A 112538-nucleotide genomic window follows, 5' to 3' on the forward strand; every position below is an offset into this window, starting at 1 on the left:
AGCAGGACTCAACGTCCAGGAACGATCAGTGCTCACCTGCCGGCCGGCTACCACCAGGAGTGTGCCGGATGACTCACTCCCAGAACTGATTAGGAGCGCGCGATGTCGGAAGGCATGTTCGAGTTCATGACCGACCAGCTCGAAGAGGAACGGCGAACTGAGGCCCCACCGCCTGCCGCTGCCCAGGAACCGAGCTCGGAACCGCAACCGACGGACGAGAGTCCGAAGGCGGAGAACGGGGAATCCGACCGGTCGCACTTGTGGGACCTGGGCAGCACCGACAGCTCGGACAGTTCTCGCGACGACTACTCGGTCTCGAGCAGTGATGACTCGAGCGGCGGCGGTTCGAGCCCGTTCAGTGCGATGGTCAGCGCCATCGCCGGCTGGTTCTCGGGCGCGGCTGCGGCGGCCGGCGACGACCTGGTCGAACCGAACCTCACGGACTTCTCGGACCCCGGCGTCCACGCGACCCCGCTGGGACGGGTGAAGGAGGCCGAACAGCGCGAGCAGCGCGACGCCGAGCTGCAGAAGATCGCCGCGTTCAACGAAGCCGAGAAGCGCAAGGACACCGAGTGGCGCAAGCAAGACGATCCGATCGAGGACAAGACGACCGCCCAGCCCATCGACGAGGCCGGGACCTCGCCGGGACAACCGGAGAATACCTGGGTCGAGGACGACCTGGTCGGCGGCGCGGCCTCACCCGCGGCGACGCCATCGGAGGAACCGGACAAGACCTGGGTCGAGGACGCACTGCAGATCGAAACCATCAGCAGGGCCAAGAACACCTACATGGACACCTTCCGGGAGGCGGTCACGGAAGTGGTCGCGTCGGCCAAGGAAGCGGTCCGGCAGGAGATCCAGGGCGTCCGGCAGACCGTCGAAGCCGCCAAGGACCAGTACACGAACCTGACGATGACGGTGCAAGAGGCCGAAGCGTTCCTGTCCGGCAAGGTCGAGGGGGTCGTCCAACAGCGGTTCGCGGCGCTCGACGACCCACACGTGCAGATAGACGACTTCATGCCGATCATGCTCAACATCAACAAGACCAGCGTGGCCCCCAAGGAAGCGGCCAAGACGGTCAAGGATGTGCTCTCCGGCGCGATCACGGCCAAGGACCTCGTGCTCGACCAGTTCAGCCCCTTCAAGTTCCTCGAGGACGTCACGAAGGACGAGGGCTGCACGGAGGCGCTCGTCGTGCTTTTCAGGAGCTACGACGAGAACAAGAGGGTCGAGACGATCGCCGATTTCGTCATCAACGCGCTGAAGGGCCTGGAGGACATGGTCGACATGCGCAGCCAGGTGGACTGATCGTTCTGCGTGCGGCTACAGGCCAGGCGGCACAATGGTGGGGTGACCGCCCCTTCGCTCGTCGAGCAGAGCGTGCTGCTGGAACCCGACGCCGTCCGCATCCTCGACCGCCGGGTCTTCCCGTTCCAGCGGACCTGGGTGACCTGCCGGACCTACGAGGAAGTCGCCGTGGCCATCGAGCAGATGGTCACCCAGAGCCTCGGGCCGTTGCACGCCGCGGCCGCGGCCATGGTGCTCGCCGCGCGGCAGTCCGCCCGCCCCGAGTTCCTGGCCGCCGCGGGTGCGCGGCTGATCGCGACGCGGCCCACCAACAACCACATCCGCGACGTGATCACCGAGTTGCTCGCCGGCCGGCACCCCGACGCCGCTTCGATGGAGCAGGCGGCGGCCGCGCTGATCGAGCGGCACCACGCGGGCTGGCGGCGGCTCGGCACGGCGGCCGCGGCCCTGCTGCACGACGGCGACACGATCCTCACCCACTGCTGGGCCGAGACCTACCTGACCGAGACCGTCGCGGCCGCGCAGCGGGACGGCAAGCGGATTCGCGCGCTGTGCACCGAGACCCGCCCGTACCTGCAGGGCGCGCGGTTGACCGCGGAGAGCCTCGCCGAGATGGGCGTGCCGACCGAGTTGATCACCGATGGCATGGCCGGGCACTTCCTGTCCGGTGGCGAGGTGTCGGCGTTCCTGTCCGGCGCGGACCGGGTGACCATGGACGGGCACGTGGTCAACAAGGTCGGCACCCTGCCGATCGCGGTGTGCGCGCACGCGTTCGGCGTGCCGTTCTACCCGCTGGTGTCCGGCCCGGACCCGCAGTCGCCGACCGCCGCGTCGGTGCCGATCGAGGAACGCGACGGGGACGAGGTCCTGCACTGCCTCGGCACCCGCACGGCGTCGACGCTGGTGACTGGGCGGTACCCGGCGTTCGACGTGACGCCGCCGCGGTTCGTCAGCGCGGTCGTGACCGATCGCGGTGTGTTCGCACCGTACGACCTCGCGTCCTATGTGGACAGCAGCGCGCGCAACGCGGACGCGGCGCGCCAGGCGTCCTCGAAGCTGACGTAGAGCGGCTGGAAACCGAACCGGGCGATGTCCGGGGTGCGGAAGTCACCCAGGATGTCCTGCTCCGCGAGCCTGGCGATCAGGTCCTTCGCGTCGGGGTGGCGCAGGGACACCTGGTTGCCGCGGGTGGCCGGATCCGGCGCGAGGACGGTGACCGGCAGGTCTTCGACGCAGTCCACGAAGAACTGGGTGAGCTGCTGGGCCTTGGCCCGAGCATCCACAATGGACGTCTGGTCCCAGATGTCGAGGGCCGCGTCCAGGGCGAGCATCGACAGCATGTCCGGGGTGCCGGCCCGCGCGCGGGCGACGCCTTCGGCGGCCTGGTAGTCCTCGGTCATCGCGAACGGGTCGGCGTGCCCGGTCCAGCCGGTCAGCGGCTGGTCGTAGTCGGCCTGCAACGCCGAGGCCACGTAGACGAAAGCGGGTGCGCCAGGTCCACCGCTGAGGAACTTGTAGGTGCAGCCGACGGCCAGGTCGACCGCGTGTGCGTCCAGCTCGACCGGCAGCGCGCCGACGCTGTGGCAGAGGTCCCAGAGGATCACCGCGCCCGCGTCGTGGGCCTGCTCGGTGATCGCGGCGAAGTCGGCTATGACCCCAGTGCGGTAGTCGACGTGCCCGGCGAGGACCAAGGCAGTGCGTTCGGTGATCTCCGTCGTGATCGGACTGTCCATCATGCGTGCGGCCGACACGGCGATGTAGCGGTCGGTCGGGAACGCGTCGCCGAGCACGGCCAGCTCGGATCGGCCCCGGCCGGCGCCGATCCGCAGCCCGGCGATGATCGACTTGAAGAGGTTCACCGTGGTCGAGTCCCCGACCACGACCTGGCCGGGCGCGGCGCCGACCAGCGGCGCGATCCGCTCACCGACGCGGACCGGCGCGTCCCACCAATGCTCCGGCCACGCCCGGATCAGCCGGCCCGCCCACTGCCCGGACACCACCTCGGCCAGCCGGCCGGGGATCGAGCGCAGCGGCGCGCCCAGGGAATTTCCGTCCAGGTAGACCGTCCCGGAAGGAATGTCGTACTGCCCGCGCAGTTCGCCGAGCGGGTCGGATCGGTCGAGGTCACGGGCACGCTGCAACGACATCACAACCGATCACGATAGGGCCTGACGGCACTGCCACCGCACCGGTGCGGCTGGCTAGCCTTTGCCAATTCCGCGGGAAGGGGACCCACGTGATGCCGGTCGATCGCGGTCGGGCCGCCCAGCGGCCGGCGCACGTCCGTCCGCAGATGCGGCCGGGACCCGCCGAGCCGGTGGCCGACGAGTGCACCCGAGCCCGCTTCGAACGCGTTCTGACCACGCTGTGCACCAACGCCCGGGGCGACGTCCACCTGGACCTGGCCGAGCTGACGTCCTTCGACGACACCGACCCGGTGGACACGGCCGCCGTGGCGGCGCTGGTCCGGGCGGCCGAGTTGCTGACCGCCCCGGCCCGGCTCGTGCTGCACAACCCGCCGGCCGCCGTGGTCCGGGTCCTCGAGCTGACGTGGCCCGACCACCAAGCCCGCGGCATCGTCTTCGACTGAGCTGACCGGGCCGACCGGGCTGACCGAGCCGACTGGGCCACCTGGACCGACCGAACTGGCCGAGCGGACCGGGCCGCGGGCGCCGTTCGGTCAGGCCGGTGCGGAGGCCATGTTCGGGCCGTGGCCCGGGGAGTACCAGCCCCACTGGGTTTCCTCGCCGCGGATGATCGTCGGGGCGACGCCGTCCACGTAGGGGTCCACCGCGAGCAACTGGCCCCACTTGCGGTCCGGTTGGCCCTGCAGGAACGTCGGGATCTCCGGCTCGTGGCCCAGTTCCTCCATGATGCCTGCCGGTCCACCGGCCCGCGCCGACGACCACTGGCCGCCCGGGAGGATCGGGTCGGAGGTGATCCGGTACTGCGGCACGTCGGTGATGCCGTCGTGGACCTTCACCGGGTTCAGGCACGGGAACACGAACGGGACCGGCCAGTCCATCAGCACCGGCGCGTCGCCGACCTGTTGGGTCAGGGTGGTCAGGACCGGCGACCGCGGCGCGGTGATCGCGATCCAGCCCTCGTCGTGCAGGTCGTAGTCGGAGACCACGATGCGCACGGAGTCGATCGCGTCGGGCAGCTGGCCCGCGAGGTCGATGCGGCTGTCGGACCACGGGTCGTCGCTGGTCGTCGGGTGCGGCAGCGGCATGGTCAGCGTCTTGGTGACCTTCATGCCCTTCGGCGTGTGCACGCCGAACTCCGCGGTGATGGTCACCGCGAGCGAGTCACCGAGCTTGGCGTCGCGAGCCGCGGCCACGACCAGCTGGCGGGTCTTGTCCGCGGCGGTCAGGTCGTACCAGGCGGTGCGCAGCTTGCCGGTCGGACCGGCAGGATCGTGGTAGCTGCTCCACATCGGCACCGCGCGCCGGGTGAACGCGTGCGGCGGCTCGTCGATGGCGTCGTCGTCGCTGACCGGCATGGTGTGGAAGCCGACCTGCACCTGGTCGTTGCCGTAGAGCTTGTCCGGCGGCAGACCGGGGCCGGGGCGCTGCGGCGGCAGCGGCACGGTGTGCTGCTGCGCCGAGGGCAGCGGGGTCAGGATGCTGTCCGCCGGTTCGCGCTCGACCATCACCGAGTCGGACAGGTTGCAGCCGCTGGCCACCACGCTCTTCGCGTTGGCGGCACCGAGGCTGTAGGAGTCGTTGTGCTTCTGCACCACGATGGCCGTGGCCATGCTGCTGAACTCGAACACGACCATCGCACCGCAGATCACCGTCAGCGGCGCGGCGGCCATCCGCAGGGCACGGCTGCGCCGTTCGACCCGGGGCGGTGGTGCACCCGGGCGCTCCGAGCGCACGTTCTCCACGATCGCGACCACCATCGCCACCAGGGCGCCCATCACCAGGAAGGAGCTCCACGGCAGCCCGGCGATCGACGGCGACCGGTCGTACCAGGGCACGCCGAACGACGAGACGTACCAGTAGGCGTTCGGTCCGGTGAACGCGATCGCGGCGACCACCAGCAACGCGGCCACGAACGCCGACCGGTTGCGCCGCGAGCGCAGCACGGTGCCACTGGTCGTCAACGCCGTCAGCGCCGCGAGCGCCGCACCCAGCGGTGCGTACGAGCCGAAGTGGTGGGTCCACTTCGTCGGTGTCAGGGCCATCAGCGGGAACGTCACCGCGACGGTCGCGATCAGCCTGCGGCTCGGCCCGAGCGCGGCGCCGGGAATCCGCCCGCGCCGCAACAGGAACACCATGCACGTGACCGTGCAGAGGATCAGCAGCAGCACCGGGAAGCGCCGGGCCACCGAGCCGTCGGGGGTGTTGGAGAAGAGCAGTTGGTACCGGGCCGGTTCGGCGAACCACGACAGGTTCGGGCCGACGGCCGAGCGCAGCCGCGTCGCCTCCTGCACGCCCGCCAGCGTCTGGTCGGCGAACACGATGACCAGCACGAAGAACCCGGCGCCCATCATCGGCCCGAGCACCCGCTGCCAGCCGTCGGCACGGGCGCGCTGGCGCACCAGCCGCCACAGCGGCCGCGCGGCCACGAGGAACGGTGCGATCGCGATCAACCCGGTCGGGGTCGCGGCGAGGGTGAGCGCGGCGGCCAGCAGGCCAAGGCAGAGCGGCAGCATCCGGCGGGTCACCAGGGCGCGCTCGACGGCGCACAGCGCGAGCAGCGAGCCGACCGCGGCGACCGGCTCCGGGCGCAGGCCATTGTTGTAGGGCAGCCACCACACGAGCAGCACGGCGGCGGCGGCCCAGCCGGCGGCCGTGCTGCGCCGGACCTGCGTACCCAGGCGCGGCATGACCTCGCGGCTGATCAACAGCCAGCTCACCACGCCGAGGAAGAACGCGGGCAGCCGCATCCACACCGGCGACGAGCTGACGTGCGTCATCGCCTGGAACAGGTGGTAGTACCAGCCGAAGGGCGCTTCGGCCACACCCAGCCACCGGTAGTAGTTGGTCAGGTAACCGGCCGTGTCCTCGACCCTGGCCATCGTGAAGATGTAGCCGTCGTCGGAGGTCACCGGACCCATCACGGTCCACGCGCCGAGCACCGCGACCACCGTCACGTCCCGCCAGGTTGGCCGCCACCAGCCGATCGGCGCCCAGCGCGGCGCCCGCCGCGCGTAGTTGGCGTCCATGCGGGACAACGCGAAGAGGCTGCCGATCAACGCCAGGACCGCGATGATGCTGACCCCGGTCTTGAGCAGCGTCGGGTACGACTCGTAGCGGGTGTCCGGCACGATCGACACCGAGAGCCCGTCGATCGGGTCACCGGGGGCGACCCCGGAGTAGATGCCGATGATCCGCGGCCGCACGTCGGCCTGCTTCTTCACCACCGCGGCGCCGCCGACCGTCACCACGGTGTGGTCGTAGGTCGACGAGACGTGGATGTCGCACCGGTTCGCGGGCAGCAGCAGGTCGGCGACCTGCTCGCCCCGGTTGACCACGCGCAGCCGGTTGTTCTCGACGTCGACCTGCATGCCCGCGCCGTACACGGTGCGCTCCGTCGGCACCGTCGCGAACAGCAGGGAGCGTTCGCCGCTGTGGGCGTCGATGGCGTGCACGGTGGCGCACGGCACCGTCACCTCGAGGTCCTGCGCCCAGTAGGCGGTCAGCGGTGCGTTGACCGGGCGCACGTCACCGGCGTTGGGCCAGACGATGCGGGAGGTCTGCTGCACCACGGGCAGCAGAGGCACGGCGATCGCGCAGATCGCCGACAACAGGCCGAGCAGGCCCGCGAGCATCGCGATGCGGGCCGTGCGCGGCGACCGGACCGACGGGCCGTCGAACTGGTCGCCGTGCCCAGTTTCAGCGTCGGTGACCGGATCAATTGGGCTGGTCGGAGCGGTCATCGGGCGTAACGCTACCGCCCGGCTCCGGGCCCGTTACCGAGGGTCGCCCTATTTACTCGAAGATCACAACCGAGCGCAGGACCTCGCCTTTGTGCATCTTCTCGAAGGCCGCTTCGACGTCGCCGACGCCGATCGTCTCGGAGACGAACGCGTCCAGGTCAAGGCGGCCTTGGCGGTACAAGTCGACCAGGTAGGGGAAGTCGCGCGAAGGCAGGCAGTCCCCGTACCACGACGACTTGAGGGCGCCGCCGCGCGAGAACAGGTCGATCATCGGCAGTTCGACGGTGAGTTCCGGGGTCGGGACGCCGACCAGTACGACGGTGCCCGCGAGGTCGCGTGCGTAGAACGCCTGCGTCCAGGTCTCCGGGCGGCCGACCGCCTCGATCACCACGTCGGCGCCGTTGCCGCCGGTGAGCTCACGGACCGCCTCGACGACGTCGACCTCGTTGGCGTTGACCGTGTGCGTGGCGCCGATTCCCTTGGCCAACTCCAGTTTCCGGTCCGCGACGTCGATCGCGATGATCGTGCTCGCGCCCGCGAGCTTGGCGCCCGCGATGGCCGCGTCGCCGACGCCGCCGCAGCCGATCACCGCGACGCTGTCGCCCCGGGTGACCCCGCCGGTGTTGATCGCCGCGCCGATGCCGGCCATCACGCCGCAGCCGAGCAGGCCGGCGGCCGCGGGCGAGGCCTCGGGGTCCACTTTGGTGCACTGGCCGGCGGCCACGAGGGTCTTCTCGGCGAACGCGCCGATGCCCAGCGCGGGCGAGAGCACGGTGCCGTCGGGCAGGGTCATCGGCTGGGTGGCGTTGTGCGTGTCGAAGCAGTACCAGGGCTTTCCCTTGGCGCAGGCGCGACACTTGCCGCAGACCGCGCGCCAGTTGAGGATCACGAAGTCCCCGGGCGCGACGTCGTCCACGCCCTCGCCAACCGACTCGACGATGCCCGCGGCCTCGTGGCCGAGCAGGTACGGGAAGTCGTCGCCGATCCCGCCGTCGCGGTAGTGCAGGTCGGTGTGGCAGACCCCGCAGGACTGGACGCGGACCAGCGCCTCGCCCGGGCCGGGATCGGGGACGAGGATCGTCGTCAACTCGACGGGCTCGCCCTTGGCGCGGGCGACGACTGCCTGGACTTCGTGGACCATGGCCATGATCGTGGCCGACGAGGCCCGCATGCGCCAGACTTCGGCCATGACAAACCACGAGCCGTCCCCGGACGACGTGGCCCACGGCGCCACGCCCGGCAACCTGCCCGAGCGCACGCTGGTCGCCGTCTTCGACTCCCCCGTCGCCGGGTTCCTCGTCCGTTATGCCGCCGACGCCCACTTCACGACCGTGGTGGTCGATCCGGCGCAGGGCAAGCCGATGCCGGCCGACCTCGACGACACCACCGACGTCGTCGTCACCGACCACCACCGCCCCGAACTCGGCGAGGTGCTGCGCGACGCGCTGGCCACCAAGGCGCGCTGGATCGGGGTGATGGGCAAGGCCTCGGTCGATTCGCCGCACGTGCCCGCGTTGCGTGCGCTCGGCGTGCCCGAGGACGAGATCGCCCGCGTGCACCGGCCGATCGGGCTCAACATCGGTTCGCGCCTGCCCGCGGAGATCGCCATCGCCACGCTCGCCGGACTGCTGGCCGACCGCAACGGCAAGCCGGGCGGGTTCGCGTTCTGATGCGTTCCGAACGGGAGGACCTGCTCGAATTCTCCGACTACGCCTGGAACCGGCTGCGTGAACGCGTCGACGGCATGACCGACGACGAGTACTTCTGGGAACCGGGCGTCACCACGATGGTCTGGCGGATCACGCACGTGCGAGACATGCTCGCCGAGGAACGCAACTTCACCTGGCTCGGCGTGCCAGTGCCGGCCGATCGGCCGACCGGCTCACCGACCTCGGCGGCCGACGCTCTGGCGGAACTGGCTGAGGCGTATGCGTTGTGGCGCAAGGCATTGGCCGACACCGGCGACTTGTCGGCGCCGATCGGCCGGATCGCCGGGCCGTTCGGAGATTCGACGCGGCGCGCCTTCGTGCACCACATTCTCGACGAACTCATCCACCACGGCGCGGAGATCGCCCTATTGCGCGACCTCTACGAGGCGGGCCAGTAAATCTTGGCCATCGGCTTCTCCGGCTGCTTCGGCTTCTCCGACTGGGCCGCTCGCGCCCGCCGGCGCGGACTGGCCACAAGCCGGCACAGCAGCCGATCGACGACCACCAAGCCGGCCAGCACCGCGGCCACCCCGAACGTGCCGAAGGCATGACGCAGTTCGTTGTTGTACAGGAGACTGTTGGCGAACGAGATCGTCCAGAGGTGCACCCGGTCCCGCGCTGTGCGCTTGGCGGAGCTGCCACGGATCAACCTGCGCATGGTCATGACCGGGATCGCGACGAAAGTCAGGCTGAGGCGTTGCAGCAGCAGCTGGTGCCAGGGTGCGCCTTGCTCGCGGAGGTCGGCCAGCCACGCGCGCCGCTCCTCCTGTTCTTCCTCCCTGGTCAGCCCGGGAGGTGTCGGCCGAACCATCTTCTCCGGCCAGAGAAGCGCGAGCACCAAGACCGGCGTACCCACGATCATCCAGAGGGCGCCCACGACCTCCCAGAAGTCGTGACCGACTCTGTTCCCGTTGACCAGGTCACTGATGGTCTCGACCACAATCGGGATGAAATGGACGACGGTCGTCAGCACGGCGGCGAGAACAATCGCCGCCGTCCAGAAGTGCCCGGCGGTGGTCCCGCGGACCGGTCGCTTCGGCATGTCAAGCCGCACCTTGCTGAGCCTTGCGCCGTTCACGGCGGCCGATGATCAAGCAGGCGACCAGGTCGACGAGCAGGACGGCGGCCAGAGTGCCCACTACCGACCACGGGTCGGGGAAGCCGTCCCGGATGGCGAACGTCACCATGACCGCGATCACGGTGATCGCGAAGGAGTGCACGCGCCGCCTTGGTGTCCAGGGGACCGTGTGGGATCGCAATCCCCTGCGCACAGCCATGACCGGAGCCGCGACGAAAGTCAGGCTGAGACGTTGCACCAAGCGCTGATGCCATGGTGCGCCCTGCTCGCGGAGGTCAGCCAGCCACGCGCGCCGCTCCTCCAGCTCGTCCTCCCGGGTCGGCGGTCGGGAGACCTTCGCTCTGCGGGAATCGAGGATCGCCACCACGGAGAGCAGCACCATGGCGAGCACTCCGACGACCGCCACCAGCGCGAGCACGACCTCGCCGACGCCATGGCCGGCGCCCAGGTCACCGACCGTGTCGATGACCTGCGACAACGAGTTGACGACCAACATGATGACGCACATCACCGCCGCGTCGAAGATGAGGTAGCCCCAGCCTGGGGTTTCACGTCTCTTCACGACTGTGCCGTCCTCGGGCGCAGGGCCGCGCGGGCGCCGGACGCGCTCGCGGCGGCGACGGCTCGGCGGGCGGCGAGTTCACCGTCCTTGGTCAGGCGGTGGTAGCGGCGGCGCGGCCGCCCCTGGTCCTCGTGGTCTTCGGGGTCTTCCCACGCGCTCGTGGTCCAGCCCGCCTCCTGCAGCCGCGCCAGGATCGGGTGCAAGGTGCCCGTCTTGAGGCCCGTCGCGCGGGCGATGGCCAGGCCGTAGTGCGCCTGGTCCGGTTCCTCGATCATGACCGACAGCACCGCCACGGTCTGCGGTGTCATCCTGAGCTTTCCCACTGCCACGCGCCGAACTCTACCTAGGTAGAGCCGCTATGTCTACCTAGGTAGTGTGCGTGTCCGCGCTGCGGAAGTCGGTGTACTGGTACGGGTTGTCGAGGACCTTGGCATCGGGGACGTCCGGGTGCATGCCCTGCTGCCACGCCTCCTCGCCCATCTCGGCACGCAGGTAGGACACCGTGTCCTCGACGGCGCGGCGGGCGGCGGCCAGGTCGGCGTCGACCAGCCGGTGCTCGTGTTTCACCACGCGCCCGTTCACCAGGACCGTGTGCACGTCGCCGCGCTGGGCCTGGAAAACCACGTGCCCATAAGGGTTCAGCACGGGGAACGACACCGGGGACGCGTCGTTCTTGATCAGCACGACGTCCGCCTTGGCCCCTGGCTCCAGCCGGCCGAGGTCGGCGTCGCGGCCGATGGCGTGCGCGCCGCCGCGGGTGGCCCAGTGCACGACCTGCTCGGCCCGCAGGCCCGCGTGCGTGACGGTGTCGCCCTTGGCGTGCGCCTCAAGGTGTTCGCGCGAGCGGTCGGCGCCGAGCGTGGAACGCATCGCGGAGAACAGGTCACCACTCCACCAGACGCTGGTGTCCATGGACAGCGACACCGGGATGTCGTGCGCGCGCACGGCCCAGGTGGGCGGGTAGCCCTGCCCGGCGCTCTGCTCGCTCTCGGTCGACACCGAGATCGAACCGCCGGTCGCCGCGATCCGCTGGTAGGAGTCCGTGGACAGCGACGCCGCGTGCACGTAGACGGTCTCGGGGGTCATGAACCCGTTGTCGTACATGAGTTTGATGCTCGCGTCGCTCGTCGCGCCCCAGACGCCCGCGTGCGTGGTGACCGCGACGCCCAGCTCGCGCGCGACCTCGAAGGCGGCCTTCTCGGGGAACTCCGGGTCGCCGGTCACGTCGAACGCCAGCTGGAAGCCGAGCAGATCGTCGCCGGTGATCCGCCTGCGCACGAAGTCGCGGAACTCCGGCGCCGCTGTCCATTCGGCAGGCGACTGCTGGATGTTGCCGTAGGCCAGCACGAACCGGCCGGGCACCGACTGCAACGCGTCGACCGCGGCGTCGCCGTGCTCGGAGGTCTGCAGGCCGTGCGACCAGTCGACGACCGTGGTGACGCCCGCGTCCAGCGCCTCCCACGCGGCGAGCACGTTGCCCGCGTGGATGTCCCGCGGCCGGAACCGCTTGCCGTGTTCGAGGTAGTACCAGACGAAGTACTGGGTCAGCGTCCAGTCGGCGCCGTAGCCACGCATCGCGGTCTGCCACATGTGCCGGTGCGTGTCGATCAGACCGGGCAGGACGATGCCGCCGGTCGCGTCGATCTCGGCGGCGCCGTCGGGTGCGGGCAGGTTCGGACCCACGGCACTGATCTTGTCCTCGACCACCAGCACGTCGGTGTCGGCGAGCACGGGGTGCCCGTCGGTCATCGGGAGCACCGTCCCGTGGCGCAAGACCACCGGCCCACCGGGCTCGATCCGCTCCATCGCCGACCTCCTGCATTTCGGACGCTCGTCCGCTGTGCGGTCGTTGCTACTCTGATCAGCCACCGGCCGGATGTCAATGGACCACCGGCCCCGATCGGCCAGGAGTGACGATGCCCCGGGACGGCGCGGGACCCGACTTCATCGAGGCGCTCGCCCGCGGCCTCGAGGTGATCACCGCGTTCACGCCCGGACGGCCGGTGATGACGCTGGCCGAGGTGGCCGGCGCGACCGGGCTGGCCCGGCCGACCGCGCGGAGGATCCTGCTCACCCTGGCCGAGCTCGGCTACGTGCGCACCGACGGCACCGGCTACGCCCTGACACCACGGGTGCTCGACCTCGGCGTCGCCTATGTGCGCTCGCAGGGCTTGTGGGAGGTGGCGCGCCCGTACATGGAGAGGCTTTCCGCCCGCACGAACGAGTCGTGCTCGATCGCGCAGCTCGACGGGTCCGACATCGTCTACGTCGCGCGGGTCGCGGTACCCAAGATCGTCGCGCTCGCCGTCCAGATCGGCACGCGTTTCCCCGCCCTGCAGACGTCGCTGGGCAAGGTGCTGCTCGCCGCGATGTCCTCCGCCGAGGTGGACGCCGTGCTGGCGCAGCCGACCCGGTCCGGGCTCGAACCACGCTGGCGGCCCGACAAGGCCGAGCGCGACGCCGAACTGCGCGAGGTGCGGGCCCGTGGCTGGGCGCTCACCGACCAGCAGCTGGCGCTGGGCATCCGCTCGGTGGCCGCACCGATCCGCGACGGCGACGGCACGGTGATCGCCGCGCTCAACGTCAACACCCACGCCGCCGAGACGACGACCGAACACCTCGTCGAGCACCACCTGCCGTTGCTCCTGCAGGCCGCGGGCGACATCAGCGCCGACTTCGCCCGGCTGACGACGGTGCCGCACACGACCCGCGCGTCCTGACCTTCCGCACGACGCCGCCGCGTGCCACACTCGATCGGCGGACAGATGTCCGCATCACGGACGAAGGCGAGGGCGTATGACCGAACAGCAGCCCACCGGGCCACTCGGCGGGCTGCTCGTGGCCGACTTCTCCCGCATCCTCGCCGGTCCGTACGCGACCATGCTGCTCGCCGACCTCGGCGCCGACGTGATCAAGGTCGAGGGCCCGCGCGGCGACGACACCCGCACCTGGATGCCGCCGGTGCGCGACGGCGAGTCCACGTACTACCTGGGCATCAACCGCGGCAAGCGGTCGGTCCAGCTGGACCTCGGCGACGAGCACGACCTGCGGCTGGCCCGCGAGCTCGCCCGCCGTGCCGACGTGCTGCTGGAGAACTTCCGGCCCGGCGGCCTGGATCGCTACGGCCTGGACTACGACTCGGTACGTGCGGCCAACGAGGGCATCATCTACGCCTCGATCAGCGGCTTCGGCACCGGTGCGGGCGCCAAGGTGCCCGGCTACGACCTGATGGTCCAGGCCATGTCCGGGCTGATGAGCCTCACCGGCGACCCGGACGGCCCGCCGTACCGCGCGGGCATCTCGGTGTTCGACGTGATGGCCGGGAACCACGTGCTGATCGGCATTCTGGCCGCCTTGCGCCACCGCGACCGGACCGGCCGCGGGCAACGCGTCGAGGTGAACCTGCTGTCCTCGGCCTTGAGCGGCCTGGTGAACCACAGCTCCGCCTACGCCGCGGGCGGGGTCGTGCCGTACCGGATGGGCAACGCCCACCCGAGCGTCTTCCCCTACGAGCCGCTGCCGACCGCCGACAACGACATCATCATCGCGGCCGCCAACGACGGGCAGTTCCGCAAGCTCTGCGACGTGCTCGGCATTCCCGAGATCGGCACCGACCCGCGCTTCGCCCGCAACGCCGACCGCACCGAGCGCCGCGACGAGCTGCGCCCGATCCTCACCGAACAGCTGGCCAAGCGCGGCGCGGTCGAGTGGTTCGAGCTGCTGGTCGACGCCGGCGTGCCGAGCGGGCCGATCAACACCATCGACGGCGGCTTCGCGATGGCCGAACGCTTCGAGCTGGACCCGATCGTCGATGTCGGCGCGGGTGACCGCGTGATCCCCACGACCCGCAACCCGATCCGGTTCTCCGAGACACCCGTGTCCTACCGGCTGGCGCCGCCACGACCCGACGAGCACGGCGCGGAACTGCGGGCCTGGCTGGAGGACGAGGATGCCACAGATGCCTGAGTACCCGACGGCGCTGGGTGCGTCCACACCGGACAAGATCACGCTGCTGGGCGTGGACCTGGCCGAGGACGTGATGGGCGAGGTCGGCTTCGGCGAGCTGGCCTTCTGGCTGGCCACGCAGCGACGCCCGAGCCCCGGCGAGACAAGGGTGTTCGAGGCCGTGCTGGCCGCACTGGCCGACCACGGGTTCACCCCGACCGCGATCACCGCGCGGCTGACCTACCTGAGCGCGCCGGACTCCGTGCAAGGGGCGCTGGCCGCGGGCCTGCTCGGCGGCGGCTCGCGGTTCCTCGGCGTCACCGAGGACGCGGGCCGGTTCCTCCACGAGGTCCTGCGCGCCACCCAGCTCCCGCTCGACGCGGCAGGCTGGGACGCCCTCGCGCTCAAAACCGTGCGGGCCCAACGGGAAGCCGGGAAGTTCGTCCCGGGTCTGGGCCACCACGTGCACAAGCAAGGCGACCCGCGCACCCCGCGGCTGTTCCAGATCGCCCGTGAGGAGGACTGCTTCGGCCCGCACCTGGAGTTGTTCGCGGCGATCGGCCGCGTGCACCCGCAGGTGCTCGGCAAGACACTCCCGCTCAACGGCGCCGGGGTGTGCGGTGCCGCGCTCGCCGACCTCGGCCTGCCCATGGAGTTGTTGCGTGGCTTCGCGTTGCTTGCCCGCACGGCCGGGCTGATCGGCCAGCTCGCCGAGGAGCTGCGCCACCCGCTGGCCAACCAGATCTTCCTGTCGGTGGACCAGAACAACGTCTCCGTTCCCCCAGACCCCGCCGGAGGCACAGATGGCTGAAGTGGTCGCGGTGATCGCGTCGACCCACCACCCCTTCTACTACCGGGCGAGCACGTCCACCGGCGCGGACCGGCCACCGTTCGCCGACGAGTGGGTGCGCAAGGTCGAGGCGTTCCGCGAGACCCTGACCAAGGCGAACCCGGACGTGCTGGTGATGGTCGGCTCCGATCACTTCCACCAGTTGTGGCTGGACAACATGCCGCAGTTCCTGATCGGCAAGGCGCCGTTCTACGACGCCAACTGGTACAACGAGGAACGCGAGTTCGGCCTGCCTCGCATGACCGTGCGCGGGCAGGAGGACCTGTCCGCGTACGTGCTGCGTGAGGGGCTCGACGCGGGCTTCGACCTGGCGTTCTCCAACGAGCTGCGGATCGACCACTCGATCACCTGCCCGATCATCACCCTGCGCCCGCAGAACGACCTGCCGATCGTGCCGGTCTACACCAACATCTTCGCTCCCCCGCTGCCGCAACCCAAGCGCTTCGTCCAACTGGGACAGACGATCCGCGAGCTGGTCGAGTCGTGGCCCTCGCAGCAGCGGGTGGCGATCATCGGCACCGGCCACCTGTCGCTGGAACTCGGCGGGCCGCGCCAGTTCGGCCCGCACGGCCCCGACCCGGAGTTCGACCGGCGGGCCGTGGAGTGGATCGCCACCGGCGACCTGGACGGGTGCCTGCGCGAGGTGACGCTGGACAGCCTGCACGCGCCCGGCAACGCCACCCACGGCTTCATGGACTTCATGCTGATGATGGGGGTGGCCGGGGAGGGCCGCAAGGCCGACTACGTGGACACCTACGACCTCTTCCACACCATGGAGGCCTACTTCACCTGGTACCCGAACGGCGGTGCACCGTGAGCGAGCTTGCGAGCGAACCAAGGACACTGCGAGCCGGCGAATGCCGGCCCCGCGCCTCAGCGAGGGGGCGGGGATGAGCAAGTACCTGGTGAACAAGTTCCTGTTCACCGTCGACCGCGACCCGGAACTGGTCGAGCGCTACCGCGAGGATCCACAAGGGACGGTCGCGTGGTGGGAGGCGGAGCACGCCAACCGCATCCTCAACTGCCACACCGGTGAGTCCTCGACGTGGCTGGCGTTCGACGACACCGAGCGAGCGGCGCTCGCCGGGCACGACTACCCGGCCCTGTTCGCCCTCGGCGCGCACCCGTTCCTCACCCTGACGTTGTTCATCGCGATGTTCGAGCGCGACCACGACGAACCGCTCGGCTTCCAGCTCGAGTACGCCCGCCGCCTCGCCCACGAATCGCTCCCCTACCCGGACATCGCGACCTGATGTGGGCCGCCGAGCTGCGTGTGCCCGGCAGCTCGCCGGTGCTCGCCGAGCGCGAGCCGCCGGCCGCGCCAACCGGTCACACGCTGGTCGAAGTGCTCGCCGCGCCGATCACGCCGCTGGACCTGTTGTGTGCGACCGGCACGTCGTATTTCGGCCGCCCGGCGTGTCCGTACGTGCCGGGCGTGCAAGGCGTCGGCGTGGCCGACGGCCGGCTGGTCTGGTTCCCCACCTCGGCCGGGATGGCGCCGGGCGACGGCAGCATGGCGCAGTACGCCGTGGCCGCGGAGGTGGTGCCGCTCCCGGACGGCACCGACCCGGCTGGGTTCGCGGCCCTCGGGTTGTCGGCGCTCGCGGCCTTCATGGCGTTGACGTGGCGTGGCGAGCTGGCGGCCGGTGAACAGGTGATCGTGCTCGGCGCCGGTGGCGTCGTCGGCCAGGCCGCCATCCAGCTGGCCCGGTTGGCCGGGGCACGCCGGGTGATCGCCGCCGCGCGCTCGGCGGGCGCCCGGGACCGAGCCGCGGCGGCGGACGCCGTGGTCGCGCTCGACACCGACGACGTGGCCGTGCTGGCCAAGCGGTTCGCCGACGCCGCCGACGGACCGGTCGACCTCGTGCTCGACCCGCTCTTCGGCCCGCCCGCGGCGGCCGCGGCCAAGGTGCTGCGGCCCGGTGGACGGCTGGTCAACCTGGGTAGCGCCGCGGCGGAGACCTGCCCGTTGGATTCGGCCACCCTGCGCGGCAAGCCACTGCGCTTGCTCGGCTACACCAACAACGAGCTGACGACCCGCCAGCGGGCCGACGCGATCGGTGTCCTCGCTGGTCACGCCGCCGCAGGCGAGCTGTCGGTGACCCACGAGGTGGTGCCGCTGGCCGAGGTCGGAGCCGCGTGGCAGCGCCAACGCGACGGAGCCGCGTCCGGGCGGATCGTGCTGCGGCCGTCTTGACACCCGCCGCTCCCGGTGACTGGGATGGGTCGGGTGATCGCCCCGCTGGTCACCGAGGAATCGGTGACGTTCCGCCTGCCGGACGCCGAACTCGCCCTGACCGGCACCCGGCTGCTGCCCGCCCTCTCCCTGCCCGACGCCCGGCTCGAGTTCGCCCGGGCCGGCAAGGTGTGGGAGCTCGACCTGCCGCGCCCGCCCGCGCTGCGGATGGAGTACAAGCTCCAGCTGCACCACGTCGACGGCGAAGTCGAGGAGATCTGCGACCCGGGCAACCCGCTGCGTGCACCCGGCGCGTTCGGCGACAAGTCGGTCGTCGAGTTCCCCGGCTATGTGGCACCGGCGTGGCTCGACGCCGAGAAGGTGCCCGGCGAGACCGTCGACGTCACCGACACGATCCGTCTGTGGGCGCCCGCGGACACCGAACCGACCGACCCGCTGCCCTTGCTGGTCGCGCACGACGGCCCGGAATACGACCGGCTCGCCGCGTTGACCGGGTTCAGCGCGGCGCTCATCGCCGCCGGGCGCCTGCCCCGCCACCGGGTCGCCATGCTGCAGCCGGTGCACCGCGACGAGGAGTACTCCGCCAACCCCGAGCATTCGGCGCTGCTGCACGACACCGTGCTGCCGGCGCTGCGCGAGCTCGTGGCGGTCGAGGGGCCAGTGGTCGGCATGGGTGCGAGCCTGGGTGGCCTGGCCATGCTGCACGCCCAGCGCAGCCACAAGGGTCTCTTCGGCGGGCTCTTCCTGCAGTCGGCGTCGTTCCTGGACAAGGAGCTCGATCCCCAAGAAAGGGGCCGGTTCAGCATGTTCGCCCAGGTCAGTGCCTACACCGCCGAGGTGCTGCGCGGTGAGGCGGCGGTCGAGCCCGTGCCGGTCGCGCTGACCTGCGGTACCGCCGAGGAGAACCTGGCCAACAACCGGCAGATGGCCCGCGCGCTCGCCGCCCAGGGCTACCCGGCGAAGCTGACCGAGACGCCGGACGCGCACAACTACGTGAGCTGGCGCGACGCGTTCGACCCGGCGCTGGCCGACCTGCTGCGCGCGGTCTGGGTGGGCTGAACCGTGCGACGCGACGAGGTCCAGTTGCCCGCGCCCGCGGCCGGCGGCGCCGGGACGGTCATCGCCTACGGCCACTACGGCCGCCCCGTGCTGGTCTTCCCCAGCGAACAGGGCCGGGCGCACGACTTCGAGAACAACGGCATGATCGGCGCCGTCGCTCCCCTGCTCGACGAGGGCAAGGTGAAGCTCTACTGCGTCGACTCGCACGACGCGGCCACATGGTCCAACCGTGAGATCCCGGTCGAGGAACGCGCCATCCGGCACGGTGAGTACGAGTCGTGGATCATCGACCAGGTGGTGCCGTTCATCCACGCCGACTCCGGCGGAGCGCAGGACATCGCGACGCTGGGCGCCTCGCTGGGCGCGTTCCACGCTGTGCTGTTCGCGTTGCGCCGGGCCGACCTCTTTCCGCTCGCCATCGGCATGTCGGGCAACTACGAGCCGACGAGCTGGTACGGCTGGGGTGATCGCGGCGACGCCACCTACTTCGCCAACCCGATCGACTTCGTGCCCAACCTGGGCGGCGATCACCTCGACTGGCTGCGCTCGCGGCTCTCGGTGCTGCTCGTGGTCGGCCAGGGCCAGTGGGAGGACACCACCGGCGCGCTGGAGTCGACCCGGCACCTCGGCGAACTGTTGCACGCCAAGGGAATCCGCTGTGAACTGGACGTGTGGGGGCACGACGTCCCGCACGACTGGCCGTCGTGGCGCGCCCAGCTGGCTCACCACCTGCCCCGCTTCTGCTGATCCGCTCGAGGAGGACGCATGGCCGACCGGACCGACAAGTCCGCGCACCTGCTGGGCTTGCTGTTGGGTACCGAGGAAGACTGGCCCCGTGCGTTCGAGGAATTGGTGCGCAAGCTTGGTCCGGTGCGGGACGCGGACGGTCGAGAACACCGGCTGGCCACCGAGCGGATCACCATCGAGCCGTTCGACCTGCGGGCCAAGCCGCGCTACGACTTGGTGATCGACCGGCTCGCCTACTGGTACTACGTGCCGCGCGAGTGGCTCAAGAAGGTCGCGCTGATGGACGGGGTGTACCTGCTCAACAGCCCGTTCACGTTCCAGTCCATGGAAAAGCACGCCGCGTACTGCGCGATGATCCGCCTCGGGCTCAAGGTGCCGGACACCTGGCTGGTGCCGTACAAGAACCCGGTCGACAACGCGCGCTACGCCTACACGGCCGCGAAGTACAACCGCCCGTTCGACCTCGACGAGGTCGCCGACCAGGTCGGCTACCCGTTGTTCATGAAGCCCTTCGACGGCGGGGCGTGGCGCGGGGTGTCGCGCATCAAGGACCCGCAGACGCTGCACGAGGCCTACGACGCCTCCGGCGAGATGTTGATGCACCTGCAAGCCTCTGTCGAGGGCTACGACGTGTTCGCGCGGTCGCTGACCATCGGGCCGGAGAGCATGGTGATGAAGTTCCGGCCCGAGTTGCCCATGCACGACCGTTACGCGGTGGAGCACGGGTTCTTGTCCGAGCAGGCCGGTGACGAGGTGCTCAGCATCTCGCGGCTGATCAACGCGTTCTTCCGGTGGGAGTTCAACTCCTGCGAGAGCCTGGTGATCGGCGACCAGGTGCACCCCATCGACTACGCCAACGCCTGCCCGGACATCTCGATCACCTCGCTGCACTACTACTTCCCGTGGGCGATCGGCACGCTGCTGAAGTGGTCGGTGTTCTGCGCCGTGACCGGCCGCAAGCCGCGCCTCGACCTGGACACGGCGAACTACTTCGCCGTCGCCGACTCCGACCGCGACTACGCCGAGAAGCTCACCGAGTACCGGCGACTGGCCGACGACTACTTCGAAACCGAGCGCTACCAGGACTTCTGCGCGACGGCACTGTCCGGTGTGGACGATCTGGTGCGTGACTGGGTCGCATCGAAGGACTTCGACGACCTGCTGGTCGACACGGTGCGCACGACGTACCCGGCGGCCGAGCACGACCGGTTCGTCGCGCACTTCCGCGGCCTCATCGGCCTGTGGTTGAAGGACAACGCGTGAAGTTCACCGCACCGCTGCTGCTGAACGGGAAGACCGCAACGGGATTCGAGGTGCCCGACGCGGTGGTGACCTCGTTCGGCGCGGGCAAGCGACCACCCGTGAAGGTCACCATCAACGGGTACACATACCGGAACACGATCGCGTCGATGGGTGGCAAGCACATGCTCGGCGTGAGCGCGGAACACCGCGCGGGCGCGGGTGTCGCGGCCGGTGACGTGCTGGAGGTCGAGCTGGAGCTGGACTCGGCGCCGCGTGAGGTGACCCCGCCGGCGGACCTGCTCGCGGCGCTGGACGCCGAACCCGGGGCCCGGCAACGATTCGAGGCGCTGTCCTACACGATGCGCAAGGAACACACGCGCTCGGTGGAGTCGGCGAAAGCCGAGGCGACGCGGCTGCGGCGCGTCGAGAAGATCGTGGCGAGCCTGACGACCACGACTTGATCGAGGATCAACGGTCCTGGACGCGGCCGAAAGCCGACCGGCCCCTGCAAACCGGTCGGCTTTCGTGCCGCGACTACCGGGAGGGTCAGCGGTAGCCGGGGGTCGTGCCGTGCGAACCCCGGTTGAACGGGTTCCACTTGTGCTTGCGCTCCTGCGGTGCCGCACCTTCGTCGCTGGCCACCGCGGGCATGGGCGCCATGCGCTCGCCCTGGCGCTCCTCGGCGAGGGGCTCCCCGTGTTCGGTGTGCGCGGTCATGGCGGTGTCGCGGTCCCGGACGTCCCGGACATCGCGCGTGTCGCGGATGCCCTCGTGCTCGGGGCGTGCCATCACGGTGTCGTCGCGCTCATCGGTGCGGGTCGGCGCAACCGCAGGCTCGACCGGCACGGGCTCGACCGGGCGCTCGTCGACCTCCTCCACCTCGTCGGTGACGATCACGCGCCGCGCGGGCAGCGCGACGACCAGCAGGGCGAGCACCAACCCGCCCGCGTGCCACCAGTTGTCCGAGACGGCCAGGTGCAGCGGGTTGCCCAGGCCGGACACCGGGTTCGACGAGAACGTGCCGACCACGGCGAGGCCCCACAGGATCAACGCGGCGAAGCCGATCATCAGCAGCCAGCCGTACAGCCGGGCCGTTCCGGCGAGCAGCGCCATCAGGATGCCGATGGCACCCGCCAGCACGTAGATGAGACTGCGGCCCGCGGTCATGTGGAACCCGATCACGGTGGCCACATTGGACGAGCTCCAGTCGGTCACCCCGGTCTCGTTGAACCCGACGATGCCGAGCACCAGCAAAGCCAGCGCCACGATGCCGGCGAGCACCTGCACCGGCTGCATGCCGGCCCTGCGGATCCGCGCTTTGGTCCTTGCGCGAGCCATGACTACCTCCATCGGCGTCTGTTGCCTTCCAGAGGTGTTCCCATTGCGGGCGGTAACCAAACCGGGGTACATCGAACGTGGTCGTGAGCCGGGCGGCCGGCGTGGAGCCGGCCGCCCGGCGCGATCGGCCGACTCAGCCGATCGTCGGTGGTGGCGCGTCCACCACCATCCAGCTGAGCACCGGCGTGCTCTGCAACAGCACCAGCACGCACATGAACAACAGGAACACCAGGCTCCAGCCGACCACCCGACGGAACAGCACGCCTTCCTTGCCCTGCATGCCCACCGCGGACGCGGCGATCGCGAGGTTCTGCGGCGAGATCATCTTGCCCAGCACGCCACCGGAGGAGTTGGCCGCGGCCATCAACGTCGTGGAGAGCCCGGCCTTGGTCGCCGCGGTGACCTGCAGGGCGCCGAAGAGCGAGTTCGACGAGGTGTCCGAACCGGTCACCGCGACGCCGAGCCAGCCGAGGATCGGGGACAGGAACGCGAACGCGCCGCCGGCCCCGGCCGCCCACAGCCCGAGCGTGGTCGTCGAGCCCGACTCGTTCATCAGGTAACCCAAGGCCAGCACGAGCATCACGGTGAGGATCGCGTACTTCAGCTGGTCCAGCGTTCGCCCGTAAGCCCGCAGCGCACGGCCGAAGCCGACCTTGAGCAACGGCATCGTGAGCAGGCCGGCGATCAGCAGCAAGGTGCCGGCCGCCGACAGGTAGTTCAGCTTGAACGTCGTCGACACCGCCTTGCCCGCCTCGTTGAAGATGTGCAGGCCGGGCCAGTTGACGATGTGGGTCACCGATTCCAACCCGGTCCCGCTCTGCCCCGGCTTGGTCGGCGCCTTGCCGGTGATCGCGGGCACGCGGGTGGCCAGCACGAACACCACGATGATCACCAGGTAGGGCGAATAGGCCCGGAACACCTCCATCGGGGTGTCCCGGACGTCCGAGTGCAGCTCGGCCCGGGCCTGGGTGGCCACCGCTGCCCGCCCAGCGGGTCCGCTGCCACCGTCCACAGTGGCCGCCTCGGTGTCGTCGTCGGTGTCGGTCTCGATGTAGCTCTCGCGCGCCTTCCACACCCGGGTGAACAGCAGCACGGCCAGCGCGGAGGCCAGCGACGCGATGATGTCGGCCAGCGGCACCGACCAGAAGTTCGCCGACAGGTACTGGAAGAGGCCGAAGACGAAGCCGCACAGCAGCGCGGGCGGCCAGGTCTGGCGCAGGCCGCGCTTGCCGTCGACGATGAAGACCAGCGCGAGCGGCACGAACACCGCCAGCAGCGGGGTCTGGCGCCCGACCATCGCGCCGAGGTCAGCCAGCGGCAGGTTGGTGACCGTGGCCAGGGTGGTGATCGGCACGGCGAGGGCACCGAACGCCACCGGAGCGGTGTTCGCCACCAGGGCCAGCGCCGCCGCCTTCAACGGCCGGAAGCCCAGCGCGATCAGCATCACCGAGCTGATCGCCACCGGGGTGCCGAACCCGGCGAGCGCCTCGAGCAGTGCGCCGAAGGAGAACGCGATGATGATTGCCTGGACGCGCTGGTCGTCACTGATCCGGGCGAACGAGCGCCGCAGCACGTCGAAGTGCCCGGTCTCGACGGTCAGGTTGTAGACCCAGATCGCGTTGATGACGATCCACATGATCGGGAAGAACCCGAATGCCGCGCCCAACAGGCCGCTGTTGAGCGCGTCACCGAAGTTCATCGAGTAGACGGCGACCGCGACGACGAGCGCGACCGCCAAGGAGATCAGCGAGGCCAGCCACGCCCGCATGCGCAGCACACCCAGCAGGATGAACAGCACGAGCAGCGGAAGGATCGCGAACAACGAGGACAGGCCCAGCGAATCGCCGATCGGGCGGTAGTGCTGGTGGTAGTCGGCTAACAGCATGGAACACCTCTTGGCGTGAACGGCGCGGCGGGTGCTGCTATTTGTCCTTCTTCTTCTTTCTCTCCACAGTGGACTTGCTGGAGACAACGGTGCCAGGTCCGTCAAGGGCGGCGGCCAGCACGTCTTCGACCGGGACGCCGCGGATCGCGGCGTCCAGCACCTGCACGGTGTGCGCGACCGGCAGCCGCTTGCCCATCCGGGCCAGCGTGGTCGCCACCTGCATCCAGCAGCCCGGGTTCGCGGTCACCATCAGCTGCGCACCGGTGGCCAGCACCGCGTTCGCCTTGCGCTCGCCGAGTTCGCGGGCCGGCTCGGGGTGCAGCAGGTTGTAGGTTCCCGCACTGCCGCAACAGATCTCCGGCTCGGTGAGCTCACGCAGCTCGATGCCGGGGATGGTGCGCAGCAGTCGGCGCGGCTGGGCCCGCACGCCCTGCGCGTGCCCGAGGTGGCAGGCGTCCTGGTAGGCGACGGTCACGGTCAGGGGCTGGTAGGACGCGACCGGGCCGAGCTCGTCGATCAACTCGCTGACGTCGCGTGCCTTGGCCGACAACGCCTTCGCCCGCTCGGCCCACCCCGGCTCGTCACGCAGCTGGTGCGCGAAGTCCTTGAGGTTGGAGCCGCAGCCGGCCGCGTTCACCACGACGGCGTCGACATCGGCGGCCTCGAAGGTCTCGATGACCCGCTTGGCGAACGCGAGCGCCTCCGGCTCCCGGCCCGCGTGCGCCGACAACGCGCCGCAGCAGCTCTGCCTGGGCGGCACCACGACCTCGCAGCCCTCGGCGGCGAGCACGCGCACGGTGGCGGCGTTGACGTCCGGGAAGAACGTGCCCTGCACGCACCCGGTGAGCAGACCTACGGTCTTGCGCTTGGTACCGGCCGCGGGCGTGCGCTCGGGCAGCTTCTCGACGCGGCCGAGCTTGGGCGCGAGGGCTTCCATGGCCTGCAACGACTCCGGCAGCTTGCCGAGCAGACCGGTGCGCGCGAGGAGCCGGTTGAGCCTGGTCGCCTGGTAGGCCCGCAACGGCCCGCGCACGACCTTGAGCCGGCGCGGGTACGGGAACAGGCTGTAGACCATCCTGCGGACCAGGCGCTCACCGCGCGGGCGCTTGACCCGGCGCTCGAGCTGCGCCCGGGTCGCCTCGATCAGCTTGTCGTACTGGACGCCGGACGGGCACGCCGTCACGCACGCCATGCAGCCCAGGCACTGGTCGAGGTGGCGCACGCTGTTGGCGTCGAACGCGTCGCCGCGCAGCCCGCCCTTCATGATGTCGATGCGCCCGCGCGGGCTGTCCATCTCCTCGCCCCACAACACGTACGTGGGGCACGTCGGCAGGCAGAATCCACAGTGGACGCAGTCGCTGATCAGCGCCGCGTCCGGCGGGTGGTGCTGGTCGAAGGCGCTGCCGGGCGGCGGACCGGAGCCCGGCATGCCGAGCCCGACCGTCGCGGCGGCGGCGCTGGCCGCGACCGAGGCCGGCAGCGGCACGTCCGCCGGCCGGGGCGCCCCGACCACCTCGGCTGCCGCCTGCTCGGCGGCCCGTGGCGCGCTCGTGGGCCGGTCTTCGCCGTCGGCAGCCATCTACAGCCCTCCCAGCAGGCGGCCGGGCGACAGCCGACGCCCGGGGTCGAACTGGTCCTTCACCCGCTTCATCAGGCCGAACGAGTCCGGCACCGGGCCCCAGTGGTCGATCCGGTCCCGCAGCTCGTCCGGGGCTTCCACCACGACGGCCGATCCGTCGTGCGGCGCGATCGTCGTGCGCAGCGCGGCCAGGTCGGTGTCGCTCGGCACCGACACGTAAGCCACCCCCGTGCACGCCGACGCCGTGCCGCTCGAACCGTCGGGCAGCGCCGTCAGCACGTCCGGCAACGCGTGCGGCACGTACGCCAGCCGCAGCACGATGCCGCCCCGCGGGCGTTCGCCGAACCACGGCGGCGGGGTGTCCACCCGCTCCCCCGTGCCCAGCAAGGCGATCGCCGCGTCCGACTGGGCGTCGACGGAGGCGGCGATGCTCTCGAACAGCACGACCAACTCCCCAGCTGCACCGTCCCAGCGCAGCTCCACGGCGGTCGGTGTCAGCGTCGAGCGGGACAGCAGGGCCTCGAACCGCCCGGCCTGCGCGGCATCGGCAACCCGCACGACGACGGCGCCCCGGGCCGGCGGCAACGGGTGCAGGCGCCACGTCGTCGAGACGACCACGCCGAGGCTGCCGTGCGCGCCGGTGTAGAGCTTGCCCAGGTCGTAGCCCGCCACGTTCTTCACGACCTTGCCGCCCGAGCGGGCGGTGGTGCCGTCGGCGAGCACCACGGTCACGCCGATCAGCAGGTCGCGCACGGTGCCGAAGCGCAGCCGCCGCGGGCCCGACGCGTTCGCACCGACGATCCCGCCGAGCGTCGCGCCGTCCTCGGGCGGGTCGAGCGCGAGCATCTGGTTGTGTTGTGCCAGTTGCTTTTGCAGCGCCGACAGCCGCACCCCGGCTTCGGCGACCACGACCAGGTCGCCGGGCTGGTGGTCGACGACCCGGTCGAGCCCGGTCATCCGCAGCATCAGGTCGCAGGACGCGGGCGGCGCGGCCCAGCCGACCTTGGTGCCCGAGCCGACCGCCATCAAGGTGCCCGTGGTGTCCCGAAGGATGTCGGCGACCTCGTCGGTGGTCGAGGGCACCAACGTCTCGGCGGGGGCGACGCCGGCGAGGTCCACGTCAGAACACCTCGCCGAGGGTGGGATCCGGCGCCGTGCCGGCGGTCCGCACGCCGGGCCGCTCACCGCACAGGCGCGGCGTCGGGAACACCTTGCCCGGGTTGGCCAGGCCGTCCGGGTCGAACGCGCACCGCACCAGCTGCATGGTGTCGAGGTCCGCCGCGGTGAACTGACTGGCCATCTTGGACTTCTTCTCGATGCCCACGCCGTGCTCACCGGTGATCGAACCACCGGCGTCGATGCACAGGTCGAGGATCGCGAACCCCAGCTCCTCCGCGGCTTGCGTGGCGCCGGGAACGGCGTCGTCGAACAGGATCAGCGGGTGCAGGTTGCCGTCGCCCGCGTGGAAGACGTTGGCCACGCGCAGGTCCGCCCGCTCGGCGAGCGCGTCGATGTCGGCGAGGATCTCCGGCAGCCGGGTGCGCGGGATGACGCCGTCCTGCACGTAGTAGGACGGGCTGATGCGGCCGACCGCGGCGAACGCGGACTTGCGGCCACGCCACATCAGCGCGCGTTCCTCGTCGTCCTGGGCGATCCGCGTTTCGAAGGCGTTGCGGGCCTGGGCAAGGGTTTCCACGTGGTCGAACTGCTCGGCCACCTCGACGCCCGGGCCGTCCAGCTCGATCACCAGCACGGCCGCGGCACCCGCCGGGTAGTTGCACTGCACGGCGGCCTCGGCCGCCTCGATGGCCAGCGCGTCCATCATCTCGATCGCAGCGGGCAGGATCCCCGCGGCGATGATGTCGCTGACCGTGCCCGCCGCGTCGGCCACCGAGTGGAACCCGACCAACATGGTCTGGACCGCCTCGGGCACCTTGATCAGCCGCACGGTCACGCTGGTGACGACCCCGAGCGTGCCCTCGCTGCCGACGAACGCGCCGAGCAGGTCGTAGCCGGGGTGTTCGGGGGCGCTGCCACCGAGGTGCACGACCTTGCCGTCGGGGAGCACAACCTCGGCGCCCATGACGTGGTTGACGGTGAAGCCGTACTTCAGGCAGTGCGCGCCGCCGGAGTTCTCCGCGACGTTCCCGCCGATGCTGCACACCTGCTGCGAGGACGGGTCGGGCGCGTAGGCCTGGCCGTTGGGCGCGGCCGCGCGGCTGACCGCCAGGTTGATCACGCCCGGCTCGACGGTCATCCGCGCGTTGTCCGGGTCGACGTCCAGGATGCGGCGCAGGCGGGTGAGGACGATCAGCACGCCGTCGGCCACCGGGACCGCGCCGCCGGACAGACCGGTGCCCGAACCCCTTGCCACGAACGGGATCCCGGCCTCGGCGCAGAGTTTCACCGTCCGCACGACGTCGTCGCGCTCCTCGGCGAGGACCACGACCCCGGGCCGCACCCGGAAGGCTTCCAGGCCGTCGCATTCGTACGTGCGCAGCTGCGACGGGTCGGTCAGCACCTTCGCCGCGCCGATGGCCGTCCGCAGCCGTTCGGCCAGGGCGAGGGTCCGAGGTGACGCCTGATCCTGCTTCGCGATCAGTTGCTCGGTCATCACACCTCCTCGGACTGCGCCGTCATGAGGTTGACAGGGAAACCACTTTCCCGCCGCGGTCTTGCCCAGCGCAAGGTGTCCGCATGCACTCCGTTACTCGATACGCGACTACCGAATAACGGAAGAATGCAGGCGATGTTTAGCGCATGTCAAGTGTCGACGGAGCCGGACAACCCCGGAGGTCAGTGCGGGAGGTCCCCGCGCAGCTCCTCGGCGAGCCGCTCGGCGGTGGCCCGCAGGACCGGCGCGATCTCGACGACGCGGCCCATCGTGATCCGCCCGGACGGCCCGGACACCGAGATGGCGGCCTGCGTCGGCGCACCGTCGAGCGGCACCGCGACGCAACGCACGCCGACCTCCTGCTCGTTGTCGTCGACGGCCCAGCCCTGCTCGCGGATCTCGGTGATCTCGCTGAGCAGCGCGTCCGGGTCGGTGTGGGTGCGGGTGGTCATCGCGGGCATGCCGGTGCGGCGCAGCAGGGCGCGCACCTCGGCGTCGGTCAGCTGCGCGAGCAGCGCCTTGCCCACACCGGTGCAGTGGGCGTGCACCCGCCGGCCGACCTCGGTGAACATCCGCATCGAGTGCCCGGACGGCACGTGCGCGACGTACACGACGGCATCGCCTTCGAGCACCGCCATGTTGGCCGTCTCGCCGATGCGGGAGGCCAGTTCGACCAGGTGCTGGCGGCCGGCGAGCGAGCCCAGCGCGCGGCCCGCGGTCTCCCCGAGCCGGATCAGCCGGGGCCCGAGCGCATAGCGCTTGGACGGTTCCTGGCGCACGTAACCGTTGTGCACCAACGACTTGAGCAACCGGTGGATGGTCGGCAGGGGCAACCCGGACGCGGCCTCGAGCTCGGCCAGCCGCAGCGAGCCGCCCGCGTCGGCGAGCAGTTCGAGCAGGCCGAGGGCCCGGTCGAGGGACTGCACGCCGCTCGCCGTCTTCGCCATCCGCCCCTCCGGTTCTCCGCACCGGAACCTATCGCGCCCTTGAGCATTCGATGCTCGACGACCTAGGATTCCATCTGACGAAGGCATTATTCCATATTGTGGAACTAAGGATCAAATGATTCCCTCCCGCTACCTCGCCAACTGCTCGCTGCTGTTCACCGAGGTGCCGCTGCTCGACCGGCCGGCCGCCGCCCGCGACGCCGGGTTCGCCGCCGTCGAGTTCTGGTGGCCGTTCCCGGTCGCGGTGCCCGCCGACGCGGAGGTGGACGCGTTCGTGCGCGCGATCCGTGATTCGGGCGTCCGGCTCGTGGCGCTGAACTTCTTCGCGGGTGACATGCCCGCGGGCGATCGCGGCGTGGTCAGCTGGCCGGGCCGGGAGCGCGAGTTCGCCGACGCCGTCGAGGTGGCCGTGGGCATCGGGGAGCAGCTGGGCGTCGCCGGGTTCAACGCGCTGTACGGCAACCGCATCGACGACGCCTCGCCCGCGCAGCAGGACGAGTTGGGGACGGCCAACCTGGCCCGCGCGGCCGAGGCGGCGGCACGGATCAACGCGAACGTCCTGGTCGAGCCGGTCAGCGGCGCGCCCCGCTATCCCCTGCTCATCGCCGCGGACGCCGTCGCCGTCATCGACCGGGTGGACAAGCCCAACGTGCGGTTGCTCGCGGACCTCTACCACCTGACGGTCAACGGCGACGACGTGAGCGCCGCGCTCGCCAAGTACGCGGACCGGATCGGCCACGTGCAGGTCGCCGACGCGCCAGGCCGGCACGAACCGGGCACCGGCGAGATCCCGTTCGACCGGTACCTCGCCGAACTCACCGACGCCGGCTACCACGGGTGGATCGGCCTCGAATACAAGCCCGAGACGTCCACAGTGGAGGGTCTGCGGTGGCTGGAATGAGCACTGTCGCGTTCATCGGGCTCGGGATCATGGGTGCGCCCATGGCGAAACACCTGGTGGACGCGGGGCATGACGTCCTCGGGGTGAATCGGAGCCGCGAGCCGGTCGAGCGGTTCGTCGAGGCCGGCGGCCGGGATGGCGGCACGGTTGCCGAAGCGGTCGCCGACGCCGACGTCGTGATCACGATGCTGCCGGACAGCCCCGACGTCACGGCCGTGGCGCTCGGCGCGGACGGCATCTACGCCAACGCCAAGAAGGGCGCCCTGCACATCGACTGCTCGACCATCCGCCCGGACACCGCACGCGAGCTGGCCGAAGCCGGTGCCAGTGCTGGGATCCGAGTGGTGGACGCGCCGGTCAGCGGTGGTGAGGCCGGAGCCAAGGAGGCCGCGCTCTCGATCATGGTCGGCGGGTCCGACGACGACGTCGCTGCCGCGCGGCCGTTGCTGGAGAAGGTCGGCAAGACGATCGTCCACGTCGGCCCGCCGGGGTCCGGGCAGACGGTGAAGGCCGCGAACCAGCTCATCGTCGCGGGCACGCTCGAACTGGTCGCGGAGGCGATCGTCTTCCTCGAGGCGCACGGCGTGGCGACCGAGGCGGCGTTGGAGGTGCTCGGCGGCGGCCTGGCCGGCAGCACCGTGCTCGCCCGCAAGGGCGCGGGCATGCTCGTCCGCGAGTTCAGCCCGGGCTTCCGCGTCGACCTGCACCACAAGGACCTGGGAATCGTCACGGCGGCGGCTCGCGAGCGCGGCGTCGCGATCCCGCTCGGCGCGCACGTCGCCCAGCTGGTGGCCGCGCTGCGCGCCCAGGGCCACGGCGATCTCGACCACAGCGCCCTGCTCAAGCTGGTCGAACAGCTCTCCGGCCGCGGGTAGTCGCTCAGACGGCAATCGCCACGGTCGTCTCGCCGGTCCTGACCGGAAGGTACTGGACGGGGCATAGCACAGGTCTGCAGGATCGCAGCGCCATGCTTAAGCTCGTCAAACGGCTCTCCGGACGGGGGCTGAGGCCGCCTTCCGGAACAGCCCGACGAGCGCTCAGGCGGCAATCGCCACGGTCGTCTCGCCGGTCCTGCCCGGCAGGCACTGGACGACCAACGCCGTCGCGTTGTCCGTGGTCCCGGCCACCGTCGCCGCGTCGACCAAAGCGCGGGCGGGGTCCGAGGCATAGCGCAGGGCCTGCAGGATCACGTCGTCGCCGACCCGGCCGTGCACCCCGTCGCTGGCCAGCACCAGGAACTCCGGTGCGGGCACCCGCGTCACGCCGATCTCCGGCGCGGTCGTGGTGCGGACGCTCACGACCACCACGTGCTCCATGCGCGGGTTCGGCGTGACGCCCCGCGCCCGGAAGTGGTTCGCCAACGTCTGGTCGGTGGTGACCTGGCGGAGCTCGTTGCCGATCGCCGCGTAGACGCGGGCGTCGCCGACCCAGCCGATGCGGTAGTCGTTGCCGTCCGGCAGCGCGACCACCAGCACGCAATCGGCGGCATCGGGGTCGGTGAGCACGGCCTTCTGCGCGGCGAGGACCGCCTCGGCGGGGTCGTCGGTGTCCGCGCGGACGGCGGCCGCGGCGGCCAGTTGCGCCGCGCGGGCAGCCCGCGGGTCGTCGCCGACCCCGTCGGCGAGCGCGAAGGCGGTCCCGCGCGCACCCGGCCTGCGGTAGGCGGCGACGGCGTCCGCGTTGATCAGGCGGGGGCCGCGGGCTCCGGCGGTGTGCCCGATGGCGGCGGTGTTGGCTCGCATACCTCCACAGTCGGCCGCCTACCTGTGGGAAACCTGTGATCCTCCTGAAGGCTCCCAGTGGTTTGTCGGACCGATCAGGCGAACGCGTTCACGCCGGTCAGCTCGGCCGAGAACGCCCAGAGCCGAGCCGCCTGGTCGGGGTCGATCGCGTAGTCGCGCACGCCGCCCGGCGCGTCACCGGTCGCGACCTCGGCGACATCACAGTCCTCGAGGTAGGTCCCGCCCTTCCCGGCCAGTTGCGGCGACGTGGCCGCCCAGACCTGCGTCGCGGCGCCCTGTTCGGGGGTCTTGAAGTGCATCAGCGCGTTGCCGTCCGCGTCGAACCAGCCGCGCTCGATCATCTCCTCGCGGGTGAGGTGGCGCTGCAACGGCGTCATGATGCCGCCCGGGTTCAACGCGAACGCCCGCACGCCGCGGTCCTGGGCCAGCGCGTCGAGGTGCACGGCGAACAACACGTTGGCCGTCTTCGCCTGACCGTAGGCCGTCCACTTCTCGTACCCGGTCTTGAAAAACGGGTCCTCCCAACGGATCCCGGTGCGCCAGTGCCCGCCGGAGGACACGGCCACCACGCGGGCGCCGCCGGGCTCGATGGCCGGCCAGAGCCGGTTCACCAGCGCGTAGTGCCCGAGGTGGTTGGTGGCGAACTGCAGCTCCCAGCCCGGGCCGACCCGGGTCTCCGGGCACGCCATGACGGCGGCGCTGTTGATCACCATGTCGAGGGTGCGGCCGGAGTCGAGGAACCCGTCGGCGAAGGCCCGCACGCTGTCCAGGTCGGCCAGGTCCAGCGCGGCGACCTCGGTCCGGTCGATCCCGGCGAGGGCTTCACGCGCAGCCTCCGGGCGCCGGGCGGGCACGACCACCCGGGCTCCCGCGCCGACCAGCGCGCGCGTCGTCTCCAGCCCGATCCCGGAGTAGCCGCCGGTGACCAGGGCGAGCTTGCCGTCCAGATCGATGTCCTTGAGCACTTCGGCCGCGGTGCTGTCCACGCCGAAGCCCGAACCGATCTTCTGCTGCGCCGTTCGTCGAGTCATACCGCAACCGTAGGAACTGGAGTGCACACCAGGTCAAACGGCGGGCTCACCGAGTTCGGCTGAGCGCAGCTCCATCGCCCGCAGCGCCACCATGAGGTCGAAGCGTGCGGCCGGGTCGGTGAGCCGGTCGCCGAACAGCGCCTCGAGCTGGTGCATGCGGTAGCGCACGGTTTGCGGGTGCACGCCGAGCGCGGCGGCGATCTCCGGTGCGCTGCCACTGGTCTGCAGCCACGTCATCAAGGTCGAGCCCAGCCGCTGGCGTTGCTTGTCGGTCAGCTCGAGCAGCGGGCGCAGCGTCTGCTGGATCAGCGCCTCGGCGAGGGAGTTGTCGCCGCAGAGCCAGAGCGCGGTGAGGTGGTCGGTGCACTGGCTGAGCGGTTCGTCCGGCAACACGCCACCGCGCACCAGGTCCAGGCAGAGCCGGGCCCAGTTCAGCGACCGGCCGAGCTCCGCGACCGGGACGGCCGGGCCCACCGCGGCGCGCCAGCCGGTCAGCGCGGCGCGCAGCACCTCCATGGACTCCTCCGCAGGCACGACCAGGCACGGCGCCGGACCGTCCACATCGGTCAGTGCGTCCTGCATGACCATCAGCCGCAGGTCGTCGGCGTCCTCGGTGCGTTCCAGCGCCACCGCCCGCGCCCGCTCGGGCACCCGCCAGCGGGCGGCCTTGGCCAGTTCCTCGACCGCGGCCGGCGCCGGCGGCGGGTCGGACACGAGCAGGTCGAGCAATTGGCGCCGGCGCTTGGCGAGCGCACCCGCCGCCTCCAGCTGCCAGGCGGTGTAGCCGTCGAGCGAGAGCCGGGAGATCTCGTCGATGTAGGCGAAGATCGCCTCCGCGATCACGCACATGATCGACACCGGCAGCTTGTGCTGCTGGCCGTACTCGGACACCCGCCGCCATGCCACGCGCGCACCGACGCGGCACGCCGAGTGCAGCACTTCCAGGCCGCGGCCCTCGGCGGCTTCGAGGCGGCCGAGCATCCGGAACAGCTCCATGTCCGCCTGCCGGTCCGACCCGGGATCGGCCACCCGCTCGATGAACTGGGCGATGCCGTGCTCGACGCTGCGGATGATCGTCTTGCCGAACGGGCCTTCCAACGGCCGCGCGTACTGCGGCACCGCACGTTGGATCTCACGCAACATGTCCGCGGCGACTCCACCGGCCAGCGGACGCAACATGACGGCGAGGTCGCGCGGGATCTTGCCCCACGGCGAAGGCTCGACAGGGGGTGTTACCGCAGGTCGGCGCGGTCCCGGCAGGTTCACCACCCGGGTGCGCTCGAGGTCCTTGGCAACGGCGTCGGTCATCGCTCCCCCATCGCAGCGTTCTACCCGGCCGCGACGACAGAGCCTCCCCGGCTCCAGACGCGTCTTTGCGACCGCAGAGGTTCCCCGACGCCAGGAGATCACCACTAGCGGGCCACCTCCGTGACATCTTCACGTTATGGCTCGACCACGGAACGTGTCAACGCACGATGACCGAATTGATAGCTGTGACAAGCGACCGGCAAGCACGTCGTCGACCGGCACAATGACCGGCGTGATCGACCCGCGAACGGCCCTCGGCACCCCGCTTCCGGCCCGTCCGTACCGCTGGACGGAGTCGGAGGTGCTGCGCTACCACCTGGCGCTGGGCGCCGGGCCGGACAACCTGCGCTGGAGCTATGAGCGGAACCTGGTCGTGCTGCCGACGTTCCCGGCGCTCGCGCCGAGCGCGGGCATGTTCGACCCGCCGGCCCTACTGTTCCCGGGCGTGCATGTGGACCTGACGAGGGTGTTGCACGCGAGCCAGGAGGTCGAGCTGGGTGGGCCCATCCCCAGGAGTGGGACGGTCACGCTGCACCCGCGCGTCGTCGAGGTGTGGGACAAGGGCACCGCGGCCGTGCTGGTGCACGAGACGATCGCGACGAACACGGCCGGCGAGCAGGTTTTCCGGTCAAGGTCGACGTTGTACTGCAAGGGCGAAGGCGGTTTCGGCGGCGAACGCGGCCCGTCGACCCGACCTGAGCCGCTGCCGCCGCGGGCGGCGGATGCCGAGCTGACCGTGTCGACGCTGCCGCAGCAAGCCTTGCTGTACCGGCTGTGCGGTGACCGGAACCCGCTGCACGCCGACCCGGAGTTCGCCGCCGCGGCCGGGTTCGACCGCCCGATCCTGCACGGACTCGCGAGCTACGGGATGGTCACCATGGCGATCATGGACGCTCGAGGTCTGGACGACGTCCGATCGGTGACCGGGAGCTTCACCGGTGTGGTGTACCCCGGCGAGACGTTGCGGGTGCGGCTGTGGGTCGAGGACCAGCGGATCACTTACGCGGCAACGGTTCCCGATCGCGGGAATGCGGCCGTGCTCACCGGATCACTGGCCGGCCGCGCGTAACACCGCGAGCTCAGCTCCATTCACCACGCAGGATCGAGTAGATCTGGTGATCACGCCAGGTGCCGTGCTGGAAGTTGCGGTGCCGCAGTACTCCCTCCAACTGGAAGCCGATGCGTTGCAACGATTTCTGTTCGGCGATGTTCTCGGCGTCGGTGATCGCCTCCAGGCGCTCGACCCTCGTGTAGCCGAAGAGGTGGGCCACCAGCAGGCGTTGCGCGCGGGTGCCGAGGCCTTGGCCACGGTGCTCGGGTAGCAATCCGCAACCTATCTCGCGGACCATACTCGCCCCGTCCGCGCGGCCCGCGCGCCACGACACGATGCCGGCGATCGTGTCCTCGCCGTTCAGCACCACGGCAAGCACCGCCGACTGGGTGCCGATGTAGCCGTCCTCCTCCCAGCGCTTGCGGCGGGTGCGCACGTCCATGAACCCGGGCCACTCGTGCGCGCCAAGGGCGTCGATGTCGGTGCAGAGCCGGTCGAGGAACGGCAGGTCGTCCTCGGTGAAAGCCCGCAGGTGCAGGCGGTCGTCGCGTGGTGCGATCAGCATGCCACCACTCAACCAGATTTCCCGAAGGGCTCCGGCCACGGTGTCGGCTGACGACCGTGGCCGGAGCCACCCTCACCACTGGCGGGTGGCGAGGAACCTAGTACTCCAGCCGCACTAGCAATCCGAGGTGACCGGCTTGCCCGCGACGCGGTCGGCGAGGAACTGCAAGGCACCCGGTCCACCCTGGACCTCACCGGTGATGTGGCCGCTGAACGGGATGCGCACCTTCTTCACCGTGCCCCCGTCCGCGCAGTAGTCCTTCAGCAGCCCGTCGGCCAGCGCGGCCGGGACGAACTCGTCCTGGAGCGCTTCGTAGTTGTAGTAAGGCATCCGCGGCGTGGCCTGGCCCGGGTTGTTGGTGTCGATGAGGAACCGCGCCTGCGGCGAGTCGATCGGATCGGCGATGGTCGTGTAGTTCTCGATGCGGTCGAACGGGTGCAGCACCGCGACGTCGAGGGTGCAGGCGTCCTCGTTGGTGGCGAAGAGCGCGCGGCCCCGGTCGTTGAGGATGCCGTAGACGCCCGACTCGGGGTACGCCCGCGCCAACCCGATCACGCCGAGCAGCGCCAGCCCCGCGCCGAGGTTGCCGTTGTTGTGGCGCAGCATCGCGCCGAGTTCGGCGGGCACCCCACCGGCGGCGGCCCCGACCACGTTCAGCTCGGGTGCGTAACTCCCCTGCTGCTCCGCCGCCCACGTGGTCGCGAGGCCGCCGCCGGAGTATCCCCACAGCGTGATCTTCGTGTTCGGGTCGAGCCCGGCGGGCGCGTGGTGCAGCACCGCGCGCATGCCGTCGAGGACACCGTGCGCCGCTTGCGGTCCGGCGGCGAACTGCGAGTGCGGGCCTTCGTAGTCGGCGTAGACGATGGCGTACCCGCGCAGCAGCGCTTGGTACGACATGGAAACCTCGTAGGAACCCACGCCCGTCGGCGAGCCGATGCCGACCCGCAGCGTGTAGGACGGCTGGCAGCGCGTGGAAAGCGAGTCGTCGGCGATCTGGTACGACACCAGCGGCCGCGTGCCCGGCCCGGTCCACGACGTGTACGGCACGAGCACCGTCGCCGCCTCGGCCACCGGCGCGCCGTGGCCGTCGACCGACTTGTAGAGCACCTGGTACGCGTGCACCGGGATGGGCATCACATAAGCTAGCGCGGTGATCTCGCGCGAGCGCAGCACCGTCCCGTTCGGACGCGAGCCGTAGTCCGCGGGCGGGACGTAGAACGGGTCCTGGTCCGGCGGCAGGATCACGGCGGAGCCGGACGAGTCGATCGCGGCCGACGCCGGCCCCGCCGAGACCACCCCCAGCGCCAGGCCGACCGCGACCAGCACCCCGACGAGCCGACGCATCACGCTCTCCCTCCACCGGGCTCAACGATGTGACGGACGTTACCGCACAGTTGGAAGGTTTTCCAAGAACTTCTTCCAAATCGACAAGGTGGCTACGGTGTGGGTCATGCCGTCCCCCCAGAAGGGCCGCCACCGCCGCGAGTTGCTGTTGCGCGCCACGATCGAGGTGGTCGCCGAGCGCGGCGTCGCGGGCGTCACCCACCGCGCGGTCACCGAGCGGGCCGGGGTGCCGCTGGCCACCGCGAGCTACTACTTCTCGTCCATCGACGAACTCGTCTACGAGGCGTTGAAACAGTTCGCCGAGCAACGGATGCGGTTGCTCGTGGACGCGGTCGGCTCGGCCCTCGACCAAGGCGGCACGATCGGCGAAGCCCTGCAGGCGTTGCTGTTCGCGATGAGCGAGCTGCCGCTGACCGACCGGATGGCGTTCTACGAGATCCTCTGCAACGCACCGCGCACCAAGGAGATCGCCGAGCCCGCGCGCAGCACGATCGACCGCTACACGCAGGTTGTCACCGAGGCCATGACCGGGCTCGACCTGCCGCAGGACAAGGTGCAGACGCAGGCGTTGCTGGCGCTGGGCATCGGGTACGGCATGCTGCGCCTGGCCCATCCGGACTTCGACAACCCGCAGTGGCTGTTCGAGGCCATGCGCGACCTCCACATCGGTCGCAGCGTGGTGCGCGACGAACCGGAACGAGCCAAGGACCTGTTGGACCGCCCGGCAAAATGAGGCGACAGCCACCCGCGTGACCAGCCACCATCACCTGGCATGCGCGAGTGGCTGAGGGCGACGGCGGGTGGCATGCCCCGCCGGTTCTGGCTGCTCTGGACCGCGAATCTGATCAACCGCTGCGGCAACGTCGTCTTCATCGTCCTGACCTTCTTCCTCAGCGCCGAACGCCACCTGAGCGCCCACGAAGTCGGCCTGGTCGTCGGTCTGATGGGCGCGGGTGGCGCGCTCGGCGTGCTGCTCGGCGGCACGCTGGCCGACCGGTGGGGACGCAGGCGGACGCTGTTGCTCGCCCAGTGCGCGAGCGCGGCCGCGTTGCTGGTCCTGGGCGTGGTCAGCACGGTGCCGATGATCGCCGCGGTCGGCTTGGTCGTCGGCACCGCGCAGAGCCTCGCGCGGCCCGCCTTCGCCGCGACCACCGTCGACCTCGTGGCGCCGCACGACCGGACACGGGCGTTCAGCTTGACCGTGTGGAGCAACAACCTCGCCTTCGTCGTCGCGGCGGTGCTCGCGGGCTGGCTCGCCTCGGTCGACTACCGGCTGGTGTTCCTCGGCGACGCCGCCACCGCGCTCGTGTCCGGGCTGATCGTCTTCCGCCGCGTCGGCGAGACGCGGCCCGAACCGGTCGACGACCCGCCGGCGAGCGCGGGCTCGCCGTGGCGCGACGGCCTCTTCCTGGTCCTGTGCGCGCTGATCTCGCTGACCTTCCTGGTGATCATGCAGTTCGCCTCGACGCTGCCGCTGTCCATGGCTCGCGACGGGCTCGGCGCGGCCGGGTACGGCGCGATCATGTCCGTGAACGCCGTGGTGATCATCGTCGCGCAGCCGTTCGTGCCGCGCCTGTTGCGTGGCCGCGACCTCACGCACCTGCTCGCGGCGGCGACCGTCGTGCTCGGCATCGGGTTCGGGCTCACCGCCGTCACGCACACGGCGCTCGGCTACGCGGTGACGGTGCTCGTCTGGGCCATCGGGGAGACGCTGCTCGCCCCCGGCTACTCGACGCTGGTCGCCGACATGTCCCCGGACGGCGCCCGCGGCCGCTACCAGGGCGCGTTCTCGCTCGGGATCGCCGGGTCGACCATCGCGGCCCCGATCGCGGGCACCGCCGTGCTCGACGCGTTCGGCGGCCCGGCACTGTGGCTCGGCTGCCTCGCGCTGGCGTTCGTGATCGCCGCCGGCTACTTCGTCGCTCGCCCGGCCTGGGCACGACGGCTGACTCAGACTGAACGGGAGGACACCAGCGCGGCGTACAAAGGATCGTGATGGCGGCAAGGGTGGTACGGCGGGCGGCGCAGCGCCGGTGGGCGCTGGTCGTGGTGCTGGCCGCCGTGCTGGTGTCGATCCCGGCCGTGGTGACCGCGCTCTCCGGCCAAGCCACCGCCAAGGCCGATCCGGCCGCTTTGCGCGCGCTTGTCGCCCGGTCGGCGTCGGTGCCCTACCAGGGTTACGTGGAGAGCACCGGCAGCATGGGCGTGCCCGACCTGCCCCGCCTGGCCGACCTGTCGTCGTTGTTGTCGGGCACCACCCGCACCCGGGTCTGGTACCGCAACCCGTCGAGCTACCGCTACGCCGTGCTGACCATCGCCGGGGAGCGCGACGTCTACCACGGTGCGCTGGGCGAAACGACGTGGGATTACGAGTCCGACATGCTCACCGAGGTCGTCGGCGAGGCGCCGTTGCGGGTGCCGCGCGCGGGCGACCTGCTGCCACCGGAACTGGCCCGCCGGATCATCTCCGCCACGGCCACCGACCCGGTCACGCCGCTGCCTCCACGCGTGGTCGCGGGGGTGGACGCCGCCGGGTTCCGGCTGGTCCCCGCCGATCCCGACACCACCGTCGGCGCCGTCGACATCTGGGCCGACCCGGCGAGCGGGCTGCCGGTGCGCGTGGAGGTCGGCGCCAAGGGGAAGACCCGGCCGATCATGGTCACCCAGTTCCTGGAGCTGGACCGCGCCGCGCCACCCACGAGCGTCACCCGGCCGCAGCGCTCCCCCGGCGCCGGCTACACGATCGTCTCCGTGGAGGACCTCGCCGGCGTGCTCGGCGCGTTCTCCCGGTTCCCGCAGCAGCCGGTGCTGGCCGGGCGCGTGCTGCGCCAGACGGAGGTCGGCGGCGTGCACGGCGTCGGGCTCTACGGCACCGGGCTCGCCTCGTTCGTCGTCGCCGCGGTGCCCCGCTCGATAGGTGACCCGCTCTCGGAGTCGGCCACACAGGCCGGCGCCGCCAAGGGCGAGGTCACCGACGGCACCGCGTTGACGCTGAGCATCCCGCCGCTGACCATGGTGATCGCCCGCAGCACGCTCACCCGCCGCTACTTCCTGCTCGCCGGCCTGATCGACGCCCGCGTACTGCGCGACGCGGCCGGGCAGCTGACCTCGCTGCTGCGGGGTCGCCGGTGATCAAAACCCACGGCCTGACGAAGCGCTATGGCCGGACCCTGGCCGTCGACGGCGTCGACCTGGACGTACGGCCCGGCGACCGGTACGGGTTCCTCGGCCCGAACGGCTCGGGCAAGACGACGATGGTGCGGATGCTGCTCGGCTTGGTCTATGCCACCAGCGGCGAGATCGAGGTGCTCGGCGAGCCGGTGCCCAGGCGGGTGCACCGCGTGCTGCCCCGCATCGGCGCACTGGTCGAGGGTCCGGCCGCCTACCCGCACCTGTCCGGACGGCGGAACCTGAAGCTGCTCGACGCCGCCGGGCCGGGCGGGCCCCGGCGCACCCGAAAGTCGCGGGTCGAGGACGCGCTGGCCGCCGTCGGGTTGTCCGGAGTGGACAGCCGGCCGGTCCGGGCGTACTCGCTGGGCATGCGCCAGCGGCTCGGTCTCGCCTCGGCCCTGCTGCGCAAGCCGGAGCTGCTGATCCTCGACGAGCCGACCAACGGCCTCGACCCGCGGGGCATCCACGAGATCCGCGACCTGCTGATCCAGCTGAACGAGGCGGGCACGACCGTGTTCCTGTCCAGCCACCTGCTCGCCGAGGTGGAGCAGCTGTGCACGCGCGTCGGCGTGGTGGACAAGGGCAAGCTCGTCCTGCAGGACGAGCTGACGGCCGTGCGGACGCCGACCGGGCGCGTGCTGGTCGACAGCCCCGACCCAGCGGCCGCCGTGGCCCTGCTGGACGGCCGCCTGGAACACCGCGACGGCTCACGGCTCGTGGTCCGCCACGACGACCCGGCCGCGCTCAACGCGCAGTTGGTCGGTGGCGGGGTGCGTGTCGCGGGGATCACCGAGCAGCGCCGCACCCTCGAGGAGGTCGTACTCGAGGTGACCACCTCAAGCGCCGACCGGATCGACGGTGCGTCAAGACCGGGGGCGGCCCCGTGATCGGCGTCGAACTGCGCAAGCTGATGCTGCGCCCACGCAACTGGCTGACGCTGCTCCTGTTGTGCCTGTTGCCGTTCATCGTCGCGGTGTTCCTGTCGGTCTCGCAGCTCGCGCCGCCGCCGGGCCAGGGTGGCGCGTTCCTCTCCGCCGTGCTCAGCAACGGGGAGCTGTACCCGGCGGCCGCGCTGGCCATGGTGCTGCCGATCTTCCTGCCGCTGTCGGTCGCCGTGACCGCGGGCGACTCCATCGCCGGCGAGGCGGGCACCGGAACCCTGCGCTACCTGTTGATCCGCCCGGTCGGCCGGGTCCGGCTGCTGATCGCGAAGCTGGTGGCGCTCGCGGTGTTCGTGGTCGTCGCCATCGTGCTGGTGGCCGTGACGGCACTGATCACCGGCGTCACGCTCTTCGGCGGCGGCGCCGAGGCGGTCGGCCAGCCCGGCGCCGTGACGTCGTTGTCCGGCGCGGCGCTCAGCTCCGACGACCTGGCGTTGCGCCTGCTCGCCGCGATCGGCTACATCGTGGTGTCGATGCTCGGGTTCGGGGTGATCGCGTTGTTCGCGTCCACGTTCACCGAGTCCTCGCTGGGCGCCGCGTTGATCGCGCTCGCCGTGCTGATCACCAGTTCCGTGCTGGAAACCCTCGACGCCGCCACGCCGGTCAAGCCGTACCTGCCGACGCACTACTGGCTGGCCTGGATCGACTTCTTCCGCGACCCGGTCTTCTGGCGCAGCATCGACTCCGGGTTGCTGTTGCAGGCCGGGTACATCGTGGTGCTGTTCGCCGCGTCGTGGGCCAACTTCGCCACCAAGGACATCACGAGCTGACGTGCTCGCGGTGGCGCAGCAGTTCCGGGCGCACCGACCGCATCCGCAGCCGGGTGAACACGATGGCGAGCACCAGCAACGCGAGCAACGGCACCTGCGACAGCACCAGCGAGTCGTTGATCTGGTCCGGCGTGAACCGGTAGACGATGACCACCCGCAACACCGCGTCGAGCAGGAACGCCACGCCCCAGACCGCCGTCACCGACCGCAGGGCCGACCGGAACCGGGGCGACTGGTCGAAAGCCCGTTCGTACGCGGCCACGAGCGTCGGATCACCCTTGGTGGCGAACGGTTTTCCCGACTCGTAGGCCAGCGGCTTGGCCAGCCGCAGCGTGCCCAGTGCCCACAACCCGCCGACGGCGACGTAGAAGGCGGGTTTGAGCAGGAGCACCCGCGGATCGCGGCTGACGAACAGCAGCACCACCGACAGCGCCACCTCGAAGACCACGAGCAGGCCGAACGAGTCCAACCGGCCGCGGCGCACGGTGTTGACGATCGCGTTGACCATCGTGGCGAGCCCGCCGATCGTCAACGCCCAGAAGGCGCTGAGGCCAAACACGGTGTGCAGCAGGAAATACCCGCCGATCGGGATGATCAGGTCCAGCAGGAAGGGCAGCAGCGCCTTCACCCGGTCGTTCATGTCTTGTCCCCCGTCATCGTCCTGGTGCTCTGGCGCACGACTTCGGTGGCGTAGTCACGCATCTGGTTCTCGTACTCCGCGAACGCGGCCCGCGGCTCGGTCCGGGCGAGCAGGTCGGTCAGCAGGGCGGCGTCACGCAACGCGGTGTTCGCGCCGACACCCCCGGTCGGCGGCATCACGTGGATGGCGTCGCCCAGCAACGTGATCCGCCCGGTCGGCCACCACGGCACCGGACCCGACGTCCGGATCGGCGTGCCGAAGGTGGCCGGCACGTCGGCGTTCGCCACGATCCGCCGGAACTCCGGGTGCCAGCCCGCGACGAACCTCGTCGCGAACTCGTGCAGGGCCGCGGGATCGCGCTCGTCCGGCACGGGTCCGACGACCGCCCACATCAGGTAGTCGGCGACCGGCGGCAGCTCCGGGTCGTGGCTCCGGGCCCGGAAGGCAGCCAGCGCCAAGGCACCCCGTTGTCCAACGACGGAGGTGAACCCGTCGAAGAGCCGTTCGTCCAGAGCGGGCAGCGCACTCAGCGGCGTGCGGCCGTACGCGCAGCGCATCCCGGTGTCGATCACCTCCGCGTCCGGCGCGACCAGCGGGCGCAGCACCGAGCCGACCCCGTCCGCGCCGACGAGCAGGTCACCGCGTTCCACACCACCGTCGGCGAACCGCACCACGACGTCCTTGCCGGTGTCCTGGGCGCTGGTGACCGTCCGTCCGAATCGGACGTCCAGATCGGACAAGAGAATCTGCCGCATCAGCAACCGGTCCACGGCCGTGTGGTCGGCCGGCGGCACCGTGACGGAGGCCAGCTCGGTGAAGTCGGCCGCGAACGTGGTGATCTTGCCTCGTCCCGGCAACGAGGAGGTGTCCCGGTAGCGGCGGAAGAGTGCGTCGGGCAGGCAGCGGCGCAGCGCGGCGTCACCGTTGCCGTCGATGTGCAGCCGATACCCCTGGCCACGGGTCCCGGCATCGGGATCGCGCTCGAACACGGTGGTCCGGATGCCCGCACGCCGCAGTCCCTGGGCGAGGCAGAGCCCGCCCACGCCGGCACCGGCGACCAGCACGTGGGTCATGACTGCTGCCACCGCCGACCCGGCGGCTTCTGCTTGCTGCGCTTGGCTTCCTCGACGGAGGCCTCCAGACGGGTCAGCAGCCGCCCGAGCGTGCGCACGTCGTCGGCATCCCAGTCGGCCATGAACTCGTCGAACCGGTCCAGGCCGAGCTTGGTGAGCCTGCGGACCTCGGTCCAGCCGTGGTCGGTCAGCGAGATCAGGCACGAGCGTCGGTCGGCCGGGTCGGCCTCGACCTTCACGTACCCCTCGTCCTCCAGCACACGGGTCTGCCGGGTGATCGAGGACTGGTAGAGGTCCAGGTCCGCGGCGAGCTCCGAAGGCCGGACCTGACCGCGCATCGCGGCCTGCTGCAGGATCGCCTGCCGCGTCGGGTCGATCGCGCGCCCCTGGGCCCGCCGCATGCCCTCGGCGATGCGGACCAACGGGTACACCACCGATTCGAGATCGTCGTACGCGTGTGCCATGGCCACAGCATGGCGGTACTTGCGCCAAACAAACAAGTGGTTTCCGAGACATCTCAGGGTCATCCCTGAGGGAATCCAGGGTTCAGGCGCCTTCGGCGCGCAGGCTCCGGCAGTCGGCGTTGCCCGGCGCGACCAGCGGACCCGAGCCGAGCGCGCGCAGCACCAAGCCGGCGACCAGCGGATCCCCTGGTAGCTCGGAGTGCGCCGGGTGAGCGTCCGCGCAGACCTGCTGGACCGGCACGTTCACCGCGCCGGCCAGCCGCGCGGAATCCGGCGGCTGCACGGTCTGGTCGTCCTCGGTCCACACCGAGAGCCACGGCACCGGGACCGGCGCCGAGTCGACGCCGTTGAGCAGGGCGCTGCCCGGCGTCAGTTGCCGACACGCCACCGGGCAGGCGCCCGGCACCAGCGCGCCGCCGAGCGCGGCGATGCGCGCACCGTGCAGTGGCGCGCCGAGCGTGACCACCCGCCGGGTGACGCCCGCGCCGTCCCCGGCCAGCCACAGCCGGACGACCACGCCACCGGCCGAGTACCCGATCACGTCCACCGACGGCGCGCCCGCGTCGAGCGCATCGTTCGCCGCCCGGTTCAGCACCGCGACCTGAGCCAGGAGATCACCGGTGCCATCGCCTTCCAGCGTGAGCACCTGGGCCGGGTGACCGGATGCCTGGAGCCGGGCGGCGAGACCGAGCAGGGCGTCGCGGCTGCCGCCGTAACCGGGCACCAGCAACACGGTGCCCGGACGGTCCTGCGCGACCGGCCCGCGATCGCGGCCGAACACCGATGGCGCCACCCGCGCCACGACAACCACCGCGACCGCAAGAACGACCGCGAGAACGGCGAGCACCAGCATTCGGCGGCGCGGGCTGAGCGCGGCGAGCGAGGGCACCTCACCATCATGCGCCCGGGTGACCCCACGCATGAGCGCCACGACAACTGGGTATGCCTCCGGCGACCGAGCTTGACCGGCCACAGTGGAGTGACGGAGGGATCATGTCGATCAACGACGACGACATCACCAGGGACAGCGGGAGCGGCGGTGCGCAAGGTGCCGAGGGCCCGGCTGACTCCGGCGCAGGTGAGGGCACGTCCGGCGTGCACGACGGCGGTGCCGACGGCGGCGCGGACTCCGGCGCCGGTTCGGACTCCGGCGCGAGCGCGGACGTCGGCGCGGGCGGCGACGAGGAAGGTCCGGCCGACTCCGGGGCCGGCGACGGCACGCCGGGTGTGCACGACGGCGGTGCCGACGGCGGCGCGGACTCCGGCGCCGGTTCGGACTCCGGCGCGGGCGCCGATGTCGGTGCCGATGGCGGTTCCGGGGCCTGACGTGGTCGACCGGCCCGCACTCGTCCGCTGCGTCGGCCCGGACGTCGACGCGTTCGCCTCCGACAACTGGGGCAAGGCGCCCTTGCTGCGCAAGGCGACCGGCACCTTCGACGACCTGTTGACGCTGCGGGACATCGACGAGCTGCTGTCCGAGCGTGGCCTGCGCACGCCGTTCCTGCGAATGGCGCGCGCGGGCCAGGTGCTCGACTCCAGCCAGTTCACCTCGGGTGGTGGCGTCGGCGCCGAGGTCGGCGACCAGGTGGCCGACGAGAAGGTGCTGCGGCTCTTCGGCGACGGCGCCACCGTTGTGTTGCAAGGCTTGCACCGCGTGTGGCCCTCGTTGATCGAGTTCGGCACCCAGCTCGGCACGGATCTCGGCCACCCGGTGCAGATCAACGCCTACGTGACCCCTGCCTCGTCGCAGGGGTTCTCGGCGCACTACGACGTGCACGACGTGTTCGTGTTGCAGGTGGCGGGCGAGAAGCACTGGCACGTGCACGCGCCGGTGCACCCGGACCCGTTGCGCAACCAGCCGTGGAGCGGGCACGCGGACGCCGTGGCGCGGCGGGCGACCGAGCCGCCGGTGATCGACGAGGTTTTGCGGCCGGGCGACGTGCTGTACCTGCCGCGCGGCTACCTGCACTCGGCGACCGCGCTCGGCGCGGTGTCGGCGCACCTGACCGTCGGCGTGCACGTGCTGACCCGCTTTGCGATCGTCGAGGCGCTGTGCGCCATGGCCGCGTCAGCCGCGGAGTTGCGGGGCACGTTGCCGCTGGGCATCGACGTGGGCGATCCCCGCCAGCTTGGCCCGCACGTCGAGGACACCATCGCGGAGCTGGCCAGGACGCTCAAGGAACTGGATCCCGCCGAGGTTGCGGACCGGCTGCGGGGCCGGCAGTGGTCGGGCAACCGCCCGGCGCCGCTCGGCCCGCTCGCCCAGCTCGCCGCGGCGGACGAGCTGGGGGAAGGCAGCCGGGTACGGGTCCGGTCCGGGTTGCGGCACCGGCTCGTCGCCGACGGCGACCGGGCCCGGCTCGACCTGCCCGGCGACCGGCTGTGGCTGCCGTCGGCGGCCACCGAAGCGTTGGGCGTCTTGCTTTCCGGTGCGGTTGCGACGGTCGGGACGCTGCCCGCGCTCGACCTGGCCGACCAGCTCGTCGTGGTGCGGCGGCTGCTCCGCGAGGGCGTGCTCGTCCCGGCATGACGACCCCGGTGGAGCGCTGCGCGGCGGCCTGTGCGCGACGCGGTGACCCGCTCGTCGGCACCGCTCCCCCGGTCGGCCGGTGGCTGCTGGTGGAGCAGCCGGGACCGTGGGGCCGCGACGCCCTGCACCAGTCCCCGCTGCCCGCGCCGGTCGCCGCGTCGGTGGCGGCGCAGGCGGCCGCCGTTCGGGCGCGGGTCCTGCTCATCCGCCGACCGGGCCGGGTCGTCCCAGTCGCATCGCGACGGTGGGCGTTCGCCGATGCGGACGGCGTGCGGTGGTCGTCGTTCACCGACCCGGAGGAGCTGACCGACCTGCGACTGGGTGAGTTATCGCCGGGCGCGCGCACGCCGGTCTACCTGGTCTGCACGCACGGCAAGCACGACCGGTGCTGCGCCATCGACGGCCGACCACTCGCCGCCGCGCTCGCCGCCGTCCGTCCCACGCAGGTCTGGGAGTGCTCGCACGTCGGCGGTGACCGGTTCGCCGGCAACCTCGTCGTGCTGCCGCAGGGCTTGTACTACGGCAAGGTGCCCCCGGCTTCGGCCGCGGCCCTGGCCGACCGCCACGACGCGGGGTTGCTCAGCCCGGAGTGGTTGCGTGGGCAGGCCGGACTTCCGGCGGCCGCGCAAGCCGCCCAGCACTTCGCGCGGGCACGGCTGGCCGAGTTCCGGGTCGAGGCGCTGCCGGTGCTCGCCACCGAGCAGGTCGAACACGAGACGTGGGCGGTCACCCTGGCGGGTAAGGACGGCGATCTCACCGTCACCGTTCGCGGGCACCACCACCGCGTCGACACGCCCCTGACCTGCGCCGCCCGGGTACCGGCGGCCGTCCGCGAGTTCACGGTGGTGTCGATCACCGGCTGAGCCCGGCGGGTCGCGCGGACGTGAGCGCGAACACGTGTTCTAATATGCGCCGCCGAATTGGCGAGTTATCAAAGGAGCCCGCATCGTGCCGATCGAGACCCAGCCCGAGGCGACTGAGGTGTCCACGGAGTCCACCGAATCCACGGCTTCCCCGGCGGAGTCCGTTCAGTCCGCACCGGAGCCGGACGCGCCCGCCCCCGCCGACCAGGCCGACGCGCCTGCGGAGAAGGCGCAGCGCAAGCCCCGCAAGCAGCAGAGCACGGCACGCAAGACCCGCACCGTCGAGCTGGTGCTGACCGTCACCGGCACGGCCGACGGCGAGTGGCAGGCCGAGCTCACCCAGTCGGGCAAGCGGGTCGTGCGCGGCCTCGTCGTCCCGGCGGCCGCGGTGTCCCGCGCCGCGGCCGAACTGCACGAGGACATCTCCAAGGCCATCGAGTCCGTGCTGGACGCCGCGCGCGAGCAGCACCAGGCGAAGGTGGCCGAGCTCGAAGCGGAGCTGGCCAGGGCGAAGGCAGCCCTGGCCGAGCTCCAGGAAGGCTGATCAGGCCGCTGATCAGGCCGCTGATCAGGCCGCTGATCAGGCCGCTGATCAGGCCGCTGATCAGGCCTTTGCGCCGATCACCGACGCGAGCCCCTCGGGCAGGCCGACCGGACCGAAAGCCTGCCCGAGGGTCGCGTCGACTCCGTTGCGCCGCAACGTTTCCAGCGCGGCCGCACCGTCCACGTGCACGAACTCGTGATCTTCGTCGGCCCGCCGGTAGGTTCCGTCCTCGGTGCGCACGAACGTGGTCAGGTGCCGCACCGACCGGCCCGGCTCCGGGATGTCCATGGTGCTGATCAACGCCCAGTCCGCGCCGAGCCGGCCCATCGGCGGGTGCGCCTCGAGTCCCAGTGTCCGCACCATCAGGTCGATGGCCAGCACGCCACCGGGTCGCAACGCGTTCGCGATCGCCGTCAGCGACGCGTGGACCGGTTCCGCCCCGGTGAAGTAGTTCAGCGGGTGCCCGACGCCGACGATCGCGTCCACTTCGGGCAGTGCGTCGTCCGGCAACGCGATCACCCGGTGCGCCACCGCGCCCGGCACCTGCTCGCGGGCGAGCTCCAGCATGTCGGCCGACGCGTCCGACGCGATCACGTTGAGCCCGGCGGCAACCAGGTGCCGGGTCAGCATCCCCGTGCCGCAACCGATCTCCAGCACCGTCCCGCCGCGCTCGGCGATCGGGGCCAACAGCTGGAGAAAGGTCGGCGCGAGCCGGTCCGGGTGCATCCCGAAGGCCTGGTTGTGGACATGGGCGAGATCACGCCGGTACGGCGTCACGGAGCTGGGCACCCGGCCACCCTAATCGGCCGGATGCCCTGCCACCTCCGGATTTCAGCCGCGCGGGAGCACCATCGGCAGCACCGTGGTCAGCGTCCGCCAGTCCGACGACACGATGCTCGCGTTGTCCGCGGCGAGCTGTTGCACCCGCGCGGTCGCCTGCGCGACGGTCGGCGTGGTGGCGGAGATCGCCGGCGGCACGTTCTGCGCGTCGGTCATGATCAGCTGGTAGTGGTGCGTCCGGTAGAACGACGTGTCCACAGAGGACACGTAGGTGGCCGCATCGCCATCGAAGAAGACGAAGTACGGCCGCAGCGAGCTGTCGTACCGGGTGCGTGGGTCACCGGCGGTGGCCTTGAGCACCGACGGGAACACCTGCGCGTTGGCGAGGTGGCCGGCGGCGTTGAGGTTCTTCAGGTAGGTCGCCTCCTCCTCGTCGGTCCAGTAGTCGTCGAACGGGTTGTTCTGCTCCACGGTGCCCGGGATGATCTCGAACATGACCTTGCCGGCCAGGGCGTCGCGGGTGGGCCAGTTGTCGGCCTGCGCGGCCGCGTCGAGGCTCGGGTAGCTGCCCTTGAGGTCGGCCGGCTTGAACACCTTGCTGCCCAGGTGCGCCTTGATCAGCGCATCCAGCTCGTCGGGCCCCAGGCCGTCGTTGTCCTCGAAACCGGCCTTCATCTCGATCTTGATCGTCAGCGGCGCGTGCCCGGGGTGGGCGTCGTACCAGACCCGCACGTCGTCGAGGCAGTTCTCCAGGTTCCGGTCGCGGAGCCCGGTGTAGAGCTGGCTCGGGTCGGTCGCGACGACGCAGTTGTTGTCGTTGCCCAGCGGGTTGTCGTGGCTGACCTTGAACTGGCCGCTGGTGATGTCCACCCAGACGTCGAGCTCGATCATCGACGTCCCCGCGTCCAGCGCCTGGGCCAGGTAGGCGTAGGCGTCCTTCGTGTAGGTGTTGTGCACGCCGACGGTGGTCACCGCCGACTGCTTGGCCGTGTCGGCCTGGGCGCCGTGCGGCACCGCCAACGCGATGCCGGTGGCGGCCACCGCCGCGACCGAAGCGGCCAGCACACGAGTGCGACGCAAGGGAACCTCCCGAGGGAACCGAGTCATTGCCGTTAAGAATTATCGGGGTAGGCCATCACTTTGACGACCTCCAACCAGGCGAATGTGCACGGTCCGTCACGAGGAGTGCACACCGAGGCGACTATGCGGCCGCTTGGTCAGGCGGGATACGGTCGAGCCATGGCCGATCAGAAGTGGACCGAGCCGGGCGCGTACCCGGTGGCCGACGGCGTGTACCGGATCCCGCTGCCGCTGCCCCAGGACGGCTTGCGCGCAGTGAACGTGTACGTGATCGAGGCCGACGACCGGCTGGTGCTCATCGACGGCGGCTGGGCCCTGGCCGAATCGCGGGACCGGCTCGGCTCGGCCCTGCGTGACCTGGGGCACGACATCCGCGACATCGGCCGCTTCCTGGTGACGCACGTGCACCGCGACCACTACACCCAGGCCGTCGCCCTACGCCGGGAGACCGGCGCGACGGTGGGCCTGGGCATCGGCGAGAAGCCCTCGCTGGACCGCATCAACGCCCGCGCCGACGACTACGAACCAGCCCAGGTCCCGTTGCTGCGCAAGGCCGGCGCGGCCGACCAGGCCGACGCGCTGGTCCGGTGGCACGCCGCCCATGCCGACCCGGCGCACATCGCCGACTACGAGTTCCCGGACGAGTGGCTGACCGACGGCATGGACGTCGCGGTGTTCGGCCGGCGGATGCGCGCGGTCTCGACGCCCGGCCACACGCAGGGCCACGTCGTGTTCACCGACGAGACCGGCCTGTTGTTCGCGGGCGACCACGTCCTGCCGCACATCACGCCGTCGATCGGCTTCGAACCCGTCACCGGCGACCTGCCGCTCGGCGACTTCCTGCAGTCCCTCGCGGTCGTCCGGGCCATGCCCGACATGCGGTTGCTGCCTGCGCACGGCCCGGTGACCGAGAGCGTGCACCAGCGGGTCGACGAACTGCTCGTCCACCACGAACACCGCCTCGCCGAGTGCAAGGCCGCCGCGGTGTCCGGTCTGGACACCGCGGCGGCGGTGGCGCAGCAGCTGCCGTGGACCCGGCGCAAGCGCACCTTCGCCGGCCTCGACCAGTTCAACCAGATGCTCGCCACCATGGAGACGATGGCGCACCTGGACCTCCTCGCCGCCCGCGGCGACCTGCGCCGCGAGACGGTCGAAGGCGTGCACCGCTACACGCCACCGGCCGAGTGACGGCCGGCCCGGCTTCCAGCAAGCTCGCCAAGGCGGTTTGCTCTTAGCCGGGCAGCGTGGCAAGCACCGGCCCGTGCTCCCATTCCTGCGTCAAGACCGAGGCCAACGCGGCGTCCGGGCTCGCCTCGCACCACGGTGTCTGCTCGGCGTCGCGCACGCCGAGCTCGACCGCGGCGCCGAACACCTCCCATGGCGCGATCCGGTTGGCCAGCACCCCGGTCAACCGAAGATCCACGTACTCCGGCGCCCACCACACCCGGAAGGCTCGCTGCAGGTCGTCCGGGGACACGCCGATCCAGACGCCGTACGTCACCGCGTATCCGCCCGTCAGCCGCACCGGTAGCAAGGCCCGGACGAAGGCCCCGAGGCCGGGCACCTGCATCATCACCGACTCACCCGGCGTGCTGTGGCTGAGCCACACACCCGCGGTCGCCTCGCGCTCCGGCAGGTCCAGCACCGGGTCCGGCAGTCCGAAGCGGATCTGGCGGTCGTGCTCGTCGAGCGGGCGCCCGCAGGCGCAGTCGGTCGTCACACGGCGAGACCCTAGTCAGCCGGCGAAGGCCTTGGTGAAGGCGAAGTCGGCCTGGTCGATGCCGCTGCACGTCGGCGAGACGCCACCGCCCGGGCACGAGCCGTTGTCCCGGCCCGCCGACCAGAACGCCAGGCGCCCGACGCCGTTGCCGTGCGCCCAGCTCACCAGTTGCGCCGCGTCGTCGAGCTGGAAGACCTTGCCGTTGTAGTTGCGGCCGATCATCGGGGTGACGCCGAGCCGGCCGTAGAGCTGTGCGTCCGACTCGCCCGGCCAGACCCCGCGCATCTGCCCGACGACGCTCTGCGCGGCGGCGATCACCGCGTCGCCCCAGTCCGGCCGGCTGGAGCCGAACTCCATGGTCATCGGGTTCACCAGCACGTCCACGCCGTGCGCGGCCGCGCTGCGCAGCACGTCGAGCGAGTACGGGTCGACGCCGTAGTCGTCGCCCTGCACCCGCAGCGTGTAGCTGATCGTGGTGCCGCGCTCCCGCTGCACGGTCGCGAGCGCCTCGTTGACCACGTCCTGCGGCACGGTGGCCTCGATGTCCACGTCCAGGCTGTTGGTGCCGACCGTGTCGAGGAGCTGGCGGTAGGCGTTCGCGAGGTCGCCCGCGTTGCCGCAGCTGTACTCCAGGTACGGTCCGGCGGCTCCCCCGGTCGCCACGATCACATTGCCGCCCATGGCTTGCAGGTCGTGGATCTCGCCGAGGATCCGCGGGTCGTCGAGCGGGATCGTGCCGCCCCACGACGGGTGGCAGCCGGTGCTGTCGGCGAGGGCGAACGCGAGGGTGAAGGTCTTGACCCCGGTCGCGTTGGCCACGTCCACAAGGGACGGTGTGGGCATCGTGATGTCGATGTACGGCGCCACTTGCGTGGCGGCGGCGACTTCGGCCTGCGCGGGCGCGGCGACGAGACCGACCGCGGCGGCGACGGCGGGGACGAGCGTCCAGAGGCGTTTCACGGCAGCTCCCTTGGGCAGCGATCAGTAGCCTTCCGGGCGCACAACGTCACGGTAAGTGGTCTGGACCACAGCGGTCAACCTACGGAAGTAGCGTCCGGCATGTCCCGCATCCGGCGCAGCGGCGACGCCAGCAACCAGCCCGCAGACGCCACGACCCCGAGGCCGGCCACCCACAGCATCGTGCGAGCACCGAACTGGTCGGCGACCAGGCCACCGAGCAAGGCGCCGACCGGAGCACCGCCCCAGTAGAAGAGGTTCATGGTGCCGTTGACCCGCCCGAGCAGCGTCGTCGGCACGATCGCCTGCTGGAAGCTCACCTGCACCACGACCAGCACGATGATGCAGGCGCTCGCGATGAACGACGCGGCCACCGCGAACGCGAGCCGCGGTCCCGGCCCGGTCAGCGGGTTGAGCAGGAACCCGGCACCCGCACCGAGCGTGGCGAGCCACAGCAGCCGCGCCGCGCCGACCACCTCGGTCAGCCGTCGCACCAGCGCCGAGCCCACGAGCGCACCGACCAGCCCGGCCGTGCTCAGCACGCCGATGGTCCCCGGGCTGAGCCCGATGTCGCGGACCAGGAAGACCACCCAGATCGCCATCTGCGCGGACTGGAACACCGCCATGGTCGCGTTGCTCCCGGCGATGGCGCGCAGCACCGGATCCGCGAGCACGGCACGCACGCCCTCGGCGATCTCGGCGCGCAGCGGCCGGCGCCGCACCCTCGGCGGCGCGGGCTCGGGCGCGCGAATGCGCCAGACCCAGAGCGCCGACCACAGGTAGCTCAGCGCGTCGGCGAGCACGGCGACCGGTGCCGTCAGCACCTGCACGACGACGCCGGACAGGCTCGGCGCGGCAACGGCGGCGACCGACATGTTGGCCCGCAGCTTGGCATTGCCCTCGACCAGCTCGTCCCGCTCGACCAGGCGCGGCAGGTAGGTCAGGTGCGCCACGTCGAAGAACACCGTCGCCGCACCGACGAGCAACACGACCACGTAGACCTGGGCGAGGGTCAGCACGCCCAGCACCGCGGCCAGCGGCAGCGAGCCGAGCAGCACCAACCGGGCGAGATCGGCGGCGATGAGCACCGGGCGGCACCGCAGCCGGTCGCACCACGCGCCGACCTGCAGGCCGATCGCGAGCGACGCCACGGTCTGGGCGACCCGGACCAGGGACACCTCCAGCGATGTCGCGTCCAGGGTCAGCACGACCAGCAGCGGCAGGGCCAGCTGACCCATCCGGGTACCGAGCTGGCTGACCGCGTCGGCCAGCCACAACCGTCGGAAGTCCGGGTCCCGCAACAGACCGCCAGCCGCCATGCCAACGATCTTGCCAGAAACTTGAGTCGGATGGACTCAAGTCAGAAGCCGTCACCCCCGAAGAACGTCTCCTCGATCTCGTCGGCGGACCCCGCGAGCAGCGACAACGGGTCGGTGAACTCGTTGATGTCGAGGTTCTCCAGCGGCAGTGCGTGCCGCAGCACCAGGTGGTCCCCAATGATCGCCAGGCCGCACACCACACTGTTGTGCCCGACGGTCTCGAGCACCGCCCGCAGGTCGACCCGGTCGGCGAGCCCGCACACCGACACGAGCTGCACCCACTCCTCGCGGTTGTCGAGCACCTCGCGGCAGATCACGATCACCTGGCTGCGCTCGTCCTCGAACTCGACCTCCACCCGGATCTCGTCGTCCTCGCGATCGATGACCCGGTAGGTGTCGAACACGAACGCGGTCAGGTCTTCCCAGGTGGCCAAGGTTCCTCCAGGCTCGCCGGTTTGCTGCGCGTGGTGCGCCGTCAGAATCTATCCGTTCTGCGTGTGCGCGGAACTACTCCCCGTGTACCGAACCCTGGTCGACACAGACGAAAATCTGTACCGTCTATTGCACTCTTGTTGGAAAGTTTGCGACGTTCGGGAGGAAGAGTGGTCAGCTACCAGAAGCGGTCGGCCGACGGCGCGCCTCAGCGCGGTGTGACACGGCGGCGCATCGCGAGCGCGCTCGCGGCCACCGCGGCCGCGATCGGCCTCGCCGTCCTGCCGGCCGGCGTCGCAGCCGCCAGCCCGGCACCGGTGAACGGCGTCGTTGCCGGCAATGTCCTGTCCAGCACCGTTTCGCCGAGGTCGGCCGGCGACGGCACGGCGGCCGGCGCGATCCAGTGGATGCAGGCCCACACCGGTTCGTCGGGCTGGGAGGGCTACTGCGAGATGGCCGTCGAGAACGCCTGGGGCACAACAGGTGTCTGGCCCTCGGCCATCGATCACTGGTACGGCGCCGTGCAGTACGGCAAGGCGCACAGCGGTGACCCGTACCCGCCGGCGGGCGCGTTCGTCTACTGGAACATCAGCCAGTACGGCCACGTCGGCATCGCCGACGGCTACGGCGGCTTCTACTCCAGCAGCATCGGCGGGGCCATCGGGCACGCGGACAGCGTGTACTACTTCGCCAACTACCTCGGCTGGAGCAACCCGCAGGTGCCTGCCTGACCGACCGGTCGTGCGGTGCGCTCGCCCGCCGGGCGGGTGCACCGCACCGCTTTTGTCCTGTTGCTCCCGCCTTAACCCCATTTTCTTAGGTAAACGAATTAGCTCACGCACCGCGATCATCAGTTATCGACATTTACGACAAACAAGGCAATCGCCGTCCTGAACCGGGACGTAACCCCGCACTTGGCGGCCAGTTGGTGACCATCGGTCATTTTCCCACCCCCACAAGTGGGGACACAGCCCCGGACGGGTTAACGGACATCTTCCTTCTGCCGAGCCATCGACATACGGTCTGCGCTGTCCATTTGGCTTCGAGAAGGGATTTCTTATCGTGCGGAGAAGCCTCACGCTGCTCGTCGCCGCGGTGGTGGCCGGTGGCCTCGCCGGGGCGGTACCGGCCGCGGCCGGAGCGTCGACCGACGACCGGGCAGCGATCCCGCGTTCCCACCCTTCGTGGGCAACCCCCAAGAGCAAGGTGGGCGATGCGGACCAGGGCGCCCGGATCGACTTCCGGGTGTACCTGAAGACGCGCAACCAGGCCGGTGCCGAGGCACTGGCCCGGGCGGTGTCCACCCCGGGCAGCGCCCAGTTCCACCACTACCTGAGCCCCGCGCAGGTGCGCTCGCAGTTCGCCCCCACCAAGTCCACTGTGGACGAGGTGCGGTCGTGGCTGACCGGCGCGGGCTTCCGGGTCGGTGACGTGCCTTCGAACAACATGTACGTCGCCGCGTCCGGCAGCGCCGCTCAGGTGCAGCAGGCATTCGGGGTTCAGCTCGGCAAGTACTCCGTCGGCGGCACCACGCTCCGCGCCGCCGACAAGGACCTGACCGTGCCGAACGCGATCGCGAAGGACGTCCTCGGCGTGTCCGGGGTCGACCAGACGACCGCGCGCAAGGCCCCGAGGCACACCACCGGTGCCAACACCAAGACGGCGGGCACGCGTGCCAGCCGCTCGGCCAAGCCCGGTGCCGTGCCGCCCGGACCCGGTTTCCGCAACTCGGGCCCGTGCAGTGCCTTCTACGGCGAGAGGATCGACACGACCGACCCGGCGTACAAGGGCGTGCAGCGCCCCTACGCGCCGTGCGGTTACAAGCCGGGCCAGCTCCGTTCCGCCTACGGCGTCGACGGTCTGGTCAACAAGGGCATCGACGGGCGCGGCACCACTGTCGCGATCGTGGACGCCTTCGGCTCGCCGACGATCTTCAAGGACGCCAGCACGTACGCCAAGAAGAACGACCCGGCGCACCCGCTGACGCGCGCGCTCTACTCGGAGAAGGTCTACCCGCCCACCCCCGGCATGGAGGACCCGGACCAGTGCGACGCCGCTGGCTGGTACGGCGAGGAGACGCTGGATGTCGAGGCCGTTCACGGTCTCGCGCCCGGCGCCAAGATCTACTTCGTCGGTGCGGCGGACTGCATGGACAACAACATCGACATCGCGTTGAACGACATCGTCGCGAACCGCAGTGCCGATCTGGTGTCCAACTCCTACGGCGACCTCGGTGAGGACGTCCCGGCGGAGGAAGTCCAGGCGTTCAACCAGATCGCGGTGCAGGCCGCCCTCGAGGGCATCGGCCTGTACTTCTCCTCCGGTGACTCGGGTGACGAGGTCGACAACCTCGGCTTCCCGTCGCCGGACTTCTCCGCGTCCTCGCCGTGGGTGACCGCGGTGGGTGGCACGGCGATCGCGATCGGCGCGGACGGCAAGCGCCAGTTCGAAACCGGTTGGGAGACCAACAAGAGCAGCCTCGTCAACGGCGTCTACTCCACTCCCGTCTACACCAGCGGCGGCGGTGGCGGCACCAGCAGGCTGTTCGCGGAACCCTTCTACCAGAAGGGGATCGTGCCGGACGCGCTGGCGGCGAAGAACCAGACCGGCAACGCCCGCGGGCGTGTCGTTCCGGACATCTCGGCGGTCGGTGACCCGAACACCGGGTTCCTGGTCGGGCAGACCCAGACCTTCTCGGACGGGGTCTACTACGACCAGTACCGCATCGGTGGCACCAGCCTGGCGTCGCCGGTCTTCGCCGGGATCGTGGCCGTGGCCGACGACCTCGACCACTTCCACCACGGGTTCATCAACCCGGCGCTCTACCAGCTCACGTCGCGGACCGGAGTGATCTACGACGTGCAGCACGTGGACAACGCGGCAGTCCAGCGGATCGACTTCGCCAACGGCGAGAACGCCTCCGACGGCCTGCTCGACTCGGTCCGGGAACTGGACTACCAGGGCCTGACCATCCACACCACCCGCGGCTACGACGACATCACGGGACTCGGCTCGCCCAACGGCCTGCCGTTCCTGCTGCTGCTCTAGTAGTCATCCCGGCGGGAAACGGGCCCCGGCGCCACTCGGCGCCGGGGCCCGTCCCGTCAGCGGGGCAGTTTGCCGATCGCCACGTTGGCGAGGCTCGTCGCGCCGGCGCAGAGGGTGGCGGGGTCGGCGGCGTCCGGGTCGTAGAGCGTGATCTTGATGGTGTCCTCGCGCTGGGTCGGCGCACCCGGCACGCGGTCCCCGGTTGCGAACTCGCGGTGGGAGAACTCGACTTCGCAGCCGTTGTCGTCGTGGTCGACGTCCGTCCAACCCGGACGATCGCTCAACGCGATCGGGTCGCCGTCGGCACCGATGCCCTCGTCGGGGTCGTCCAGCGGCCAGTCGCGGTTGAACTCGAGGTAGACCTGCTTGGCGCCGTCCTCGCCCCACTCGCACGTCCAGTCCCCCAGTCCGGGCTGCCCAGGCGGCGCGCTGCCGATCACGGTGGTCAGTTCCTGCGCGCTGGTCAGCGAGCAGGCCCGGACCCACGCGAGCGACTGGGGCGGGTACGGCTCGGTCAGCCGGGGCAGAGGCCCACGGCTCAACACCGCTACCGCCGGGGTGGCCAGCCGGTCGGCCATCGCGCACAACGGCAGGGAGCTGCTGTCCTTGCCCGGCTCGCTGAGGTCGAGGACCACCACGTTCGGCGCCGGGAGGGTGAAGGTCCGCCGGCAGTGACCGTTCTGCGTGTCGGGGTGGTCCGGACCGACCACCTGGCCCGGCTTCGGCGCGGCGTAACTGTCGTCCCACGGCAGGAACTCGGCGGTCGCCGCCACGATGCCCCCGCCCCTCACGTCGACCTGGAGCCCGCACTTGTCGAAGTTGTAGTAGTCACGGTTCAGCGCGACGGAGCCGTAGCCGCTCAGCGAGTCGCGATTCAGCACCGCGCAGGGGTCCATGGTGTGCGGGTCGAGGATCGCGCCGGGCTGCGGCGGCAGGGACGCGGCCGACGGCTTGCCGGTCACCGCATCGGAGGGCCGCAGGAAGACCACGCCCGCCACCACGAGCAGGAGCACGACCGCTGCCGCCGCAGCGAACTGGGTGCGGCGGGTCGTGTTCGGCTTGCGGGAAGACGTGGCCGTGGCCGGCCCGCTGCCGAGCGGGACGACCGGCGGCGCGGCGCCATCGGCCATCGTGGCCAGGCCCAGGTGCGTGTGCGCCGCGGTCGGCCGGTCGGCCGGGTCGCGGGCCAGCAACGCCCGCAACGGCCGATTGAGTTCGTTGTCCGGCAACGGTTCCAGCTGGTAGTTGCGGGCGCGGTGCACCTGCACGTACGGGCCCTGCTCGGCGCCGCCCCACGGCGACCGGCCGGTCGTCGCCGCGAAAAGCGTGGCACCGAGGGCGAACACGTCGGCGCGGGCGTCGGCGTCCCCGCCGTCGGCCACCTCCGGCGCGAGGTAGCCGGGGGTGCCACCGGCTTCGGTGTCGCTGGTGTGGGTCACCTCGGCCCAGCGCGCGATGCCGAGGTCGGTGAGCTTGGCGGTGCCGTCGTCGGCCACGAGGACGTTGCCGGGCTTGATGTCGCGGTGCACCATGCCCTTGGCGTGCATGGCCGCGACCGCGTCGGCGATCTGCCCGATCACCCGGGCCGCCGTCACGGCCGGGAGCGGCCCGTCGCTGCGCAGGATCTCGTTGAGGTTGCGCGAAGGCAGGTACTCCATCACCAGCCAGCGGTCCGCGCCGTCGGTCACCGCGTCGAACACGGTCACGACGTGCGGGTGGTGCAGGCCGGCGCCGATACGGGCCTCGCGGCGGATCTGGGCGCTGTCGCCGGCCTGCGACCTCTTCAGCGCCACCGTCCGGCGCAACTCCAGGTCGGTCGCCCGGTAGACCTCCCCCATCCCACCGACCCCGACCGGAGCGTCCAGCCGGTACCGCTGCGCGATCAACCTGCTGCCGTCCGTCATGACCGCAAGGCTAACGGGCCGCCGGCGTGCGGCCGATGCCCGGGACAATGGCGCCGTGGATGCCCGGAAACAAATGATCGTGCTCGGCTACGCGAAGGTCCCCGCGCAGTCGACGACCCACGCGACCCAGGAGTTCTTCTCCCTCAGCCTGCTGGTCGAGCCGCCGCACTGCACCGTGCTCGCCGTCGACTCGACGGCCGCCACCGCGATGGCGCGCGAGTGGCTCGCGTCGCTGCTGGTGGGCGCCGACCTCAGCGGGGACGACGGCCCGTTCCTGGACGCCGTCGACCGGCACTACCTGGGCCCGGCGGCCGGTTCGATCAAGCAGGCGATCAGGGACGCCTGGCGCCGCTACGCCGGCCGCGACCAGTAGGCTCGAACCCGACAGGCACACGTGTCCGCGCGCGGTGCCCGGCCACCGGCCCGGTCATCGCGCGGCCCCGACCGCCGTCTCCCTCGCTGGTTCTGCGCGTGCGCCCAGAACCGCCGCCCCACAAGGGAGTACACGCATGTCCTCGGTTGCCTTCATCCCCGACGGCGAAGTCCGCGCCCGGCCGACCGACCTCTTCCCCGCCACGACCCCCGCCGACTGGCAGGCGCACGCCGACCTCCTCGACACGAGCGGGCGGCTCGTCGCCGGCGTGGGTTCGTTCCTCGTCCGCAGTGGTGACCACATCGCCCTGGTGGACCTCGGCCTCGGTGAGCTGGACATGGAGACGCCCGCCGGAGCGTCCTACCGCGGTGGCGACCTGATCGCCAACCTCGCCGCCGCCGGGGTCGCGCCGGTTGCCGTCGACCTCGTCGTCTACACGCACCTGCACCGCGACCACGTCGGCTGGACCTCCAGCGACGGCCTGCTCACCTTTGCCAACGCACGCCACGTCGTGCACGAGGACGAGTGGGAACACTGGCAGCACAACCCGTCACCGGTGGGACCGGATCGGCGGACCGTGCTGGACGTCCTGCGCGACCGGATCGAGTTCTGCGCGGACGGCGACGAGCTCGCCGACGGTCTCCGGGTGATCGCCACGCCCGGGCACACGCCGGGCCACCTCAGCGTCGCCGCCGGGTCCGTCGTCATCGCCGGGGACGTCCTGCACTCCCCCGCCCAGCTGCACCACCCGGACTGGTGCTTCGGCTCGGACCACGACCCGGTGCGAGCGGCCGCGTCCCGTCGGCTGCTGCTCGACCGCTACGGCCCGGATGTGCTGGCCTGCGGGCATTTCACGCGATGCTGACCTGCAGTGCGCGGAGGAACGCGGCGGTGGCGGGCGGGTCCGGCGGGTCGCCGTAGGTGACCGCGTAGATCTTGCGCGGGGTGTCGGGCAGCTCGGTGGTGTGGATGTCGGGCCTGCGGTGCGCGCGCAACGCGAGCCCGGGCAGGGTGGTCACGCCCATGTGCGCGGCGACCAGCGCCTGCATGACGACCATGTCGTCGCTGACCACCGAGATCCGCGGGGTGAAGCCCGCCTGACGGCAGATGGTGACCAGCTCGTCCTGGCAGCGCACGCAGCCGCCGATCCACTGGGAGTCGCGGTGCTCGGCGACGGTCTGCCCGGGTTTGGTCGTGACCAGGTAGATCGGGTCGTCGAGCAGGTGCACCAGCCGGAACCCGTCCTCCTCGCGCGGGGTGTCGGCGTAGCGGAAGATCAACGCGACGTCGAGCTGCCCGGCCCGGAGCATGCGCAGTGCTTCGACCGGGTGCTCGTCGACGACGTGCAGGCCGATGCCGGGGTGGGCGTGGGCCAGCGCCGACGCCGCCTCCGGGACGATCGTGGACAGGATCGACTGGAACCCGGCCAGCCGGACTCGGCCGCTGCGCAACCCGACCTGCGCCGCCAGCTCCGTGGCCGCCGCGTCCACGCGGCCGACGATCTCGGCGGCACGGGCGGCCAGCAGCTCGCCTTCCGGGGTGAGCCGGATGCCCCGGCCGACCTTCTGGATCAGCTTGGCGCCGGTCGCCGCCTCGAGCCGGGCGAGGTGGTGGCTCACCGCCGGCTGCGTGTAGTGCAGCTCCTTGGCCGCCTCGGTGACCGAACCGTGCCGGCCGACCGCGGCCAGCACCGCGAGCTGGGTCAGGTTGAACATGCATAAAGGTTACTTATGCGATCGCCTGGAACTTGGCATTGGACGTCATGTGAGCCGCACTCCACGATGAAGGAGCTCGGAAGGAGAGCGCCATGACCACCATCTCGGAAACCTCGTCCCGGCCCGGGCTCGCGGCGTTGGCCGACCAGATCCGCTTGTGTACCAACCAAAACACTGACCCCGGCCGCACCGCCCGGCTGGTGGCCGACGTGCTCACGCGATCGCGTCCGACCGCGCACCTGCTCACGGCGGCCGAACGCGAGGGATCGCCCGACGGGTACACCCGGCACACGCTGCACACGGAGGCCGACTTCTCGATCTCCGCGGTCGTGTGGCGCCCCGGCCAGTTCACCGAGATCCACGACCACCTGGTGTGGTGTTCGTTCCTCATCCTGCAGGGCGCGGAGACCGAGAACCTGTTCGGCTTCGAGGGCGACCGGCTCGTCCAGGTGGGGCAGGTGGAACGCCCGACCGGCTCGGTCAGCGGCGTCGCACCGCCCGACGACATCCACCAGGTGCACAACACCGGCGACACGGTCGCGATCACGTTGCACGTCTACGGCGCCGACCTCAGCCAGGGGACGAGCGTGCGCCGGACCTACCCCGCCTGAGCCGCCCCGATGAAGTCCTTGCGCCTCAAGCACTACCGAGTCCGACCACGGGAACCGGACGACGTCCGGGAGACCTGGGCGCTGGGGCCGGACGGCAGCGGCCTCCCGCTGACCGACGGCCCCTTCGTCGAGACCACGGATCTCATCGCCGAGCACGCCTACGCGCTGTCCACCGTGGACTGAGCTCCGACCGGCCGGTCCACTTCGGACGATCAGCAACGCCGCCGGTTTCCGTCAGATCACGTCCGGTCGTCCTCGACGGGTGCGGCCGTGCACACGTGCTCGTCGAGGATCCGCTTGCGACGCGCGGTCGGCGGGCAGAACGGCAGCGCGGCGACGATGACGACCGCTGCCGCGACCAGCGTTGCCGGGAAGCCGAACCGCGCGATCGACACCCCGGCCAGGGCCGGTCCGGTGAGCGTGCCGAGGGTCAGCGCGACGTTCACGGCGGTGAGCCCGGCCGCGGGGTGATCAGCGAACACCCGCGCGCTCCAGATCCCCTGCATGGCGGTCACGCTGACGTAGAACACGCCGAACAACACCGCCGCGCCGAGCGCCGCGACCAGGTGCGCCGACACGAGACCCAGCAGGGCCAGGGAGACGGCGAGCAAGGTGCAGGCCGCGAGGTAACCGCGGCGCAACCCGATTCCTTTGAGGACGGCTCCGCTGAAGGAGGCGATGATCCCCGCGGCACCGCACACGGCGTAGACGACGCGGGCCGTCGTCGGGCCGATTCCCGCGTGGCGCAAGGCATCCACGCAGAACGTCCACCACACCGCGCTGCCCGCCCCGATCAGGACCGCGGCGAGCAGCAACGGCCGCGACCTCGGGCAGAAGAACCACGTCCAGCTCAGCTGCGGGCGGCGCAACCGGCGGGGACGGCGCGGCGCGAACGACACGGCCATGATGCCCGCGCTCACGGCCAGCGCCACGAACACCAGCCACGCGATGCGCCACTGCCCGCCGGCGGTGATGGCGATCGGCCCGGCCAGGGCAACGCCCCAGCCGGTGCCGGAACTGATCGTCGACCACGCGACATCCCGGCGTGGCGCGGGGACCGCACCGGCCACGAGGTCGCTGTAGGGCGGGTACGCCAGACCCGCCGCCGCGCCGCCGACCAGCACGCCCACCGCGAGCACGGCTCCACTGTGGGCAGTGGCGAGCACCACCATCCCGGCCACCGCCAGCGCGGCGGCGAGCCCGATCGCCGTGCGTGGACCGTGCCTGTCGGTCAGCCAGACCACGCCGACGTTGGCCAGCAGGTACGACACGTAGGTGCAGGACGAGATCAGTCCCGCCGTGCCTGAGCTGATCGACAACTCCGCCTGCATGTCCGGCAGCAGCAGCCCGTACCCGTAGCGCGCCAACCCGAAGGTGACCGCGATCATCGCGGTACCCGGCAGCACGGTGCGGTACAGCGGCTTCGCGACCACGACCCCAGTCATGCCCGGGTCTACCCGGCAGCCGTCCTGCCCAACCGCCGGGGTCGATCACCCTCGTCGGCGCAGCACCACCGATTCCCAGGGGCGCAAGGTGATCGTCGGCAGCACCGGGTCGGCGTCCGGCAGGTTGGCGAGCACGACTTCGGCCCTGCACCACCCCTCGTCCACCGGCAGCGTGATCTCGATTGGGTCGGCGCCGAAGTTGGCGGCCACTAGGAGTTCCGCGTCCGGGGTGCGGCGCACGAAGGCCCACACCTGCTCGTGCTCGGGCACCAGCGGCTCGAACGACCCGTCGGTCACGACGGGGTCGGTGTGGCGCAGGTCGATCAGGCGCCGGTGGTGGGCGAAGACCGAGTCGGGGTCGTCCACCTGAGCGGCGGCGTTGATCTCCACGTGGTTGGGGTTGACCGCGATCCACGGCTTGCCGGTGGTGAACCCGGCCTGGTCGGACGCGTCCCACTGCATCGGGGTGCGGGCGTGGTCGCGGCTCGTGCGGGCCATCGCCTGCAGCAGTTCGGGCACGTCGACCGTCCCGCCGGCCACCGCGGCGGCGTGGAAGTTCAGGGTCTCGATGTCGCGGTAGTCCTCGATGGCGGCGAAGGGCGAGTTGGTCATGCCCAGCTCGTCGCCCTGGTAGATGTAGGGCGTGCCGCGGTGCAGGTGCAGCACGGTCGCGAGGGTCTTGGCGGCGGCGACCCGGTGCGCACCGTCGTCGCCGAAGCGCGAGACCGCGCGGGGCTGGTCGTGGTTGCCCCAGTACAGCGAGTTCCACCCGGTGCCGGCCAAGCCGGTCTGCCAGTCGGCCAGCGACGCCTTCAACGCCGAGAGCTTGAGCGGCTTCGGGTCGAACCGGTGCGCGCCGTGGTCCAGCGACACGTGCCCGAACTGGAAGACCATGTCGACCTCGCGGCGCTCGGGGTCGGTGAACAGGCGTGCGTCCTCGACCGTCACGTCCGGCATCTCGCCGACGGTGAGGATGTGGCGCTCACGCCCGGCGAACACCTCGCGGTGCATCTCGGCGAGGAACTCGTGGTTGCGCGGCCCGCAGATGAAGTGGCGGTTGCCGGGACCATAGGGCGACCCCGGCCGGGGCGGCACGTCCGGCAGCGCGAGGTTCTTGCTGATCATGTTGATGACGTCCATGCGGAAGCCGTCGACGCCCCGGTCGAGCCACCAGTTCATCATCTCGTAGACCGCGGCGCGGACCTGCCGGTTCTCCCAGTTCAGGTCCGGCTGCTTGCGGGAGAACAGGTGCAGGTAGTACTGGCCGGTCGCCTCGTCCCACTCCCAGGTCGGCCCGGAGAAGTAGGACTCCCAGTTGGTCGGCTCGGCGCCGGGGGCCCCGCCCACGTGTCCGGGTCGCGGATCGCGCCACCAGTACCAATCCCGCTTCGGATCGTCCTTGCCGGACTTCGAGGCCTGGAACCACGGGTGCTCGTCGGAGGTGTGATTGACCACCAGGTCCATCACGAGCTTCATGTCCCGTGCGTGCAGCACGGCGATGAGCTCGTCGAGGTCGGCCAGGGTGCCGAACAGCGGGTCGACATCGCGGTAGTCGCTGATGTCGTAGCCGTTGTCGTCCATCGGCGAGCGGTACACCGGCGACAGCCAGACCACGTCCACGCCGAGCTTGCTCAGGTAGTCCACTTTGGACAAGATGCCACGCAGGTCGCCCACGCCGTCACCGTTGGCATCGGCGAAGCTGCGCGGGTAGACCTGGTAGACCACCCACCGCCGCCAGTCTTGATCAACCATGGCCTCGACCTTAGTGGTGGGTTCGGCGTGCAAGCCGCGGCAGTCGCGGTCATGGTGGGGGCATGCGAGTGGCTGTGGTCGGAGCGTCCGGCTTCATCGGACAGCGGTTGTGCGTCGCGCTCGACCGCGACGGGCACGACGTGCGGGCCCTGACGCGCAAGCCGGGCAAGTACGACGGCGCGGGCACCGCTGTCGGTGCGGACGTCAGCGACCCGGCGACGCTGGGTCCGGCGCTGCGGGACTCGGACGCGGCTTACTACCTGGTGCACTCCCTCGACAGCGCCAACTTCGAGCAGCGCGACGCGCAGGCCGCCCGGAACTTCGCGGCGGCCGCGGCCGAGGCCGGCCTGAGTCAGATCGTCTACCTCGGCGGCCTCGGCGACGACGAGGACGACCTGTCCCCGCACCTGCGCAGCCGCCGCGAGGTCGAGCGGCTCCTGGGCGCCGAGGGCGTACCGGTGACCGTGCTGCGCGCGGGCATCGTGGTCGGGCACGGCGGCATCTCCTGGGAGCTGACCCGCCAGCTGGTCGAGCACCTGCCCGTGATGATCACCCCGCGCTGGGTGCACACCCGCACGCAGCCCATCGCGGTCGCCGACGTGATCCGCTACCTCACCGGCGTGCTGGGCAAACCCGAGGCGCTGGGCCGCACGTTCGACATCGGCGGGCCGGAGGTGCTCGAGTACGGCGACATGATGCGCCGGGTCGCAGCCATCGAGGGACGCCCGTTGCTGGTGTTGCCGGTGCCGGTGCTCAGCCCGCGGCTGTCGTCGCTGTGGCTCTCGCTCGTGACCAGCGTCGACACCCGCACCGGCCGCACGCTGGTCGACTCGATGACCAACGAGGTGGTGGTCGGCGACGACAGCATCAGGTCGCTGGTGCCGTTCGAGCCGATGGGCTACGACGACGCGGTGCTCGCGGCCCTGGGCGAACGCGCCAAGCAACGGCGGTCCGCATGAAGCTGCGCCGCGCGGCGATCGCGGCCACCCAAACCGTCGGCACGGCCCTGCTCACCCGGTCGCTCACGGCCGCGCCGGGATCCGGCCGGTTCTACCGCGCCACCTACGCGACGGCGGCGACCTGGACCGTGGGTGGGCTCGTCGCCGGTCCACAACGCAGCGGCGGCCGGGCCGGCGAGGGACTGGCCGTGGGCGCCGCCGCCTTCGGCGTCTTCTACGGCTGCGCCCACGTCGCACGGCGGATTCCCGTGCTACGCCGGGCGTTGACGAAGGCGTTCGCGCACGTGCACGTGGGCAGGACGCCGTGGGTTGCCGCGACGACGGCGGCCAACGGGATCGCGGAGGAGATCTACTTCCGCGGGGCCGTGCAGGAGTTGCTGGGCGCCAAGCGGGGCACCGCGCTCTACGTCGCCGCGGTCGCCGGGTCGCGCAACCCGGCCCTGGTGCTGGCCGCCGTGATCATGGGCTCGGTGTTCGCCTGGCAACGCGAACGCGGTGACGGCTTGCTCGCGCCTGCGACGGCCCACATCGCGTGGTCGATGCTGATGCTGAGGTACGTGGCGCCGCTGTTCAAGTGATCACTCGGCCGCCTTGGCCGCCAGCGTGCGGCCGAGCGCCACCCCGGCCTGGAAGCGGGTTGCCGCGTGCAATGAGTGCATCAGCTCCTGAATGCGCCGCTGCACCGTCCGCAGGCCGACGCCCAGGTGCCGGGCCACCGCCTGGTCACCGAGCCCGGCGGCGAGCAGGGCGACCAGGGTCTCGTCGGTGCTCGTCTGCTCGGGCTCGGCCGACATGGTCAGCGGCAGCGCCTGCGCCCAGGTCGCCTCGAACAGGCTCGACAGCGCGTCGAGCAAGCTGCCCTGGCGGACCACGAGCATGCCGTCGTCCAGCTGCCGCCCGGTGCGAGCGGGCAGCATCGCGAGCTCGTCGTCCACCAGCAGCAGGCGCAGCGGCACCTCGTCCAACGCCCGAGCCTCTTCCCCGGCCAGGATCGGCTCGCGCAGCAGCTCCTGGGTCTGCTCCTCGATCGCGGCGCGGCCGTAGACCACGCGCATGCGCACCCCGCGGCTCAGGCCGTCCATCTCCGGCGCCCACGGCAGCAGGTCCTCCGGGGCCAGCTCGCCGTACGGCGGCGTTTCGAACGCCCGGATCTCCGTGGTCGCGGACAGCGTCAGCAACCGGAAGCGGGCCACGGCCTCCGGCCCCGGCACCACCTCGACCGGCAGGTCGCGGCTGGGCCGCGGGGCCGCGGCGTAGACGTCGGCCAGCGCGCCGATGCGCGCGCGAGCCTGATCCAGGCGGTGCTCGAACTGGGTCGCCAGCGCACGCAGCGCCAGGTCCGGCGGGATCGCCGTGTACTGGCCGGAGTCATCCGGACCACTGACCAATCCCAGCTCCACCAACGACTTCAGCGCCTCGTCCGGCTCGGGCACGAGCGTGCGCAGTTCGACAGCGGTCGCCGAGGGCCTGCGCACCAGTGCGTCGTAGAGCGCTTCCTCAGCTGGACCGATCCCCAGTACGTCCAACATGTACGCATCGTATGGCGGGATGCCGACACTGGCGGCAAACCGCCTGCATACGACCTTTACCGGCACCGGACCCGCTCCGCATGATCGCTGGCGACCGTTCCCCGGCGGAAGGCGGCGCGATGCCCGGCTCACGCAACAGATCCCGGTGGCTCCTCCTCGCAACAGCCATGGCCACCGCGTTACCAGTGGTCCTCACCCCGCCCGCGGCCACGGCCGCCCCGACACCGACGGCCAGCGCGGTCACCGCGCCCGCGATCCAGACCAAGGTGACCCTGGTGACCGGCGACGTGGTGGCGTATGTGCGCCGCCCCGGCGGTGCCGACTCGGTGCAGGTCGTGCAGCGCAGGCCAGGCATCCGCTACGACGTGTACAACCGCGCCGACGGCTGGCACGTGCTGCCCAGCGACGCCACGCAGCCGGTGACCTCCGGCCGCGTCGACGACACCCTGTTCAACGTCACCTACCTGGCGACCAACGGCTACCAGGACAGCCGCGACCAAAGCCTGCCGCTGATCATGGACTACCCAGGCGGCGCGGTGCCGGCACGCGCCGCGGCCACCCGCGCGCTGCCGGGCAGCAAGGTGACCCGGACCCTGGCCAGCGTCGACGCCGTCGCGTTCACCGTCCCGAAGCGCGACACGCCGAAGCTCTGGCAGACGACGATCTCCCACCCCTCCGCCCAGCAGCGGCAGAGCACCGGCGATGGCCGGCTGCTGCTGGACCGCAAGTACCACGTCGACCTCGCCGAGAGCGTGGCGCAGATCCAGGCGCCCGCCGCGTGGGCGGCCGGTCTCGACGGCACCGGCGTGCGGGTGGGCGTGCTCGACACCGGTGTCGACCTCACCCACCCGGACCTCGCCGGTCAGGTCGTCGAGTCGGCGAGCTTCGTGCCGGCCGAACCGGACGTCGTCGACCGGCACGGGCACGGCACGCACGTCGCGTCCACCATCGCGGGGACCGGTGCCGCGTCCGGCGGCGTCGAGAAGGGCGCGGCCCCGGGCGCGCGGCTGGTCATCGGCAAGGTGCTGGACCACGCGGGCTTCGGCACCACCTCCGACATCATCGCCGGGATGGAGTGGGCCGCGGGCCGCGCCAAGGTCGTCAGCATGAGCCTCGGCGCGCCGGCCCCGGCCGGCCCCGATCCGCTCAGCGATGCGGTGAACACCCTCACCGCCAGCACCGGCACCCTGTTCGTGATCGCGGCAGGCAACGACGGCCCGGACCGGGCGACGGTCGGGTCGCCGGGCCGGGCATCGGCGGCACTCACCGTGGGCGCGGACGACCGCAACGAGCAGATCGCGCCCTTCTCCAGCCGCGGCCCCGCCGACGACGGCTCGGTCAAGCCGGAACTGGTCGCACCGGGCGTCAACATCGTGGCCGCCCGGGCCACCGGGACCACTATGGGCACCCCGGTCAACGACAAGTACACGACCGCGAGCGGCACCTCGATGGCCACCCCGCACGTCGCGGCCTCGGCCGCGATCCTGGCCCAGCGGCACCCGGACTGGACCGGCGCGCAGCTCAAGGCCGCGCTGATCGCCTCCACGAAGGATATCGGCAAGCCGGTCAACGACCAGGGCGCGGGTCAGGTCGACGTCAAGGCCGCCATCGCCCAGACCGTCACCACCTCGCCCGCGACCCTCGGGTTCGGCGAGCTGGAGCCCGGTGTGCCGGACCAGGACACCACCGTGACCTACCACAACGCCGGGACGGCCCCGGTCACCCTGACGCTCGCTGCCCGGGTGGCCGACCCGACGGGCAAGGCCGCGCCGGAGGGCACCCTCGACGTGCCACCGTCGGTCACCGTGCCGGCCGGCGGCGCCGCGGACATCCACGTCGTGCTGCACCCGGGCAAGGTCGGCGTGGGCAGCCAGCAGGGCCTGATCACCGCGACCGCCCCGGACGGCGGGACGGTGCACACGCCGCTCGGGTTCACCAACGGCGCGGTGAAACACACGTTGTCGCTCTCGGTGCTGGGTTTCGACGGCAAGACGGTGATCGGGCAGTCCACGCTGTGGGTGCTGCCGGTCGATCGGCCGTCCGAGGGCCCGAAGGCCTACAGCCTCTACAACGGCATCACCGTGACGCTGCCCGCGGGCAAGTACTTCCTGTCGCTCATCCACTACACCGACGCCGACGGCCCCCAGATGCTCGAAACCACCGGCGTCATCTACAAGCCTGAGGTGGACCTGTATCAGGACCAGAGCCTGGTGCTGGACTTCAGCAAGACCAAGCGGATCGCCGTGCACACCGACGAGCCGGGTCTGGAGTCGGCGGTGGCCGCGACCGGCACCCGCACCACACCGGACGGCACGCCGTGGACGTTCAACGTCGGGGTGGGCTCGTGGGAGGCGAACCTGTTCGTCAGCCCGACCGAGCCGGTGACCACCGGCAAGTTCGATTTCCAGTACACCACGACGATCACCCGCAGCCAGCTCGACGTGACGGTCGGCGCCGTGACGGTGCACCCGGCGTACCTCGCGGCCTACGGCGGCGGTTACGACTACGTCGCGCCCAAGAAGCTGAAGATGTTCGATGGGCGGCACCGCTACGACCTGGTCTACGTCGGCGCCGGAACCCCGGAGGACTTCGCCGCCGCCGGTGACCTGCACGGCAAGGTGGTGCTGGGCCAGGTCGACATCCTGGCCGGCGAGGGCACCGCGTTCGCCGCGCGCGCCGTGCAAGCGGGCGCGGTGGGCTTGCTGATGTTCGACCGGGTGCGCATGACCCTGCGCGGCGACAGCGACCAGAACGAGGTCGTGCCGGTGGGCTACCTCAACCACCCCGACGGGCTGCGCCTGCTGTCGGCATTGCGGCACGACAAGGGTGCGGCGACCTTGGTGGGCAAACCGACTAGCCCGTACGCCTACCACCTGGCCTACACCGAGGCGGGCAAGGTGCCGGTCACGCCGTCGTTCACCGTGCGGACCCGCGACCTCGCCCGGTTCGACACGACCTACCACGCGAACGCGGAAACCATGTACGCCACCGCGTTCGAGCGCGGCGACATCCCGGAACCGCCGCTGGTCGAGTCGATCCGCGCGCCGCAGACCCGGACCGAGTACTACGGGCCGATCACCGACAGCACGCCGTGGGTCCGCTACACGAACACGTTCGTCAGTGACCAGTGGGAGATGCTGTCGGGGCCCGCGGTGCCGTTGCGGGCCGGATCGCGCCAGACGGATGACTGGTACGGCAGCCCGATGCGATACGGGCAGACCGAGTTCTTCAACCTGCCCACCATGCCCGCGCCGTACCTCGCCAACCGGGAAGGCAACAGCCTGTTCGTCTTCCCGCAGCTGCGTGACGGCGCCGGGCACGTCACGGCTATGCCGCCGAACGATGCGGTGCTGACCCAATCGTTGCAGCGCGATGGCAAGCCGGTCGCCGCCCTGCCTGGCTCACCGGTGACCCGGTACAACGTGCCGGCCGACAACGGCCGATACCGGTTGGACCTGCACTACGCACCGGGCAGCGACTACCGCGTGGACACCAGCTGGGAGTTCACATCCGCGCCCGGCCAGGACAAGGCGGCACCGGGCTTCCAGTGCTGGAACGACTCCGGCATGGTGCCGGTGGAGCAGAACTGCCAGGCGTTGCCGACGATCTCGGTGGACTACGACCTCGACCTGAGCCCCGCGAACACGGTCAAGGGCTACGGCTTCACCACGGTCAAGTTCCGGCCCCACCACGTCGGCGCGATCACCACGCCGATCAAGCAGGTCGCACTGTCCGCGTCCTACGACGGCGGGAAGACGTGGCTGCGCCTGCTGCCGCTGCCCTCGGGCGGTGGTTGGCGGGTCGCGTTCGCCCCGCTCCCGCGGCCCGGCGCGACGGTGTCGCTGCGGGTGCAGGCCGGTGACCGAGACGGCAACACGGTGACCGAGACGATCACCAACGCCTTCCACGTCACCAAGTAAGGCCGGCGGCGGTGGGGGGGGGCCGCGGGGGGGGCCCCCCCCCCCCCCCCCGGCCCCCCGCGGGGGGGGGGGGGGGGGCCGGGGGGGCCCCCCCCACCGCCGTGCCCAGCGCCTTTGGGAGTCGAGGGCGGCCACGGCCCGCGGGAACGAGCACGATGATCGTGGTGCGCGGCCGAAGCCGGAAACCGAAGGCCTCGAACAGCCCGTCCACATTGGACGCTCTCGCCCCGGTCGCGGATACCGGCCGCCACGGTGAACAGCAGGCGTGTTTCAGGCCTTGCCCGCGCCAGCGGGCTGTGCAGACCGCGCTGATCTCCGTGCACCCGGGAACGTGCAGTGCGGCCGCTGTGTCCTCAAGCGCGCCGTAGCGGCGGTCGCGAGCGGGTTCGCCAGGTCATGCGGACGATGGTGCCGTGGGCGTGGGCCGTGAGCTCGAACTGGCGGGTGAGCTGGCGGATGATCAACAGGCCGCGGCCACGCAGCGTCGGCCTGCCCTGCGGGGTGCGCTTCCAGTTGCCGCGGTCGGTCACCGTCACGGTCACCGTGTCCTCGTCGGTGAACGCGTACAGGTCGAAGACGCCGCCGGGCTGCTCGTAGGCGTGGTCGATGACGTTCGCCATGGCCTCGTGGGCCGCAAGACCAACGTCGGCCACCTGGTCCTCGTCCAGGCCGGTCTGGCGCACCCATGAGACGAGGCGCTCCCGAACCTGGCGGACCACCGCGCCGGTGGCGTGCAGGCCCGTCAGCCGCAGGAAAGTCCTGCTGACCGGCTGGTCTCCGCCGTTGGGTAAGGCCGGCAAATGCCTCACCCCTTCGTGCTTCGACGGCGGCGCTGATGCTACCCGCGCCCGCCGGGTACCCAGACAATCCGCCATTCTCACCCCCTCGACCGACACCACTGTCTGTAGAACGGGCGAGTTCGCGGATCGTCACGCCCACATGCGACGCAACACCTGCCCCCGTTGTGGACATGACGGGCCGGCGGCGCCTTGGTTGCGTGCTTGTGAGTGAAAGCATCAACACTGGGCAGCGTGCCCCGACCTGGGTACCTTCGGGCCGGTGCGCGGCTCAACATCATCCACCGGTCGACGTCTTGGGCTCGGCGTCCTCGTGGTGCTCGTCCTGCTGGTGGCGGCCGAGGTGTTCGTCGGCGTGACCGGCCGGGCGTCGTTCGCGCAGGACCGCAAGCCCGGGCAGGCGCTGGCGATCGTCGACCTGGTGCCGGGGCCGGAGACCGGGCCGGTGTGCCCGCTCGACAAGCGCTACGTGGACGAGCGCCCCGACGGGCTGCGCCCGGACGTGCTGGCGGCGTTCCAGCGGTTGCGGGCCGCGGCGCAGGCCCAGGGCGTGCGCATGTGCGTCAACGACGGCAAGCGCAGCATGGCCCAGCAGCAACGCGAGTTCGACAACGCCGTGCGCAGGTTCGGCACCGCCGAACTCGCCGCCCGCTATGTGCTGCCGCCGGACAAGTCCATGCACGTCAAGGGCATCGCGGTGGACGTGCAGCCGCTGGCGTCGGCGGCGTGGGTCGAGCACAACGGGCGCGCGCTGGGCTGGTGCCGCCGCTACGACAACGAGAAGTGGCATTTCGAGTACGACTCGCGCTACGTGACCGACGGCTGCCCGGCGTTGCTGCCGAGCGCGACCGGCAGCTGACCTCAGGTCGCGTGCAAGGGCGCGCGCATCGTGGTGCGCAGGCCGGCCCGGGTCGACTGTTCCAGTTCGGCCCACGCCTGACGGCCCGACACCTTGACGGTCATCAGCGCGTTGCCGAAGTGCGGTCCCGAGACCCGCTGCAGATCGATGGCATCTGTGTCGATGCCCCGCCTGCGCGCCCACCAGCGGGTCACCTTCGCCGGCGGCGCCCACCAGCCCGCCCGGAACACCAGCCGCATGTACCAAGGCACGGTGTTGTGGATCGGTGAGCAGGTCAGCTGGTGCACCGGCGCCTTCGGCTCGTCCTGGTACCGGGCACGCGCCACGTACGCGTGGTGCACGTCGCCGGACAGCACCGCGACCGCCGCCGCGTGGTCACCGGCCGTGCGCAGCAGCCGGCCGAGGCGTTCGAAGGAAGCGCGGAACGCGGGCCAGTGCTCCAGGTCGCCGGTCTGCCGGACCCACTCGGCGATCCGGCCGACCAGACCGCCCTTGCGCGCGGCCGCCTCGTTCAACGACTGCAGGTGGGACAAGGCGTTCGGCATCAACCACGGCAAGGACGTGCCAACCAGCAAGTGGTCGTAGCCGCCGTCGACCTGGTCCTCCAGCCAGCGGAACTCCTCCTCACCGATCATCGATCGAGCGCCGCCGGCCAGGATCCGCCCGGCCCGGGAGTCGATCACCAGCAGCCGCACCGAGCCGAAGTCGCGCCGGTAGGACCAGCGGGTCCCCTTCGCGCCGTCGGCCTCGCGGTCGGCGTGGTCGGCGAACGCCCGCAACCGCTCGGCGTTGTCCTCGCCGGAGGTGAACACCTCCTGCACCACCTTGTTCGACGCGAGCTCGTCCGGGCCGAGGTTGCCGATGTGCTGGTAGACCCAGTACGACATCAGCGCGCCCCGTATCCGCTCCGGCCACCAGGACAGCCCGGCCATCCGGTCGCGCCAGTTCTGCGAGGTGTTCCAGTCGTCGCGCACGTCGTGGTCGTCGAAGATCATCGACGTGGGTACGGTCGACAGCAGCCAGCGCACGTCACGATCGCGCCAGGCCTCGTGGTAGAGGTGCGTGAACTCCTCGAAGTTCGCGATCTCGGTGCCCGGCGGGACGTCCGGGTCGCGCCGGCGCGATCCAGCGCTTGGTCTCGTCGGTGGTCTCGTCGGCGTAGATCTGGTCGCCGACCATGAGCAGCGACTGCGGCCACTCGCGCTCGTCCTGCCCCGCCATCCGCCGGGAGTACGCGCCGAGCGCGTCCAGGCCCAGCGCGTCCTCCTCGTGCGGTTTGCGGCACGAACCGAACACGATGCGGAACCGGTCACCGTCGGCGGCCAGTGTGCGGATCCGGCTCGGCGGCAGGCCGCTACCGGCCTGCGGCCACACCACCTCGCCGTCGAGCCGGACCGTGTAGGGCAACGCGCGACCGGGTTCCAGCCCGGTCAGCACCACCAGCGCGTAGTGGTGGTCCTCCACCTGGAAGGTCGGCGTGCGCTCGTTCGGACCACCGCCGAGCTCGACGGCGACCTCGGCGGGACCACCGGTCTCCACCCAGATCGTCGCCGACGTCTCGTCCACGTGCCGCAAGACCGGTCCAAGAAGAAGCTCCGCCATTGGGCGATTTTCGCAGAACCGGTGGCACGCCACCGAAGTTGAGCGCGCCGCCCGGTCACGACCGGTAGCGGAACAGGATCCGGCCGCGGTTGAGGTCGTACGGGCTGACCTCCACGAGCACCCGGTCGTACGGCAGGATCTTGATGTAGTTCTTGCGGATCTTGCCGCTGATGTGGGCCAGCAGGTGGTGCCCGTTCTCGAGCTCGACCTTGAAGGTGGCGTTGCGCAGGCACTCGACGACGGTGCCCTGCACCTCGATGCCCTTCGACGACTTGGTCATGGCCGCACCTGCCCATCCAGGAGCAACTCGAGGGTGCTGCTCGACCGCCGCGCACCGATGCCCTCGAAGAGCGCCGTCGCCGCCGCGGCGGACTCGGTCACGTCGGCCCAGGCGGCGCCGATCCCCTTGCGGTGCAACAGATCCAGTACATGGGCGAGCAGAGCACGCGCCACTCCCCTGCGTTGGTGCTCCCGGCGGACCGCGAGCAGCCCGATGCGCGGCTGCCGCGACACCGGACCCAGCCGGCACAGCCCGGCGTACTGGCCGGAACGCATCGCCACCGTGTACTTGGCCGGGTCGAGCACGGTGACGCCCGCCGGGCGGGGCAACACCTCGGCCGGCATGTCCGGCCAGCCCGTGCCGACCTCGTCGCGGATCGAGCGGTCGAGCGCGCGCAACAACTGCTCGTCCGCTTGCCCGGCGGGCAGGATCGTCACCTCCGGCAGGCTCGCGCCCAGCCCGGTGAGCGCCGGATCGGTGGGCACGAGGTACTCCCACTCGCGGCGGCGGACGGTGAAGCCGGCCCGCCGCCACTGGGCGGTCAGGCCCGCGTCGGCCTCATCGACGATCGTGTGCAGTGGACGTGGGAGCTCGGCCAGCACCACGCGGGCGAGCTGGTCGAAGACCACGTCGTGCCAGACGTCGATGCTGAGAAAGGTGCGACCGTCGGGCCGCCGCGTCGCTTCGGCGCGACCGACCACCCGGTCGTCGGCCAGTGCGTGCCAATGGCGCTCGGAGACCCGGGTGATCTCCTCCGCGCGCACGCCGAGGGCTGAAGTGGATTCCATCGTGGTGCCTTTCGGGATGCCTGTTCGGGGCTCCCGGCGACACCTCTTTCAGTCACCCAACCGTGAAGGCAAGGGGGAGCACCCACGTCGATGCAGCGTTCATGGGGGCACACCTCCTCAGGCCGGTCACGGTCGAACGCACGGTACCAAGCCGTTCGCCGGCTCCGCCAACGGTTTAAGTGGACCTCCGGAATCCACGATCAGTGGCCGTTTGGACCAGGCCACTTGCGCCCTAGCGTGGCCACATGCGTGATGAATGGTTCGACCGGCCAGTCCTGAGTGGACGGCACGTGCGCCTGGAACCCCTCACCCGCGAGCACGCGCACGGCCTGCTCGTCGCGGGCGGCGACCCGACGGTGTGGACGTGGTTGTCCGTGCGCCAGCCACAAGACGACGAGGCCGCGCTGGCCATGGTGGACGCGACGCTCGCCGACCCGAACCGGCGCGCCTGGGTCCAGGTCGACACGGCCACCGGCGCGGTGGCCGGCACGACGTCGTACTACGAGATCGATCCCCACCACCGCGGCCTCTACATCGGACACACGTGGATCGGCACGCGCTGGCAGCGCACCGCCCTCAACACCGAAGCCAAACTCCTTTTGCTGACAAGGGCGTTCGACGTCCTCGGCGCGAACCGGGTCGGCTGGCACACCGATCACCGCAACGAGCGGTCGCAGCGCGCCATCGAGCGCCTGGGCGCGACGCGCGAAGGCGTGCTGCGCGCCCACCGGGTCCGGCCGGACGGCACCCTGCGCGACACCGTGACCTACTCGGTCACCGCTCCCGAGTGGCCCGAGGTGCGCGCCCGGCTGACCGCCCGGCTCGACCGCGACCAGGCGCCGGTCGGCTGACCGGCATTCACTCTCCAGTTGTCAAGCAACCCTCACCCGCGGGGCTACGACCAGGTTATGGCCGTGCCGGGCCTCGAACGGGCCCACGAGCGCGATCTGTGGACAACTGGTCGCCTGTGGACAACTCAGCGGTGCAAGGGCAACCGATCGCCGAGACCGTCCGGGACCGCGATGCGGCCGAAGCCCGACAAGGCGACCTCGGCGTCACCGAGTTCGGCGGGCATGCGCTCCCCCGCGATCGCGTCGACCGTCTGACGGGCCAGGCGCAACGCGGCCGCAGCGGGGTCGCCGACGTCGATGTCGAGGTGGTGCACCGCGACCTCCACCGCCCAGGTGGCCAGGAAGTCACCGGTGCTCAGCACGTGCCCCTGGAACCGCACGGCGCCATCCGCCATCGCCCCGACGGCCGTGCGCAGGCCGAGCACCGTCGGGCGCAGGTGCGCGACCAGGCCCGTGGGCCTGCGGTAGGCGGCGGCGAGGCGGCGGGCGAACACCAGGCCGTCCAGGTCGTCGGCGGCGGGATCACTGCGTGGTGGCGTGGCCCGCCAGTACGTCGCCGCGTCGGTGTCGGGCGCCTCGTGCGTGGTCTGCAGGGTGCCGAGCAGCATCTCCTGCAGGCCGAGGTGCAGGTGCGCGAGCACGTCACACACGAGCCAGCCGTGGCACCGGCTCGGCGCCAGCGCGCGGTCGTCGGTCAACGCGTCGAGCGCATCGGCCAGGGCGTCCAGCGCCGCGATCAGCCCGGCCTGGCCGGTCGCGTGGTCAACCCGCATCGCCTCCTCCTCGCCGACACCTTAACGAGAACCGCCGCCGCTCCGACGGGCCTGGCGGGAAACGCCGGGCTGGTGGTGGTCGACGTCAACCCAAGGGGACAACCGAACGGAGCCACTCCTATGTCGACGATCACCACCAACGACGGCACCGAGATCTTCTACAAGGACTGGGGCAGCGGGCAGCCCGTCGTCTTCAGCCACGGCTGGCCGCTGTCGTCGGACGACTGGGACGCGCAGATGCTGTTCTTCGTACAGAACGGCTTCCGCGTCGTCGCGCACGACCGGCGGGGGCACGGCCGCTCGGCCCAGGTCGGCGAGGGCCACGACATGGACCACTACGCCGACGACCTGGCCGCGGTGACCGAACACCTCGACCTGCACGACGCCGTCCACGTCGGACACTCCACCGGCGGCGGCGAAGTCGTGCGCTACCTCGCCCGCCACGGCGAGTCCCGGGCCGCCAAGGCCGTCCTCATCGCCGCCGTCCCGCCGCTGATGGTGCAGACCGACGCCAACCCCGGTGGCCTGCCCAAGAGCGTCTTCGACGACTTCCGGGCCCAGCTCGCCGCCAACCGCTCCGAGTTCTACCTCGCCGTGGCGTCCGGCCCGTTCTACGGTTTCAACCGGCCCGGGGTCGAGAAGCGCGAAGCGCTGATCCGCAACTGGTGGCGCCAGGGCATGGAAGGCGGCGCGAAGGCCCACTACGACGGCATCGCCGCGTTCTCCGAGACCGATTTCACCGAGGACCTCAAGCAGATCACCGTGCCGACGCTGGTCATGCACGGCGACGACGACCAGGTCGTCCCTTACGCCGACTCCGGCCCGCTCTCGGCCGAACTGCTGCGCAACGGCACCCTCAAGACTTACGAGGGTTTCCCGCACGGCATGCCGACCACCGAGGCCGAGACGATCAACGCCGACCTGCTCGAGTTCATCCGGTCCTGAGCGTCGCCGCGAGCCGGCCGGTCACGAGCGGACCGGCCGGCTCGGATGGGCGAGGTCGAAACAGAACAACGGTCAAGGAGTCGTGATCGACGGTCCGGCGCCGAGCGGTGTGAGCGAATAACCGGCAACGTGCAACCAACCGCGGTCCGTAGTCGTGGGGTGGGATGACAACTCCGGCTGGAAGGACCCATCGCATGCGACGAACGAGATCCCGCCTGCTCCTGCTGGCGGCGACCGCGTTGCTCAGCACCGGCCTGGCCGCGGCGGCCGTGCCCACGGCACAGGCCACGCCCGCGCCTCTGGGACACAGCGCCGGCCCGGTGGGCACGATCACCCTGGTCACGGGCGACCAGGTCCGCTTCACCCGGCAAGGCGACACCGTGCGGGTGCTCGACGCGAAGGCGGCCCGGCACCGCGAGTCGATCCGGTTCGCGCGCTTCACCTTGAACGCCGACGAGTACGTGGTCCCGGTGGACGCGCTCGGCGCGTTCAACTCGGGCCGGCTCGACCACCGGCTCTTCGACGTCACCACCCTGGTCCGGCAAGGCATGGACGACCAGCACACCGACCGGGTGAAGGTGATCGTCACCGGCGCGAGCGGGCGCACGCCGAGGGTGGCGGTGCCCCGTGGCGCGCAGGTGACCAGGGACGTGCCGCGTCTGGGCGTGCGTGCCCTCGCGGCGAAGAAAGCCGACGCGACCGCGTTGTGGCGCGAGCTCACCGGCGAGCATGCGGGCGCACCGCGCGCCGCCGTGCCGTCGGGTCAGAAGATCTGGCTGGACGGCTCCGTGCGCTCGTCGCTCGACCAGAGCGTGCCGTTGATCGGCGCGCCGCAGGCATGGCAGGCCGGCTACACCGGTCAGGGCGTGAAGGTCGCGGTGCTGGACACCGGCATCCACGGTGACCACCCGGATCTGCGGGGCAAGGTCGTCGCCACGCAGAACTTCTCGGGCACCCCGGACGCCGACGACCACGCGGGGCACGGCACGCACGTGGCCTCGACGATCACCGGCTCCGGCGCCGCGTCGGGCGGGCGTTACAAGGGCGTCGCGCCGGGTGTGCGGCTGCTCAACGGCAAGGTGCTCGACGACAACGGCTTCGGTGACGAGTCGGGCATCCTCGCCGGGATGGACTGGGCGGTCCAGCAGGGCGCCAAGGTCATCAGCATGAGCCTGGGCGGTGGCCCGAGCGACGGCACTGACGTGCTCTCCGCCGAGGTCGACAAGCTCTCCGCGAGCTCGAACGCGTTGTTCGTGGTGGCCGCGGGCAACTTCGGCGGCACCGCGACGGTGTCCGGTCCGGCGGCGGCCGACTCGGCGCTCGCCGTGGCCAGCACCACCAAGCAGGACGAGCTCAGCTCGTTCTCCAGCAAGGGGCCGCGGCCGGGCAACTTCGGCCTCAAGCCGGAGATCGCCGCGCCCGGCTCGGACATCGTGGCCGCCCGCGCGCCCGGCACCCTGGCGCCGTACGCGGTCGATGCCAACTACGCGAGCATCTCGGGCACGTCGATGGCCACCCCGCACGTGTCCGGCGCGGCCGCGATCCTGGCCAGTGCGCACCCGGACTGGACCGGCCAGCAGCTCAAGGCGGCGTTGATGGACAGCGCGAAGCCGTTGCCCGGCCTGGACGTCTTCGCCGAAGGCGCGGGACGCCTGGACGTGGCGAGCGCGGTCACCCAGCAGGTCCACACGCTCACGCCGGAGCTGAGCGTCGGCCAGGTCGGCGACGCCGATCGGCCGGTGGTCCGCCAGGTCGGCTACGCCAACGACAGCAATGCGCCGGTGACGCTGAACCTGAAGCTGACGGCCAAGCGCACCGGCGGAGCAACCGCGCCATCCGGCCTGTTCACTGTGGACACCCACCGGCTCACCGTCCCGGCGCACGGCACCGCCGACGCGACCGTCACGGTGACGCCGGCGACCCGCTCGACCGGGCAGTACGAGGGCACGCTCGTCGCGACCGGCGCGCACCTGCGGCTGATCACCCCGGTGGCCGCCCAGGTGCGGGCGCAGACGCACAAGGTCACCGTGCACGCGGTGCAGCGCAACGGAAAGCCGGCCACCGAATATTCAGCCCTCGTCGCGCTGCAGGACGAGGCCACCGGCACGACGGTCGAGGCCACGTGGTCCGGGGACGGTTTCACCGCCGATGTGCCCGCCGGGACCTACCGCGTGCTCGGCGCGATCGTCGACGACAGCGCCACCTTCACGCCGGACACGATCACCGAGTTCGCCACCCGGCTGACCGTCGGCGCCGCCGACACCAGCACGACGGTCGACGCAGGGCAAGGCAAGGCGGCGACCGCGAGCGTGGACGACCCGACCGCGCGGCCCGAGGACCTGAGCAGCATCTTCGCCATGGCGTCGCGTGTGGACGGCACCGACGAGCAAGGGTTCTTCGTGGTCCAGTCCAACTTCGTCCACCAGTACGTGCTGTCCACGCGGGCGCGCCCGGGCTTGGCGTTCCTGTACCTCGGGACGTGGGGTGTGCCGAACGCGGCCGTGACCGGCATCGGCGGCCCGCGGCCGTACGAGGCGGTGTCGGTGATCGACAACTCCGACGCCGGTTGGCACGGCGACGTCACGGGTCCCCTGGTGGACATCGGCGAGCAGACCGACCCGGCGAAGGTCGGCGACGTGTCGGGCAAGGTGGTCCTGATCAGCCCGCCGACCGACGAATACCCGGGCGAGCCGCCGTCGCAGGAGGCGTTCACCACCCTGCTGACCGCGTTGAAGGCCAAGGGTGCGCGGGTGGTGCTCAGCTTCGACTACATCGAGCGGCTGGACATCCTGCCGGTGCTGCAGGTGTACAACGCCAACGACGTCAAGGCGTTGCGCGACCGGATCGCGGCCGGATACCCGCAGGTGCACGTGGTCGGCCGGGACTACAGCCCGTACGCCTACTTCCTGTACGACACCACGTCAGGTGCCCTGGCTGCGGGCAAGCACTGGCGGTTCGACAAGCGGGCAATGGCCACAGTGGACACCACGTTCCGCACGCCGGACCCGCACCCGCACTTCGATGCCCACCTGATGCACGTGAGCGACCCGAAGCTGGGCGTCGCCGGTGGCTTCGAGCGGCAGTTCCTGATGCCGCAGCACCGGGTGGACTACTACACGCCGGGCGTGCAGTGGTCGTCGTTCACCGGGTTCGCGTTCTCCGACGAGGAGCAGGGCCAGGTCGGCAACGAGGAGGTCGTCCCGGTGACCTACCGGGCCGGGCAGCACCTGACCGGCCGGTGGGCCACCGCGCCGTTCGGGCCGCGGCTGCCCGCGCTCCAGGCGGCCGACCAGGACGGCAAACCGCAGCCGTGGGTGTACCGCCAGGGCGACAAGGTGGTGGTGAACGTGCCCGTGTTCAGCGGCGCCGACCCGACGCACGTCGACCTGGGGCTGCTCTCCGACACCGGCAGCACCACGCTGCTGCGCGACGGCAAGCCGGTGGACACCAGCGACGTGCCCGGCATCGGCCAGTTCGACGTCCCCGCCGCCAAGGGTGACTACAAGCTGGTCGTCGACGGCACCCGCACCGCGACGAGCTGGCCGTTGTCGCCGAAGGTGCACGCCGAGTGGACCTTCGGCTCGGCGAGCACGCGCCCGGACCGGCGCAGCGCGGTGGACCTGCTGGACCTCGGGTTCGGCCTGCCGCTGGACCGGTTCGACGCGGCGCCGGCCGCTGGCCCGGTCAACGGCCGCGTCGTCGTGACCCACCAGGACGGCGCCGCGCAGCCGGGCATCAGGCAGGTCACCGTCGACGTCTCCTACGACGACGGCGGGACCTGGCGGCCGGCCACCGTCGCCCGGCACGGCGGCCAGTGGACGGTCAGCATCCCGGCGGGCGGCAGCGCGGGCGGCTTCGCCACCGTGCGGGCGAGCGCCACCGACACCCGGGGCAACACCGTGTCGGAGACGCTCACCCGCGCGTACGCGTTGAGTTAGGCGCTTCGCGGGCCGTGCGTCGCCTCCGTGGCGCACGGCCCGCACCGGCGTCGCGGTCAGCGCTGGCTGACCGGCAGCGACCGCGGCAGGCCGAAGCGCGTCAACACGCCCTTCTCGAACGCGGTCATGGCGCTGATCCGCGCACCGGCGAGCGTGAGCACGTACAACCCGGTCCCGTGGCCGATGCCGTCGGCACCACGCAGGTAGGCCCCGAACGCCGGTTGCCCGTTGGCCCGGGTCGGCACCAGGTCGAACCGGCGCCCGGCGCCGAAAATGCGGCCGCAGAACGCGGCGGCCGGCTCCCGGCCCACGTACTCGAAGGGCACCGGCGGCATCGAGATGAAGACGTCGTCGGTCAGCAGGTCCACCAGGGCGTCGAGGTCCGCGGCTTCCCAGGCCCGGGCGAACCGCGCCACCACCGCATCCTCGGCGACCCGGCTCGGCGTCGGCTGCCGGGCCAGCGTCGCGCGGGCCCGTTTGAGGGCGCTGGTCACCGAGTCGACCGTGGCGTCAAGCATGTCGGCGACCTCGTCGGCGTGGAAGCCGAGCACGTCACGCAGCACCAGCACCGCGACCTGGCGCGGCGGCAACGTCTGCAACGCGGTGATGAACGCCAGCGAGATCGACTCGGCCTGCTCGAACCGGGCTTCCGGGCCGAGCGGTACGTCGAGCAGGGCGTCCGGGAACGGTTCCAGCCAGACGACCTCGCCGAGCCGGGTCGGCTCCGGCGGGTCGACCTGCGGGATGCTCCACTCCTTGGCCTGGCGGCGGCTCGACGCGCGGCGCGCGTTCAGGCACCGGTTGGTGGCGATCCGGTACAGCCACGTGCGGATCGAGGACCGCTGCTCGAACCCGCCGATGGCCCGCCACGCGTCCAGCAGGGTGTCCTGCAAGGCGTCCTCGGCGTCCTGCAGCGAGCCGAGCATCCGGTAGCAGTGCACCAGCAACTCCGTGCGGTGCGGCTGGACCAGCGCGCGGAACGCCTCGCCGTCGCCGGCCCGCGCCTTCGACAGCAGCTCAGTGAGTTCCATGGTCGCCTCCTCACCCGGTATGGACACCGGCCGGACCACGAACTGGGCGCCCAGTTCGCGATCAGGCCGGTGTCTACCCGGGGTGACAGTTTCGACCATGGAAGGAGAAGACGATGGGCAAGATCGTCGCCTTCGAGAACGTGTCGCTCGACGGCACCACCCAGGACGCCACCGGTGAGGAGGGCTTCTGCAGCACCGACTGGCGTGACACGCTCGCCCCGGCCGACCGCGAAGCCTGGAGCAAGCTCATCCTCGAGGACGCGCTCGGCGCGCGGGCCTTGCTGATGGGCAGGCGTTCCTACGAGTTCTTCGCCACCCGGTATCCGTCACGAACCAGCCCGTTGGCGGACGCGATGAACAGCATGCCCAAGTACGTCGTCTCCAGCACGCTCGAGGATCCCGGCTGGGCCAACTCGACCGTGCTGCGCGGCGACCCGATGACCGAGGTGACCAAGCTGAAGGAAGCGGTCGACGGCGAGATCCGCGTCTACGCCAGCGCGCACCTGCTGCACACCTTGCTCGACCACGACCTCGTGGACGAGCTGCGGCTGGCCGTGTTCCCGCTCCTGATGGGTGGCGGTGCCCGGTTCTTCGACCAGCAAAGCAACCCGAAGCCGTTGCACCCCAAGCAATTGCGCCTGGTCGAGAGCCGTACGGTCGGCGACGCCCTCCTCCACCTGACCTACCGGCCGGCCCCACGGTGAGCCCTGGTCAGCAGTGGTGGCCCGGGCGCGGCAGGTCCAGGGCCGGGTTGGCGGCGAAGAAGGCCACCGGTTTGAGGTGGAAGCCCACCTTGGACACCGGCATCACCGGCCAGTCCTCCGGCCGCGGCACGTGGTTCGCCCCGAACGTGTACCAGACCACGACGTCGGTGTCCTCGAGCGGTCGATCGGCCTGGGCGTACACCGCGAGCCCGTCGTCGTGGGGGCGCTGGTTGGGGTAGTCCCCGGAGGCGTAGCGCTGGGCGGGGTCGTAGGCCGTGACCCACAGGTGCCGGTAGGCGAACCCGGCCCGCCTGCTGGTCTGCGACCCGTCCTGCGCCAACGGGAGGATGTTCTCCCCCGGCGCCAGCTTGTACCCGACCGGGCGGCCGGTGTGGTGGCGCACGGACGGGTTCACCACCGTCCAATAGCGACCGGCGAGCGGGTCGACGATCCGCTGTGCCTCGCTCTCGCGGGCCAGCAACCTGGGCCGTGCCGCGAAAGCGTTGTGGTGCGCGGTACCGGGCACGGCGACGGTGTCCACTTCGTACACGCTGTTGCGCTCGCCGTCGACGGTCATGTCCAGGCGCATGTTGAAGAAGTGCTGGTGGTTCGGTGCGTACAGGCCGGGAGCCAGCGCGGTGCCGAAGGCCGGTTCGTCGCCCTCGAACGCGCCGGTCGACACGATCCCGGTCAGCTTGACCTCGAACTCGATCGTGCCGTCGACGTAGAAGTACCAGAAGAAGCCGTAGTCGTAGTTGTTCGCCGTCGCCCAGCAGGACACGACGAGGCGACGCTGGCGGCGTGTCTCCACGTGACCGAGGTTGCCGTCGGTGTGCTTCCAGACGATGTTGTCGTCCTCTTCGTGGATGCAGATGGCGTTGGGCAGCGTGACCGGCGCGCCGTCGTCGTCGCACATCACGACGTCCAGGTAGCGGATCTCGCCCAGGCAGTCGCAGCCGAGCGCGAGCGAGTTCAGCCACGGCCCGATGCCGCCTTCGCCGATGTCGAAGGCGTTCTTCACCCGCTGCGACGGGTTCGGGTCGCCGTAGGGCACGTACAGCTCGGACATCGACGCCCGGTACAGGATCGGCCGCACCCGGCCGTCGTCGACGTAGCCGACCTGGTGCAGCACAAGGCCTTCGCGCATCGTGTAGCCGATGTTCATGCGCCACTTCTGCCAGCGCAGCTCGTGGTCGTCGATGGTGAAGCTGGGCCCGTGCGGCTGGGTGATCTCCACCGGCCGCAGGTCGTCGCGCACAGCGGCGAACGCCGGCACGTTGTCCGGGTAGCCGTCGATCTCGCCGGTGACCAACTCCGGGATGTAGTTGCCGTGCCGCGGCGGCACCGCCACGACGCCGTGGTCGACCAGCTCGACGACCTCCATCCGGTCGATGTCGACCAGGGCCGTCAGCCCCTCGATGGGGTGGGCGTAGCGGTTGTCGAAACGCCCTTGCCGCACGTAGAACTGCGGGCGCATCAGACGCCGGGCCGGGTCCTCCGCCGGGCCCGTGTTGCCCGCGGCCCACAGGTCGATGGCCACCGCGTCGAGGTCGGTGATACCCCGCCGCTGCAAGGCTTCCCGGAAGGCAGGATCGCCGCGAAGCACCTCGTCGGCCGCGGCGAACTCGTCGCGGGAGAAGCCCGGCTGCGCCAGCGGGACCTCGCGCCAGGACACCAGTTCCGCCCGGCTGAGCGAGACGACGGCCTCGATCGTGGTCCGGCTGTCGCGGTCCCGCAGCACCACGAACGCTTCACGCTCGGCCGCCACCCCGTCGAGCACGGCCCGCTTCGACGGCTCGTGCAGCTCGACGCTGAGGAAGCGTACCGTGGCACCGAGTCCCTTGGCGCCCTTGAGGATCGCCGACGTCGCCGCGATCTCGTCGGCGGTGAGGGGTTCGAGGGGGTTGTTCATTTACACCTCATCGATTCGGTGGGCGTAGTCCCAGTGGCCGAGCGGGAACCCGTACAGCGGCGAAGACTCCAGGCGATCGGGCTCGGGTTCTCGGGCGGCGAGGATCTCCACCTCGTGAACAGGGTCAACGAGATCGGTCGTCATCACACCTCCTCCAATCTGCGGTCGGGGTTCCAGTGGCCGAGGAGATCCCGGTAAAGCGGGGACGTCTCCTGCAACGTGCGGTGGTCGCCGACCGCTGCGCCGGTGCCGTCGAGCACCAGCACGCGGCGCGCCCGCAAGGCCGAGCTCACCCGGTGCGCGATCACGATCAGCGTGCCGCCGCGTTCGGCGAACGCCTCCTCGGCTCGGCGCTCGGCGACCGGATCGAGGTGGCAGGTGGCCTCGTCGAGCACCACGACCGGGGCCGGCGAGAGGTAGGCCCGCACCAGCGCGACCTGCTGGCGCTCCCCCGCCGACAGCTCCGCGGGCACCAGCGTCGCACCGACCCCGCCGATGCGGGCCACCAAGGCGTCCGCGCCGACGGCGGTGATGGCGTGGGCCACGCGCTCCGGATCGGCGTCCGGCGCGAGGTAGGTCAGGTTGTCCCACACGCCGCCCGCGAACACATAGGCCTCCTGCGGAATGAGGGTCCGCCCGCGGGCGAGCTGGTCGGCGGGCAGGTCGGCCACCGGCACGCCGCCGAGCAGCACCGCGCCTTCGCCGGGGCGCAGCAGTCCGCAGAGCAGACCGGCCAGGGTCGACTTCCCGATGCCGCTGGGCCCGACGATGGCCAGGTGATCCCCCGGCGGCACGACGAGGTCGAGGTCGCGCAGCACCGGTTCGGCGTGCGGGCCGTAGGCGAAGGTGAGGCCACGCACGGCGAGTTCGTCGCCTTGGCCGGCGTGCGCGCGGGGTTCGGGTTCGGACGGGAGTTCGGCGGCGTCGAGGATGCGCCCGAGCGTGACGGCGTAGCGCAGGCCGCTGCCGCCGACCGCGGTCATGAGGTTGCGCAGCACCGGCTGGAGTCCGATGAGGACGTAGGTGAGCCCGCCCATCACCGCGCCCGCGGTGAGCCCCCGGCTGACCAGCCAGGGACCCGCGACGAGCAGGACGACCAGCGGCACCCAGCCGCCGAGGGCCAGGCAGAGGCTGCGCACGGCGGCGACCGTGGCGATCGCGCGCTCGGCGTCGGCCTGCGCCTCGATCGGCCCCTTGGTCATGGCCGCGGCGTGCTCCTCGGCGCCGGTGGCGGCGATGTCGCGGGTTCCGGCCAGCACCGCCCCCGCGGTGACGGCCAGCTGTTCGTCGGCGCGCACGGACCGGCGGAACCGGTCGGCCGCCATCCCCAGCGTGGCGAGGAAAGCGCCGAGCCCCAACAGGAACGGCGGCAGCAGCAACGCCACGATCACCGGATCGACCGACAGCATGCCGATGACAACCCCGATGACCGTGACCAGGAATCCACGCAGCACCACGATGAGCCCGGCGTAGGTGTCCCGGACGATCTCGACCTGGTGGGTGAGGCGGGCGATGGCGCCGTCGTCGGCCTTCCCGCGCACGGCATGACCGAGCGCCCCACCGACGACCTTGCGCACGAGCAGGTCCCGGAACGGTTCGACGAGCCCGCCGAGCAGCCGGTACACCTGCCGCGACCCGATGGCGCCCAGGCCGGCGGCGACGAGCAACAACGCCAGCCAGCCGAGCCCGACGGCCGGGCGGTCGGCGAGGAACCCGGAGTCGACGGCGTGCGCGACGGCGAGACCGGAGAGCGACGCGGGCAGCGCTTCTGGCACCGACCAGAGCAGCAACGCCACGGCCGGCTTGCGGGGCATGGCGGCGACGCCGAAGGCGATCTCGCGCTTCACCCGAACACCTCCCGGTACTCGGGTCGTTCCCACAACCGGTCGTGGGTGCCGGTGGCGACCACCTTGCCTTCGGCCAGCCACACGACCAGGTCCGCACGCGCCGCGGTCGCCGCCCGGTGGGTCACGATCAGGCGCGTCCGGCCGCCGTGGTCGTCGGTGAGCGTGCGGGCGATCTGCATCTCGGTGACCATGTCCACGCTGGACGTCGCGTCGTCGAGGACTAGCAAGCGCTGGGCGGGCCACGCGCGGGCGAGGCCCAGGCGCTGGTATTCCCCGCCCGACATGGGCGCCTCGGCCAACGGCGTCGCGTAGCCCTCGGGCAGGCGCGACACGAACTCGTGTGCGTGCGTCGCTCGGGCCGCCGCCCGCACGTCGACCGAACGGCCCACGTCGACGGCGTCCCCGATCGACGCGCCGACCAGCACCGGGCGCTCGAACGCACAGCCGACCGCCGCGCGCAACGCCGCGTGATCCAGCTCCGCCAAGGCAACGCCGTCGAGCAGCACCTCGCCCTCGTCCGGCGAACGCAACCGCGCGGCCACCTCGGCCAGCACCGACTTGCCCGCGCCGGACGCCCCGACCACGGCAACCGCACACCCGCCCGGCACCTGCAGGGAAACGTCGTCCAGCAACACCGCGTCGGCGGCCCGCACGGTCACCGACCGCAGCTCCAAGGCCCCGGGACCGTCCGGCAACGAAGCCGTGCCGTAGGAGACGGGCGTGGTGTCGAGCACCTCGCTGACCCGCCGCACCCCGGCCTTGGCTCGCGCCAAACGGCTGAACACACCGGTCAACGCACCGAGGCCGCCGCCGATCACCGCGTACTGGCTCGCCGCGAACAGCTCACCCGGCGTGATCCGGTTGCGCAGCAACTCGATGCCGCCGGTGGCGAGCACGGCCACCAGCACGAGCGGACCGACCAGCGTGGCCTGTGCACTCGAGCGCGCCATGATCCGCCAGGTCCCGATGCCGTGCTCGTGCAGCCGCGGCAACTCCGTGAGCACCCGCTGCTGCTCCGCTTCGACCGTCCCGGCGGCGGCGATCGTGCGGGCCCCCGCGAGCGACTCGGCCAGCCGGGCCGCGATCGTGCCCTGCGTCTGCTGGTAGGCGACCATCGCCTCGGCACTGCGCAACGCGAAGGTCCGCAACACCCCGGCCACCAAAGCAAGTCCCGCCAGCAAGGCCAGCGCGAGCCAGGGATCGATCCACGCCAGCAACACCAGGCTGCCGACCGGCGGCAGCGCGGCCGCCACCGTGGTCACCACGGCCGGTCCCGCCTGTGCGGCCTCGACGGCGTTGCCGGACACGCGCGTCACCAGGTCACCGGTCTCGAACCGGCTCGAGCGGGCCGGGCCGACGGCGAACACGTGCCGCACCACCCGATCCCGCAGCCACGCGGTCGTCCCGGCCACGCACGCCGTACCCGCATAGGCGTCGACCACGTCGAACACGACGCTGATGACGATCAGGACCCCGGCGGCCACGATCCAGCTGCCGCTGCCGTGCCCGGCGACCAGGGCGTCGACCGCGTGGCCCAGCACGGTGGGCAGGGCAAGCGTGCCGAGGCTGCCGACCAGGCCGGCGAGCCCGATCAGGGGCAGCCAGCCACCGCCACGCCGGACCACGTCGCCGAAGGTGATCATGCGACGTCCAGCCCGGTGTGGGTGGCGAGGAACGCCAACATGTCGCCCGCCAGCGCGACCGCGCGGGTCGCCGGGCTCGCGCCGTGCCCGACGTCCGGCTCGTGGCGGAGCAACACCGGCCGCCCGCTCGTGCTCGCCCACTGCAGGGCCGCGCACATCTTGCGGGCGTGCATCGGGTCGACCCGCGTGTCGCCACCGAACGTCGTGAACAACACCGCCGGGTACGCGACGCCCTCGCGCACCCGGTGGTACGGCGAATACCCCAGCAGCCAGGCCAGTTGTTCCGGATCGGCCGCCGTCCCGTACTCCTCGCGCCATTGCGGGCCGAGGCCGAACTGCTCGTAGCGCACCATGTCGAGCACCGGCGCCGAGCAGACCGCGGCAGCGAACAACTCCGGTCGCTGGGTCAACGCCCCCGCGACCAGCAGGCCACCGTTGGACTCACCGCAGATGCCCAGCCGCGACGGCGTGGTCCACCGCTCGGCGATCAGGTGCTCGGCCACGGCCACGAAGTCGTCGAAGACGTTCTGCTTGCGGTCGAGCATCCCGTCGCGGTGCCACTGCTCGCCTTCCTCGCCGCCACCACGCACCTGCGCGGAGGCGAACACGCCACCCGCTTCGACCCAGGCGAGGATGTAACTGGAGTACGACGGCGTGAGCGGGACGCCGAAACCCCCGTAGCCGTAGAGGATCGTGGGTCTGGGCCCGGTGCCCGGCTTCGCGAGCACCACGACGCGGATCGGCGTGCCGTCCGGCGAGGTCGCGGTGAGCTGGCGGCTGGTCACCTCCGGCACGTCCACGCCGGGCGTGCCCGCCCAGAGCGTCGTGCGGTGCAGCGCGGCGTCGTAGCGGTACACCGCGCCAGGGGTCACGCTGTCGGTGTAGCTGAACCACGCCTCGTGCCCGCTGGTCGACACCGATCCCAGCGAACCGGCACCGGGCAGTGGCACGTCGCCGATCCGGGCGCCGGTGGCCAGTGCGTGCAGGCTCATCTCGCCGACGGCGTGCCGGATCCGGCTCACCAGGAGCATCGGTCGTGGGTCGTCGAGCACCGCCAGGTCGCTGATCACCGCCTCGGGGTCCTCTGGGATCAGCTCGCGCCAGTGCGACGGCGTCGACGGATCGGCCACGCAGACGCGCCCTCGCGGCGCCCCGTGGTCGGTGAAGACGTACAGCAGACCGTCGTGCACCATCGCGACCGCGCGACTGTCCGGTCCTTCGTGGACGGTCGCGACGCCGCCCGCGACGAGGTCGGCGAGCCACAGCCCGGTGCCCTCGGCGATCACCAGCCAGCGGCCGTCCTCGCTCAGGTCCAGACCGAACGACCCGGTGCGGTCGAGCAACGCGACATCCTGCTCGACGGGTGTGCCGACGCGGTGCCGCCAGACCCGGCGTTCGCGCACATAGCAGAAGAACTCGGCGCCGGGGAACCAGGCGACCGGCGAGTACCGGCACCCGTGGACGGGCCCGTCGAGCACGGCGCCCGACTCGACGTCGAGCACGTGCAGCACGGAGTTCTCCGTGCCCCCATGGGAAATCTGGAACGCCAGCCGCGTTCCGTCGAGGCTGGGCTGCCAAGCGTCCAGCGCGACCAGCCCGTCGCTGTCGAACGAGGCCGGGTCGACGAGCCGACGCGCTGCACCGTCCGCACCGTCCGCACCGTCCGAATCGGACACATGAAGAACCGGGTGTTCCTGGCCCGGTTCCTGCCGCAGGAAGAACTGCCGTCCCCCGCGCCACACCGGTGCCGTCACCACGCCGGTCGCGCTCAGCCGCGCGACCTCGTGGTGCAGTCGTTCCCGGCCGGGCAACGCGGCGGCGTGGGTGCGCCAGCGCTCGTCCTCCGCGTCGAGCCAGCGGCGGGTCTGCTCGCTGGTCGCGTCCTCGAGCCACCGGTAGGGATCGGGCACCCGGTGGCCGTGCAGTTCGTCGACGATCGGCTGACGTTCGGCGAGGTCTTCGGGTTTGGCGAGTCGCTGCGGCGCCACGGCCGCTCCTTCCACGGGCGTGGGTCCTGGGCGGTCGCGAGGACCGCCCAGGACCCTGGAACGTGATCAGCCTCAGTGGCAGAGCGCCAGGCTGATGTTGCTCGGCGTCTGGGACGCGCAGCCCAGAACAGTCAGCGTGGAGCCGCCACCGCCGCCCTTGCCGCCAGGAGCCTCCAGACCCTGCAGGTCGAGAAGTGCCATGTGTGTTACACCTCCTTCGAGTGGTCGTCACTGAACGAATGCCTTGGGGCATCCGGGTTCTTGGGGTCCGCCAGGAACGGCAGCCGCACGGGTTCGTCGTGCAGCACCGCGCCGAGCGCGAACAGCACGCCCGCGGTTCCGGTCGCGAAGTCCATGGACAGGCGCAGCAGCTGGTTTCCCGGGAACGCCAGGCCGTCGCCATAGGGCACCGCGTGCCAGCACAGCCCGCGCACCAACATGTCCACGGCGGAAGGTTCGGCGCACAGCAGCATCCCGGCCCGGCCGGTGTAGAGGCCGGACTGCACGAAGTACGAGCTGCGGGTCACCCCACGCAACCGGGTCAGCGCCTCGGCCAGCTCGTCGTCGGCGCGGTGGGCCAGGTACCGGGCCAGGACCAAGGCGATGCCGACCGAGCCCTCGTCCAGGTACGGCAGCGTGCGCCAGCCCTGGTCGACCTGCAGCGTGCCGTCCTCGGGGCGCATGCACCGGCGGAGGTCCTGGCGCAGCGCCACCTCCGCGCGGTCGAGCAGGTTCGAGTCGCCGGTCTGCTCGTAGGCGTGCAGGAAGAGCAGCGCCGGTCCCGACGAGCCGAACATCAACCCGGCCCTCGGGTGGTCGCCACCGCTGATCTCCGGCATGTCGGTCACACCGCCGAGCCGGTCGGCGACCTGGTCGACCGCGCGCATGGCGGGCTCGATCCCCACGTCGTCGCGGAAGTGCAGCAGGTTCAGCCCCATGCCGGCCAGCCCGTTGTGCAGGCCGAGCTCGGTGGCGTCCACCGGCATGGCCAGGCAGCGCTCGACCAGCTGCAGCGCGTCCTGGTGGTGCCCCAGCTCGGCGAGCACGTAGGCCACGCCGTGCAGGCCGTTGTAGAAGCCGGCGGGGGTGTTGTCGGCCGGGGCCAGCGCGTGTTTGCGCAGCCAGTCCTCGTGTTCGGGGAAGCGGCCCGCACCGGTGGCGGCAAGGGCGTACAGCACACCGGACGCGCCGTGCGCGATGCCGATGCCGCCACCGGGCAGGAACTGCGCGACGTCGCCGGGGAACAGGCGGTCGTCGCGGTCGGGCGTGGCCGCGGCGAGGATCGAGGTTCGCAGCGCGGCACGCACGTCGTCCCAGGTGGACACGCCGGGCAGGGGTAGTTCGGCCATCCGGCTCGGCTTGGCCGGCGCGTCGCCTTCGATGGTGCGCACGGCCTCGTCCAGCGCACCGGGCGGCAACGGGAAGACCTCGGCGGCGTATTCGGCGATCTGCCGGGCCTTGCCGGGGTCGAACGGCGCCGTGATGGTGGCCTGCGGCGCGAACATGCCGAGGTACATGCAGGCCAGCGCGTACCGGTCCACGTCGACGCCGAGCCGGTCGGCCGGCGCGGTGAACGCCGGGTGGGCCAGCGTCGAGCGGGCGTGGTCCTCGACGAGCGTGGCCACCTCGAAGTCGATCAGTGCCAGCCGGCCCTCGGCGGTGACCAGGATGTTCTCCGGGTGCAGGTCGTTGAAGACGACGCCGCGCCCGTGCAGCGCGTCGACCGCCGAGGCGACCTTGCCCAGCATGCCCAGCGCCCAGTCGACGTACTCGGCCAGCTCCTCCGGGCTCGGATCGGGGTGGGTCAACGGGTAGCGGTGCACCAGCAGGCGCTGCAGCGGGTTGCCGTCGACGAACTCCTCGACGAGGAAGTGGTGCTCCCCCAGTTCGAAGCGGTCGAGCACCGCGGGCACGACGTCGAGCCCGGCAAGGCGGGTCAGGACGTCGTACTCGTGCCCGATGCGGGTCACGGCGTCACGCCCGGCCACGTCGAGACCCGCGTGCGGTCTGCCTTCCTTGAGCACGACCCGCTCGCCGCTGCGGTTGTCCCGGCCGAGGTAGACGCCACCGCCGTTGGAGAACTGCATGGCGCTCTCGATGGTGTACGGCAGGTCCGTCGTGGTGACCGCCGCGCGCGCCGCCAGGTGCGGCTCGAGGAAGGCGGGCAGCGGGATCCACGGCGGCAGCGCGAAGGTCGGGCCGCGCACGTCGGGCACGAGCGTGCCGTCGGCGTCTTCGATGGCGAGCACACGCTCGCCGTTGCCCGCCACGCAGAACCGTTCGGTGAAGCCGCCGTACCGCACGTACAACGGGCCGTCGCCGTAGCGCAGGTCGCTGAGGATGTAGGGCCCGACAACCCCGCGGAGCAGCGCGTCCAGTTCCGCCAGCACGGCCTCGAAGCGCTCGTCGGAAAGTGGATAAATAGTGGCCAGCTTGCCACTCGAGCCGCGGAACGCCGATTTCGCGTTGAACATCACGGCGACATTTCGGCTGCGTAGGTATTTGAACGGTAAACCACGTGCCACGCAGAAGTCCCAGACCGTCTCGAGCACCCGCTCGGCGTCGGCGAGGCAGGACGAAACGTGGATCTTCCACCCCTGTGTCGGCACCACCGCGTCACTGGGTGCGTAGTACATCCAAGTATCGCTCGGCTCATGCGCCCAACCGTGCGGAACCGTGCGCCCCGTCACCGGGAAATCGGTGTCTTCACTGGGATGCCGGGTCGGCTTGTCGTAGAACAGCCGATCGGCGAGGCAGTAGACCTCGTAGCCCGCCTCGTCGTTCACCGTCATCCGGTTCCGCCTGTTCGCGCCGCAGTTTCGTGGTCGCTCGGAACGTTAGGAAGCGGGTGTTCCAGCAGCCTTAGCGTTGCCTTAAGGCCAGGTCAAGACGAATTAATCGGGCCAGGCTGCTCCATTCGTGGGACGGGCCGCCGTTTGGGGGAATATCGTTCTCGGGTGGTAACAGATCATTTTGCGCGGCCGACTGGCCTTGCGGGTCGGGCACCCGCTTGACGGAGGACGCACTCATGGGCATGCGGTGTACCCACAGCTCCACCGACGCGCTCATCGAGGCCACGACGCGGCACCGGATACTCGCGGTGACCGCCGTCGCCGGCTGGGGGAAAACGACGGCGGTCGCATTGTGGGCCCGCGCGTGGCGCGCCATTTGGGTGACGGCTCCCGAAGCGGATGCCGATTCCGCGGACTGGTTGTCCTCGGAAGTCCCGGCCGTCGGCGCTCAGGGAAATGACGTCGATGACGTCGTGTTGGTGGTGGACGACCTGCACCACGTCCGGCCGGGCACGCCGAGCGCCCGCTACCTGGAGGACCTGTGCCTGCGCCCGCCCGCCGGGCTGCGCATCGTCCTCGTGTCCCGCGTGGACTTACCCTTCGCCAAGGATGCCTTGCAGCGCAAGGGTTTCCTTGGTGAGGTCGGCGCTCCGGAGCTGGCCCTGGACCTGGCCGCTGTCGTAGACCTATTGCGTACCACGATCGGGCAGGACCCGCCGGCGATCGCGGCCCGGCTCTGGGCCGCGACGGGCGGCTGGCCCGTGGCCGTGCGGCACGCGCTGGACCTGTTGCAGGGCGTCGAACCCGAACGACGGCTCGCCGTGCTGGCCGGGCTCACCCGGCCTGGCACGACGTTCCACCGCTACCTGGCCACGCAGGTCGTCGGCCAGGAAGACCCCGACACCCAGGAGTTGCTCCGCCAGCTGGCCAACGGCGAGGAAGGCGACGTGCCCCTGGACGGGGTGGCCAGGCGTGGCCTGCTCTGGCCGAAGGCCGGTGCGGTGCCGCACTGGCAGTTGCTGCCGCCGCTGGCCCGGTACTTCGAGCGCGACGAGGTGCTGACGGTGCCGAGCCGTACCCGGCTGCACCGCGCCCTGCGGCGCCTGATCGCCGCCGGTGATCACCACGCCTGTGCCGAGCTGCTGGCCGAGCACGGCGACGAGCTGGTGACCGGCGGACACGCGGAAGCGGTGCTCGAAGCGCTGGCGCTGCCCGAAAGCCCGCCCGAAGATGCACGGCTGCACCAGATCCTCGGCACCGCGTTGCAGGTCCGCGGCGAGATGCGTGCCGCCGAGGACCGGTTGCGCCGGGCCGCCGGCGAGCAGACCGAGCTCAGCGCCGAGCTGGGCTGGCGGATGTGCGCGCTCGCGTTCGCCAAGGGCGAGTTGCACGAGCTGCTCGGGCTCGTCGAGCGCGTCCGGTTCGACGCCGGAGACGTCACAGACGCCGCGAGCTCCCTTGCGCAGCTGCGGACGCTGTACTTCGCCGCGTGCGCGCACCGCTCGACCGGCGACGCGCACGGGCTGAAGCTGACCGTCGACCGGGTGCTGCGGCTCCGCGAGCAGTGCCCGGAGCAGGCGGCCGAAACCGCCGAGATGATGGTGCGACACGTGCAGGCGATGCAGTGCACCGTGGAGGCGAACCGGCGTGCGGCCGACGCGCACGGCGCCGCCGCCGTGGCCGCCGCCGAGCAGGCGGGCAACCGGCTGGCCGTGGGCTGGCTGCGCGCGTGCCAGGCGAGCGCGCTGCTCGAACAGGGCGCGCCCGGGCCGGCCAAGGCCGAGGCGGACGCCGTCCTGCGGTTGGCCGAGCGGCTCGAGACCCCGTTCCTCATCGCGCTTGCGCTGACCCTGCGCGGCCGGGCCCAGCTGCGGCTCGGCGCGCTGGATCGAGCGCGGGCCGACCTCACCGCGGCGGCGGAGACGTTCGAAGACCTGGGTTCGCGGTTCCTGGCGTGGCCCCTGTGCGGGCTCGGCGACCTGCACCGCTCGCGCGGGCAGCTCGTGCGGGCGCGCCTGGCCTACGAGGAAGCACTCGAGCTGGCCGAGCCGGGACACGAGGTGCTCGGCCTCGGGGCGGCGTTGATCGGGCTCGCGCGCATCCGGGCCGCCGACGACCCGGCGGTGGCCCGCGCGTACGCCGACCGCGCGGTCGGCCTCGGCGAGCCGCTGCGGATGGTGCCGGCCCACCTGGCCCGCGGCTGGGTCGCCTTGCTTGACGGTGACCGCGAAGGCGCCGCGGCCGATGCGGCCCAGGCGGCCGCGCAGGCCCGCCAGCGCCACGACCAGACCGGTCTGGCCGAGGCGGTCAGCCTGACGGTGCTCGCGGCGCCGGACCCGGCCACCGACTCGGGCATGCTCCGCGAGGCCATCGAGATCTGGCGGGAGACCGGGTGCCGCCCAGAAGGCGCGGCGGCCGGCCTGGTCGCGGCGAGCGTCGGCGTGACGGTGCCGGGTCTGTCGGCCGACGAGGCCGCGGCGACCCTGCGGGCGTGCGGCCTCGACCCGGCCGTGCGCCGCGGCGCCGGCTCGCTCGCCGCGCTGACCGAGGCGCCACGCACGGTCGCGGTGCACGCTCTTGGCGTCTTCCGGGTGATCCGCAACGGCGCCGCCGTGCCGCGCACCGCGTGGCAGTCGCGCAAGGCACGCGACCTGCTGAAGATCCTGGTGTCCCGAGGCCGCCCCGTGCCCCGGGACCAGTTGATGGAACACCTCTGGCCCGACGTCGATCCCACCAAGTCCGGCAACCGCCTGTCGGTGTTGCTCAGCACCGTGCGCGATGTGCTGCAGCCGGTCGAGGGCGGTCCGCAGCCGCTGGCCACCGACGGCACCGCGGTCTGGCTCGACTCGGCGCTGGTGAGCGTCGACGTGGAGGAGTTCCGCAAGGTGGCGACGCGGGCGTTGGACGCACACCGCTCCAACCACCCGGACGCCGTCGACCGCCTGTGCACGGCCGCGAGCATGTACACCGGAGACTTCCTCGAAGACGACCCGTACGCCGACTGGGCGCAGCACGTGACCGAGGAACTGCGCGCGTTGCACCAGGCCGTGCTGCGTGCGTTGATCGACCACCGGCAGGCCCGCGGCGACATCGACGAAGTGGTCCGGCACACCTTGCGCCTGCTCGAGGACGACCCCTACGACGAGCAGGCGCACCTGAACCTGGTCACCGTGCTGCTGGCGGCCGGGCGGATCGGGGAGGCGCACCGCCGGCACGAGATCTACCGGCGGCACATGGCGGAAATGGGGATCGAGCCCCGGCCGATGCCCGCGACCCGGGGCCGCGGCTAGTCCACTGAGGACAGTTGCGGGTACAGCGCGGCAACGCCACCGGAGAGACCGCCCTGGACCTGCCTGCTGAGCTCGTCGGCGATGATCTCGTGTTCGCCGGCCGCGATCCCGTCCAGGGCCAGGCCCGCGACGAGCGCCGGGTCGGTCTGGCCGGACGGATCGATGTGGGCGGCCATGTCGGTGTCCATGTAGCCGACGTGCAGGGCGGCCACGGAGATCTTCTTCTCGGCCAGCTCGACGCGCAGCGCGTTGGTCATCGACCAGGCCGCCGCCTTGCTCGCGCTGTAGGCACCGGAGCCCGGCAGGCTCACCCAGGACAGGACCGACAGCACGTTCAGGATCGTGCCGCCGCCGTTGCCCTCGATGGGGCCGGCGAACGCGCGCGTGACCCGCAGCGTGCCCCAGAAGTTGGTGTCGAAGTCGGCGTGGGCGGCCGTGAGGTCGCCGGTGAGCAGCGATGTCCCGCCGGCCACCCCCGCGTTGTTGATCAGGAGCGTGATGTCACCGGCCTGCTCGACCGCTTCCTCGACCGAGGCTGGATCGGTGAGGTCCAGCCGGAGCGGGGTGACGCCGGGGCGGCGCTCGATCGTCGCCGGGTTGCGCGCCGCCGCGTAGACCTCGGCGCCGCGCGCCAGCAGGCCGTCGACGAACTGCTTGCCCAGCCCGCGGTTCGCGCCGGTGACCAGGGCCTTGACCCCTGTGAACTCCATGACTGCCTCCTGAGTTGGTAATTCCAACCTAGCAGCTGGATTGGATATGGCAAGTCAGAGGTAGGATGAAGAGATGAGGAACACCTCGCCGGCGCAGAGCACCTGCGCCATCGCCCGCACGCTGGCCGCGCTGAACGACCGGTGGAGCTTCCTCGTGCTGCGTGAGGCTTTCTCGGGCGTGACCAAGTTCGGGGAGTTCCGCGAGAACCTGGGCATCGCGTCGGACGTGCTCAGCGCGCGGCTGGCGACCCTCGTCGACTACGGGATCCTGACCAAGGAGCGCTACCAGGAGCCCGGCCAGCGCGCCCGGGACGCCTACTTGCTGACCCCCGCGGGCACCGACCTGAAGGTCGTGCTCGGCGCGTTGCAGCAATGGGGCGACAACCACCTGGCCCGCCCGGAAGGCCCGAGCATCCACCGCGTCGACGCGACCACCGGCGCACCCTTGAACGTCGTCTTCGCCGACGACCAAGGCCACGTGGTCGACAAGGACGAGGCCGCGTTCGTCCGCACCGCCGCCTACCCCAGCGGCGACTGACGCGCTCGCTGTCGGGTACACCGTCGAGAAAGGTTCTTCGAGCAGTCGGGGCGTGCCGCACTGCCTCCAGTCAGGCCAACCGCTCAATCCACTGTGGACGGACACCGTGGACGGGGCTCATGGGCAGAACTGTTCAGCCAGAGCCCGGTGTCGGCCAGGTCATGGTGACGGTGGTTCCGTTGTCGCCGTGGGTGACCTGGTGGTGCCGGGTCAGGGCGTTGATCAGCAGCAGGCCACGGCCACGCAGCCCGTCGCTGGGCTGCGGCGCTCGCCAGGTGCCGTAGTCGGTGACCACGATGGTGATCGTGCCCTGCGTGCAGCGCGCCGACAGGTCGATCACGCCGTCGGTGCGCCCGACGTAGGCGTGCTCGGCGGCGTTGGCCAGGGCTTCGTACGCGGCGAGGACGAGGTCGGACCGCTGTTCACGGGTCATGCCGAGGTCCTCGGCCCAGCCGCTGAGCGCCTTGCGCACCGCGGCGAGCCGGTTGGCGTCGGCTTCGACGCGGCAGTGCAACTCCTCCGGCGTACTGGTGACGTCCTCCTCGGACCGTTTGGTCGTCACGAGGCGCCGCCATCCTGGTGGTGCACGTGGATGAGCGCGATGTCGTCGTCGTGCTGACCGCCGGTGAGCTGCGCGATGAGCGAATCGCACGCGGCCGCGGTGTCGTCGGCGGTGCGCACGGTCTCGAGCCCGGACAAGAGGTTCCTTATCCCCTCGTCCAGGTCGCGGGTGCGGCTCTCGACGAGCCCGTCGGTGTACAGCACGACGTCCGCGCCCGGCGGGAACGCCGCCTGCCGCTGCGGGAACTCCTCGCCGACGCCCAGCGGCTGCGCCATCGCCTCCCCGATCTGTTCCTGTGTGCCGTCAGTGTGCACCAGCACGGCGGGTAAGTGGCCCGCATTGGCGTAGGTCAAGCAGTCGTCGACCGGGTCGTGCACGGCGTAGAAGCAGGTGACGAAGGTGCCTGTCGCCGAGACGCTGCCGATCAACTGGGACACGTTGCGCAGCAGCGCCGACGGCGCCAGGTCCAGCTGGGCGTACGACCGGATCGCGGTGCGCGCCTGCCCCATCACCGCGGCGGCGGTCACCCCGTGCCCGACCGCGTCGCCGATGACGAACGCGGTGCGACCGCCCGGCAGCGCGATCACGTCGAACCAGTCGCCGCCGACCTTGATCCCGGTCGCGGCCGGCCGGTAGCGGGTGACGATCCGCAGGTGCGGGAGGTCCGGCACGACGGGCAGCATGCTGCGCGCGAGCTCGCTGGCGAGGTTGCGTTCGCGCTCGAAGAGCCGCGCGTTGTCCAGCGCGATCGCCGCGTAGCCCGCGATCCCCTCGGCGAAGAACTGGTGCCGCTCGGTGAACCGGCCGTGTTCGGGGTGGCCGAAGAAGAACCCGCCGAGCACCTCGCCGGACGTCGCGCTGATCGCCGGCACCGCGAGGTAGCTGCGCACGGGGAGGTGGCCTTCGGGCATCCCGTGGTACGGCGCGTTCCGGCCGAACCGGGGGTCGGCGACGATGTCGTCGCTGCGCACCGTGCCGACGCCGTCGAAGGTCGGCGCGAACACGGCGGTGTTGCGTGGCATCGGGAACCGGGAGAACGCCTCGCGGGGCACGCCGGAGAGCGTGTAGAGGGTGTACGACTCGCCGTACTGGTCGATGAGGTTGTAGAAGAAGGCGCCGAACGCCGCACCCGTCGCGGCGGTGGCGGCGTCGGTGGCATCCTGGACCACGCGGTCGATGTCGAGCTGGGCGGTCAGGCGCGCGCCCACCGCGTGCAGCGTGTCGACCAGGCCCGCCTCGGCACGCAATTCGCGCACGGTCTCGGCCAGCGCGCGAGCCTCCGTGCCGACCACCTGATCCCACAGCCGGATCCCGGCGAGCACCGGCGCCAGGAGCGCCGCCCCGTGCGCGGCCAGGTCGGCACCGCCGAGCGCCACGACGCAGAGCACAGCGCCCGCCGCCGTGCACGTGGACAGGACCAGCGCGTGGCCACCGGCGCCGGGCCGCAGCTCGTCACCGTCCACCACCAGCACGTCGTGCCGCACGCCGGTCAACTCGGCCCACCGGGCGGTCACGAGCCGGCCCAGCCGCGCCGGGTCCACGACGCCGGTGCCCGACGGGGTCAGCTCGCCGTCGACTTGTCCGGTGTACACGCACACCTCGTGCGCCAATGCGATGCCGTGCTCGTCGGTGAGCGCGGCCACCAGCGCATCCATGATGGCGGCCGGGGTCTCGGTCGCCATCAGCCGGCGAACGCTTCGGCCAGGGTCGGGTACACGGCGAGTTCGTCGGTCAGCCGGGTCATCTGCAACGGCCGCAGCACCACCCGATCGGCCGCGACGACCCGCATCTGCGTCGGTGCCACCTGGTTCCGGTTCGCCTTCACCAGCACCGCCATCCCGGCGGAGGCCAGGAAGTCCACTTCGGTCAGGTCCAGCACGAGCAGGGCCGGGTGCAGCCGCGCCGCGCGGTCGACGAACTGCTGCAGCCTGGGCGCGAGCGCGAGGTCGAGCGCGCCGGTCACCCGCACCACCACGCGGTCGTCCTGGCGCTCGAGCGCGATCGTCCCGGTCTCGGTCGCGATTTCGGTCTCCCCTGGCTCGGTCGCCCCGGGCTCCTTCGCCACGGTGTCGCTGTCATCGCCCGTCCCTGCGTCCATGCCGGCCACGCTTCCCATAGTGCCTGCCTGACAGGTCGCCAACGACCCGCCGCGCGCTACCACCACCCAGCCGGGTGGGGATCAACGCAACGGCGGCGTGTCGCGGCGGTCATCGGGAAAGCACGCAGGTGTGGACGGGACCGGGTCGGTCGGCGACGCTGGGGCGTGTGACGACGCGCCGTGAGACCGCCGCCGCGATGGTCGAGGCGGCCCGTGCCTGGCTCGACCTGCTGAGCGACGAGCAGCGGGCCATCGGCCAAGGGCCGATGCCTGCCGACGACGCCGGGGACGCCGAGCGGCGGCGGTGGTTCTACACGCCGACCGACCACGGTGGCCTCACGATGCACCAGCAGCGACCGGCCCAGCAGCGGGCCGCGATGCGGCTGGTCGCGACCGGGTTGTCCGAGGCGGGTTACGTCACGGTCACCACCACGATGGGCCTGGAGAACGTCCTCGACCGGACCGAGGGTTTCGTCGCCCGCTTCGACCGGGAGCGCGGCCGGGACCCCGGGTTGTACTACCTGCGGGTGTTCGGCGAGCCCGGCGACGACGGCGCGTGGGGCTGGCGGTTCGGCGGCCACCACGTCTCGCTCAACAACCTCGTCGTCGACGGCGCACTCGTCTCGACCACCCCGTGCTTCATGGGCGCCGACCCAGCCGTCTCGCCGCTGCTCGGCGGGGCCGTGCTCCGGCCGCTCGCGCGGGTCGAGGACCTCGCCCGCGAGCTGGTGCGCTCCCTGCCGGCCGAGCTCGCGCGCCGGGCGGTGCTGCTGGCGAAGGCGCCGTCCGACCTCGTCACCGCCAACCGCACGACGGTGTCCGACGGTGACCGGGTGATCCCGCTGGCCGGCATCTGGCGCGGGCGGTTCCGCGACGACGCCGAGCAGGCCAGGCTGCAGGCCGCGAGCGACGCCATCGACGAGGCGGCCGGGTTCACCGACGGCGACCACCGGGTCGTCGAGTACACCTCGGCGCCGAAGGGCGTGCCCGGCAGCGACCTCGACGCGGGCCAACGGGAGTTGCTGCGCGCCTTGCTGGCGACCTACTTCGACCGGGTGCCGGACAGCGCCTCTCCCCTAACCACCTACGACGACGAAGCGCTCGACGGCGTGCATGTCGCCTGGTGCGGATCGCTCACGCCAGGCGAGCCGCACTACTACCGGGTGCAAGGGCCGCGGCTGCTCGTCGAATGGGACAACACCCAGCGCGACGCCAACCACGCCCACTCCGTGTGGCGCGACCCGCAGGCCGACTTCGGACTGGACGTGCTGGCGCGACACCGGGCGGCGCACCACTGAGCGGGGGAAGATGGGCACCCCATGAACACCTACCGCGTGAACCCCGACGGCGTGGCGCACGCCCGCTCGCTCATCGACGCCAAGCAGTACGTGCTCGCCAGCCGCTGGAGCGACGTGCAGCCGAGTGCCGACCAGCAGAACGACTTCCTCGAACGCCACGACTGGGCCGAATACGGCGCCTGGCACCTGGCGCTGACCGACGGCGCGGCCGAGGACACCAAGGCGCGCTACGCGTTCGTCTTCGGCGACTTCCGCCGGTTGCACCGGATGGGCCTGATCTCGTGCCACTACCGCGCGGCCGAGTGGGGCCACAAGGAAGTCGAGCTGGCCGCGCACGAACTCCTGCAGTACCTCGACAACAGCCGCAGTGGGCCACTGCGCTGACCGCCATAGGGTGGGGTCTGTGGCGAAGAAGTGCGTGGTACTGGACGACTACCAGGGCGTCGCGTTGAGCAGCGCCGACTGGTCGGTGCTGGGTGATGACGTCGAGCTCGTCGTGTTCGATCGGCACCTGGAGGGCGAGGACGCGGTAGCGGACGCCCTCGCCGACGCCGAGATCGTCGTGATCATGCGCGAGCGCACGCCGTTCCCCGCGTCCCTGCTCGCGCGGTTGCCCAAGCTGGAACTGCTGGTGACCAGCGGGATGCGCAACGGGTCGGTCGACCTGGTCGCTGCCCAACGGCAAGGCGTCACGGTGTGCGGCACCGCCAGCACGTCGACCGCGCCAGGCGAGCTGACCTGGGCGTTGATCCTCGGGCTGGCGCGTCACCTGGTCACCGAGAACGCCGGGATGCGCGCGAACGGACCGTGGCAGCGCACCGTCGGCACCGACCTCGCGGGCCGCACGCTCGGGCTGCTGGGCTACGGCAAGATCGGCCAGAAGGTCGCCGCGGTGGGCCGCGGGTTCGACATGGACGTCGTCGCGTGGAGCCCGAACCTCACGGAGGACCGCACCGTGGGCGCCCGCCTCGCCGGCTCGCTGCACGAGCTGGCCGAGGTGAGCGACGTCCTGTCGATCCACCTCGTGCTGGCCGGCTCGACCCGCGGCCTCGTCGGCGCGGACGTGCTCGGCCGGATGAAGCGGTCCGCGTTGCTGATCAACACCTCCCGCGCCGGCGTCGTCGACCAGGACGCCTTGATCGCCGCGCTGCGCGACGAGCGGATCGCCGGCGCCGGGCTCGACGTGTTCGACACCGAGCCGCTGCCCGCCGACCACCCGTTCCGGACGCTGCCGAACGTGCTGGCCACCCCGCACCTCGGCTACGTCACCCGCGGCAACTACACGACGTACTTCGGCCAGATCGTCGAAGACATCGCCGCTTTCCTTGCCGGGCAACCGATCCGGACGCTATAGGCCGAACACGTGGCGGGCGAAGCGCTCGCCGATGAGCCGGTGCGCCTCGGTGTCCGGGTGCAAGCCGTCCGGCAGCGCGTGGTCGGCCTCGCCGTAGAGCTCGATGCCGCTCAGGTAGCGCAGGTTCTCGTCGTCCGCGCGGTTCGCGGCCACCGATTCCAGCGCCTCGCGCACCACCCGCAAGGTCAGCCGCCCAAGGCGCGTGTCGCCGGGATCGCCGGTGGCCGTGAACCGGACCTCCCCCGCTGCGATGGCGTCGGTGTCGATCGCGCCCGGGCCGGGAGTGTCCTCGTGGATCGCGCAGAAGATGGGCGACAGCAACAGGATCGGCGTGTCCGGGTGCCCGTCGCGGATCGTGTCGAGGAAGCCGTGCACCGCCGGCACGAAGGTGCGCAGGCGCATCGCGTCGAGGTTCACCACGTTGATGCCGAACTTCAGGCTGATGAGGTCGGCCGGCGCGTCGCGGATCACCCGGGCGACGAACGGATCGACCATCGCGCTGCCGCCGAAGCCGAGGTTGTGCAGCTCGACCCCGCCGCGCCGGGCGGCGATCGCGGCCCAGGTGCGCGCCGGTGAGCTCGCGTTCGAGCCCTGGCTGATCGAGCTGCCGTGGTGCACCCACCGGCGCCCGCGTGGCCCGGTGGGCTCGACCGGCTCGTCGGTGCGCAGCTCGACCAGCTCGACGGATTCGTTGTGCGGCAACCAGAGTTCGACACGCTTGAGCCCGCCGGGCAGGTCGGCGAACGTGACCGACCGGGTGGCGGCGGGGTGGAACTCGGTCGCGCCCGCCACCGGGTCGAGCTCGATCAGGTCGCCACCGTCGAGCTCCGCGCTCGCCACGAGCTCGCCGTCGAGCACGAGGTCGACGGCACCCCGTGGCCGGTGCGCACCCCGGTAGCCCATGCGTGTCGCGTGCAACGCGAGCACGAGCTCGCGTGCCCCGGTCGTCATGGTCAGCCGGACCCCGGCGGGCCGGCTTTCGGCGGCAAGTAGTTGCGGGTCCGGGAACCGGTCGCGAACCCAGGCAGGCAGCCGGTGCGGCCGCACGCCACGGGCGGTCTGTTCCAGCTCGGCGCCGCCGTGCACGAGCGGCATCGTGATCGGAGTGGTGATCGGCGTGGTGATCACGACGCGGGCCAGGACCGGAGCGTGGCGTCGAGGACGGCGACCATCTTGTCCCACGAGACCTCGGGCTCGGGTTGGCTGTGGTCGAAGCTGCCGATCCGTTCCAGGGCGAGGAAACCGTTGATGGCGCTGCCCAGCAGCCGGATCGCGTGCACGTGGTCGGCCTCGGGCACCGGGTAACCCCGCAGCACCGCGCCGGTCAGCTCGACCAGCTCGCGGGCGCCGGGTGAGCGCACCGCCGCCGCCCCCGCGCGCCGCTGCAAGGCCTGCCAGCGCCCGGGCGACTCGCGCGCGTACGCCCGGTGCGCCGCGGCGAAGGCCTCGAGCGCGGCGCCGCCCGCGCGCCCGGCGATCGCCGCCGAGACGCGCCCGGCCAGCTCGGTGAGCGCGAGGGCGGTGATGCCGTCCAGCACCGCGTCGTGGTCGCGGACGTGGGTGTACAGGCTGGGTGTCTGCACGCCCAGGCGCCGGGCCAGCGCCGACAGCGTGACCGCGGCCAGGCCGTCGTCATCGGCGAGCGCGGCCGCGGCAGCGATCACGGCGTCGGGGGTGAGGCGAGTTCGGACCATGCCGTCGAGCCTACACCCATTAGGATTCTTCCTATGGAGTTTTGGATCCGCCCAGGTGAGCACTCATGGCCGTGAAGCGGTTCAGGTCGTCGAAGCGGAGGTCGATGGTGAGCGAGTCCGGGCCGGTGATCCTCGTGACGTCGCCCGAATGCATGACCTCGAGGCCGTCGCGACGCCGGCCATAGGCGTGCACGCCCCGCCGTTGGTCGCCGAAGCGCAGCTCCGTGAGGCCTTGTTGCAGGACGCGGCTGACCCGCGGGCCCTCAGGCGCGGGCAGGCTGAGTTCGGGGTGGCGCAGCAGCAGGCCGATCCGGGTGCCCGCATCGCCGACCGGGCCCTGGTAGCCGGTGTACCAGCCGGTCGCGGCCTTGGCCGCCTCCATCATGTACGACGCGACGACCGCGGGCTCGGTCGGCGAGCCGGGCAGCGACGCGAACGGCACCTCCGGTTCGGCCAGCTCGGCGACGCCGTGCTTCTCGCCGAATTCACGGGCCCGCAACGCGACCGCCAGCACGTCGGGCCGGTAGGTGCCCGGATTCGCCCACGACCACAGCCACGACTGCGGGCCGGGCGCGGCGGTGCCCAGCAGCTGGACGTCGCCGGTGGTCAGCGTCCGCTCGTCACCGATCAGGTCGAACCGCGGCTCGTCGAGGTCCAACGACCACGCGGCGAGGCCCACGACGTCCATCATCCGCAGCTGGTGCTCGAACGACAGCAGGGCGGCGTCGTCCATCAAGTCCGTGAAGGTAACCACGAGCGCGACCGTAGCGAACCGGTTCGCCCCGTGATGTCGGATTCGGGATGTCCGATCCGGAATTCCCGCGGTCCGAAGTGGAGCAAGCTCGTCACTTGACGAGGATCGCGCGGGTGTAGAGCAGGTCGAAGCCTTGGCGCTGGACGTTCTGGTGCGACTTCGACCCGGGCTGCGTGGTGACCACGGCGAGCTCGCACCCGGCGGCGGCCGCGGCGGCCAGTCGCGCGGCGAGCAGAGCGGTCTGCACGCCGTGGCGGCGGTGGCGCGGCGCGGTCGCGGCGCCGGTCAGCTGCGCGATGGTCCCCGACACCCGGAAACTCGCGACACCCGCCAGCGTGCCGTCGCGCAGCGCCGAGTACCGGCGGATGCCCGTGGCCACCATGTCCCGGGTCGAGTTTTCCACGACCTCGTAAGGGAATTCCTCGTGTGAGGGCACGCCTTCGGTGTCCGGGTGGGCGACCGCGTCGGCGTCCAGGGCGAGCCACTGCGCCAGCTCGTCGTCACCACTCGACCGCACTTCGATGCCCGGTGGCATGGCTGCCGCACCAGCCTCGGACAGGGCCCGCCCGAGCACGTTCTCGAACGACACCAGCCGGTAACCACGCCCGGTCAGCAACTCACCGATCGCGGGATCCCCCAAGGCGGCCAGTTCGACCTGGACGGGACAGCCGTGGGCCTGGAAGGCCGCCTCGACCTCGGCCAGCTCGGCATCGGCCGGCACCCCGGCGAACCCGAGCCCGGCCACCTTGTTGAACGGCGAGTCCGTGTCCGCGAACGTGGCGACGCCCCCGGCGAGCGGCATCGCGAACCCCTCGGCACGACCGCGCGCGGCCGCAGTGCACTGCGTCATGAAGTCGGCCTCGGCCCGCTCGATCCGCGCGGCCAGCGCCTGGTCGCAGAACAGCGGCCGTCTCTCGGTGCCCATGACCGACGACGGTAGGCATCGACGTCATCCGCGGCATCCGAATAACGGTGATCTGGAAGGATTGCTTGATGGACAAGGCAAACCTTCCGCGGAACACGACCCACGACTGGGCGAGCGGGGTGGACGTCGGCCACCTCGAGCGCATCCGGCAGGATCCCGCGTCGTTCGCTCCCGGTGGGGTGGGGCACCTGGTCCTCGAAGTTCTTGCCTACGCGGCCGAGGAGGCGCAGGACAACGGCGGCGGACGCTGCTCGATCACCCTGCACGCCGACGGGTCCGTCGCGGTGTCGGACGACGGGCGGGGTACTGCCACCGTGCTCGACAGCGCCGGCGAGCCGCTGAAGAAGCCGGTGATGGTGTCGAAGGACCTCCGGTTCTTCGACGCACCGGACGCGCCGGTGCTGGCCGATGGCCACCCACGCCGCGGCATGTCGGTCGTCGCCGCCTCGAGCGACTGGCTGGTGCACACCAACCGGCGCGCCAACGGTTCCTGGACCCAACGCTACGAGAACGCCCTGCCGGTGACCGGGCTGATCCCGCTCGCCGCCACCGAGACCGACGAGACCGCCGAGATCGGCGGGACGAGCGGGATCACTGGAACCACCGTCCACTTCCGCCCGACCGCGGTCGTGCGCGAACTGGGCGAGGCGGACGCCGACGACGTGGCGCGGTGGGCGGCTTCGTCACCGCACCTGTCGGTCGAGGTGACGGACCTACGCTGAGTGCCACCCGCGGCACCCGGTCGTCAGCGGTGGACCTGCCAGTCGTCGTTGGGGTGGACGACGGTGCGCGTCAGCCCCGGGCAGAGGAAGTTGTTGGACGACGAGTTGGAGAGCACCGACGTGTTGCCCGTGCCGGCCGCCGTCCACGCGCCGTTCAGCCTGATCCGGTAGCTGCTGCTCTCGATCACCCTGCTGCCCAGCGCGGTGCAGTACTGCGCCGTCGTGTCGCCGCTGGCGTAGATCTCGAAGATGTTCCAGCTGCGGCCGTCGCGCGACTGGTCGGTGCCGGACTGGGTGTAGAACGTGTCCCACTGGCCGGTGCGATAGTTGAACAGCCAGGCGGTCCAGGTGTTGCGGCTCGCGTCGGTCTGCTCGACCCGGCCGTGGTAGGAGTCGTGGCCGTTGACCGACGTCACGTAGTTCGCCCGGAAGGTGCCGTCGATGGTCACCGACCGGGCCACGTTCACGCTGACGCACCAGTCCCAGGCCCACACCTGCCGCACGCCCCCGGTGTAGGTGGTCACCAGCTCGACGCACGAGCCCGGCGCCTTCATCGTCGGCGCGTACAGGGTGTCGCCCGAGACCGACAGGTCACTGTAGACGGACTGGACGGCGTCCTGACCGGTCACGGCGGCGCCGCTGGTGTAGGTCCCCCAGTCGTCGTGGATGCTGGCCTTGATCGCCGGTGCCCGGTGCGAGCGGAGCTCCCGGAAGCGATCGGCCGCCGCCGTCGCGGTCGTGCCGGGTTTGGCTCCGACGACCTCGGAGTGGGTGGCCTGCTGCGCCGAAGCCGCGGTCACCGGGATGGTCAGGCCGGCCGCGATCGACAGCGCCACGAGTAAAGAACGCATGGATGGTCTCCAAAAGGGTTGCTACGCAAGGGAAAGGTCAGGCGGTGACGAGCGTCAGGCCGTACCGCTGCAGGATCTCGTTGACCGGCTGGAACCACGTCTGACCGCCGGTCGTGCAGTTGCCGTTGGTGCCGGACGTGACGCCCTGCGCCTGGTCGCCGGAGATGAAAGAGCCACCGGAGTCACCCGGTTCCGCGCACACCGACGTGCGGGTCAGCTCGTACACCGAGCCCTGCGCGTAGTTGACGGTCTCGTTCAGCGCCTCGACCACACCGCAGTGCCAGTGCGTGGTCGAGCCCGAGCGGCAGATCGACGTGCCGGGCGGGGCGACGTTCGAACCACGCACGAGCTGGTCGCTGGTGGTGCCCCAGCCGAGCACGACCGGCGTGGTCCACCAGCCGTTGCCGATGCTGACGTAGGAGTAGTCGTTGCCCGGGAAGGAGGAATCGACGAACGAGCCCATCGCCGAGCCGTCCCAGCCGGTCACCGTGCTGCCCGCGCTGCCGCAGTGCCCCGCGCTGACGAACCCGCCCTGCACCGAGAACCCGATCGAGCAGCGGACGTTGCCGTTGATGTAGTACGGGTCGCCGCCGACCGTGCCCGCCGAGGCGGTCACCGGGCGGGGCGCGGACTCCACCCGCACCGGGATGCCGGATGCCTTGGCGCGCTTGACGAACGCGAGCGCGGCGGCGTCGGATCGGTTGATCGAGACGACCAGGTGGCCGGTCTTCGGATCGGTCCGCCAGCTGGTCACCGAGGCCGGCGCGGTGGACCGGTCGAGCGCCGCCTTCGCGCCGTCCAGCTCGGCCGCGCTCACCGGTACGAGCACGGTGTCGCTGCCGGTGTTCCGCACCGCGGCACCCACGGCGGGATCGGTCACGCCGACGACCAGCTTGCCGCGCGTGGGATCGAACCAGGCCCCGCCGTACGCGGCGCCGGCCGCGTGCTGTGCGGCGGGCAGCACGTCGGTCGCCTGGTGCTCCTGGGCCAGCCGGAGCGAAGCCTGCTCGGTGGTGAGGCCGAGGTCGTGCTGCATGGCGGCGAGCAGGCCAGGTGAAGCCTGCGCCGCAACCGTTGGGACGAAAGCCAAGGACATCAAGGTCGCCGTCGCGAGCGCGACCACCGCTAAGGAAGTTCTCCGGCGCATGTGGGTGACACCTCCGCAGTCAGACGGTTATTCACCCACCGTGTTGGAGAGCGGAGACCCAGATCCAGCCTTGCGGCCGGGCTTGCCCTTTTGTCTGCCCCGCGTGCCCCGCCAACCACCCAGCGTGCCCGGCTCACCCGATGCGGCCGGCCCGGCGATGCGATACTCCGGTCCGTGCGTACCCGCGGTGAGCAGGCCTCGTGATCCGGATCGTCCTCGTCGACGACGAGCCGATGGTGCTCGCGCACCTGCGCACGGTGCTGACCTCCGCCGACGACATCGAGGTCGTCGCGACCGCGCAGGATGGCGCCGAGGCGATCGAGGCGGCCATGCGGTTCCGGCCCGACGTGATGCTGATGGACCTGCGGATGCCCGAGGTGGACGGGCTGACCGCGATCGAGCGGATCGCCAAGCTGCCGACCGCGCCCGCGCTGGTCGCGCTCACCACGTTCGACACCGACAGCCATGTGCTGCGGGCCCTGCGCGCGGGCGCGTCGGGCTTCCTGCTCAAGACGACACCACCCGAGGACCTCATCGGCCTGGTCCGCGTCGCCGCGGACGGCCACACGGTGCTGTCGAAAGACGCCGCACGGCGGGTCGTGACCGCGTCGGCGGGCGAACACCAGCGCACCGAGCAGGCCCGGGCGCGGGTCGACGAACTCACCGAGCGCGAGCTGGACTTGTTGCGCTGCCTCGGCGAAGGCATGTCCAACGCCGGCGTCGCCGCGAAGCTGCACCTCTCCGAGGCGACGGTGAAGAGCTACGTGTCGCGGATGCTCACCAAACTCGGCTGCGACAACCGCACCCAGGCGGGTTTGCTGGCGCACGAAGCCGGGCTGATGGGCTGAGCGATGCCCGCCCTCACCCACGATCGCCCCACCCGCAGGCAGCTGGCCACCCAGGTCAGCGTCGCGCTGGTGTTCTGCCTGCTCGACGTCGCGATCTGCCTGAACAGCCAGCCCACCACCGGCTGGGCCGGCCCGCGCGCCGACCTGGTGATCCAGCTGGCGGTCGACGCGTCGCTCGTGCTGGCCGGCCGGTTCCCGCGCGCGGTGGCCGGGCTGGTCGTGCTCGCCGGGCTGCTGACGCTGTACTCCGACACCTTCGCGCCGGGGCTCTTCGCACCGGTCGAACCGGCCAGCCCGCTGACCCTGCCGCGCGCGGCGCCGGTGGTGATCATCTTCCTGGTTCAGCGCGAATCGCCGCGGATCGCGTTCTCGTTGACCGGCTTGCTCGCGGTGATCGGCAGCCGGCCGTGGGCGCCCAGCTGGACGGTGACGCCGGTCGGGTTGCTCAGCACGATCGGCCCCGCCGTGCTGGTGCTGTACCTCAACGCGCGCAAGGAATTGCTGCGCTCGCTGCGGGATCGCGCCGAGCGGGCCGAACGTGAGCAGCACCTCATGGCCGAGCGCGCGCGGTTCGAGGAACGCCGACGGCTGGCCGCGGAGATGCACGACGTGCTCACCCACGGGCTGAGCCTGATGGTGTTGCAGGCCGACGCGATGGGCGTGACGTCGACCGATCCCGCGGTGCGCAAGGCCGCCGCGGACATCCGGTCGGCGGGCGCGGGCGCGCTCGACGAGCTGCGCGACCTGGTCGGCGTGCTCAACAGCGATCCCGCCGAGGCCGACGAGCGCCGTCGCGAGCCCGTCGTGGCGGACCAGGCGCCCGACCCGGCCGAACCGGCACGCGAGTCCACGGCAGCCGGCATCCCGGTCGACCTTGAGGTGACCGGCGAGCGGTCGGTGATGTCGCCGACCATCGCCCGCACGGTGCACCGGATCGTGCAGGAGGCGTTGACGAACACCCGCAAGCACGCGCCGGGGGCCGAGGTGCTCGTCCGGTTGCGCTACGGGTCCGACGCGATCTCGGTGCTGGTGCGGAACTCGGCGCCGGCCCGCCCGCCGGACGCGGTGCTGGCGGGCAGCGGGTCCGGGCTCGGCCTGACCAGCCTGGGCCACCGCGTCGACCTGGTCGGCGGCACGCTGACCACGGGACCGACCGCGGATGGCGGTTTCGAGGTCGCGGCGGAGCTGCCGACCTACGTGCCGACCAACGAGAACCGCGTCAGGAGATAAAGAACCGACGGCGGCCTTCGGGTGTGGTCTTGCGGGCGGCGACCCCGCGGATGAAGAAGGCGACGCCGACGAGCGCGGTCACGATGCCGCCGACCACGCCGAGGGGGTGGTCGGTGTTCACGATGATGATGGCGGCGCCGGCCACCAGCAGGACGAGTGCCACGAGCATCGAGACACCGGGGCGGCCCTTGTCGGCCATGTCGGTCTCCTTTGGACGGATCGGATTCGGTTCTCCGCAGTCAATATGACGTCCTGCGCCGCGCACAGCCGGCAAAGGTTGTCACCCGATCCGCTGAAGACAACTTTTGTTGTGGACGGTGACCACCAAGTCCGGTAGC

General features: G+C 71.2%; 108 protein-coding genes. 50 read left to right on the forward strand and 58 right to left on the reverse strand.

Translation table 11 applies throughout. The features are described from left to right. The first annotated feature begins 102 nt into the window (after positions 1–102). Complete coding sequence (locus EV186_RS09620) at positions 103–1308, forward strand: hypothetical protein (RefSeq protein WP_133848894.1); 1206 nt, start codon at positions 103–105, stop codon at positions 1306–1308. 42 nt (positions 1309–1350) lie between these two features. Beyond that, the gene (locus EV186_RS09625) at positions 1351–2373 is read left to right on the forward strand and encodes a s-methyl-5-thioribose-1-phosphate isomerase (protein WP_133848895.1); all 1023 of its coding nucleotides are present in this window, start codon (positions 1351–1353) and stop codon (positions 2371–2373) included. On the opposite strand, the gene EV186_RS09630 is transcribed toward EV186_RS09625, so the two are convergent. Continuing rightward, positions 2310–3455: a kynureninase gene (locus EV186_RS09630; protein ID WP_133850157.1), complete on the reverse strand. Its 1146-nt coding sequence runs from the start codon at positions 3453–3455 to the stop codon at positions 2310–2312. The two genes, EV186_RS09625 and EV186_RS09630, sit on opposite strands and share 64 nt — an antisense overlap. A gap of 92 nt (positions 3456–3547) precedes the next feature. On the opposite strand from EV186_RS09630, the gene EV186_RS09635 reads away from it, so the two are divergent. Further along, positions 3548–3898, forward strand: coding sequence for a hypothetical protein (locus EV186_RS09635; protein ID WP_133848896.1), 351 nt, complete (start codon positions 3548–3550; stop codon positions 3896–3898). A 90-nt stretch (positions 3899–3988) separates the two neighbouring features. Here the strand turns inward: EV186_RS09635 and EV186_RS09640 are convergent, their stop codons facing one another. Then, on the reverse strand, positions 3989–7195 hold the full coding sequence (locus tag EV186_RS09640; RefSeq protein ID WP_341814464.1) for an arabinosyltransferase domain-containing protein: 3207 nt from the start codon (positions 7193–7195) through the stop codon (positions 3989–3991). A gap of 52 nt (positions 7196–7247) precedes the next feature. Further along, positions 7248–8336, reverse strand: a complete 1089-nt coding sequence (locus EV186_RS09645) for an S-(hydroxymethyl)mycothiol dehydrogenase (RefSeq protein WP_133850159.1) — start codon at positions 8334–8336, stop codon at positions 7248–7250. Between the two features lie 46 nt (positions 8337–8382). Here EV186_RS09645 and EV186_RS09650 point away from each other — a divergent pair, with 46 nt between their 5' ends. Both EV186_RS09650 and EV186_RS09655 read left to right on the forward strand, forming a co-directional pair. Next, a complete protein-coding gene (locus EV186_RS09650) occupies positions 8383–8865 on the forward strand; it encodes an XdhC family protein (RefSeq protein ID WP_133848897.1) in 483 nt (160 codons plus the stop codon). Further along, positions 8865–9302, forward strand: a complete 438-nt coding sequence (locus tag EV186_RS09655; protein WP_133848898.1) for a DinB family protein — start codon at positions 8865–8867, stop codon at positions 9300–9302. The genes EV186_RS09650 and EV186_RS09655 overlap by 1 nt, the downstream gene beginning before the upstream one ends. Here the strand turns inward: EV186_RS09655 and EV186_RS09660 are convergent. From EV186_RS09660 to EV186_RS09675, 4 genes are read right to left on the reverse strand one after another with little or no spacing between them, the layout of a single operon-like run. Beyond that, on the reverse strand, positions 9284–9946 hold the full coding sequence (locus tag EV186_RS09660; RefSeq protein ID WP_133848899.1) for a hypothetical protein: 663 nt from the start codon (positions 9944–9946) through the stop codon (positions 9284–9286). The genes EV186_RS09655 and EV186_RS09660 overlap by 19 nt on opposite strands. 1 nt (position 9947) lies before the next feature. After that, a complete protein-coding gene (locus EV186_RS09665) occupies positions 9948–10544 on the reverse strand; it encodes a hypothetical protein (RefSeq protein WP_133848900.1) in 597 nt (198 codons plus the stop codon). After that, a complete protein-coding gene (locus tag EV186_RS09670) occupies positions 10541–10873 on the reverse strand; it encodes a PadR family transcriptional regulator (protein ID WP_243753947.1) in 333 nt (110 codons plus the stop codon). The genes EV186_RS09665 and EV186_RS09670 overlap by 4 nt, the downstream gene beginning before the upstream one ends. A gap of 37 nt (positions 10874–10910) precedes the next feature. Further along, positions 10911–12350 carry an amidohydrolase family protein gene (locus tag EV186_RS09675; RefSeq protein ID WP_133848901.1) on the reverse strand — a complete coding sequence of 480 codons (1440 nt, stop codon included), beginning with the start codon at positions 12348–12350 and terminating at the stop codon, positions 10911–10913. 110 nt (positions 12351–12460) lie between these two features. Here EV186_RS09675 and EV186_RS09680 point away from each other — a divergent pair, with 110 nt between their 5' ends. From EV186_RS09680 to EV186_RS09725, 10 genes are all read left to right on the forward strand, one after another. Then, complete coding sequence (locus tag EV186_RS09680) at positions 12461–13264, forward strand: IclR family transcriptional regulator domain-containing protein (protein ID WP_133848902.1); 804 nt, start codon at positions 12461–12463, stop codon at positions 13262–13264. Between the two features lie 76 nt (positions 13265–13340). Next, positions 13341–14510: a CaiB/BaiF CoA transferase family protein gene (locus EV186_RS09685; RefSeq protein WP_133848903.1), complete on the forward strand. Its 1170-nt coding sequence runs from the start codon at positions 13341–13343 to the stop codon at positions 14508–14510. Continuing rightward, the gene (locus tag EV186_RS09690) at positions 14503–15300 is read left to right on the forward strand and encodes a citryl-CoA lyase (protein ID WP_133848904.1); all 798 of its coding nucleotides are present in this window, start codon (positions 14503–14505) and stop codon (positions 15298–15300) included. The genes EV186_RS09685 and EV186_RS09690 overlap by 8 nt, the downstream gene beginning before the upstream one ends. Continuing rightward, on the forward strand, positions 15293–16156 hold the full coding sequence (locus tag EV186_RS09695) for a DODA-type extradiol aromatic ring-opening family dioxygenase (protein ID WP_133848905.1): 864 nt from the start codon (positions 15293–15295) through the stop codon (positions 16154–16156). The genes EV186_RS09690 and EV186_RS09695 overlap by 8 nt, the downstream gene beginning before the upstream one ends. Positions 16157–16229: 73 nt before the next feature. Beyond that, positions 16230–16592 (forward strand): hypothetical protein, encoded by a 363-nt coding sequence (locus tag EV186_RS09700; RefSeq protein WP_133848906.1) that lies wholly within the window; start codon positions 16230–16232, stop codon positions 16590–16592. After that, positions 16592–17536 carry a quinone oxidoreductase family protein gene (locus EV186_RS09705; RefSeq protein WP_133848907.1) on the forward strand — a complete coding sequence of 315 codons (945 nt, stop codon included), beginning with the start codon at positions 16592–16594 and terminating at the stop codon, positions 17534–17536. Before EV186_RS09700 ends, EV186_RS09705 begins: the two co-directional genes overlap by 1 nt. Before the next feature lie 24 nt (positions 17537–17560). Next, positions 17561–18595 carry an alpha/beta hydrolase gene (locus EV186_RS09710; RefSeq protein WP_133848908.1) on the forward strand — a complete coding sequence of 345 codons (1035 nt, stop codon included), beginning with the start codon at positions 17561–17563 and terminating at the stop codon, positions 18593–18595. Positions 18596–18598: 3 nt separating this feature from the next. Beyond that, positions 18599–19342: an esterase family protein gene (locus EV186_RS09715; RefSeq protein ID WP_133848909.1), complete on the forward strand. Its 744-nt coding sequence runs from the start codon at positions 18599–18601 to the stop codon at positions 19340–19342. 18 nt (positions 19343–19360) lie between these two features. Further along, entirely contained in the window at positions 19361–20605 is a 1245-nt protein-coding gene (locus EV186_RS09720; protein ID WP_133848910.1) for an ATP-grasp domain-containing protein, read from the forward strand. Beyond that, entirely contained in the window at positions 20602–21045 is a 444-nt protein-coding gene (locus EV186_RS09725; RefSeq protein ID WP_133848911.1) for a YdeI/OmpD-associated family protein, read from the forward strand. The genes EV186_RS09720 and EV186_RS09725 overlap by 4 nt, the downstream gene beginning before the upstream one ends. 85 nt (positions 21046–21130) lie before the next feature. Here the strand turns inward: EV186_RS09725 and EV186_RS09730 are convergent, their stop codons facing one another. From EV186_RS09730 to EV186_RS09755, 6 genes are all read right to left on the reverse strand, one after another. After that, complete coding sequence (locus tag EV186_RS09730) at positions 21131–21922, reverse strand: DUF4383 domain-containing protein (RefSeq protein ID WP_166659093.1); 792 nt, start codon at positions 21920–21922, stop codon at positions 21131–21133. Positions 21923–22055: 133 nt separating this feature from the next. Further along, the gene (locus tag EV186_RS09735; protein WP_133848913.1) at positions 22056–23807 is read right to left on the reverse strand and encodes an L-lactate permease; all 1752 of its coding nucleotides are present in this window, start codon (positions 23805–23807) and stop codon (positions 22056–22058) included. A 37-nt stretch (positions 23808–23844) separates the two neighbouring features. Next, the gene (locus tag EV186_RS09740) at positions 23845–25236 is read right to left on the reverse strand and encodes a (Fe-S)-binding protein (RefSeq protein WP_208115624.1); all 1392 of its coding nucleotides are present in this window, start codon (positions 25234–25236) and stop codon (positions 23845–23847) included. A gap of 150 nt (positions 25237–25386) precedes the next feature. Then, on the reverse strand, positions 25387–26505 hold the full coding sequence (locus tag EV186_RS09745; protein WP_166659094.1) for an FAD-binding oxidoreductase: 1119 nt from the start codon (positions 26503–26505) through the stop codon (positions 25387–25389). Between the two features lies 1 nt (position 26506). Further along, entirely contained in the window at positions 26507–28000 is a 1494-nt protein-coding gene (locus EV186_RS09750) for an FAD-linked oxidase C-terminal domain-containing protein (RefSeq protein WP_133848916.1), read from the reverse strand. Between the two features lie 182 nt (positions 28001–28182). Further along, positions 28183–28947 carry an IclR family transcriptional regulator gene (locus EV186_RS09755; RefSeq protein WP_133848917.1) on the reverse strand — a complete coding sequence of 255 codons (765 nt, stop codon included), beginning with the start codon at positions 28945–28947 and terminating at the stop codon, positions 28183–28185. A gap of 115 nt (positions 28948–29062) precedes the next feature. Here EV186_RS09755 and EV186_RS09760 point away from each other — a divergent pair, with 115 nt between their 5' ends. Then, positions 29063–29848, forward strand: coding sequence for a hydroxypyruvate isomerase family protein (locus EV186_RS09760; protein ID WP_133848918.1), 786 nt, complete (start codon positions 29063–29065; stop codon positions 29846–29848). Further along, on the forward strand, positions 29845–30723 hold the full coding sequence (locus tag EV186_RS09765; protein ID WP_133848919.1) for a 2-hydroxy-3-oxopropionate reductase: 879 nt from the start codon (positions 29845–29847) through the stop codon (positions 30721–30723). Before EV186_RS09760 ends, EV186_RS09765 begins: the two co-directional genes overlap by 4 nt. A 162-nt stretch (positions 30724–30885) precedes the next feature. On the opposite strand, the gene EV186_RS09770 is transcribed toward EV186_RS09765, so the two are convergent. The 3 genes from EV186_RS09770 to EV186_RS09780 form a co-directional block, all read right to left on the reverse strand. Further along, complete coding sequence (locus EV186_RS09770; protein ID WP_133848920.1) at positions 30886–31590, reverse strand: PP2C family protein-serine/threonine phosphatase; 705 nt, start codon at positions 31588–31590, stop codon at positions 30886–30888. Between the two features lie 74 nt (positions 31591–31664). Then, positions 31665–32621: an SDR family NAD(P)-dependent oxidoreductase gene (locus EV186_RS09775; protein ID WP_133848921.1), complete on the reverse strand. Its 957-nt coding sequence runs from the start codon at positions 32619–32621 to the stop codon at positions 31665–31667. A 33-nt stretch (positions 32622–32654) separates the two neighbouring features. Beyond that, positions 32655–33929 carry a PucR family transcriptional regulator gene (locus EV186_RS09780; protein ID WP_133848922.1) on the reverse strand — a complete coding sequence of 425 codons (1275 nt, stop codon included), beginning with the start codon at positions 33927–33929 and terminating at the stop codon, positions 32655–32657. A 232-nt stretch (positions 33930–34161) separates the two neighbouring features. On the opposite strand from EV186_RS09780, the gene EV186_RS09785 reads away from it, so the two are divergent. Beyond that, positions 34162–34998, forward strand: coding sequence for a MaoC/PaaZ C-terminal domain-containing protein (locus EV186_RS09785; protein ID WP_243753948.1), 837 nt, complete (start codon positions 34162–34164; stop codon positions 34996–34998). A gap of 10 nt (positions 34999–35008) precedes the next feature. On the opposite strand, the gene EV186_RS09790 is transcribed toward EV186_RS09785, so the two are convergent. Together EV186_RS09790 and EV186_RS09795 are read right to left on the reverse strand one after the other, a co-directional pair. Beyond that, on the reverse strand, positions 35009–35545 hold the full coding sequence (locus EV186_RS09790; protein ID WP_243753949.1) for a GNAT family N-acetyltransferase: 537 nt from the start codon (positions 35543–35545) through the stop codon (positions 35009–35011). A 114-nt stretch (positions 35546–35659) separates the two neighbouring features. Beyond that, entirely contained in the window at positions 35660–36889 is a 1230-nt protein-coding gene (locus EV186_RS09795; protein ID WP_133848924.1) for a lipase family protein, read from the reverse strand. Positions 36890–36995: 106 nt separating this feature from the next. Here EV186_RS09795 and EV186_RS09800 point away from each other — a divergent pair, with 106 nt between their 5' ends. From EV186_RS09800 to EV186_RS09820, 5 genes are read left to right on the forward strand one after another with little or no spacing between them, the layout of a single operon-like run. Next, positions 36996–37622 (forward strand): TetR/AcrR family transcriptional regulator, encoded by a 627-nt coding sequence (locus EV186_RS09800; protein ID WP_133848925.1) that lies wholly within the window; start codon positions 36996–36998, stop codon positions 37620–37622. Between the two features lie 39 nt (positions 37623–37661). Continuing rightward, positions 37662–38885 carry an MFS transporter gene (locus EV186_RS09805; RefSeq protein WP_133848926.1) on the forward strand — a complete coding sequence of 408 codons (1224 nt, stop codon included), beginning with the start codon at positions 37662–37664 and terminating at the stop codon, positions 38883–38885. Then, positions 38885–40021 (forward strand): hypothetical protein, encoded by a 1137-nt coding sequence (locus EV186_RS09810; RefSeq protein ID WP_133848927.1) that lies wholly within the window; start codon positions 38885–38887, stop codon positions 40019–40021. The genes EV186_RS09805 and EV186_RS09810 overlap by 1 nt, the downstream gene beginning before the upstream one ends. Then, the gene (locus EV186_RS09815) at positions 40018–40947 is read left to right on the forward strand and encodes an ABC transporter ATP-binding protein (RefSeq protein WP_133848928.1); all 930 of its coding nucleotides are present in this window, start codon (positions 40018–40020) and stop codon (positions 40945–40947) included. The genes EV186_RS09810 and EV186_RS09815 overlap by 4 nt, the downstream gene beginning before the upstream one ends. Then, positions 40944–41771: an ABC transporter permease gene (locus EV186_RS09820; protein WP_133848929.1), complete on the forward strand. Its 828-nt coding sequence runs from the start codon at positions 40944–40946 to the stop codon at positions 41769–41771. Before EV186_RS09815 ends, EV186_RS09820 begins: the two co-directional genes overlap by 4 nt. Here EV186_RS09820 and EV186_RS09825 read toward each other — a convergent pair. The 4 genes from EV186_RS09825 to EV186_RS09840 form a co-directional block, all read right to left on the reverse strand. After that, positions 41761–42411 (reverse strand): VC0807 family protein, encoded by a 651-nt coding sequence (locus tag EV186_RS09825; RefSeq protein WP_133848930.1) that lies wholly within the window; start codon positions 42409–42411, stop codon positions 41761–41763. The two genes, EV186_RS09820 and EV186_RS09825, sit on opposite strands and share 11 nt — an antisense overlap. Beyond that, a complete protein-coding gene (locus EV186_RS09830) occupies positions 42408–43484 on the reverse strand; it encodes an FAD-dependent oxidoreductase (RefSeq protein WP_133848931.1) in 1077 nt (358 codons plus the stop codon). The genes EV186_RS09825 and EV186_RS09830 overlap by 4 nt, the downstream gene beginning before the upstream one ends. After that, positions 43481–43948 carry a MarR family winged helix-turn-helix transcriptional regulator gene (locus tag EV186_RS09835; RefSeq protein ID WP_166659095.1) on the reverse strand — a complete coding sequence of 156 codons (468 nt, stop codon included), beginning with the start codon at positions 43946–43948 and terminating at the stop codon, positions 43481–43483. The genes EV186_RS09830 and EV186_RS09835 overlap by 4 nt, the downstream gene beginning before the upstream one ends. Positions 43949–44030: 82 nt before the next feature. Continuing rightward, positions 44031–44870, reverse strand: coding sequence for an esterase/lipase family protein (locus EV186_RS09840; RefSeq protein WP_243754071.1), 840 nt, complete (start codon positions 44868–44870; stop codon positions 44031–44033). Positions 44871–44941: 71 nt separating this feature from the next. Between EV186_RS09840 and EV186_RS09845 the strand changes: the two genes are divergently transcribed. The 4 genes from EV186_RS09845 to EV186_RS09860 all read left to right on the forward strand — a co-directional run bounded on the left by EV186_RS09845 (position 44942) and on the right by EV186_RS09860 (position 47885). Further along, complete coding sequence (locus tag EV186_RS09845; protein WP_133848933.1) at positions 44942–45274, forward strand: BatC protein; 333 nt, start codon at positions 44942–44944, stop codon at positions 45272–45274. Beyond that, entirely contained in the window at positions 45255–46478 is a 1224-nt protein-coding gene (locus EV186_RS09850; protein ID WP_133848934.1) for a JmjC domain-containing protein, read from the forward strand. Before EV186_RS09845 ends, EV186_RS09850 begins: the two co-directional genes overlap by 20 nt. Beyond that, complete coding sequence (locus tag EV186_RS09855) at positions 46475–47341, forward strand: sucrase ferredoxin (RefSeq protein WP_133848935.1); 867 nt, start codon at positions 46475–46477, stop codon at positions 47339–47341. Before EV186_RS09850 ends, EV186_RS09855 begins: the two co-directional genes overlap by 4 nt. 85 nt (positions 47342–47426) lie before the next feature. Next, positions 47427–47885 (forward strand): DUF6319 family protein, encoded by a 459-nt coding sequence (locus EV186_RS09860; protein WP_424982418.1) that lies wholly within the window; start codon positions 47427–47429, stop codon positions 47883–47885. 60 nt (positions 47886–47945) lie between these two features. On the opposite strand, the gene EV186_RS09865 is transcribed toward EV186_RS09860, so the two are convergent. Together EV186_RS09865 and EV186_RS09870 are read right to left on the reverse strand one after the other, a co-directional pair. After that, on the reverse strand, positions 47946–48674 hold the full coding sequence (locus tag EV186_RS09865; protein WP_133848936.1) for a class I SAM-dependent methyltransferase: 729 nt from the start codon (positions 48672–48674) through the stop codon (positions 47946–47948). Positions 48675–48716: 42 nt separating this feature from the next. Further along, positions 48717–49745: a phosphatidylinositol-specific phospholipase C domain-containing protein gene (locus tag EV186_RS09870; protein ID WP_341814477.1), complete on the reverse strand. Its 1029-nt coding sequence runs from the start codon at positions 49743–49745 to the stop codon at positions 48717–48719. 159 nt (positions 49746–49904) lie between these two features. On the opposite strand from EV186_RS09870, the gene EV186_RS09875 reads away from it, so the two are divergent. Continuing rightward, positions 49905–50933 carry an MBL fold metallo-hydrolase gene (locus EV186_RS09875; protein ID WP_133848938.1) on the forward strand — a complete coding sequence of 343 codons (1029 nt, stop codon included), beginning with the start codon at positions 49905–49907 and terminating at the stop codon, positions 50931–50933. 43 nt (positions 50934–50976) lie between these two features. Here the strand turns inward: EV186_RS09875 and EV186_RS09880 are convergent, their stop codons facing one another. The 4 genes from EV186_RS09880 to EV186_RS09895 form a co-directional block, all read right to left on the reverse strand. Next, the gene (locus tag EV186_RS09880; RefSeq protein ID WP_133848939.1) at positions 50977–51465 is read right to left on the reverse strand and encodes a DUF2199 domain-containing protein; all 489 of its coding nucleotides are present in this window, start codon (positions 51463–51465) and stop codon (positions 50977–50979) included. A gap of 15 nt (positions 51466–51480) precedes the next feature. Then, on the reverse strand, positions 51481–52425 hold the full coding sequence (locus EV186_RS09885) for a chitinase (protein ID WP_133848940.1): 945 nt from the start codon (positions 52423–52425) through the stop codon (positions 51481–51483). Positions 52426–52499: 74 nt separating this feature from the next. Further along, positions 52500–53741 (reverse strand): MFS transporter, encoded by a 1242-nt coding sequence (locus EV186_RS09890; RefSeq protein WP_133848941.1) that lies wholly within the window; start codon positions 53739–53741, stop codon positions 52500–52502. A gap of 41 nt (positions 53742–53782) precedes the next feature. Further along, positions 53783–54175, reverse strand: coding sequence for a type III secretion system chaperone family protein (locus EV186_RS09895; protein ID WP_133848942.1), 393 nt, complete (start codon positions 54173–54175; stop codon positions 53783–53785). A gap of 216 nt (positions 54176–54391) precedes the next feature. On the opposite strand from EV186_RS09895, the gene EV186_RS09900 reads away from it, so the two are divergent. After that, positions 54392–54904, forward strand: a complete 513-nt coding sequence (locus EV186_RS09900; RefSeq protein WP_133850164.1) for a CHAP domain-containing protein — start codon at positions 54392–54394, stop codon at positions 54902–54904. A gap of 331 nt (positions 54905–55235) precedes the next feature. Then, positions 55236–57221 carry a S53 family peptidase gene (locus tag EV186_RS09905; RefSeq protein ID WP_133848943.1) on the forward strand — a complete coding sequence of 662 codons (1986 nt, stop codon included), beginning with the start codon at positions 55236–55238 and terminating at the stop codon, positions 57219–57221. Positions 57222–57277: 56 nt separating this feature from the next. On the opposite strand, the gene EV186_RS09910 is transcribed toward EV186_RS09905, so the two are convergent. Then, a complete protein-coding gene (locus tag EV186_RS09910; RefSeq protein WP_133848944.1) occupies positions 57278–59125 on the reverse strand; it encodes a serine/threonine-protein kinase in 1848 nt (615 codons plus the stop codon). Positions 59126–59180: 55 nt separating this feature from the next. Here EV186_RS09910 and EV186_RS09915 point away from each other — a divergent pair, with 55 nt between their 5' ends. Then, positions 59181–59498, forward strand: coding sequence for a DUF3870 domain-containing protein (locus tag EV186_RS09915; RefSeq protein ID WP_166659096.1), 318 nt, complete (start codon positions 59181–59183; stop codon positions 59496–59498). Between the two features lie 136 nt (positions 59499–59634). After that, positions 59635–60363, forward strand: a complete 729-nt coding sequence (locus EV186_RS09920; RefSeq protein WP_133848946.1) for an MBL fold metallo-hydrolase — start codon at positions 59635–59637, stop codon at positions 60361–60363. Here EV186_RS09920 and EV186_RS09925 read toward each other — a convergent pair. Next, positions 60350–61213: a LysR family transcriptional regulator gene (locus EV186_RS09925; protein WP_133848947.1), complete on the reverse strand. Its 864-nt coding sequence runs from the start codon at positions 61211–61213 to the stop codon at positions 60350–60352. The genes EV186_RS09920 and EV186_RS09925 overlap by 14 nt on opposite strands. A 92-nt stretch (positions 61214–61305) precedes the next feature. Between EV186_RS09925 and EV186_RS09930 the strand changes: the two genes are divergently transcribed. Together EV186_RS09930 and EV186_RS38825 are read left to right on the forward strand one after the other, a co-directional pair. Continuing rightward, positions 61306–61824 carry a cysteine dioxygenase family protein gene (locus EV186_RS09930; RefSeq protein ID WP_133848948.1) on the forward strand — a complete coding sequence of 173 codons (519 nt, stop codon included), beginning with the start codon at positions 61306–61308 and terminating at the stop codon, positions 61822–61824. 9 nt (positions 61825–61833) lie between these two features. Further along, the gene (locus EV186_RS38825) at positions 61834–62007 is read left to right on the forward strand and encodes a hypothetical protein (protein ID WP_166659097.1); all 174 of its coding nucleotides are present in this window, start codon (positions 61834–61836) and stop codon (positions 62005–62007) included. 56 nt (positions 62008–62063) lie between these two features. On the opposite strand, the gene EV186_RS09935 is transcribed toward EV186_RS38825, so the two are convergent. Together EV186_RS09935 and EV186_RS09940 are read right to left on the reverse strand one after the other, a co-directional pair. After that, positions 62064–63269, reverse strand: a complete 1206-nt coding sequence (locus EV186_RS09935; protein WP_133848949.1) for an MFS transporter — start codon at positions 63267–63269, stop codon at positions 62064–62066. Positions 63270–63314: 45 nt separating this feature from the next. Continuing rightward, on the reverse strand, positions 63315–65021 hold the full coding sequence (locus EV186_RS09940) for a glycoside hydrolase family 13 protein (RefSeq protein WP_133848950.1): 1707 nt from the start codon (positions 65019–65021) through the stop codon (positions 63315–63317). Positions 65022–65083: 62 nt separating this feature from the next. Here EV186_RS09940 and EV186_RS09945 point away from each other — a divergent pair, with 62 nt between their 5' ends. Next, positions 65084–65980, forward strand: a complete 897-nt coding sequence (locus EV186_RS09945) for an NAD(P)H-binding protein (RefSeq protein ID WP_133848951.1) — start codon at positions 65084–65086, stop codon at positions 65978–65980. Then, entirely contained in the window at positions 65977–66558 is a 582-nt protein-coding gene (locus EV186_RS09950) for a CPBP family intramembrane glutamic endopeptidase (RefSeq protein ID WP_133848952.1), read from the forward strand. The genes EV186_RS09945 and EV186_RS09950 overlap by 4 nt, the downstream gene beginning before the upstream one ends. Here the strand turns inward: EV186_RS09950 and EV186_RS09955 are convergent, their stop codons facing one another. Further along, positions 66559–67509 (reverse strand): hypothetical protein, encoded by a 951-nt coding sequence (locus EV186_RS09955; RefSeq protein ID WP_133848953.1) that lies wholly within the window; start codon positions 67507–67509, stop codon positions 66559–66561. A 167-nt stretch (positions 67510–67676) separates the two neighbouring features. Between EV186_RS09955 and EV186_RS09960 the strand changes: the two genes are divergently transcribed. Continuing rightward, a complete protein-coding gene (locus EV186_RS09960) occupies positions 67677–71429 on the forward strand; it encodes a S8 family peptidase (protein ID WP_133848954.1) in 3753 nt (1250 codons plus the stop codon). A 353-nt stretch (positions 71430–71782) separates the two neighbouring features. Here the strand turns inward: EV186_RS09960 and EV186_RS09970 are convergent, their stop codons facing one another. Continuing rightward, positions 71783–72238, reverse strand: a complete 456-nt coding sequence (locus tag EV186_RS09970; RefSeq protein ID WP_166659098.1) for an ATP-binding protein — start codon at positions 72236–72238, stop codon at positions 71783–71785. A gap of 250 nt (positions 72239–72488) precedes the next feature. Between EV186_RS09970 and EV186_RS09975 the strand changes: the two genes are divergently transcribed. After that, a complete protein-coding gene (locus EV186_RS09975) occupies positions 72489–73085 on the forward strand; it encodes a D-alanyl-D-alanine carboxypeptidase family protein (RefSeq protein WP_133848956.1) in 597 nt (198 codons plus the stop codon). 2 nt (positions 73086–73087) lie between these two features. On the opposite strand, the gene EV186_RS09980 is transcribed toward EV186_RS09975, so the two are convergent. Genes EV186_RS09980 through EV186_RS09990 form a run of 4 tightly spaced genes read right to left on the reverse strand, consistent with a single transcriptional unit; the run spans position 73088 to position 75755 of the window. Next, positions 73088–74170, reverse strand: a complete 1083-nt coding sequence (locus EV186_RS09980) for an alkaline phosphatase D family protein (RefSeq protein WP_341815031.1) — start codon at positions 74168–74170, stop codon at positions 73088–73090. Next, positions 74115–74687 (reverse strand): DUF7800 domain-containing protein, encoded by a 573-nt coding sequence (locus EV186_RS40690; protein ID WP_341814484.1) that lies wholly within the window; start codon positions 74685–74687, stop codon positions 74115–74117. Before EV186_RS40690 ends, EV186_RS09980 begins: the two co-directional genes overlap by 56 nt. A 55-nt stretch (positions 74688–74742) precedes the next feature. Beyond that, complete coding sequence (gene infA, locus EV186_RS09985; protein WP_133848957.1) at positions 74743–74967, reverse strand: translation initiation factor IF-1; 225 nt, start codon at positions 74965–74967, stop codon at positions 74743–74745. Then, positions 74964–75755, reverse strand: coding sequence for a GNAT family N-acetyltransferase (locus EV186_RS09990; RefSeq protein ID WP_133848958.1), 792 nt, complete (start codon positions 75753–75755; stop codon positions 74964–74966). Before EV186_RS09990 ends, infA begins: the two co-directional genes overlap by 4 nt. Before the next feature lie 245 nt (positions 75756–76000). Between EV186_RS09990 and EV186_RS09995 the strand changes: the two genes are divergently transcribed. Further along, positions 76001–76606, forward strand: a complete 606-nt coding sequence (locus tag EV186_RS09995) for a GNAT family N-acetyltransferase (protein WP_133848959.1) — start codon at positions 76001–76003, stop codon at positions 76604–76606. A 125-nt stretch (positions 76607–76731) separates the two neighbouring features. On the opposite strand, the gene EV186_RS10000 is transcribed toward EV186_RS09995, so the two are convergent. Then, positions 76732–77379 carry a maleylpyruvate isomerase N-terminal domain-containing protein gene (locus tag EV186_RS10000; protein ID WP_133848960.1) on the reverse strand — a complete coding sequence of 216 codons (648 nt, stop codon included), beginning with the start codon at positions 77377–77379 and terminating at the stop codon, positions 76732–76734. Between the two features lie 120 nt (positions 77380–77499). On the opposite strand from EV186_RS10000, the gene EV186_RS10005 reads away from it, so the two are divergent. Further along, positions 77500–78324, forward strand: coding sequence for an alpha/beta fold hydrolase (locus tag EV186_RS10005; RefSeq protein WP_133848961.1), 825 nt, complete (start codon positions 77500–77502; stop codon positions 78322–78324). Positions 78325–78518: 194 nt separating this feature from the next. After that, positions 78519–82262 (forward strand): S8 family peptidase, encoded by a 3744-nt coding sequence (locus EV186_RS10010; protein WP_166659099.1) that lies wholly within the window; start codon positions 78519–78521, stop codon positions 82260–82262. Between the two features lie 56 nt (positions 82263–82318). Here the strand turns inward: EV186_RS10010 and EV186_RS10015 are convergent, their stop codons facing one another. Continuing rightward, on the reverse strand, positions 82319–83293 hold the full coding sequence (locus tag EV186_RS10015) for a sigma-70 family RNA polymerase sigma factor (protein ID WP_133848963.1): 975 nt from the start codon (positions 83291–83293) through the stop codon (positions 82319–82321). Between the two features lie 113 nt (positions 83294–83406). Between EV186_RS10015 and EV186_RS10020 the strand changes: the two genes are divergently transcribed. Further along, positions 83407–83997, forward strand: a complete 591-nt coding sequence (locus tag EV186_RS10020; RefSeq protein ID WP_133848964.1) for a dihydrofolate reductase family protein — start codon at positions 83407–83409, stop codon at positions 83995–83997. 7 nt (positions 83998–84004) lie between these two features. Here EV186_RS10020 and EV186_RS10025 read toward each other — a convergent pair whose 3' ends face one another. The 7 genes from EV186_RS10025 to lanKC all read right to left on the reverse strand — a co-directional run bounded on the left by EV186_RS10025 (position 84005) and on the right by lanKC (position 94179). Further along, positions 84005–85909: a primary-amine oxidase gene (locus EV186_RS10025; RefSeq protein WP_133848965.1), complete on the reverse strand. Its 1905-nt coding sequence runs from the start codon at positions 85907–85909 to the stop codon at positions 84005–84007. After that, the gene (locus EV186_RS39865) at positions 85910–86053 is read right to left on the reverse strand and encodes a hypothetical protein (protein ID WP_166659100.1); all 144 of its coding nucleotides are present in this window, start codon (positions 86051–86053) and stop codon (positions 85910–85912) included. After that, positions 86053–87756 (reverse strand): ATP-binding cassette domain-containing protein, encoded by a 1704-nt coding sequence (locus EV186_RS10030; RefSeq protein WP_133848966.1) that lies wholly within the window; start codon positions 87754–87756, stop codon positions 86053–86055. Before EV186_RS10030 ends, EV186_RS39865 begins: the two co-directional genes overlap by 1 nt. Then, a complete protein-coding gene (locus tag EV186_RS10035; RefSeq protein ID WP_133848967.1) occupies positions 87753–89399 on the reverse strand; it encodes an ABC transporter ATP-binding protein in 1647 nt (548 codons plus the stop codon). The genes EV186_RS10030 and EV186_RS10035 overlap by 4 nt, the downstream gene beginning before the upstream one ends. Then, entirely contained in the window at positions 89396–91387 is a 1992-nt protein-coding gene (locus EV186_RS10040; RefSeq protein WP_133848968.1) for a prolyl oligopeptidase family serine peptidase, read from the reverse strand. Before EV186_RS10040 ends, EV186_RS10035 begins: the two co-directional genes overlap by 4 nt. Positions 91388–91459: 72 nt before the next feature. Then, a complete protein-coding gene (locus EV186_RS10045) occupies positions 91460–91588 on the reverse strand; it encodes a SapB/AmfS family lanthipeptide (protein ID WP_133848969.1) in 129 nt (42 codons plus the stop codon). Between the two features lie 5 nt (positions 91589–91593). Next, positions 91594–94179, reverse strand: coding sequence for a class III lanthionine synthetase LanKC (gene lanKC, locus EV186_RS10050; protein ID WP_133848970.1), 2586 nt, complete (start codon positions 94177–94179; stop codon positions 91594–91596). Positions 94180–94415: 236 nt separating this feature from the next. Between lanKC and EV186_RS10055 the strand changes: the two genes are divergently transcribed. Beyond that, complete coding sequence (locus EV186_RS10055) at positions 94416–97469, forward strand: BTAD domain-containing putative transcriptional regulator (RefSeq protein WP_133848971.1); 3054 nt, start codon at positions 94416–94418, stop codon at positions 97467–97469. Here the strand turns inward: EV186_RS10055 and EV186_RS10060 are convergent. Further along, on the reverse strand, positions 97466–98179 hold the full coding sequence (locus EV186_RS10060) for an SDR family oxidoreductase (protein WP_133848972.1): 714 nt from the start codon (positions 98177–98179) through the stop codon (positions 97466–97468). The two genes, EV186_RS10055 and EV186_RS10060, sit on opposite strands and share 4 nt — an antisense overlap. 73 nt (positions 98180–98252) lie before the next feature. On the opposite strand from EV186_RS10060, the gene EV186_RS10065 reads away from it, so the two are divergent. Further along, positions 98253–98717, forward strand: a complete 465-nt coding sequence (locus EV186_RS10065; protein WP_133848973.1) for a winged helix-turn-helix transcriptional regulator — start codon at positions 98253–98255, stop codon at positions 98715–98717. Between the two features lie 133 nt (positions 98718–98850). Here EV186_RS10065 and EV186_RS10070 read toward each other — a convergent pair whose 3' ends face one another. From EV186_RS10070 to EV186_RS10080, 3 genes are read right to left on the reverse strand one after another with little or no spacing between them, the layout of a single operon-like run. Further along, on the reverse strand, positions 98851–99279 hold the full coding sequence (locus EV186_RS10070) for an ATP-binding protein (protein ID WP_166659101.1): 429 nt from the start codon (positions 99277–99279) through the stop codon (positions 98851–98853). Further along, a complete protein-coding gene (locus EV186_RS10075; RefSeq protein WP_243753951.1) occupies positions 99276–100961 on the reverse strand; it encodes a PP2C family protein-serine/threonine phosphatase in 1686 nt (561 codons plus the stop codon). Before EV186_RS10075 ends, EV186_RS10070 begins: the two co-directional genes overlap by 4 nt. Then, positions 100961–101377: an STAS domain-containing protein gene (locus EV186_RS10080; protein WP_133848975.1), complete on the reverse strand. Its 417-nt coding sequence runs from the start codon at positions 101375–101377 to the stop codon at positions 100961–100963. Before EV186_RS10080 ends, EV186_RS10075 begins: the two co-directional genes overlap by 1 nt. 167 nt (positions 101378–101544) lie before the next feature. On the opposite strand from EV186_RS10080, the gene EV186_RS10085 reads away from it, so the two are divergent. The 3 genes from EV186_RS10085 to EV186_RS10095 are packed head-to-tail and all read left to right on the forward strand — an operon-like array spanning position 101545 to position 104029. After that, on the forward strand, positions 101545–102675 hold the full coding sequence (locus EV186_RS10085; protein WP_243753952.1) for a DUF3500 domain-containing protein: 1131 nt from the start codon (positions 101545–101547) through the stop codon (positions 102673–102675). Between the two features lie 21 nt (positions 102676–102696). Beyond that, positions 102697–103059: a hypothetical protein gene (locus EV186_RS10090; protein ID WP_133848976.1), complete on the forward strand. Its 363-nt coding sequence runs from the start codon at positions 102697–102699 to the stop codon at positions 103057–103059. A 19-nt stretch (positions 103060–103078) separates the two neighbouring features. Next, positions 103079–104029, forward strand: a complete 951-nt coding sequence (locus EV186_RS10095; protein ID WP_133848977.1) for a D-2-hydroxyacid dehydrogenase family protein — start codon at positions 103079–103081, stop codon at positions 104027–104029. Here EV186_RS10095 and EV186_RS10100 read toward each other — a convergent pair. The 4 genes from EV186_RS10100 to EV186_RS10115 form a co-directional block, all read right to left on the reverse strand. Further along, on the reverse strand, positions 104024–105124 hold the full coding sequence (locus EV186_RS10100) for an SGNH/GDSL hydrolase family protein (protein ID WP_133850167.1): 1101 nt from the start codon (positions 105122–105124) through the stop codon (positions 104024–104026). The two genes, EV186_RS10095 and EV186_RS10100, sit on opposite strands and share 6 nt — an antisense overlap. 29 nt (positions 105125–105153) lie before the next feature. After that, positions 105154–105723 (reverse strand): TetR/AcrR family transcriptional regulator, encoded by a 570-nt coding sequence (locus tag EV186_RS10105; protein WP_133848978.1) that lies wholly within the window; start codon positions 105721–105723, stop codon positions 105154–105156. Positions 105724–105754: 31 nt separating this feature from the next. Beyond that, complete coding sequence (locus EV186_RS10110; protein WP_133848979.1) at positions 105755–106477, reverse strand: DUF6882 domain-containing protein; 723 nt, start codon at positions 106475–106477, stop codon at positions 105755–105757. A 91-nt stretch (positions 106478–106568) separates the two neighbouring features. Continuing rightward, positions 106569–107402, reverse strand: a complete 834-nt coding sequence (locus EV186_RS10115; protein WP_133848980.1) for a GNAT family N-acetyltransferase — start codon at positions 107400–107402, stop codon at positions 106569–106571. A 68-nt stretch (positions 107403–107470) separates the two neighbouring features. Here EV186_RS10115 and EV186_RS10120 point away from each other — a divergent pair, with 68 nt between their 5' ends. Then, positions 107471–108124, forward strand: a complete 654-nt coding sequence (locus tag EV186_RS10120; RefSeq protein WP_133848981.1) for an ATP-binding protein — start codon at positions 107471–107473, stop codon at positions 108122–108124. A 23-nt stretch (positions 108125–108147) separates the two neighbouring features. Here the strand turns inward: EV186_RS10120 and EV186_RS10125 are convergent, their stop codons facing one another. Next, complete coding sequence (locus EV186_RS10125) at positions 108148–108975, reverse strand: carbohydrate-binding protein (protein WP_133848982.1); 828 nt, start codon at positions 108973–108975, stop codon at positions 108148–108150. A gap of 37 nt (positions 108976–109012) precedes the next feature. Continuing rightward, positions 109013–110122 (reverse strand): S1 family peptidase, encoded by a 1110-nt coding sequence (locus tag EV186_RS10130; protein ID WP_133848983.1) that lies wholly within the window; start codon positions 110120–110122, stop codon positions 109013–109015. 200 nt (positions 110123–110322) lie between these two features. Here EV186_RS10130 and EV186_RS10135 point away from each other — a divergent pair, with 200 nt between their 5' ends. Together EV186_RS10135 and EV186_RS10140 are read left to right on the forward strand one after the other, a co-directional pair. Then, the gene (locus EV186_RS10135) at positions 110323–110970 is read left to right on the forward strand and encodes a response regulator (protein ID WP_133848984.1); all 648 of its coding nucleotides are present in this window, start codon (positions 110323–110325) and stop codon (positions 110968–110970) included. 3 nt (positions 110971–110973) lie between these two features. After that, entirely contained in the window at positions 110974–112200 is a 1227-nt protein-coding gene (locus EV186_RS10140) for a sensor histidine kinase (RefSeq protein WP_133848985.1), read from the forward strand. Here EV186_RS10140 and EV186_RS10145 read toward each other — a convergent pair. Then, on the reverse strand, positions 112190–112399 hold the full coding sequence (locus EV186_RS10145; protein WP_133848986.1) for a hypothetical protein: 210 nt from the start codon (positions 112397–112399) through the stop codon (positions 112190–112192). The genes EV186_RS10140 and EV186_RS10145 overlap by 11 nt on opposite strands. Between the last annotated feature and the right edge of the window lie 139 nt (positions 112400–112538).

Origin of the sequence: Labedaea rhizosphaerae, from assembly GCF_004362825.1 — a bacterium.
Taxonomy (GTDB): Bacteria; Actinomycetota; Actinomycetes; order Mycobacteriales; family Pseudonocardiaceae; genus Labedaea; species Labedaea rhizosphaerae.

What these genes read in the sequence shown, in the direction of transcription:
- EV186_RS09750 (WP_133848916.1), bottom strand. Translation starts at nt 28,000, where the DNA reads ATGACCGAGCAACTGATCGCGAAGCAGGATCAGGCGTCACCTCGGACC.
- EV186_RS09925 (WP_133848947.1), bottom strand. Translation starts at nt 61,213, where the DNA reads ATGTTCAACCTGACCCAGCTCGCGGTGCTGGCCGCGGTCGGCCGGCAC.
- EV186_RS09650 (WP_133848897.1), top strand. Translation starts at nt 8,383, where the DNA reads ATGACAAACCACGAGCCGTCCCCGGACGACGTGGCCCACGGCGCCACG.
- EV186_RS09680 (WP_133848902.1), top strand. Translation starts at nt 12,461, where the DNA reads ATGCCCCGGGACGGCGCGGGACCCGACTTCATCGAGGCGCTCGCCCGC.
- EV186_RS09620 (WP_133848894.1), top strand. Translation starts at nt 103, where the DNA reads ATGTCGGAAGGCATGTTCGAGTTCATGACCGACCAGCTCGAAGAGGAA.
- EV186_RS09995 (WP_133848959.1), top strand. Translation starts at nt 76,001, where the DNA reads ATGCGTGATGAATGGTTCGACCGGCCAGTCCTGAGTGGACGGCACGTG.
- EV186_RS09630 (WP_133850157.1), bottom strand. Translation starts at nt 3,455, where the DNA reads ATGTCGTTGCAGCGTGCCCGTGACCTCGACCGATCCGACCCGCTCGGC.
- EV186_RS09940 (WP_133848950.1), bottom strand. Translation starts at nt 65,021, where the DNA reads ATGGTTGATCAAGACTGGCGGCGGTGGGTGGTCTACCAGGTCTACCCG.
- EV186_RS10025 (WP_133848965.1), bottom strand. Translation starts at nt 85,909, where the DNA reads ATGAACAACCCCCTCGAACCCCTCACCGCCGACGAGATCGCGGCGACG.
- EV186_RS10065 (WP_133848973.1), top strand. Translation starts at nt 98,253, where the DNA reads ATGAGGAACACCTCGCCGGCGCAGAGCACCTGCGCCATCGCCCGCACG.
- EV186_RS09790 (WP_243753949.1), bottom strand. Translation starts at nt 35,545, where the DNA reads ATGCTGATCGCACCACGCGACGACCGCCTGCACCTGCGGGCTTTCACC.
- EV186_RS09850 (WP_133848934.1), top strand. Translation starts at nt 45,255, where the DNA reads ATGGCGGTTCCGGGGCCTGACGTGGTCGACCGGCCCGCACTCGTCCGC.
- EV186_RS09920 (WP_133848946.1), top strand. Translation starts at nt 59,635, where the DNA reads ATGTCCTCGGTTGCCTTCATCCCCGACGGCGAAGTCCGCGCCCGGCCG.
- EV186_RS10075 (WP_243753951.1), bottom strand. Translation starts at nt 100,961, where the DNA reads ATGGCGACCGAGACCCCGGCCGCCATCATGGATGCGCTGGTGGCCGCG.
- EV186_RS09775 (WP_133848921.1), bottom strand. Translation starts at nt 32,621, where the DNA reads ATGACTCGACGAACGGCGCAGCAGAAGATCGGTTCGGGCTTCGGCGTG.
- EV186_RS10015 (WP_133848963.1), bottom strand. Translation starts at nt 83,293, where the DNA reads ATGGAACTCACTGAGCTGCTGTCGAAGGCGCGGGCCGGCGACGGCGAG.
- EV186_RS09910 (WP_133848944.1), bottom strand. Translation starts at nt 59,125, where the DNA reads ATGACGGACGGCAGCAGGTTGATCGCGCAGCGGTACCGGCTGGACGCT.
- EV186_RS09675 (WP_133848901.1), bottom strand. Translation starts at nt 12,350, where the DNA reads ATGGAGCGGATCGAGCCCGGTGGGCCGGTGGTCTTGCGCCACGGGACG.
- EV186_RS10145 (WP_133848986.1), bottom strand. Translation starts at nt 112,399, where the DNA reads ATGGCCGACAAGGGCCGCCCCGGTGTCTCGATGCTCGTGGCACTCGTC.
- EV186_RS09825 (WP_133848930.1), bottom strand. Translation starts at nt 42,411, where the DNA reads ATGAACGACCGGGTGAAGGCGCTGCTGCCCTTCCTGCTGGACCTGATC.
- EV186_RS10000 (WP_133848960.1), bottom strand. Translation starts at nt 77,379, where the DNA reads ATGCGGGTTGACCACGCGACCGGCCAGGCCGGGCTGATCGCGGCGCTG.
- EV186_RS09685 (WP_133848903.1), top strand. Translation starts at nt 13,341, where the DNA reads ATGACCGAACAGCAGCCCACCGGGCCACTCGGCGGGCTGCTCGTGGCC.
- EV186_RS10115 (WP_133848980.1), bottom strand. Translation starts at nt 107,402, where the DNA reads ATGGGCACCGAGAGACGGCCGCTGTTCTGCGACCAGGCGCTGGCCGCG.
- EV186_RS09765 (WP_133848919.1), top strand. Translation starts at nt 29,845, where the DNA reads ATGAGCACTGTCGCGTTCATCGGGCTCGGGATCATGGGTGCGCCCATG.
- EV186_RS09720 (WP_133848910.1), top strand. Translation starts at nt 19,361, where the DNA reads ATGGCCGACCGGACCGACAAGTCCGCGCACCTGCTGGGCTTGCTGTTG.
- EV186_RS09830 (WP_133848931.1), bottom strand. Translation starts at nt 43,484, where the DNA reads ATGACCCACGTGCTGGTCGCCGGTGCCGGCGTGGGCGGGCTCTGCCTC.
- lanKC (WP_133848970.1), bottom strand. Translation starts at nt 94,179, where the DNA reads ATGACGGTGAACGACGAGGCGGGCTACGAGGTCTACTGCCTCGCCGAT.
- EV186_RS09645 (WP_133850159.1), bottom strand. Translation starts at nt 8,336, where the DNA reads ATGGTCCACGAAGTCCAGGCAGTCGTCGCCCGCGCCAAGGGCGAGCCC.
- EV186_RS10090 (WP_133848976.1), top strand. Translation starts at nt 102,697, where the DNA reads ATGAACACCTACCGCGTGAACCCCGACGGCGTGGCGCACGCCCGCTCG.
- EV186_RS09935 (WP_133848949.1), bottom strand. Translation starts at nt 63,269, where the DNA reads ATGACTGGGGTCGTGGTCGCGAAGCCGCTGTACCGCACCGTGCTGCCG.
- EV186_RS09780 (WP_133848922.1), bottom strand. Translation starts at nt 33,929, where the DNA reads ATGACCGACGCCGTTGCCAAGGACCTCGAGCGCACCCGGGTGGTGAAC.
- EV186_RS09770 (WP_133848920.1), bottom strand. Translation starts at nt 31,590, where the DNA reads ATGCGAGCCAACACCGCCGCCATCGGGCACACCGCCGGAGCCCGCGGC.
- EV186_RS10020 (WP_133848964.1), top strand. Translation starts at nt 83,407, where the DNA reads ATGGGCAAGATCGTCGCCTTCGAGAACGTGTCGCTCGACGGCACCACC.
- EV186_RS10120 (WP_133848981.1), top strand. Translation starts at nt 107,471, where the DNA reads ATGGACAAGGCAAACCTTCCGCGGAACACGACCCACGACTGGGCGAGC.
- EV186_RS10125 (WP_133848982.1), bottom strand. Translation starts at nt 108,975, where the DNA reads ATGCGTTCTTTACTCGTGGCGCTGTCGATCGCGGCCGGCCTGACCATC.
- EV186_RS09730 (WP_166659093.1), bottom strand. Translation starts at nt 21,922, where the DNA reads ATGGCTCGCGCAAGGACCAAAGCGCGGATCCGCAGGGCCGGCATGCAG.
- EV186_RS09690 (WP_133848904.1), top strand. Translation starts at nt 14,503, where the DNA reads ATGCCTGAGTACCCGACGGCGCTGGGTGCGTCCACACCGGACAAGATC.
- EV186_RS38825 (WP_166659097.1), top strand. Translation starts at nt 61,834, where the DNA reads ATGAAGTCCTTGCGCCTCAAGCACTACCGAGTCCGACCACGGGAACCG.
- EV186_RS10140 (WP_133848985.1), top strand. Translation starts at nt 110,974, where the DNA reads ATGCCCGCCCTCACCCACGATCGCCCCACCCGCAGGCAGCTGGCCACC.
- EV186_RS09710 (WP_133848908.1), top strand. Translation starts at nt 17,561, where the DNA reads ATGGGTCGGGTGATCGCCCCGCTGGTCACCGAGGAATCGGTGACGTTC.
- EV186_RS09840 (WP_243754071.1), bottom strand. Translation starts at nt 44,870, where the DNA reads ATGCGTGGGGTCACCCGGGCGCATGATGGTGAGGTGCCCTCGCTCGCC.
- EV186_RS09800 (WP_133848925.1), top strand. Translation starts at nt 36,996, where the DNA reads ATGCCGTCCCCCCAGAAGGGCCGCCACCGCCGCGAGTTGCTGTTGCGC.
- EV186_RS09755 (WP_133848917.1), bottom strand. Translation starts at nt 28,947, where the DNA reads ATGGCGAAGACGGCGAGCGGCGTGCAGTCCCTCGACCGGGCCCTCGGC.
- EV186_RS09835 (WP_166659095.1), bottom strand. Translation starts at nt 43,948, where the DNA reads ATGGCACACGCGTACGACGATCTCGAATCGGTGGTGTACCCGTTGGTC.
- EV186_RS10100 (WP_133850167.1), bottom strand. Translation starts at nt 105,124, where the DNA reads ATGCCGCTCGTGCACGGCGGCGCCGAGCTGGAACAGACCGCCCGTGGC.
- EV186_RS10105 (WP_133848978.1), bottom strand. Translation starts at nt 105,723, where the DNA reads ATGGTCCGAACTCGCCTCACCCCCGACGCCGTGATCGCTGCCGCGGCC.
- EV186_RS09740 (WP_208115624.1), bottom strand. Translation starts at nt 25,236, where the DNA reads ATGCCGGGCTCCGGTCCGCCGCCCGGCAGCGCCTTCGACCAGCACCAC.
- EV186_RS10080 (WP_133848975.1), bottom strand. Translation starts at nt 101,377, where the DNA reads ATGGACGCAGGGACGGGCGATGACAGCGACACCGTGGCGAAGGAGCCC.
- EV186_RS09735 (WP_133848913.1), bottom strand. Translation starts at nt 23,807, where the DNA reads ATGCTGTTAGCCGACTACCACCAGCACTACCGCCCGATCGGCGATTCG.
- EV186_RS09950 (WP_133848952.1), top strand. Translation starts at nt 65,977, where the DNA reads ATGAAGCTGCGCCGCGCGGCGATCGCGGCCACCCAAACCGTCGGCACG.
- EV186_RS09655 (WP_133848898.1), top strand. Translation starts at nt 8,865, where the DNA reads ATGCGTTCCGAACGGGAGGACCTGCTCGAATTCTCCGACTACGCCTGG.
- EV186_RS09990 (WP_133848958.1), bottom strand. Translation starts at nt 75,755, where the DNA reads ATGGAATCCACTTCAGCCCTCGGCGTGCGCGCGGAGGAGATCACCCGG.
- EV186_RS09960 (WP_133848954.1), top strand. Translation starts at nt 67,677, where the DNA reads ATGGCCACCGCGTTACCAGTGGTCCTCACCCCGCCCGCGGCCACGGCC.
- infA (WP_133848957.1), bottom strand. Translation starts at nt 74,967, where the DNA reads ATGACCAAGTCGTCGAAGGGCATCGAGGTGCAGGGCACCGTCGTCGAG.
- EV186_RS09640 (WP_341814464.1), bottom strand. Translation starts at nt 7,195, where the DNA reads ATGACCGCTCCGACCAGCCCAATTGATCCGGTCACCGACGCTGAAACT.
- EV186_RS09855 (WP_133848935.1), top strand. Translation starts at nt 46,475, where the DNA reads ATGACGACCCCGGTGGAGCGCTGCGCGGCGGCCTGTGCGCGACGCGGT.
- EV186_RS09930 (WP_133848948.1), top strand. Translation starts at nt 61,306, where the DNA reads ATGACCACCATCTCGGAAACCTCGTCCCGGCCCGGGCTCGCGGCGTTG.
- EV186_RS09635 (WP_133848896.1), top strand. Translation starts at nt 3,548, where the DNA reads ATGCCGGTCGATCGCGGTCGGGCCGCCCAGCGGCCGGCGCACGTCCGT.
- EV186_RS10045 (WP_133848969.1), bottom strand. Translation starts at nt 91,588, where the DNA reads ATGGCACTTCTCGACCTGCAGGGTCTGGAGGCTCCTGGCGGCAAGGGC.
- EV186_RS10130 (WP_133848983.1), bottom strand. Translation starts at nt 110,122, where the DNA reads ATGCGCCGGAGAACTTCCTTAGCGGTGGTCGCGCTCGCGACGGCGACC.
- EV186_RS39865 (WP_166659100.1), bottom strand. Translation starts at nt 86,053, where the DNA reads ATGACGACCGATCTCGTTGACCCTGTTCACGAGGTGGAGATCCTCGCC.
- EV186_RS10035 (WP_133848967.1), bottom strand. Translation starts at nt 89,399, where the DNA reads ATGATCACCTTCGGCGACGTGGTCCGGCGTGGCGGTGGCTGGCTGCCC.
- EV186_RS09890 (WP_133848941.1), bottom strand. Translation starts at nt 53,741, where the DNA reads ATGGCGGCTGGCGGTCTGTTGCGGGACCCGGACTTCCGACGGTTGTGG.
- EV186_RS10010 (WP_166659099.1), top strand. Translation starts at nt 78,519, where the DNA reads ATGCGACGAACGAGATCCCGCCTGCTCCTGCTGGCGGCGACCGCGTTG.
- EV186_RS09810 (WP_133848927.1), top strand. Translation starts at nt 38,885, where the DNA reads ATGGCGGCAAGGGTGGTACGGCGGGCGGCGCAGCGCCGGTGGGCGCTG.
- EV186_RS09760 (WP_133848918.1), top strand. Translation starts at nt 29,063, where the DNA reads ATGATTCCCTCCCGCTACCTCGCCAACTGCTCGCTGCTGTTCACCGAG.
- EV186_RS10060 (WP_133848972.1), bottom strand. Translation starts at nt 98,179, where the DNA reads ATGGAGTTCACAGGGGTCAAGGCCCTGGTCACCGGCGCGAACCGCGGG.
- EV186_RS09660 (WP_133848899.1), bottom strand. Translation starts at nt 9,946, where the DNA reads ATGCCGAAGCGACCGGTCCGCGGGACCACCGCCGGGCACTTCTGGACG.
- EV186_RS09945 (WP_133848951.1), top strand. Translation starts at nt 65,084, where the DNA reads ATGCGAGTGGCTGTGGTCGGAGCGTCCGGCTTCATCGGACAGCGGTTG.
- EV186_RS09705 (WP_133848907.1), top strand. Translation starts at nt 16,592, where the DNA reads ATGTGGGCCGCCGAGCTGCGTGTGCCCGGCAGCTCGCCGGTGCTCGCC.
- EV186_RS09805 (WP_133848926.1), top strand. Translation starts at nt 37,662, where the DNA reads ATGCGCGAGTGGCTGAGGGCGACGGCGGGTGGCATGCCCCGCCGGTTC.
- EV186_RS09795 (WP_133848924.1), bottom strand. Translation starts at nt 36,889, where the DNA reads ATGCGTCGGCTCGTCGGGGTGCTGGTCGCGGTCGGCCTGGCGCTGGGG.
- EV186_RS09875 (WP_133848938.1), top strand. Translation starts at nt 49,905, where the DNA reads ATGGCCGATCAGAAGTGGACCGAGCCGGGCGCGTACCCGGTGGCCGAC.
- EV186_RS10005 (WP_133848961.1), top strand. Translation starts at nt 77,500, where the DNA reads ATGTCGACGATCACCACCAACGACGGCACCGAGATCTTCTACAAGGAC.
- EV186_RS09695 (WP_133848905.1), top strand. Translation starts at nt 15,293, where the DNA reads ATGGCTGAAGTGGTCGCGGTGATCGCGTCGACCCACCACCCCTTCTAC.
- EV186_RS09700 (WP_133848906.1), top strand. Translation starts at nt 16,230, where the DNA reads ATGAGCAAGTACCTGGTGAACAAGTTCCTGTTCACCGTCGACCGCGAC.
- EV186_RS09955 (WP_133848953.1), bottom strand. Translation starts at nt 67,509, where the DNA reads ATGTTGGACGTACTGGGGATCGGTCCAGCTGAGGAAGCGCTCTACGAC.
- EV186_RS09845 (WP_133848933.1), top strand. Translation starts at nt 44,942, where the DNA reads ATGTCGATCAACGACGACGACATCACCAGGGACAGCGGGAGCGGCGGT.
- EV186_RS40690 (WP_341814484.1), bottom strand. Translation starts at nt 74,687, where the DNA reads ATGGCGGAGCTTCTTCTTGGACCGGTCTTGCGGCACGTGGACGAGACG.
- EV186_RS10055 (WP_133848971.1), top strand. Translation starts at nt 94,416, where the DNA reads ATGGGCATGCGGTGTACCCACAGCTCCACCGACGCGCTCATCGAGGCC.